Consider the following 115343-nt stretch of genomic DNA (forward strand, 5'->3'; position numbering starts at 1 on the left):
CTGGTTGATTCACTGATACTCTGAGCTAGCGCATTTGCTGTGCTAGTTGAAGCACTAGCACTTTGGTCAACTATGCTTTGTGAGGCACTAGCACTGTTAATTACTGAATCACTTTGACTAACAGCTTGACTGGTTGATTCACTAATACTTTTAGCTAGCGCATTTGCTGTGCTAATAGAATCACTGGCACTTACTAACTGACTTTGAGACAAACTATGTGAATTAGATGTCGAAGAAACTAAGCTGGCACTCACCGAATCAACTACGCTTGTTTCTACTGACTTATATTCAGAATTACTTTGGCTTTCTTGAGTGCTAAGCCGATCAGCCTGACTGGTCGAAGAAACTCCACTAATCAATGTAGAATTAGCTACACTAAGGCTAATTGATTGTGAATCAACAGTGTTTTGACTATTCGATGGACTAGTTGGATTAATTGCACTATTAGATGTACTGGTCTGAGAACTAATGCTCTCAGTCGATGCCACACTTTGACTTACTGAAATACTAGGTTGTTGGCTAGTGCTGTCAGTCGGCATCACACTTTGACTTACTGAAATGCTAGGTTGTTGGCTAGTGCTGTTAGCCGGCATCACGCTTTGACTTACTGAAATACTAGGCTGTTGACTAGTGCTGTCAGTCGGCATCACACTTTGACTTACTGAAATACTAGGTTGTTGGCTAGTATGGTTCGAAACCGATTGGCTAGTGCTTACAATTTGGTTTGTTGAAGCACTAAAACTAGTCGGATAATTAGGTGCTACAGTCGTACTAATCGGATTGATACCCGACGACGTAGTTTCCGAATTGGCCTGGGCAATCCCACCTTCAAAGGCTGAATTATTGGTCGTTGAAGATTGATCACGATCAATTAGCGGTTGCTTATTTCCAGCGCTGTAACTCAATACTTTATGTTGCTGACCCAAAGTATAACCAGCCCAAATCAAATCTCGGTTTGGGATTTGATAACGCTGTACTAAATCATCAACTGAAAGGTGATAGGCTGTAGCTATTGTTGTTAATGTATCTCCCCAACAAACCACATAATTATCCATATCTGTTTGCTTATTTTGGTTAGCAATTTGCTGCTGAACCTGATTCAGAGAATTCGCTTGCCAATAATGGCTATCATAACTCTGCAGTGGGGCTAAACTAGTCTCATTTGTTGAGGCACTAGCCTGCGCCGACATAATAAAACCAGTTGCTGACACCGCAACTAAAGTATTAACCAGCAAACTACCGACTTTAATCAGTTTCCACCGTTTTTCCATTGTAACCTCCCACAAGGTGTATATAAATCCTAAACCAAAATAATTCTAAATGGGCTTTTGCTAGCAATCATTATACCATTTTATGTTTTACAAATTATAATAAAAACGTCAGTAATCAAAGCATTTACATTTTTACTTTCATAAATTTAAGCCGTTATTTATGTTGAGACTCCTAGTATTAAATAACTACCTATAAATATTGCAACAATACCAATTTGAATAATCAATAATAAAAAGCAGACCGATATTGGTCTGCTTTTTATTATTGATTATTAACCGCGGCCGCCTTGAAAATTAGCATACAGGGTCATACCGCCATCAACAAACAATGTCGTTCCAGTAACATACTTAGCTTGATCAGAAGCCAGCCAAGCAGCTGCATCAGCAACATCCTCAGGATCGCCGATTTTTTCCATCGGAATCATCGACTGAGTTAACGCATATTGTTTAGGGTCAGCAAATTTTTCGGCATTAATTGGTGTGTTAATTGCACCAGGTGCAATCGCATTAACCCGAATTTGCTGTGGAGCGTATTCCATAGCAATTGTTTCCGTAAACAACTTCACACCACCTTTAGCAGTTGCATAACTAGCAAAAGTTGGCCAAGGAATTTGTTGATGAACCGAAGACATGTTAATGATATTACCAGTCTGATGTTTGGATAACCAGTAATTTAAAGCCGCCTTGGCCCCCATAAACACGCCGGTCAAGTTGACATCCAAAACCTTATTCCAATCGGCCAAACTCACTTCATGGGTCGGCTTTTGAATTTCCATACCAGCATTATTGACCCAAACATCAAGTCCACCAAAGTTTTCGATGGCTGCATCTAGTAATGCCTGTACGCCTTCTTCTGTAGAAATATCAGCTTGAACTGCGACCGCTTGTCCACCATTAGCTTGGATGTCAGCCACGGCATCATGAGCTCCCTGGGGATCATCATGATAGTTAATAACTAATCTCATGTGTTCCTGAGCATATCGATGGGCAATCGCCCGACCAATTCCTCTTGAACCACCGGTGATTACCGCAACTTTTTGATTTAAATCTGTATACATAAACATGCCTCCTAGCAGATACTTCAATTGCTAAACCGGATTTATCATAGCACAGCTTCAGTACCGATTGCCTTAAAACGAGTATATTTTATGACCGATTAGATTGAATCGCTCGCACAATCTTCTGAGCTGCTCGGCGAGCATAATCATCCCCACTCCGTGGACAAACATTAGTTAACCAGCGTTCCCCTTCGTTTAACTGACTGAAGACAAATAAGCTTTCGACTAACTGACCATCTTTGTTAAAAACCTGATAATTTTCATTGATATGTGGACATGCTAGAGCAATTTTTTGATCATTAACTTTTAGAATGCGATGGGTTAACCATCCCTTTGCCAATAAATTTTTAATCAAAGGATTGTCACTATCAGTTAAATTACGACTTGGTTGACGAGCTTCAAATAAGTAGTTAGCACTAAACTTATTATTGACAGTCAAGCTAGAAAATGCCTGAAATTGTCCGCTGATTAATTCAACTTCCATCTTAGGTGGCAGTAACTCCACTACTCCAGCTCTAATTAAAGCCGATAACTGCTCCAGTCGAAAACTGGGCGCTCCTGAAATTAAGAAGGTAAAATGACGAGCAAAGTCTGTTAAAAATTGATTTTTAAAATTATCATCACTAATAATTGGATCAATATAGATATCACGAATCGTATTGTAAAGTCCCCGAATCGTATCCAATCCAGTTAATAGAAAACCATTACGACTACCACGATTAGCATCGGCTGTTACCTGGTCCAGCCACTTCAAAGCATGAGATTGGTAGTTATTATCGACAACATTTTGCAATGGGTTCAAAACTGCCGACCAGTCTAACGGCGATAAATTATACTCAATTGGCAGGCCAGCTTGGGCCACAAAATCTTTTTCAAACTGAACACAATCAACATCGCCTTTCATTTTAAGTTGGCGCTTATAATAAGACAACTCTACTTCTAAACGAATCAATTGATTAAAAGCTTGATAATGCGAACAACCTTTTGCAGCTGCCCATCTTTTAACTTTTTCAACCGACAAAAAACGTCCCGGTCTCTCACTATCCGACCCGTCCTGATTTAATGGACGCGGATAATGAGGTAAACCACTGCGTGAGCCAACAATCAATTGTTGCTCTTTTCCACTAGATTGGTATTGTAGTAAATTTTCTTGATTGCGGTAAAAACTACCCTGCCAGTGTGCTAAAAATTGTGCCAAAATGTCATAAAAATTCAATCCCAATCCACGTATAATCACATTTTCACTAGCTGGTATAGTCGCAATTAATCCCGTGGGCATCTGAACACTTGGCACTTGATAAACTAAGTTATTTCGTTGAGCACCCTCAAACAATGCCTTCGTCTGGTCACGCAACCCTTCTCGACCGCTACTGATGGTAATGACCACTTGGTCAAAGTCTTCCTGATACGATTCCCAACTTAACCACCATTGTCCATCTTGTTGCTCAATTTTAGAAACTAAACTTTTTTCTACCTTTAGATGCTTAGTAACTGGTAAAGTTTGGAAACAAAACTTCAAATAGGCACCAAATAACCGACGAGTTGGATAATCATTCCCAGCTAACCCACGTAAATCTTGAAGTAGATCATCACTAATAGACGGTTCACTTTTAATAAAATCCTCGGCTTGTTCTTGACTCCATTCAAACAAATTAGGCACAAAATCAAATTCTTGTACTTGTTCAGCTGGCGTATTCATAATTAAATTAGCTGGTTGAGCAGTCTGCCAAGTTTGTCCTCCAATGGAAAATGGGTCAAACAGTTTAACCTGAGCCTTAGGCAATTGCGCTAAGACCTGTTGGACAATCAAAAGTCCCCGCGGACCCGCACCAATTATTGCTATTTTCATCATTTGGCTCCTAACTATTTAGACGTTTAAAACACTGAGTATTCACATAAACAATTATAGTTTTTTTAGTTATAAAAAACATAAATAAGATTGGTCTACTTGTTATATTACTAATTTAGAATTATGATTTAATTAGTATTGTAATATTTAGTTTTTACGTAAAAGAAAATGAGGGACCTCAAATGGAACACTTTAAACTATATAAATCTGGTAAACAATGGGTTGTTGCCGGCCTTAGTTTGGCTAATGTCGCCTTACTAATCAGCCTTAATCCAACTCCTGTGTCCGCTGACGTAACGTCAAATAATAGTGTCACTACAGTTCAAAACAGTGAGACTAAACCACAATCCCAAGATACCTCGACTTCAACTGCCCCTATTGTTGTTGAAAGTCAATCCATCAATTCCACCAACACAAGTACTGCCGGATCTGAATCGACTCTATCGCAATCAACTATTAGTACAACGGACAGCGATGCTAAACAAATAAACGATATCAATCAATGGATGCCGGATACTAAGTTGCAAAAGGAAGTTGCTAACCAATTGAAAAGCTCACAATTTACTCAGGAGCAAATGCAACAACTGACGGATTTAAATCTTCGAGCTAGTGATATCACTAATTTAACTGGCTTACAATATGCAACTAATTTAAAGACGTTAGATATTAGTTTTGATAAAATCAGTGATCTTAGTCCATTAGCTAACTTACATCAGTTAGAAAAGTTAAGCTTTACGCTTAATAAAAGTGATCAGTTACCTGATTTAGCTGTATTAAAAAATCTAACCAATCTAAAAGATTTATCTCTAGCTGGAAATAACTATGGCAGCCAAGCCGAACAATTACAAATTATTAGTAATTTAACCGGATTAGAATCACTTGACCTGCAAGATACAAAATTAACCGCCGTACCTGATTTAACTAAACTAACGCAATTACATAGTTTAAGTTTAATGTCCAACAAAATTGCTGATTTGAGTCCCTTAAGTCAGTTAACGCAGCTTACCAGTCTAAAAATTTCCAAAAATACTTTTAAAAGCATTGATTCCTTGGCTAGTTTAACGAATTTACAAGAACTTCGGGTTGGTTTAAACCAAATTCAAGACGTTTCCGCCTTGAAAAACATGCCCAATTTAACTCTTTTATCGCTTAGTCAAAGTAACGTCGATAATGATAGCTTGAAGGTTGTTGGTCAATTAACTAAATTAGAAAGTTTATCTTTAGACTTCAATTACAAGATTTCCGATTTAACGCCACTAGCTAATCTGTCTCAACTAAAAGTCCTTTATTTGGATAAAAATAGCATCGTTAAGTTAGATTCCCTAGCCAATTTAACTCATTTACAAGAGCTGACTCTTAGTAACAATCAAATTCAAGATTTAACACCGCTAAAGAACTTAACTGAATTACAAACCTTAAATCTTTTAAAAAATCAAGTAACTGACTTGAGTCCTTTGCAGAATCTAAGCCAACTCCAAAGTTTAAACGTTCGTAATCAGAATTTAACCTTACCTGAGTTCACTTTACAAAACGGTACAAAACATATTCAAACAATTCCCATTAAAGATATCAATGGACAAATTATTACCTTGGTACCAGCTAGTGACACTAAAGCAACCGTTGGCCCAGATAATAAAATTATTTATGACAATATTACTAAAACACAAGATGCTCACTTTTCTTGGAGCAATGCCAAAGGACTTAGTGCCCTAACGCAACGTTTTACTGGCTCAATTACCCAACCAATCCAAGTAAAATCTAACTCAGACAATCAAACTAAAACGATTAAATTGGCAGTTTTGAAAGGCGATGGTAGCAATCAGACTTCGGTGGCCAGTAACTTTATTAGCCCTCTTGCTCAATTGACTGATTTAGGCGAGCAAAAGTATCAATTAGACGTTACGGTTACTGTCCCTGAAAGTTATGGCACTGACAGTATCACGTTCCAAAATGGTAAAAAAGTTCAAACCAGCCAGGTTGGCCAGCAATATATTATCATTTATCGTTTCCCACTAACTAGCCAGGACGTCCAAAGCAGTAACTTGTATGAAAATATGCACGTTAATATTACAAGTATCGGTTATAATCATGAATATGGTGTTTATTTCAAACTTGGATCAGATGATACCCCTTCAAGTGACAGCACTTCTACCAGTACCACACCAGATAGTACTTCAACTAAGAGCGAATCTACTAGTGTTGCACCGGACAGTACTTCGACTAAGAGCGAATCTACCAGTGCTGCGCCGGATAGCACTTCCACTAAGAGCGAGTCAACTAGTGTTGCATCGGACAGTACTTCGACTAAGAGTGAATCTATTAGTATTACACCGGACAGTACTTCGACTAAGAGTGAGTCTACTAGTGTAACGCCGGATAGTACTTCAACTAAAAATGAATCTACCAGCGCCACACCAGATAGTACTTCAACTAAAAATGAATCTACCAGCGCCACACCAGATAGTACTTCAACTAAGAGCGAATCTACTAGTGTTGCACCGGATAGTACTTCGACTAAGAGCGAATCTACTAGTGTAACGCCGGATAGTACTTCAACTAAAAGTGAATCTACCAGCGCTGCACCGGACAGTACTTCAACTAAGAGCGAATCTATTAGTGCTGCGCCGAATAGTACTTCAACCAAGAGTGAATCTACTAATGTGACGCCGGATAGTACTTCAACGAATAGTGAATCGAATAGCGTGACACCAGATAGTACTTCCACTAAGAGTGAATCGAATAGTGTTACGTCGGATAGTACTTCGACTACGATCCAGTCAACAAATTCTACATCTAGCAAAAATCGTCCTGATTCTGATTCAACTAATTCTCAATCAGGTAACACTTCAACAGGTACTTCTACTGCTAGTCAGTCAACCAACTCAACATCTCATAAAGCTCGTCCAAACGCTGATTCAAGTGATTCTACATCAAATAGTGGCTCAACAGGCACAGCATATAACAGCACTTCTGCTACCAGTCAGTCATCAACTTCAACAGATAGGAAGAATCGCCCCGCTGCTGATGCAACTGATACCTCAACCAGCATGACATCAAGCCGTAGTGCTGTACGTCCAACTACCAGTCATCCCAATCAGCTTTCAGCCACTAATTATGATTCAACTAATTCAGCGGTTCAAGCTAATTCAGCTTTACCTAAAACGAGTCAACATTCTTCGACAACAAGCACTGTTGGTTTGTTAGCCTTAGCTGGAGTTAATGCCGCCCTATTCTTTGGTATTAAGAAAAGTAAACATTAATTACGAGAAACGTTAGTCACACGACTAACGTTTTTTTATTAAAAATATACTTTTACGGTATAATTTAGGTGTAAAAAGAACGCTAATTGGAGAATCATCATGAAAAAGATTACCATCATTTTAGCTATTACATCTTGGTTATTAGCCTTGTTTACACTAATCCAGGCATATTTAACAGATAACTTACTATCTTTATTACCAATTTATGCTTACAACAGTCCACAAGGACGATTGGGCTGGTCATTAACCGTGGCAATAATACTATCCATATTGAGCTTTATTTTAAAACAATCTAAAAAATAATAACGAAGTCGAATTGTCAGATAGTAAAGATATACAGTTCATTTATTTCCTAAACTCTATTACTCACGATATAGTATAGTTTTTAACGGTAATAATATCGTAAAAATTTTGGAGAATAACAGCTATGACCTTGATCAAAAGCCATAACTATCTGATTCCTAAACTATTTCTAGTCTACAGCATTTATTTAATTTGGATGTTGGTTCCAATCCCATTTAGCCGAGGTTCCTTACTAGCACCCACACTAACTACTCTGCTACTTCTTGGTTTAAATCACTTTGTAACCAAACAAAAGATTAATTGGTCGTGGAAACTCTCCCGTAAATCATTCATTGCCGTTAGTATCTTAACGGCTATCCTAATTTTGTTGACCATTCCCCGTCAGCAACCATCGTTTTTAATTTACCTACAGTCGCTAGATGCTGGTATTAATGAGGAGCTACTCGACCGTGGAATTGTTTTGGCTACCCTATTAATTTTATTTAAAAACAGTTCCAATCCAAAGGCGCAATTACTGTGGCCAATCATTCTTTCCTCATTAATTTTTGGACTATCCCATTTTATGAATTTAAGCTGGCAAGATCCACTATCAACATTATTTCAAGTCACAACCGTATCAGGTACCGGATTTTTATTGGCTTGTATCTACCTTAGAACCCATAATATTTTACTAGCAATGTACTGTCATTTTTTCATCGATGCCTATCTTGGTTTAATTTCAAAATTTGATAGCTTAGATTCTGGTAATTCCATCGTCACAATAGAAATGATTCCTTTAGAATCACTAAGTACCTTGATTCATATAATTATTGAGGTTGGCATCGGCCTCTTCCTCATTCGCAAGCAACTAAAAAGTCGCGGTTAATTAACCACGACTTTTCTTATTCAATCAATTGACATCTAACATTAACTTCTTAATCTTAGGAATGAATAACGCCAAAATAACAGCCAGCAAGACACATAGTCCACCAAAACTGCTAAAGTAAGTAACTTCGTGTTGCGGACTGTACAATTTAACAAATTGGGCGTTCAGAGCCGAACCGGCCGTACTACTCAAAAACCACATGGCCATCATCTGCGCCATAAAGGCTTTGGGTGCCAGTTTCGTCGTTACCGACAAGCCAACCGGCGAAATCAACATTTCACCGATAATCACCAAAGCCCATGAACCAATTAACCACCATGGTGATACTTTAACTGTAGTACCGTATAAAATCCCTGGCAAAGCCATTAACAAAAATGATAAGCCAGCAAAAATCAATCCTACCGAAAATTTAGTCGGTGTTGAGGGCTGTTTTTTACCCCAATATTGCCACAAAAAGGCAAAAGGTGCACTATACAGCATAATAAACAGAGGGTTTAAAGATTGAAACATTGCGGGTGTCACAAAGTTCAAAGTATGGCTATAATCAATGCGATCAGCCGCAAAGGTTGCTAAAATAATTGATCCCTGCTCTTCAATTGCCCAAAAGAGCGTGGCCGCGATGAACAGCGGAATATAGGCAATTACCCGTGAACGCTCGATTTTTGTTACCTTAGTGCTAGAAATCATCCAAACAAAATACGAAATTGGTAGCAAGACACTAACTAAGGTCAATAAATTAATGAAATCAGTAATTGAATCCATCCTGTTGACAATCATCAAGACCACAACCACAATCGCACCAGCCACCCCTGCACTGATTTTTAAGGCCAGGGGCTTAACTTCTTCAGGTTTCACTGGGTCAGGAGCAATATCTGACACCTGAGCCAAATTCTTATGCCCCAAAACTAGTTGTACCAAGCCTACAAACATCCCAATCGCTGCTAGTGAAAAGGCTAAATGAAAACCGTATCGATTTTGCGTCCAGCCTACCAGAATTGGTGCAATAAAGGCTCCTAAATTAATTCCAAAGACAAAAATTGAAAAACCCGCATCCCGCCGTGAATCATCTTTAGCATACAAAGAACCAACCATCGAAGAAACATTTGGCTTTAAAAAGCCTGTTCCGGCAATAATAAAAATCATCGAACCAAACAATCCTAAAGCACCAGCCGGTAATGATAGGCAAATATGTCCTACCATGATGGCCACACCACCAATCAACACTGTCCGATACTCACCCAAAAAGCGATCGGCAACAAAACCTCCTACGACTGAGGAAAGATAAACTAGCGAGGCATAAATAGCCATAATCGAAGCAGCAGTTGGTTTATCAATTGCTAATTGGCCAGTATCCATCAAATGCCAGAGATAAAAGAGCAAGATTGCCCGCATACCGTAGTAACTAAAACGCTCCCACATTTCAGTTTGAAATAAATTCCTTAATCCCCAAGGCTGGCCTAGAAAGGTCTTCAGATTTACTTCTGTTCGCTGCTCATTCATAATCGCATCTCCACAATGTTAAGTTATCTGATAATTATACTCGCAATTCACACGGAAAGTTAACCATTTTATCAGATTAGTATAGGATTATTTTTAGATAAAAAGAGAACCAAAATTAAATTTTGGTTCTCTTTTTATTCACATTAATTTTAAGTAAAGTAAGGCCACGTGAGATGCGGCTCCATCCGTTTGAGTTAGAGCATCATCAATGCTAACCCACTTTCGATTACGGATATCTTCATCTTGATCAAAATTTTGATCCACCAGCTGATAATGTCCAGCAACCAGACGGGCTAGATAGATATTGCTGAATTCGGATAGAATGCCGTTGGACAAACTTATTCGGTCAACACTATGCAAAAATTCTGATTCAATCAAATAACCAGTTTCTTCGGCTAGTTCTCGTTGAGCTGTAACAGCGGGATCTTCATTACTATTCACCCGCCCAGCCGGTAATGACCAAGAAAAACTAGCAATTGGCGCTCGAAATTCATTTACAATTAAAACTTGATGCGCTTCATTAACTAGGGCAATAGTAATTGAATCGCTGGTCATAACGCTTTGTCGATCAATCGATTGGTGTTGATTTTCTAAATCAATGACTTGATCCTTAACTTTAAAAACCGCCCCTTGATAAACGGTTTTATCCTTTAAAATTCGCATCGTTTTCCTTTAACTAGCTAGCTAACTTTGATTTTTCATCGACCCGAGCTTGTAAGTGTTTTTGACTGATCCAAGAAACACCCGCCATCACTGAATTAATAATGTAATAAACATACTTCGCCACATTTGCCCAATTTCTGAGGCTAATTGTCTTCCCTAACTGCGCCAAATTATAGATGGCCCAAAATGACCACTGCGATGGTAATTTAAGCACATTTAAAACATTAGCAACTAGGGATAAAGAAAAAGTGACTGAGGCGAAATAGTACAAAAGATTTAAAGGCCAGTGAGCCAACCATACATAGGCAATCCAATTTAAACCAAATCCAGCAGTAAAAGCTACCAAAATCAAGCACACTAAGAATATACCAAACCTTTTGTGATGACCAAAGCCATCCTGATATTTCTTAGCCCAATTTTGCCCCGCCTTCCAATTAAGATAAACAGAGACTGGATAAGTAATAATCGCACCGACATTTCCTAAAAGGAAATCAATTAACCCTGAAAAAATAGTGTTAATCCAACCGACGAGATTACCAATATTATTAACTTTGGCAACTAATCTGGTCGACATAACTGAAGCAATTGATGAACAGGTTGAAACAATTCCTATTAATGGAAGCTGATACCACCAGCCTTGCTGTCCCTTAAACAGCCAGGAAGCGCTCAGCGGCGTACGGTAGTAGCCCATTACCCCAACAGTTGTTAAGATAATTAAAATTCCAACCAAGTCGAACAATTTTGACTCGGCAACTCTCTCCAATCTAGTGTTATACATTATTTTCTCCTCATTGTTTTTATCGTCCCGTGTTCGGAAGCAACGGACGGTATTGAGAGGGGATTCCCCCCTTCAACATCATTAATGTTTATTATAGCTAAAAATTAAAATAAGAAAACTAGCACATCTAGCCTTCCTATTTTTTACTGCCAGCGATTACGTTTTGATGAGAACAAGAGCAATATAATCAACCAAATTTCACCAAAAATTGGTAAGAATTGAATGAAAATCCACCAGCCAGAATGATCAGAATCGTGCAAACGACGAACCTTTACCGATAAATTCCCCAACCAAACCACGAGGGCAATTACCTTGGCGACCAAATTAACACTTAAATCAGTCAAATTATAAATAGTTTCAATTGAGTGACCTGAGTTCTTCGTAACAATACTGACTAAAAGAACACCGAGGAAGTAGTTGATAATGGTAGGCCACCAGAAATCACTTCGGGATGCAGTGCCCGAAAAGTTCAAAATATTCTGCCAAAATCTCCGATATGATTCAATCAAAAGAAGGCTCCTTTGTTAGCTTTTAACGTCGATCATATTTGGACGTATCATGCTATTTTTAAATTTTCAGCTAACATTCCCATAAGTACATAATCAGAAAGGTTAAAATAAGAATCTATTAATTTCGATTTCATGTCCTTTTGAATCATTGTAAAATAGAAATGTGGCTAATTTCGATTAATCCTAGCAAAATAATACTACAGTATCTATCAAAAATTATATGAAACATAAAAATAAATATTTTTTCAAAATAATTTTAATATTAATTATCCTAATTATAGTTATTCTAGCGGGCATTTTTTGTCATCCTACTGAACTCAAGCATGCCAAATATCAATCTCAAACTGGTCGTTATGAAAAACAAATCGTCGCTAATATTGCTGATACTTTCCAGGATATTCATAGCATCACCTTTAAAAGCTATAAAATTTCAGCTATGAATCCAAGTTTAATTGAAGTCACGATTGCCATCAATGACGAACAAACGCCTGAACAATTACTCACCTATTCAATTGTCCCCTATGACGATCAACCGCATTTAACCAAGTACCAAAAATTACCAACCACCAAAGGTAAAAGCAATCGTAATCAAATTAAAATTCAAAATACTTCGGAATAAAAAGTATTAAACCGTTTTTATTCCAAAGTGAATTCTAATTTAACTGGATTATGATCGGCATAACGGAACTCAGTATCAATGTCAGTGGCCGTTGCTTTAACATTATTCGAAACAAAGAAACCATCACAAACTGTCATATAGTTAACCTTGGGATCATACTTCATTTCGGCGCCACGAACAGTTGGTACCGTTTCACGGTTTTGTGCTTTCACCATGGTAATACCTTCTGGTAACATGCTCTGATCAATATCTGAAACCCAATCAGGACGTTTTTCACCGTGGGCAAAGTGCATAATCATATCTTGACCAAGAGCAAAATTGAAATCACCACCAACAATCACATAATTACCAGCTTGGTACTCTTTTTCCATGATACCGTTTAATAACTTCATCTGAGCCTTGCGCATCTTACCACCCTTGTCATAGGCCGACATATGGCTGTTGAGCATAACCAAATCTTTTCCATCTTTAACTGGCATACGCATTACAGAAAAACAGCGATCTAAATCAACAAACTTTGAAATAAATGAGCTACTAACAGGATACTTACGGCGCTCAGCATTATCAATTTGATAACGACTCAGACTAAGCAAACCAGAATTGGCAATCCCATGAGGATCATAGATTGGCACCGCAATAAAGGCAGTATGGAAGTTTACCGCAAAGGTACTGGCGTAATGGTTAAATGCCTGTTCCAACATGCTGACCTGTGGTACATGTTTGCTACGGGTTGAATCAGTATCAATCTCTTGAAAAAACATGAAATCTGCATTCTGCGCCTTCATGGTATTGATGACGCCATTGGTTGAATCTAAGACCGCCTGCTTAGAAATAGCGGTTCCACGATGTCCCTTAACTTTAGTACCGTCTTTTAACTCTCCCGTGTCCATGAAGAAATCAAAATCATGGTTATAGGCACCAAAACCAACATTATAGGTCGTAGCCGTATACTGCTTTCCTAGTTGTAACTGGGTACTTTGATTGTTATGAACTGTTAGCTGTTTATGGTCGGCGATTCGATAATAATTAGCCTGCATATAGCAACCATAAGCAAAAATAAGAACGATTAATAGAGCCACTAAAATCCCTATACCAATTCCTATTTTCTTCAAGATTTTCATTATGTAGTTTCCTTTCTAATACAACATAATAATATTAAACCAAAATCAAAGATAAACCAATTAAAATATCATAAGCGTATATATTTAACATTAGATTCACATTTTTTATCAAATAAAAAAGTCCGGTGTTAACTACCGAACTTTTTATTCTATGTGAAAAAAACTTATCCATTTTGTTTTCTATGTTCATTCCATAGTAAAAATCTTTGAACAGTTCTGCCAACTAACCAATAAACTGGGAAAGTCGATACAATCAATGGGCAGTAAATTAACGCCAAATGCCAATCAAAAATATTCACAAACGAGAATGGTCGATGCAAAACCGTAAAGACCACCACAGTAGCTACCGCACAGGCAGCCAGCATGAAAATTTTATACGAATTATAGGGCTTTGATACCGACAACAAAACATTAAAAGAAACCACAGCAATCAGAATCGAAGACATGGTAGCAGTTGTGTTATAGTCTAACCCCATTAACTTTGAAAGTAACGTCAAAAATAAGTTATACAAGACGACACTAATAGCTGCTGGCGCAGCCACCGACAAAGTTGAGTGCATAAAATTACCACTTACTCGTTGGAAATTAGGCTCCAAAGCCAAGAAGAACGATGGTACAGCAACTAATACCGCCGAAATTGGCGTTAAATTAATTGGAATAATTGGGTAATCCAGCATTAAACACAAATAGATAATCGAAAGTAAAACCGAATAAATCGTTTTAACCAAATACATTGAAGCAACACGCTGAATATTATTGATGACCCGGCGCCCTTCATTAAGAACCCCAGTCATTGCTTCAAAATTAGAATCTAACAAGACAAACTCAGCAATTGAACTAGCTGCTTCAGAACCACTAGCCATGGCGACACTACAATCAGCTTGCCTTAGAGCAGGAACATCATTAACCCCATCTCCGGTCATGGCAACCGTGTGGTGTTGCTCTTGTAATGCCATAATCAAATGCCTCTTTTGCTCGGGTGTTACTCGGCCAAACACAGTATTTTCACGGGTTAAGGAGACAAAGTCAGCCTTTTCACCAACTTTACTCATATCTACGTAGCTATCAGCATTTTCAATTTTAGCTCGTTGCGCAATACTAGCAACTGTGGCCGGATTATCCCCAGAAATCACTTTTAGCGTTACATCTTGGTCTTTGAAAAAAGCAAAAGTGTCAACAGCTCGAGGACGTAACTCATCAGTAATTAAAACCAAACCCATTAAAGTCATAGCTGGCAATGGATGACTCAAGCCCTTAGTACTTTTGGCAATTACCAAAACTCGATAACCTTGGTGGGTATAATTTTCAGCCTGCTTAGCCAACTGATCTGGTAAACCATCTGGGAAAACAAATTCTGGAGCCCCCAACACAAGCCCTTGGCCACTGATGACAATCCCAGACCATTTATAGGCTGAGTCAAACGGGAAAGATGCTTCCACCGGCTGACTTTTAAAATCAGGTACGGCATCTTTCAAAGCTAGCGCAGTTTCATTATCGTCATTTAGGGCATAAACAATCTGCGCAGCAGCTTGTTTAACTTCATCCTTGGTAAACGAATCAGCAGTGACAATATCAGCTAATTTTAGTTTACCGCTTGTAATTGTTCCTGTTTTATCTAGGCACAAAACATCTACTCGAGCCAAAGATTCAATGGCTGGCAGTGAACGAACTAGTACCCGCTTTTGCGCTAAATTCCGTGCAGAAACTGCCAAAGCTACGTTGGTCAATAGAACTAATCCCTCTGGAATCATCCCCAACATGGCCGCACTGGCACTTAAAATTGCACGATTATAGTCCCCTCGTTTAAGCATTGAAACCATAAAGAGTGTAATTCCTAACGGAATCAAAATATAGGTTAATACTTGGATAATTCGATTAATCGTTTTGAGTAATTGACTATTGTTTTTCTTTTCTTTTTTGACAGAAAGAGCAATTTTAGAAACCGACGTATCTTTCCCAACTGCAGTAACTTCCATAAAAGCTTTTCCAGCCAAGATAAAAGAACCTGAAAATACTTGGTCACCGTTTCCTTTTTCAATCGGAATTGATTCACCAGTTAACTGACTTTCATCACAGCTTAAACCATCAGTAATTGTGATCCTACCATCGACTGGAACCTGATCGCCTCGACGAAGCACAATTACATCACCCAAAACGATTTGTGATTGATCGATTTCATCTTCTTGACCATCACGAATGACCTTGGTTTTTGCTGTCGCTACCAAGGATAGTTTATCAATTTGGTGTTTACTACGTATTTCTTGAAAAGTACCGATGACAGTATTAATTACCGCAATGAACAAAAACAATAAGTTGCTTAAACGCCCGGTGGTGATAATCAAAATACCAATGACAAAGTTGACAACGTTAAACAAGGTCAAGGTGTTATCTTGAATAATCTGTCGCACTGTCCGAGTTAACGGCTTTAAAGGTAAATTATGGTGGCCTGCATCAAACTGGGCCTGTACTTCTGCTTGGGTTAACCCCATCGGTTTTTTTGTCATTAGTTCTCCATTGCGTCTGATCAATCAAATCCTATGATATGAATGATGCCATAATGATTAAATTATTAATTTACATATGGTTTTATTTTACTAAATTTCATCTTTAAAATCAGGTATTTTACTCAAATAACTTAGAAAGTTATGAGTTTATTTTCATAATAAAAAACCCTAAAAAGGGTTTTTTAAATTCAGGCATGATTCCAAGCTTTATTAGCATCAAACCAAACAATCCCAACTCCTTCAGGATAGTCGATACCGATGGCATTGCTAGCAGTATCATACTTACTAATATTACCACGTTGGTATTGAGCCTTAAATTTAACCTGATCACCCACCTTGAAACTATTGGAACCATTGGTATTTTCCAAAAGCACGGTTGGAATACCATTATCAGTCCAATCAAATGGATCGGCAGTCAATTCACTGATCCGAACCTGTTGCAGTCCATTAACATTTTGGACTTCATTGACAGTCATCGTTCCTTCCAAAATGTAGTGATTTCCTTCATCTTGAAATTTCTCAATGCTTGTTGTTACGGCCTTATGCAAGTTCCCACCAGTTGTAGAAATGCCACTACCGTTAAATAGGGATGGATTATAAAGAATTGAACCGTCAAATTGACCAGTTACACCGGCAAAAGTAGCTGAACTTGTCCATTGCCACATACCGTTTTCACCATGACGCAAATCAGATGAACTTGGATAATATGGGTATTGTGCCATCCAAACTCGGTCATTACCAACAAAGCTTAGGTTAATACCCGTTTCCTTTTGGTAAGTTGGATTTAGATAAATCGAAGTATTGTAATAACCACGATCCTTTAATGTCTGATTAAAGTTAGCAGCATCAGCTGTCACTGTTGATGATTTAGTATCATTTTCTTCCAAATCATTAATCATCAATGTATCTTTGTTCAAACCATATTTAACCGCTGCATCAGCAAAATAATTTGCTTCGTTTTGAGCCATTTGACCATTATTGTAATGTGAATAGTGGTAAGCACCGACTGCTAAGCCAGCAGCTTGGGCATTATGAATTTGCTCTTGCGCATATGGATTTTGGTAATTGGTACTTTCCGTTAGCTTAACAATGACAGCCTTGACCCCTTGCTCTTTCATTCGAGTAAAGTCTTGAACACTCAGATGTCCGTTATGAGAGGAAATATCAACAACATCAATGGCTGGCGTTGAACGATGATTTTTAATATCAGCTAATGAAGCTGAGACGGAACTACGATAATCATTAACTGCTGTTTGAGATTCTTGTTCGTGCTTTTGTTGATCAGCAACGCTCAGACTAGTACTTTCAGAACTTTTTTGTGAAGCCCACTTAACATCAGCTTGGCTTTGACTGATTGAATCTAACTGTGATTGTTGCTGGCTAGCACTTTGACTAACACTCAATGAAGCTTGTTGACTAGCAGCAGTACTTTGATTCATCGAATCAACCTGATTTTGTTTCTCAGACGTCTGTTGGCTAGCAGCAGTACTTTGGTTCATTGAATCAGCTTGAGTTTGCTTTTCAGAAGCTTGTTGGCTAGCAGCAGTACTTTGGTTCATTGAATCAACTTGAGTTTGCTTTTCAGAAGCTTGTTGGCTAGCAGCAGTGCTTTGGTTCATTGAATCAGCTTGAGTTTGCTTTTCAGAAGCTTGTTGGCTAGCAGCAGTGCTTTGGTTCATTGAATCAGCTTGAGTTTGCTTTTCAGAAGCTTGTTGGCTAGCAGCAGTACTTTGGTTCATTGAATCAGCTTGAGTTTGCTTTTCAGAAGCTTGTTGGCTCATCACTGTACTAGTACTCTGAGAAATGGTTGCTTGACTATTAGAATCAACAATACCAGTACTTTGTGTTTTTGAATCAATCATAGTGGAAGAATCTAAAACAACTTGTGATTGTTGAGTGGATGTCTTTGTACTTTCTGTTGAATGGTCCGGTTGAACTGGTGCTAAGGATTGACTAACAGGCTCTTGAGGCTGAGTTGAAGTTTGATTGCTCCTGGTACTTTCACTCTGTGCATTAGTCGATGTTTGAACACTATTGGTATTCGTCGCGGTTGATTGAGACTCTAACTGAGACTGAGTAGTTTGGCTACTTGACTCTGTTTGCTGGCTAACGGTGTCGGTCATTGGTATCACCGTATTCCCCATCACATGGTCAGTAGTATCAGCAACGGTCTGTGGCAATGCCACTGCCACAGTAGTTCCGGGCTTAGTAGTATTTGCCACTGTCACACTAGTTTGTGTCAACTTAGCTTGGAAAACTGCCTGTTGTCCTAAGGTATAACCAGCAAAAATCAAATCTGGATTGGTCAAATGATAACGAGTAACTAGAACATTAGTATCGACCCCGTAGGCTAAGGCAATAGCATTGAGTGTGTCGCCCCACTGAACTACATAATGATCCATGTCATGGCGCATCCCCTGAGCATCAATACTAGTTTGAATTTGTTCAGTAGAATTAGCGTGCCAAACTTGGTTCGTAACCATAGCTTCCCCATGATCACTTTTAGTGGTTGCCTGGGCCACATTGGCCCCTAAGGGAGCAACAGCAGCCAACACAGAGAAAGTTGCTCCGATATTAACTAGATATTTCCCAGCCTTAGCTAAGTGCCACTTTGTATTTTTTGAATGTTTCATATGTAATTTTTCTCCTTACTCCAACACACATTTTAAAATCAATTATAGCAGACTTAGAACAAAGTAAAATTTAATTCTAATAAATCTATTATAAACCAACTAAAATGGTAATTATTATACAATTTCGTCTTTAAATTCTTGCAAAAATTTTTGCATGTAATCGGTCCGGCGGATGGCTTCATGGCGACCAGCCTGCGTGTTCATCAAATCTTTTAATTTTAAAAGTTTTTCGTAAAAATGATTAATGCTGGTGCTAGGATGATTACGATAAGCACTTTTATCCTGAATTTCAATCGGCTGAATTTCAGGGTCATAAATTACTTGCTTATGCGCTCCACCATAAGCAAAAGCGCGCGCAATCCCAATTGCCCCGATGGCATCTAATCGATCCGCATCTTGCACACATTGCCCAACTAAAGAAAGGGGCTGTTTTTGTCCCAAATTAGCTGAAAATGACATATGCTCAATAATGTATAAAATTTCAGCCTGGTTTACCTCGCTAATTCCCTCCTGCCCCAGTAAACTTTTCACTTCTACAATAGCCTGATTTGGATCACCGACTAACTTATCATCGATAGTATCATGCAAATAAGCCGCCAAGATTAGCATTTCCTGATTATCTATCTCATCTTGAATTTGTTCCTGTTGATATAGCCCAACTGCCAAATTGACCACTCGCTGAGCATGCCAATAATCATGCCCCGTAACATCTCCATCCATTTTTTGATGAACAAACTCTTGAATATGACTTAATTGCATGATGACTCCTTAAAATAAATATTGCGATGCACACTACATTTGGGATTAAAGGCGGCCTGACAAGACGGACAGGCCCCAGCGACATACTGATTATAATTCATTAATCGCTGACAAACACCACATAACACTGGTAAATCGTTGGGATCACAGGCAACAAATAAATGCTCTACCAAGGCATCATGGCATTGATAACAGGCATAGTATTGTTGACACTGCCTACATTTTAAAGCCGCAATATCATTGGGCTGATGATAATGACGACAGCGCCCCTGTTGATCTATATCTAAACCATAAATTGTTTTATCCATTCTTATGCCTCAATTACATGCCAAAAATCGTACAGTAACTAACTGGCATCGAACTGAATTAAATTTTCAAGCCCGATAGCTTATGATACGTATTGAAAAAATTTTATTCACATGTTAACTTTACCAAACTGATTCTAGTAAAAAAAGCCAGGAAAATTTCCTGGCTTTTTTACTATTCACCATCCCATTCAATATCATAGACCGTCGCTTGTCGTAAATTAATACCTTCTTGGTGAGCATAACGCCACCAATCATACATCTGAACAAACTGTAAATAATAAGGATGGGCAATCGCCATACCATTAAAGATATCTTTAGAATGCCTAAAAGCATGACTCGTTAAAATTGGATGACGCCAAAACAGCGGTAGTAAGGCCAAGCTAGCACGACGATCAGATTTCAAAGAAACCCTTTCTCCACGCCAAAAATTGGCATTTAAAAGCACCAAACCACTCGTTCCACGGGGATTAATATCAATGAAATATAGCCTTTGATCCGCATCACTTTCAATAAGATCAGCACCAATCAACCCCGTATAATTAGTGGATCGCATTAGTTTAGCAAATTCAGCTAAAATGTCTGGCCTTTGCTGATCAGCAAAATAAACACTCGATGATCCCCGAAAATTAAAGGCCTTGTCATAGACAATCCCCGCCTGGATTTGACCATCTTGGGCGATCACAGTTATACACCATTCCTTACCCGTAATTTTTTCTTGGTAAAAATATGGTTGTCCTTGATCCACCTCACCAACACCAGTAAATCGTGAGTAATCATTTTTAATAATTCGATCTGGTCCAGGTTCATTAAAACTTCTAGGAACTGATAAACCTGCTCCTTGTAATAATTTGCCATAGTTACGTTTATGGTGTAATTGACTAATAACCGAAAAATCACCGGCAAATAATGGCACAATTAAATCTTGGCGTTGTCGACTAAGCCAAAAAGTTTCTTCATTACTAGGTAAAATCCAATCAATATCATGTTTTTTAACAATCGCATTAATATCAGCAATATATTGATTAGGCTGAAAGCGACAAGGGGCTGTGGTTTCAAAACCTTCTAATTTTTGAAAATGACGACCTAAGGCAAAATCAACACTGTCAGTAGCCCAAACCTTGAAATTAGCTTCGACCAATTGGCTCATCAAGGCTACCGCAATTGGAGCCCGCGCACCCGTTACTAATACCCGTGATCCTTGGATCCGCATTACACCTTCCCTTTCTGTTTTTCGCGAATAATTTTACGCCGCTTACCATTTTTAAAATCATAATGATACGCCACAAAATTCACTGCGGGCACTTCTAAATGATGCGTTTGCAAGAATTTAATTAAATTATCCATAACCGCTTGTTGGTAGGTTTCTTCTTCTAATGCAATTGTTAAATGGTGTGGATCTTGCTGAATAATTTGATAGTTTTGAATATTGGCATTAGCTTCCAAAACAACCTTCCGCAAGAAATCTGGAAAGACTTTTTGGAATCCTTGCTTATTCTCTTGAGCAAAAATCAGCAGATCATCTTCACGCCCAATAATTCGTTCTAGCGCTAAGTAAGGCGAGCCACAAGGACAGGGCGTCACTTTTTCTTGTAAAATATCATTTAAACGATATCGAATTAAAGGTTGTGAATGTCGATAAAAATCAGTAATGATTGGGACGAACAGATGCTGTTCTTCATCAATGACATCTTTTTCCACTAATAAATTGTCTTCATTAAGATGCAAAGTCCCATAAGGACAGGTTGCGCCTAAGAATCCCTCAGTTGCTTGGTAAACTTGATGAATAATTTGACCAGTTTGCCTTTCCAACCAGCTTTTATCTTCTGGTTCCAAAGTTTCCGCAATTGAAATAATTTTCTTAAAACCAAAATCAAGATTGTGTTCTTGGTAATAACCAACAATCTCTAGCAACATGGTTGGTGGCGCGATTAAAATTGTGGCATCAAAAGGTACCAAATCAACCAAGTTTTTTTGAGGATCACGCATTAAATCAAAAAATTTAAATTTTAAAAATCGCGACCCAGTTGATTCATAGAGATTATTATTAGCCCGCATAAAAAAGGCTACCCGTTCTTGATGCTTTGGTATTTTAGGTAATAATTTACCGATAATAGCCCCAGCCCATAGTCCGCGTTCCCGTCGACTGGTAATAAAAACGCCTTGATTCCCTGAGGTTCCGGTAGACAAACCAACACTAATACCGGGTCTAATTTCAGCATCAAACTGCCGCGTTTCTTCTTGATGGCGGGCAAAATTACGAGTTTGGTCAAAATCCAATCCCAGCGTGTTCACTTGATTAAAGCTCCCCATCCAATGTGCTTTATCACTAATTGGAATTTGCGACCAGGAACCATTTTTATAATCAGAATAATAATGACCAGCAGGTAACCACCTTAATAAACGTTGCAAACGACGCTGTTGGACCTTTTCTAGTTGAGCACGAGAACGCAAATGTTTCATATCCCAGCGCGTTTTAGTATAAGAACCCAAAAAATCAAAAACTAAAACCATTGACTTTCCCTACTTTCATGCGCTAACAAAATTTTAACCCCTTGCTGGTAATAATCATGTACCTTTTGAATACTTTTTTGGTAGAGCGGCCATGAATACATCATCATATGGGCTAATTTAGCTGGTCCATTATCTGGATCCTGGACCTCAGCTTGACTCCAAGCAGCATCAGCGGCTAGTAAAATATCCTGATTGGATTGTTGATCTTGGAATTTCAAGCCAAACATAGCCCGACTATGTCCAGATAACTCGACTAATTCCAAACTATCAGCTCCAAATAAACCAACTGGCGCAGCTACCTGCACACTTTTCCCTTTTTGAGCAACCGGTTCCAACAGATACTTCAAATACCCATGACGAACTTGGGTAGTCCCCTTAAGGTTTTGAGCGTAATCCAATTCAGCCGGTTCAATTAAAATTTGACTCTGCGGAAAAGCTCGCAAATCGCCGATATGATCGGCATGCAAATGTGACAAAATAATAATTTTAATATCAGTCGGCTCAATACCATGTTTTTTTAGTTGGGCAATCACACTCTGATTTTCTCGCATTTTCACTGGCGTTACCCAGCGATAAAATCGGGCTGGGAAACCTTGAGTGGCCGTCAAAAACTCCTTGCTATAACCGGTATCTACCATGATATAACCCAAATCATCATGATGGAGTAAAAAAGTTAAAGCCGGGATTTTTTTAATTTTTAAACTTTTATGATGTCGGTTAATCACAAAACTAGGAGCAATCGTAAAACCGGTATCTAAAATAGCTACTAATTTAATTTTGCTGGGCATCAACAAACTCCTGAATTCCTTGATTTGTTGTCTTAATCGGCTGATAGTTAAGTAATTCTTGAGCCTTATTAATTGACAACGTTTGCGTATGGCCCAAAACACTGGCCACATAACGCGTAATTTGTGGTGTCTTTCGGGTGCCAATCACTCGGTGAATAGCTTCATCAAGGGCTCCGGCGGTGAAAAGTAGACCAAAGGGGATTGGCTTAATCTTTAAAGGCACATCTAATCGTTTAGTTAGGTAAACTAATATTTCATGCATATTACGTGGTTGCCCATCCGTAATATTATAAATTTGATTTAAAGCCGCGGGATTATTGGTTTCTAAGGCTAACCGAATGGATTCAACCACATTCGAAACATTGGTAACATCAATCCATTGCGACTTACCGTACTTAGGTAAAGGAATTCCTCCCTGGGCATTTCGATCCAAAAGGGGCTTTAAAATCGTCTCATCATTTGGTCCGAAAATAGCTCGGGGACGAATAATAATATAAGGGATGGGATTTCCCATGACTAATTGATCGGCTTTAGCCTTAGTTTGAGCATAATAATTCGCAAACTTTTTAGGTAAAGGATAATCTTCAGTAATCATATGTGCGGTCTCGTAATGGAAATAAACCGAGGGCGATGAAATTTGGATAAAGCGTTTAACCTGAGCTAAATCGGCAACTTTCAAGATGTTAGCTGTACCAACCACATTGGCTTGATAAAACCATTCTTTGGGTCCCCAATATTCTGAACGGGCCGCCCCATGTACAATGGCATCCGGCGCTATATCCACCAAAGTTTGAATTTGAGCTGACGATAATTGTGCTAAATCCATTGGCAAAAACCGAATGCCATACTGATCCACTAATTGTTGCCCTATCGTTTGGTTGCGACCAATCCCATAAATTTCATATTTTTGCGCTAAATCAGCAACAAATTGACGTCCTAATAAACCAGTCACACCTGTTAGTAGAATTTTTTTCATTTTAGTACTCAAAAATTAGTCCTTGCATGGTCAAACCAGCGGCAGTTCCAATTAACAAGACTTTATCGCCTCGTTTGATATCACCACGGTCAATGGCCATTGCCAAAGTTGTTGGAATTGAAGCTGAAACCATGTTTCCATGATCTTCAATGATTGAATAAAACTTATCATCAGGAATACCGAGGTGCTTTTTCATAATTTTCATGGCTAAACCACTTGCTTGATGAGGAACAACCATGTCGATGTCCTTTAAGTCCAAGCCAGCTTCTTGAAGTAATTCATCCACAAAATCAGGTACCTTACGCATCGCTAAACGGAAAGTAGCCTGCCCATCCATATGGAACATAAAATCAGTCTTAGGTTGTTGTGCATAAACCTTAGGTGGAATAGCACTACCACCACCACGAATTTCAGTGTCGTGGGCCCCGCTACCATAAGTTGCCATTTTATTGGCTAATACGTGAACGGCCTGATTATCATCCACGCCCAAAATAGCAGCAGCTGAACCATCACCAAACAGTAAGGCATTCTTAGGTTCATCAAAATTTAATGACAGTGAAGGCAAGTCGGTACTGACGATGCCAACTCGTTGGTATTTACCCAAACTAATCATATTGGCCATCAAATCAAAAGCTGTAACAAAGCTAATGCAAGTTGCGTTAATGTCAAAGGCCGGAATACCAGCTGCTTCCTCTCCATAAGCTGCTTGTAGTAACGGTGCTGTCGCCGGAATAGCTTGGCTAGGCACAGCTGAAGCACAGATAATAACATCTAAATCATTAATCTTAAGATCAGCACGTTGTAAGGCTTGATCCAAAGAGGCTTTGGCAAGGCGAATTCCTTCATCATTGACCCCTTCAACGGTTGTATGACGCCGTGAATGGATACCAGTAACTCGCTCCGCCCACTTAGGATCCACACCCATCCGCTCGGCCAAATCCTTGGTGTAAACAATGTTATCTGGCTCTGCCAGTCCCATACTGATTAATGTGGCTGTTTGTGTCATTCTTTTTGCTCCTCTATGTCATTAGCTTTATTTATCATTATGTAGAAAACATATTGATATATTAAATCTATCTATGTTTCCCCTATAACGCAACTTTGCTATAAATATAACGAATTCTTGATACAAAAATAACGAAATATATACCATAAAAAAGGCCAGGACAATTGTCCTAGCCTTCTTTTATAATTAGCGAATTTCAGCTGGATACTCAACATGATGCCAAGGTTGATCAAAAAGAATTTCTCGTAACTTTTGATCTGAGACATACTGACCGTCCACTGACATTTTATAAATACGACGACTTTGAATCTCTTCAATGGCAGCATCTTGATACATTTGGGCTTGCCGAATTGCATACTCAACCAATGAATCGTCAACAATCATCGTTTCTAATTGAGCCGAAAGGGTCGTAGCTGGATTGACAACCCGTTGATATAACTCTTTCAAAGTTCTTTGCACGTTAACCGATAGACCCACATCGGCCACAAATCCTTGAAGTTTATCCATAAATTCTAAGGCTTGCGTCTGATAGCTAGTCATCGAAGTCGCGGGTTCTAACGCGACCTGTTCATTCATTTCTTCAGCTAATTGCTGAGAATGTGCATTCCAAGTACTTTCCGTCATCATAAAGTACATCACTAATAGCCGCACAAAACGAACAGTCGAATCACGAACCCCAATCGAAGAAGTTGGATCCAAATCCAACATCCTTAACTCCAAGTAGTCCAAGCCCCGTTCAGCCATCCCTTCTAGTCCACCAACGGATTTCAAACGAATTGGGCCATGGAATTCGGATTCTCCCTGAATCTGTCCGGAATCAATCGCAGCCAAAATAGCCTTTTCATAAGCAGCAACGCTAGTGTAATCGCCACGAAATTCACTAAAAAGCCCAAAGTTACGCGAAGAACGTAAAGAACGAACCGGGTGGTCTGGTCGAGTATCAGTATAGTAATTTTTTTCTGTAATGGGTGCGGCGCCAAACAAATAAGTCAACAACCAGCGATACTGGACAAATCCGTGGACCACCTTATCAAACATGGCATTTTTTAACTTAGCTGGTGTATCATATTCATCTTTTAAATAGGCAAACAAAGATTCCGTCAGCGCATCATCAAAACTCAAGTTAATGTGTACCCCAGTTGGCACGGAACGACGGATATCATGACGACTCAACCAATTCCGGTAATACTCAGCCTTTTCAGGGGTGACATGTGAAATCTCCAAAGTACTTAAATCTTCAGGCAAAATTGGTGGCATTGATAGTGGCCAGAGCAAATCATCATCCTGGCTCAACGAAGCCCGTAGCGTATGATTTAAAGCTGTCAAATCACGTACTGCTTCAGCTGAGTTATCCGCCGTTGGGGTAATCAACTCACTTTGGCTATTCAAAAAATCGTTTTTAATATGACGATTTTGCTTTTGATCACCCAATTCTTCTGGAAAATCATGAGTTGTTAAACGCCCATCTTTTTCCACCCGATGCATTTCGACTTCCAGACCCATTCGAACATCCATCATGGTGGCCTCTAGGTCTTGATTTAAAATTAGCTTTCCAATTTCTCCTAGCATCTTCCTATCCTCTTGCTTGTATTCTGACAGTTAAATTATCAACTATATCATCCTCTTTCTCCATGGAAAAAGAGCTTCATTAGATAATTAGATTATAGTATATTGGGTTCTATAAAGGAATACTAATGATTTTTTAATTTTATTCTTATTTAACTTGACAAAATAAAATCTATTCCATAAGATAATAGCTAATAAACATTAGATTTTAATTAATATTAAAAACTATGATTGGAAATTTTAGTTAAATTTGTTTTTACAGAAAAGCTGGATGTTAATTCGTGAGAACCGGCCAAAAAAATTAACTAGATCGTGCCCATGAGTTGACCCCTGAAGTGATTAGGGGGTTCCGGTTACTAGCCCGTTATGCTAAAAGTTTTTTAACTTTACAAGCTAAAAGTGTCATTACTTTTAGAAATTGAGGTGGTACCACGTTATTGACGTCCTCTTGGATTTAATTATCCAGGGGGACGTTTTTTATTTTCAGAAAGCGAAGTATTAGTAATGTACACCAAACGACGACGGGGATTCCCCGCTATAAATTAACAACACACAAACAACCCAATAATCAATATAAATTAAGGAGTCTATGATGAAAATCGCTCTCGTTGGTATTACCGGCTATGCCGGTATGCAACTTTACCAATTATTACAAGACCATCCCAATGTGACCCAAATTAACATTTATCAACATGATTTATCACAAAAAACGCCCCTTTGGCAGGTAAACGATCGGTTAGATTACCAGCATCAAGTCACGGCGCTTCCCTACGATAGTCAACAAATTATGGTTGATAATGACGTGCTATTTTTAGCAACAAGTGCCGGTATCGCCACCCAGTTAGCTCAGCCCTTTTTAGATCAAGATTTTCCAGTAATTGATCTATCAGGCGATTTTCGTTTGAAAGAGCCCGAAACTTATCAAAAATGGTATCACAAAGACGGCCCCACCAGCCAAAATCTGGCACACTCCTACTACGGATTAGCTGATTTAAATTACAACAATCAACATCACTACATCGCTAATCCCGGCTGCTATGCTACAGCTACTTTATTAGGATTAGCTCCCTTAATCCAAGCGGATTTAATTCATCCCGATAGCATTATCGTTGATGCTAAATCTGGCTTATCCGGTGCTGGTAAAAGTCTAAGTACTTCATCCCATTATCTACGAGCCAATGAAAATATGCAGGTTTATAAAGCTAATCAACATCAGCATATCCCTGAAATTTTAGCGCAACTACAAGCCTGGAATCCGACAATTCCCCATCTGCAATTTATGACTTCACTGATTCCCATTGACCGTGGCATTATGGCTTCAATTTATACCAAGGTGAAACCTGGAATTAGTCAAACTGACATTAAACAAGCCTATCAAAAACAGTATCAAGATGCCCCATTTATCAATTTATTTGATGAGGATTTACCGGACATTAAAAGCGTTGTTGGTAGTAATAATTGCAATATTGGCCTCGCCTTTAATGAAAAAACCGGCTACCTTTTAACAGTCTCAGTGATTGATAACATGCTCAAAGGTGCCGCCGGTCAAGCTATTCAAAATATGAACCAACTCTTTCATTTGAGCGACACCAGCGGATTACCACTCCATTCCAATACTTTTTAGGAGGAACATTATGGAAATTAAATTTACTTGGCCACAAGGCTTTCAATCCGGTGCCACTCATGCTGGTTTTAAAGCCGAACAAGACCTAGATTTTGGTTGGTTGGTTTCTGATGTACCGGCAGTTGCCGCCGGTGTATACACTAAAAATCAATTCCAAGCTGCCCCCACTCAATTTACTAAAAGCTTAATTCAAAAAGGACAAACTTTACAAGCTCTTGTGATTAATAGTGGTAATGCTAATTCTTTTACTGGGCAACTTGGTTTAGATAATGTTGCCCAAAGTGGTCAGTTAGTCGCTGAAAAACTCAATATCAGTCCTAACTTAGTGGGAGTGGCCTCAACTGGGGTTATTGGTAAGCAAATGCCGATGGATAAATTTAAGGACGGCCTTGCAAAACTCACATTAACAGCCCAATCGCAACTGCCAGAAGCCATTCTTACCACTGATACTCATAGTAAAAAAACTTGTCAGGCGCTAACCATTGACGGAAAAACTGTCACGATAACTGGCTTTGCCAAGGGTTCAGGTATGATCCATCCCAATATGGGTACCACCCTGGGCTTTATTGCCACAGACGCTAAGATTGAAGGCCCCTTACTCCAAGATTTACTGCGGGAACTAATTCAAAGCTCTTTTAATCAAATTACCGTTGATGGCTGCATGTCCACCAACGATATGGTAGTAGTGTTAGCCAATGGTCAGGCCCAAAATCAAACACTAACCAGCGAGCATTCTGAATTCGTTAGCTTCAAAAACGCCTTGCAAACAGTTTTAATTAATTTGGCAAAAATGGTTGCGGCTGATGGTGAAGGCGCCAATAAATTAATTGAAGCACAGGTTCAAAATGCAGCCAATCCAGTCGAAGCCAACCAAGTTGCCAAGGCAATTGTCGGTTCAAATTTAATTAAAGCCATGATTTTTGGTGAAGATGGCAACTGGGGACGAATTGTCCAAGCCATTGGCCAAACCCAAGCGCAATTAAATCCCAACCAACTAGACATCCAAATTGGTGGCATCCCCTTAGTGGAGAACAGTTTGACTGTTCCTGTTAATCAAAGTGCCCTTCACCAAATTTTAGCGACTGACAAAATTATCATTACTGTCAATTTACATTGTGGTGAGGCGCAAGGTATGGCTTGGGGCTGTGATTTAACCTATCAATACGTTGAAATTAACGCTGCCTATGAGGGATAAAGCGATGATTATCATTAAAATTGGTGGCAATGCCATCCATCAACTTACCAACGATTTTTTTAAGCAAATCCAAACTTGGTTGGACCAACAAAAACAAATCATTATCGTCCATGGGGGCGGTCAACTAATTACTGCTACTAGTGAATTTTTTGATTTACCGGTACAAAAAATTGATGGCATTCGCAAGACCTCATCGGCTGAAATGTTACTAACTCAGGGACTTTTATCAGATGTCATCCAGCCCTATTTTGCTCAATTATTTCAGCAACATGGCATCGACTGTCAGCCCCTAAACCTTAACGGGCAAACCCTCTTACAAGGTCAATATGGTCAAGTCGGCCAGGTAACCAGCATTCAAACTAAGTTATTGGAACAGATTCCAAACGACAGGGTGATTTTAATTAATTCACTGGCCCAAACACCTCAAGGACAGCTATTAAATGTTAATGCAGATCAGGCTGCCCAAGCTTTGGCAGTGCTAACACAGGCACAACAATTAATTTTACTGACTGACGTACCTGGTATTTTAGTTGACCAAGAACTTCAAACTAAGTTAACGCCAATCTTAGCCCAGCAATTTATTCAAGCAGGACAAATTACCGGTGGCATGGTTCCTAAAATTAAAGCTGCTTTAGCTAGTTTGAACGACGGCGTCCAACAAATTACAATTACCAACCAACTTAATCATCTTGGTACTACAATTACTCATTAAAAATGACGGAGGAATCTTATATGAATGCAACCATGTCAACCTACCAACGCTTTCCCATCGAACTTATTGGTGGTCATGATTTTCACTTAATTGATCAAAATGGTAAGAGCTACGTTGATCTTACCGCCGGAATTGGCGTTTGTAACTTTGGCTATAGTAACTGTGCCATCCAACAAGCAGCGACTCAGCAAATTAGCCAATTATGGCATATCTCCAATCTCTATCAAAACCCCTTAGCCGAAGAAGTCGCGGAATTACTTTGTCCGGCTGATTACCAAGCTTTCTTCTGTAATTCTGGTACGGAAGCCAACGAAGCAGCCCTTAAACTAGCCTTTAAAGTTGCCTCCGATAAAGCTACTAATCATCCCAAAGAAATTGTAGCTTTTAATTATGGCTTCCATGGTCGCACAATCGGCTCTCTGTCCGTAACTGGTTATCCCCACATTCAAGAAGGCTTTGACCCCCTGCTCCCCCACGTTAAGATGGTTGATTATAATCAGGAACAGGCCTTAACAGCTATTAATGAAAATACGGTGGCGGTTATTTTAGAAGTCATCCAAGGTGAAGGCGGCGTTAATGTCGGTCATCAGCAGTGGCTACAGGCTGTCCAAGCTCAATGTCAAGCAACCCAGACACTACTAATCGTTGATGAGGTACAGACGGGTATGGGCCGGACAGGCTATCAATTTGCTTACCAGCAATTTGGTCTGGAGCCTGATATTATCACGGTGGCCAAGGGGCTGGCCAATGGCTTACCCGTCGGGGCGATGTTAGCTAAAAAGAATGTTGCAAAACACTTTAAAATTGGTGACCATGGAACTACTTTTGGTGGCAACTTAGTCGCTATGGCGGCGGCTAAGGAGGTTTTGAAGCAGCTAACTCCTACTTTTTTGACCAGTGTACAAAATAAGGGGGCATTCTTAATGAAGCTATTACAGCAGGAAATCGCCCCCCTTGCCCAGGTAAAGACTATTAGTGGCGCTGGTTTAATGATTGGCATTCATCTGACCGAAGCAGTACCAGTTAATCAAGTAATTACTACCCTTCAAAACGCTGGTTATCTGACTCTATCGGCTCGGGAAAACACACTCCGGCTCCTACCGCCCCTGATAATCGATGAAAACCATTTAAGACAAGCAGTTGATGCCATTAAACTTGCGATTGCAACGCAAGCATAATAAAAATCCCCGTTAACAATGACGTTAACGAGGATTTTTTTGATTTATTTTACAATTGTCCGCTTTTTATCTGATAGATTCAGAATAATAACCAGAACAAACAAAATCAAGGTAACTATAAAAACCGCATGCATACCCGACAATACTGTCTGAGCTAAAACATCAAAATTTTTACCAACCATGGCGCTGGTATGATTATTACTGCTAATGAATTGATTTACCATATTTTCACTGATTGCAGGTTGCTGGGAAATCTCATGATGAATGGTTAAATTAAATATCAAACCAAAAATACCTGTCGCAATCGTTTGTCCCAACGTTCTACCTAAGGTAATCATGGAAGAAGCTGTGCCGAGGTCTTTTTGTGATACCACATGCTGGGCAATTAAAGTATTCATAGTAATCACAATTCCCAAGACAAAACCAGTTATAGCGGAAATAACATAGAATAAATGCTCTGGAAAATGAATCGAAACAAAAATCAGTGGTAGATAGGTTAAGGCCATGATAATAATTAACGGTAAGGCAATATATTTTGGCGCAAATTTTTTAACTAAGCTTCCCACCAAAAATGATGAAAATAACCACAAAATCGGACTAGGCGTCACAGCTAACCCCGCCAGTGAGGGACTGGCATGATAAATCGATTGGAGCCACATCGGAAAATAAGTTTGAAAACCAATTTGAATGGCACTGAGCGCTAAGGTCGTAAAAATTTGAACCAAAAATAATTGATTCCTAAATAATTTTAGGGGCACGATAGGATCAATTGCCTGATGTTCAATTTTCATTAAAACTAAAGTTGCTAATAGGATTACTAGCGTTAAAAAGGCCATTAAAACCCAATTAATTTTAGAAACTGATAAGCATTGAAATAACAACAAGACCGATACAAGTAAAATGGACAAACTAGCAATTCCTAGAAAATCCATCTTTAATTTTTCATGAGCTAGTTTTGAATCATGGTAAGTAGTAAAAATAATTAAAAAGACAATCACTCCAAGGGGCACATTAATAACAAATACCCAGTGCCAGCCCAAATTATCGACAATATAGCCACCCATCAAAGGCCCAAGTAATGCCGAAATTCCCCAAGCAGTATTGTTGAGTGCCAACATCTTAGACCGTTCTTGATAGGTAAATAAATCAGCAATCATCGTAAAGGTAATCGGCATAATGGCTCCGGCACCCAATCCTTGAATCGCTCGAAAGATAATCAAACTTAACATATTACTGGCTAGTCCGCACAGAGCCGAACCAGTTGTAAAAAGGACTAAACCAATTAAAAAAACTGGTTTTCGGCCAATTTGATCGGCTAGTTTACCATATATTGGCGTCGTCAAGGCCGTGGTTAAGAGATACATGGCAAAAATCCAACTTTGATAGGATAAACCATTTAAATCACTGACAATCGTGGGCAAAGCAGTTGTAATAATCGTCGTTTCCACGGAAGTCATAAAGGTCGCAATTAAAATGGCCGTTAGTATAAGATTTCTTGTAAGTCCTTTTTTTATGTTCATTTTCTCTCCTTTTTATTTCTATAATTATCGAACTAAAAGGCAAAAATAAAGGATTCATAAAGAATCTAAGAATCCGGGTAAATATTTATTAAAAGTTTCCTGATTTAAAGACAAATACTTACTTTGTGCTTCTTTTCTCGTGTTAGTTAATCCGACTGCTCTAAGGGCCTTAAAGTGATAAGAGACAGTGGATTTACTAATAGATAGCTGGGCACCGACTTCCCCACAAGTCATTTCCCGATTACTAGCCTGCAGAGTGCGAATTATTTTTAAGCGATTTGCATCCGATAAAGTTTTAAATATTTCAGCTCTTTTTTGATCTTCTAGTTCGATTTCCATAGAACTACCTTATCACATTATTTGGAAATCAATCAAATTTTGTCATAGGGAATTTTTAAAATACAAAGTTAAAACTAAACTAAACACAAAAAACCCACTTAATTTGATTAAGTGGGTTTTAATATCTATAATAAATCCAAATTCCCTAACGTAGCTGCCATAATCGCCATAATCGCTGGTTTCCGGTTTTCAGCCTGTTGGAAATGGCGAGCTTGCGCCCCCTTAAAGACGGCATCACTCATTTCAATACCCGTAGTATCAACTAAACCAGGATATTTCGCATGCAGTTCTTGCGCTACTTGAGTTTGATCATCATGATAAGCCGGTAGGCAGTGCATAGTAATCAAATCGTGCCCATAGTGCTTTGATTTTTGTAACAGGGTCTCATTAATTTGGTAAGGCATCAACGCTTCTAACCGTTCTTGCCAATTATTTTCACCCATACTAACAAAAACATCGCTGTAAAAGACATTGGCCTCAGCGGCGCCTTGATCTAAATCGTCAGTAATCAAAACCTGACTACCTGCTGCTTGAGCGTATTTTTGTGCCAGTTCAACCGTTTCTTGGTCAGGTTGCAAACTTTGTGGCGCAATAATATTGACATTAATCCCCACCATAGCTCCGGCCACCAAAAGTGAGCGAGCAACGTTATTGCGCCCATCCCCAACATAGGCCAGCGTAATCTGATTATCCAACTGACCAAACTCACTTTGCAAAGTCATAAAATCAGCAATCATCTGGGTCGGATGCCATTGATCACTCAAAGCATTCCAAACTGGCGCATGTTTACCATTCGTATCATAAGCATCGGCGGCCATCTCTTCAATATCAGCCTGACCAAAACCACGATAGGCAATCCCGTCGGCAACACCGGCCAAGACATGCGCCGTATCGGCAACAGACTCTTTCTTACCGAATTGGCTCGAGGCAGGATCCAAAAAGACCGTGTTAGCCCCCATTTCCTGGGCTCCAAGTTCAAAGGCCAAACGGGTTCGTGTTGAATTCTTGGCGAAAAGTAAAATGACATTTTTACCTTTTAAAAAGGGTTGGAGAGTCTGATTCTGTTTGGCGGTCTTAATTTCTTGACCAAACTCAACCAATGCTTTTAACTGCGCTGGTGTAAAATCAATTTCCTTAAGATAGGATTTCCCTTGGAAACTGGCTAGTATTTGTTTATCCATCGTATCTTATCCTTTCGTCCGTTGATTTAAAATTGCTTGGTCGCGTTGACTCTCCTTAATAACGTTGGCCACCGCGGTACCACCCAAAGAAGTCCGTCGGTCAACGGCGACCTTAGGATCCAGCACTTGATAAACATCGGCTTCAATCTTGTCTGAATGTTCCTGTAATTCAGTTAATGACATGGCCGTCAAAGACCGCTTTTCCTGCAATCCTTTGAGCACCAAAGCCCCAACAATGGCATGTGCCTGTCGGAATGGAATACCCTTATTGGCTAAATAATCAGCTAATTCAGTGGCATTGGAGAAATCATTTTCCAAGGAAGCTGCCATCTTTTCTGGATGAATTTTTAAAGTAGCCAGCATCCCATTAAAGACCTTCAAAGCTGCTAAAACCGTATCCATGACTGCAAAAGTCCCGGCTTTATCTTCTTGCATATCCTTGTTGTAGGCCAAAGGCAAACCCTTCATAACCGTCAATAGGCCCATCAAGTTTCCATAAACCATCCCCGACTTACCCCGAATTAATTCAGCAAAATCAGCATTCTTCTTCTGGGGCATGATGGAAGAACCAGTGGAGAAGGTGTCATCAAGTTCGACATAGTTAAATTCATAAGACGACCACAAAATTAATTCTTCGGCCATCCGTGATAGATGCATAATCAAAATCGACGCATTACTTAGAAATTCCAAGGCAAAATCTCGGTCAGAAACTGCATCCAAACTATTGTGATAAATCGCATCAAAACCCAATTCATCGGCCACTGTCTGTCGGTTAATCGGAAAAGTGGTACCCGCCAAGGCTGCGGCTCCTAGAGGTAAAATATTGGTATGTTTCTGGTTAAATTCAAACCGTTCATAATCCCGCTGGAACATTTCAAAATAAGCTAACAAATAGTGGCCATAACTAATTGGTTGGGCGTGTTGCATATGGGTATAACCCGGCATAATTACGGCTGCATTTTCTTTAGCTAGTTTCACCAAAGTGCTTTGTAGGGTGGTCAATTCCGCCATCACCACTGGCAAACGATGCTTCACCCAGAGATGAAAGTCAGTGGCAACCTGATCATTTCGAGAACGGGCAGTATGCAATTTACCCGCTACTGGACCGATTTTTTCAGTTAGCAAGGCTTCCATATTCAAATGAATATCTTCGTTTTTTACAGTAAAAGTTAATTGACCAGCGGCTAATTCTTCCTGTAATTCTTGCAAACCAGCTTCAATGGCTTGGGCATCAGCAGGCGGAATAATTCCCTCTTGGCCAAGCATTTTGACATGGGCCAGCGAACCTTCTAAATCTTCAGCCGCCATTTGATAATCAAAGCCAATTGAAGCACCAAATTCATCAACCCATTCCGCCGCTTCCCCAGTGAAACGACCACCCCACAATTTATCACTCATATTTTAATCCTCCAGCTTGTCCGAGTGGACGTGATTAACTTGCTCGTAAACCATGGTTGGCAAACTCCACAACTTGATAAAGCCAGCTGCTGCAACCTGATCAAAGCTATCAGCAGCAGTATAAGTCGCCAATTGCTCATTATACAATGAGTTTTGCTCTGACTGCCGGGCTACAGCTTGAACAGAACCCTTATACAACTTCAACTTTACCTTTCCATTGACAACTGCTTGCGTCGTAACCACAAAGGACATCAAGGCATCAAACAAAGGTGAAATCCACATACCGTTATAAATCAAATCCGTAATTTGGTGCTCCACGATTGGCTTGTAGTGGGCCACATCACGTTCCAAAGTCAAATCTTCCAAATCCTTGTGAGCGGTCATAATAACTGCAGCAGCGGGCGCCTCATAAACTTCACGCGACTTAATACCCACCAACCGGTTTTCAATCTTATCAATCCGGCCAATCCCATGCTTACCGGCAATAACATTTAATTCTTGAATCAAAGCACTTAATTTCATAGCTTGGCCATCCATGGCAACAGGTAAACCGTTTTCAAAGTCCAAATCAATGAATTGCGCTTCATCGGGCGCATCTTGTGGATCAACCGTCATACCCCACGCATCATCTGGAGCTTGGTTCCAAGGATTTTCCAAAATACCAGCCTCATTAGCCCTACCCCATAGATTAGCATCAATTGAGTAAGGGGAAGCCTTACCGATTGGCACTGGTACTCCGTGATCCTTGGCATAATCAATTTCTTCTTCCCGCGACCAGTGGAAGTCACGAATCGGTGCTTCAATTGCTAGGTTCGGATCAAGGGCATGAATTGCTGCTTCAAAACGAACTTGATCGTTTCCCTTACCTGTTGATCCATGGGCAATGGCATGGGCATCATTTTCATGAGCAATTTCAACTAATTTTTTAATAATAAGTGGCCGGGACAAGGCAGAAACCAAAGGATAACTACCTTCATACAAAGCATTAGACAAAATAACCGGAGCCACATATTCATCAGCAAATTCATCTTTGGCATCAACCACAATTGACTCAATCGCCCCAACAGCCAAGCCTTTTTTCTGGATGGCATCCAAATCCTTACCACCTTGACCAACATCCAAAACAACGGCAATCACATCGTAGCCCTTATCCATCAACCATGGAATTGCCACCGAAGTGTCCAAACCACCAGAATAAGCCAATACAATCTTTTCTTTAGTACTTTTTGTCATAATATTTCTCCTTTATTTTCACCTTTTAAATAGTTAATACTTTTTGAATAAAGTCCTGGGTTTTCGCCTCTTGAGGATGATTGAAGAGTTCATCCGGCGTATTTTTCTCTTGAATAACGCCATCGGCCATGAACCAAATTTGATCAGCGACCTTGCGAGCAAAGTTCATCTCGTGGGTGACAATCACCATCGTCATTTTTTCGTTAGCTAGTTCTTTAATAACTGCTAAGACTTCACCAACCATTTCTGGATCAAGGGCACTGGTAGGTTCATCAAAGAGCATGACTTGGGGATGCATGGCCAAAGCACGAGCAATCGCCACCCGTTGTTTTTGACCACCAGACAAACTATCTGGATAAGCAGCAGCTTTTTCGGCCAGACCGACACGGGTTAAATATTGCATGGCCGTGGTCTCAGCATCTTGTTCATTCATCTGCTTCACACGCATCGGCGCTAATTTTATATTTTCCAAAACGGTCATATTTGGAAAAAGATTAAAGCTCTGAAAGACCATTCCAATTTCTTCACCCAGCTGTGATAAATCTTGGGCGGTAGCCTGAGTTAAATCCTTGTCTTGGAAGTAGACGGCACCACTAGTTGGTTTTTCCAACTGATTGATACAGCGTAACAAGGTACTTTTCCCTGATCCAGATGGACCAATTAAGGCAATCACCTCACTAGGTTGAACCTCGCCATTGATATCCTTTAGCACCAAATTATCTTGATACTTTTTTTGTAAGTGTTCAATTTTAATTAATGGCTCATTCATACTTCATCTTCCTCTCTAGGTAATTTAAGCCCCGAGTTAGGGCGAAGGTCATGAGGAAGTAAACCACCATAACCACAATAATTGGTGCGACTCCCCGGTAAGTATCAGCCCGAACTACGTTCAATTCGTAGACTAGGTCAGTAACACCGATAATTGACACAATTGAACTTTCCTTAATGATGGCAATAAATTCATTACCCAAAGCCGGCCAAATATTTTTAAAGGCCTGTGGTAAAATCACAAACCGCATGGCATCTTTGTGGTTTAAGCCAAGACTTTGACTGGCTTCGCGCTGGCCCTTATCTACCGATAAGATACCACCCCGAATAATTTCACTAATATAAGCGGCACTGTTTAAAGTAACAGCGATAATACCGGCCGTTAGCGCTGGCAAGTTCACCACCACGCCCAGTCCAAAGTAGACTAGCAAAACCTGTACCATCATTGGGGTTCCCCGAACAATTTCAATATAACTAATTGCCGGCCAACTCAAAATCTTAAAATGACTCATCTTCATCAAGGCCAAAACGACACCCAGGATGACACCACCCATCACGGCCAAGATTGAAATTAGTAAGGTGTATTGGAAACCCTTAAAGAAGTAATTCCAGTAGTGCAGCATAGAAGTATCAACCGTGTTGGTCTTCATATCCTTAGCAGCATCTTTCATATATTTACTAATCAAATGCTCTTTTTTAATTTGATCAATCGACTGGTTCATAGCTGCAATCAAACTAGTACTACCCTTGGGAGCAGCGATGGCTGTTCCAGTTTCATCACTACTCAAATCATAATCTGATTGGAACATAACCAAGTCTGGATCATTTTGTACATAAGCTTCAGCAACCGGCTTTTCGACTCCCATTGCTTCAATTTTATTGGTCTTCAAGGCTAAGACTAAGTCCGATCCCTTATCCATACCAACTAGCTTACTCTTGGTATACCGTTGCTTGGCTAAATTGTATTGTAAGGTTCCGGTTTGAGTACCAATCGTATGACCATTTAACTGCTTGGCACTCTTCAGTTGCTTATACTTGGCCTTCGTAACCAAGAAGGCTTGACCGCCATTGTAATAAATATTAGAAAAATCAACACTTTGTTTACGTTCTGGCGTTGGATTAATTCCCCCAATAGCAATATCTGCTTTGCCAGTTTCTACAGCAACTAAGACTGAACTAAAACTCATATTTTCAATTTCTAATTTAACGCCCAAATCTTTGGCAATTTTTTTAATAATGTCGATATCCAGACCGACATCTTCTTCTCCCTGACCATGATTAACTTGAAATTCAAAAGGAGGATAGTCGGGCGATAAGGCCACCCGTAAGACACCCTGATCTTTAATTTTTTGCAAATTATCATCATCAGCACTGGCTGAGGTCGATGTAAATACTCCCAACATCAGACCAGCCACCATCACGGCTAATATTTTCTTAAAACACTGCTGCCATCCTTGCATATCTTTCCCTCTCTTTGCGGCGCTATTAATAACAAAAAAGCGCCCCTTAGTTCTATGAACTAAAGGACGCCTGGACGCGGTACCACCTTATTTGTGCCATTAAACAATGACACCTCTCACGATCTAACAATCGTTGGCTCGGTAATGGGAGCATCCAGCATGTGTTTGACGCATACACTCATAAGATACGTTCAACTTTCTAACAAGAATGTTTCACACTAACCAACATTTCACTGACTTGTCTGATAAGTTTACTACTTCTTAATCAACGTTTTATTATTAATTACTCATTATACTACCACGTATTTTTCAGATTACAAGTACTTTCTTAAAAATAATTAATTATGAAAAGGGGTTCCAATAACGACTATGGTTAATCATCATTAGGCCAATTCCTAATACTAAGAATCCTAAAGCTAATATTAAGGCAATGGCATCTAGTTTACCAAAGGATTGTTCATAGTACCAAGAACGTTTTTTCCCTTTACCAAAGCGCCGTAGTTCCATGGCCTGGGTAACTTCATCAATTTGATCTAGAGTAGAAAAAATTAAAGTGGTTAAAATTCTAACCACCCCGGTAATCTTTTGTGTCCAGGATGATTTTTTAGAAATATTATAACCACGGGCCTCTTGGACCTTTTTAATCATGAAAAATTGGCGTTGAGTATTAGGAATATAGCGCAAAGTAATCGTAACGGCGTAGGCCACGGAATACGGCACCCCAATCCGATTTAAACCGGCGGAAAACTGACTGGGGTTAGTGGTAAATAAGAAAATCAAAGCTAGTGGCAAGCTAAACAAGTACTTTAACAAAACCATGGCTTCATAGAGTAACTGCTCTTGGGTCAAAGCGTAAGGTCCACTGCTCAAAATAAAGTGCTGACTACCAAATAAATGCACCCCGTACTGGGGAGCAAAAACATAGATCAAAATTAGATTTAACAGGGCAAAAATAACTGTCAAAATCACAATGACTCGAATTTGCTGCCAACTGATTTGAGCCTGCCATAAGCCCAATAAGGCGATTACCGTTAAGAGAAGTAAATACCGAATATCAAAACTCAGCACGCCACTAATCGTTAATAGTAAGAAAATAATTAACTTCGCACTGCCAGTTAAACGATGAAAGACGGTTTGTCCGGTTTGATAACCAAATAAATTATCCACGTTTTCCCCCCTTTCCAACGGTTACACCCAAACGTTGGGCCAAAATATAGTCAGTTGGCTGACACAACTCAGCGAGGGCTACCAACTCTTGATTAGCTAACAGTTCTCCCGGAGTCGTATCAGCGATTAGTCTTCCCTGATGGAAAGCCAGGACACGACTGGTCCATTCTTGCATAATATTGACGTCATGGGTCACCATCACAATCGTCATTCCGGATTGATTTAACTTTTGTAGCAGGGTCATTAATTGTTGAGCGTGTTGATAATCTTGACCAGCCGTGGGTTCATCTAAAATCAAAATTTTAGGTTGTAAAATGGCAACACTTAAAATTGATAAACGCTTTTTTTGACCAAAACTCAAAACATTAACTGGCCAATTACGAATCTCATATAGGTTGGCCCATTTTAAATATTCCTGAACTTCGGCAGTAATTTTATTATCATCAACTCCGCGTAGTCGTAAACCAGCCGCAACTTCACCAAAGACCGTTGTTTCAATCAACATTTCAACCGGATTTTGGGCAACATAACCGATATAATCGGCCCGTTCCTTCAAAGTCACCTGACTTAAATCAACTTCTGGCTCCTGATTTAACCTAATTTCACCCGTTTGCATTGGTAAAAATCCAGCTAGTAAGCGACTTAAAGTCGACTTACCAGCACCGTTAGACCCTACCAAGGATAACCATTCTCCTTGGTGTAAAGTAAAGTTAATATTGCTAAAGACGGTATGATTTTGATATTGATAGCTCAAATCTTTAATAGTAAGAATCGGACTAGTTGTCTCGACCGACTGGCTCATTTGGCGAGCTAAATCCCGCTCCAGATAGTTTTTAAGATTAGGACCGGTGACCTTTTGAACATCATCAATCTGTTCTAACTCGTCTAAAGGATAACCTAAATCTTGTAAGGATTGAATATACTTGGGATTAGCTAACCCATAATCTGGCAAAATTGACCGTTTTAGTAATTCAGCTGCCGATCCTTGATAGGCAACTTCTCCCTCTTGGAGTACTACAACTTGATCAACAGTGTGTCGCAAAACATCTTCAACTCGATGTTCAATAATTACAACGGTCAATCCCAACTCTGCCTGTAACTCATCTAACAGGGTCAACATTGCCTGTCCACTGGCCGAATCCAAACTGGCCAAAGGTTCATCAAAGAGCAAGATGGGGCTGTCGCCGGCTAAAACCCCAGCCATAGCAACGCGTTGTTTTTGACCACCTGACAATACCTGCGGCGCTAAATCTAATAATTCTTCCAAACGTAAACGCTGTGCCCATTCTTTTACCTTAGTAACCAGCTGATCATGGCTGTCGTTATCATTTTCCAAGACAAAAGCAATATCTTCAGCTACCGTCATCCCGACAAACTGCGTATCTGGATTTTGTAAAACTGTGCCAATCTTTAAAGACCGATCAAAAATACTATCTTTATTACTTAAATGTCCGTCAATGTAAATTTCGCCCTGTACTTCACCGGGCTCCGAATTTGGAATAACACCATTCAGCAAAGCTGCCAGGGTGCTTTTTCCGGAGCCCGAAGGGCCAACAATTAGTGTCCGACTCCCCTTTGGAATCGTCAGGGAAATATTTTCCAGCGTTGAATTTTGCTGAACATCGTATTTGAAAGTAACTCCTTTAAATTCTAATGCCGCTGCTACCATCATTTTTCCCTTCGTCCTTATTTACTCAATCTTCTTTAACTAGGTGCCCTTTTTGAACTTTATTTTTCGTATAAATGCCCAGTAAAGCGGTGCCAATTACAGCAGTTGAAATAATGTTAATCACAGTACTCAGTAATCCCTGCACAATTACTTTGTTGGCTGGTTCGCTATAAATGAAAATATCAAGAACTGGGGCGACTACCGTCCAAGCAACGATATTGGCTCCCGCTTGCCCTAAGTTGAAGTACCAAGCTTTACGCGTTGTTAATTTTCCTTGTAATAATTGGGCTTTTTTAATGAGCAAACCAAAAATCAAAGCATAAATACCATCCGCAATCACCCAAGACCACCAAATCGAACCATAAGAAATGGCATCGTTTAAGCTATGACCAATTACTGCGACTAGAAAACCAACTAACGGACCAAAAATTACCGTCAACAATGACAGCCAAGATTGGGCCACATTGACCTGGGTATTGGGAATTCCAGTCGGAATGGCAATAAATTTAAAGAGAATCAGAAATACTGCCGCCCCAATTCCAATTGCAACCACACTCCGTGTCGATAGCTTATTTTTTTTCATCCTTATCGCTCCTTTTCAATTTCAATTGTCCAATTTTGACCGGCTGAGACGTGATTTTCACCAGCAAAACTTCCCATACGAATGGCTACTCCTAAAGTATAAACGGAATTAATGTAAAGGAGTGATTCCCCAGGCTTAACGTCTGCAAAAGTTTTGACATATGGGAGAACTTCTTCGTGTTGCAAGACGTTTTCATGATAAACGCGAATGCGATAAATTTGACCGTATTGAGCCTTTAACTGATCATCCCATAATTCCTGACTAATGTTAGTCCAAAGCGAACCAAAGTTGACATCGGTAATATCAATGTTAGCTTTCAAGACCCCATCGGTTACCTGAGGTAGATTTAGTGGTAAGGTCACGATTTTTTCTACCGGTAGTACTGCGCCCACATCTTCAAACTGAATTTGTCCAGCAGCCAAACGAGCACCGTTATAAACGTAGATATCACGACCATGGAAGGTTGAAGATTTTTCTGAACCAGGTAAACGATCAATGGACTCATCAATTACCCGTACTGCTTCAATGCCATACAAATTATTTAGATGAGTTAAAGTCCCATTATCAGGAGTTACCACAAAGTGTCCGGTATTAAGCTTTGCGACTAAAGACAGGCGTTTTGAACCAACACCTGGATCAACTACTGATACAAATACAGTTCCTGGACGCCAGTATTTAACCGTCTGGGCTAGACGGAAGGAAGCTTCAAAAATATTAAAGGGGGTAATCCCATGGGTTAAATCAGCCACCTGCAGATTGTGGTCAACTTGGTCCGCCACCCCATACATGGTCGAAACTGCCCCATCATTTAAACCAAAGTCCGTTTGTAATACTACGTGTTTTGCCATATTTTTTCTCCTCATTGCTCTTCCTTGATAATTACAACCAATAAAAAACCCGAGGACTTCTAGAAGAAATCCCCGGGACGAATAATGGTCGCGTTACCACCCAGTTTTAAAGTGACATCACTGTCACCCACTCATTAAGTACAGCTTTACAGCGATACCTGTCCGCGATAACGGGCGTTCCCGAGTTCTGCTTGCTACACAATTGCAACTCACAAAACTAAAAGCTCCAAGACCATTTTCTAAGATGTTAGTTGGCTGAATTGCACCAATCATCAGCTCGCTAGGCAACTTTCATCAAATACTTATCTTTTCTTCACTTAAATAATATATTTATGATAAAACACTTATTTTTAATTGTCAAACAATTTGTGAAAATCAAATCATTTCTAAGTGCAAAGCCCCCGACTTAATCCAGCCAATCTTACGCATAATCCGATAGGCAATAAAGGAAACTATCACTGGAATCGCTACACCACAGGCCATATAGGCAATAAACATGTTCATACTCTTACCAAATAAAGCTAAAGGAACAATGAAAGAGTTAAAGCCAATCCCAGCCATTGCAAACGGTACAGAGACATGGAACATGATGGTTGCCATCGGTGCGGCAATCGCTGCGCCAATCATTGGTGGAATTAATAACATTGGATTTTTAATAATGTTAGGGAACTGAATTTTAGGGGTCACAATTCCTTGGGCAATCGTTGCTCCAATTTTGTTTTCTTGGAATGACATTGCTGGATAACTAACAAAAACAGCCGTAGTTCCAATCAAAATTGCACCCGATGCAGCTGAGGAAGTCACCCCTGTAGCACCAATTGCTACTGCTAAAGCAGCGGCTGAAGCCGGTGTCATCGTCATTGCCCCAAAGACCATCGCCACACAGGCAGTGCCTAGAATCGGATTGACATTGACGCTAGCGGTAATCATCTCCCCCATGCTAACCAAGATGGGCGTCGTAACAATTGCTAAATAATAACCAGCAACCGTCCCAACAATCGTCGTCAATGCCGGGACAATCACCATGTCCAAGGGTGTTTTCCCACTTAACCAGTTACCAAACAAAACGGCAATCAAGCCGGCCATTACCGCTGAAATCGGCTGTCCGGTGGTCATAATTGCTGATCCAGGAATCTGAGTGCCAGCAAAACCAGTCGCCGTTACCGCTTTTAAGCTTTGACTAGTGAAAAAAACGGCATTGGCACCAACCGTTGAAGCGGCCATCGCTGAAAACATGACCATCGTATTGGACTTCATTTGTGAGGCAATCGCAGCGCCAAAGGCCGCTGGCAACATTATTTTAGTAATCGCACCCAATTGAATCATTGGTGCCCAGTGAATAAAACCGGCGATAGTTTGCAGCAACAATCCCATCCCCAAAGTCACCAAAATGGCATTGGAAACTGCGGCCGAAACGTTATAAACGATTTCACGCACTGATTCTTTTTTAGGTGCAACAGACCCGATAGCAGTCTTAGTCGCTTCTTCAAAATCCTTAATATCAATGTTTTCAGTTACTGGTTGTCGTGTATTATCCATCTGTTGCTCCTTTTTCTTACCCTTACCATGAAAAAAGCCCTAACAAGCGAACTTGTTAGGGCAAAAAATTTAAGCTACCTAACCAGCTGCTAAGAATTGAATTCCTAGCAACCGGCACAAAAACCAACTTACTAGGAGTTACCGAGCAAGCTGAGCAAGAGGTTGATTGACTTAGTTGATGACACTACTTTAAATGTTGACATAACAATTCCCCCTGCTTGTTTTTTTATGATGACTTCATTATATAAATTAGAATTTAATTAGTCAATACTTATTTTTTAATTTTATTCTCATAATAAAAAACGTACCGACTTTGTCGATACGTCCGGACTGCGAACAATATTCGCAGACACTTTCCGTGGCCGAGGCCATCAGATCTGTGTCGCCCTTGTTTCCTTTACAAGGGCGACACGATCTGTTGAGTATTAAATTCTAACAAATCGTATCACCCCCTTTCCTAGAATATAGATATTATACACCATAATGACGATTGAAAGATTATAAATCATATGTGAAAATAAACATAAAAGAATGTATAGTTGCTGCATTTATATTGAATTTTTTGTAACTACACTACTAATTAAATCAAGCCCCATCCATTAGATTAACAACGACTATATACAATAGTTCACGAGCGTGCTCGTACTAATTTTATGAATTTAACAACTGTGATAAACATTGGCCATTAAAAAATATGCTGGCCTAAAAATAAATTGAATACATTGCTAATCATTTCAATATTTGAATGAATGTCCAATTGACTGATTAACATTAAAAGCTGTTGGGAGAAAGGATTTGAAACAAGATGAACGTAAGTTTCTAGGAGTTTTAACAATTGTATTTGGTGGAATTGGCTTAGCTTTGTCATGGATTCCGATTTTTGCGATGTCGACTTCAATCGTTGATTTGGTTGCAAATACCTTCGCTTTGTCATGGATTCCAATTATTAGGAACGTTGCTTTCTTCTTTGGAATAGTAGCTTTAATTTGGGGGATTATTGCACTATTCATTAATAGAAAGAACAAGAAGACACTAGCTCTAGCTATGATTGGAACTATTATAGCTGAAGCTTCTATTTCACTAGTATTAATCAGCACTAGTACTACTGCTGATTTTGCTTGCGTTATTTCTATCACTTTTTTAACAGTAGCATTAGGCACTCAGTTCACCTATTCTCACGCTTTGAATAAGGCTACTGATCAGATTAACAGGTCTACTGATAGTTCAAGCAAATCAAAAAAGATATAAAAACATATCATGTCGGAGATACTGTTGCTTATGAGAACGCTGAATATAAGGTCAACAAAGTTGATATAATTGATGGTGCCCAATATACAAAGCCTGATAACGGTAAAAATATGTAATCGTTAATATTACTACTACAAACAAATCAGATAGTAAGACAGATTATAACCCTACTTACTTTGCTATTGATAAAAATGGTAAACAACCTGATGGTACTATCAGTGGTCCAACTAGCGTTGAAAAACATCATAGTGGTTCATTGGATCTAATGCTAGTGTTACCGGTAAACTATGGGCGAGACTTCGCCAGAAAGTAAATTAGCGCTTGTATATAACGAATCTTCTAAGGACACAGATGGTGCGTTTAAGATTAATTTGAACTAAATAAAAAGTCCCACGGGGCCTACATACGTGCCGCATTCACGTTAAAAGGCATCAAATAGAGAGGTATTGTATGATCTCAATGACACAGGCATTTAAGAACTTTTGGAAGAACTATGTCAAGTTTATGGGGACCGCTACAAGAGCAGAATACTGGTGGATGGCTCTTTGGGCTGCCATTACTACTGTAATTTGGATTATTATCACTACTATCCTAGCTGTTATAGCAGTCAGTTCCGGCAGTAAGGATATTAACGACACCAATACATTTTTTGAATTTATTGGGCAATTTCCAGTTACCCTAATTATTTGGGGATTAATTAGTCTCATATTTTGGTTATCTATTTTAATTCCTAGTTGGTCATTATCTATTCGCCGGTACCGTGATACTGGTTTAAATGAGATTCTAGTTTGGATTATCTTTGCAGTAGGATTGGGAACTTCTTTCTACTCCCATGGAAACAGTTATGAAACATTCATTGCACCCGGGCTAGTAAGTCTCGTCCAGTTAGTCATCACGCTACTTCCGTCAGGAACACTTACTGATATCAAATTCATCGGTAGAAATAAATAAAAAGCCCCGCGGGGCCTACATAGAGATCAAGTATCAAAACTTCAAAATATTATTTTTTACAACGTGACCTTCTCACACCGTATCTTTAATATTTTAGTTACAATAAGAAAGAATGGTTCACATAGAAAACATGTTAAACAAGCAAACACCCCAAAACCACGACAGCTGTACTACCAGTTACAATGAGCTCCTAAAACTCAAACAACTCTTAAACGATGGTGTTATCACCAAAGAAGATTTTGAAACTAAGAAAAATCAAATTTTAGGTGTATAATCCATCTTCTAGCCACTAAAAAACGCCCTCACTGGGGCGCTTTTTTCATATTTTGATATTCAGTCACTAAGCGATAACGCTGAATTTTACCACTGGCCGTTCTAGGCCAATCATTTGAATATTCAACAAAATCACGGGGTACCTTATAGTGGGCCAATTGTTCTCGACCATAATTTCTTAAGTCAGCCGCCGATAAAAAGGCATCTAACTTAAATTTAACCAAGGCCACCGGCACCCTGCCCCACTGGGTATCTGGCACACCGACCACGACAATATCTTCAACTTCTGGTAAATTACGATAGACGGCTTCGATTTCCTGGGGAAAGACATTTTCTCCACCTGATGAGATCATATCCCCCTGCCGACCTTTAATATAGATGAATCCCTCATCATCCTGCCAACCTAAATCACCGGTTTTAAACCAACCGTCATCAAAACTAGCCTGATATTTATCGGCTTGATTCAAATAGCCGACCGCAATATTAGGCGCTTTGACTTCTAATTGGCCAAGACCCTCACCATCTTGTTGGACAATTCGCAAGCTAACTGGAAAAAGCGGTTTACCGACCGAACCTAATTTTCTTTGGGCATCGCGGGGGCTCAAAGCAATGATTTGAGAAGCAGTTTCGGTCATGCCATAACACTGAGTAATTGAGATACCACGAGCTTGACTAGCAACCAAGGTCTCTTGTCTAACCGGTCCGCCACCGAGTAAAACTTGGCGAAAGCTGGTTGGATAAGACTGATTTCTTGGTAAATCCGCCAACATTTTTTCTAACATAACTGGTACTAGGGAAATAATCGTTCCTCGGCCAGCTAGCAAATCCGCATTAATCTGATGGGCATCAAAGTGATCATATAATCGAACCGGTATGCCATAAATCAAGGATCGCATCATAATCGAAAAGCCACTAATATGAAAAATCGGTACAGCTGCCAGCCAACAGTCATCTGGTAACAACCCCAAGTTCAAAACTGATCCCATGGCTGAATAAAAATGATTGCCAAAGCTTTGTTGAACTCCCTTTGGCCGACCAGTTGTCCCCGAAGTAAACATGATGGAAGTAACCTGGTCCTCGTTAAAATCAGCCAAAATCTCTGCTGGCTGCCCCTCTAATTGGCTTAGATTCTTAAAAGAAAATTGCTGCGTTCCGTTTAAATTGATATCAAAAGCATCATCTTGGACAATTTGAGTCAGCTTTGCTTGTTCAATTTGATCCTCTAGTTCCGGTTTAGCCAAACGACGGTTTAATAAGACCAACTGCCGGCCTAACTGTTGTAGAGCCAAAATTGTTACATAGCCAGCCAAACAATTCGTAGTTAAGACTCCAACTCGCGGATTCTTATCTAAGATACTTATTAATTGTTGAGCTCGTTCAATCACAATCTGTTCTAATTGCGCAAAGCTATACTGTTTATTATCAGCAATTAAAGCTAATTGATTCGGTTTCAAATCAGCTTGTTTATGTAACCAGTTTTCCATGAATATTTCCTAACTAAAAAATCTCCGCCACATTGGCCAGAGATTCTAATAACACACTTTTAAGGGAAAGTTGGGAATTGACCAAAATCAGGATTACGTTTTTCCAAAAAGGCATTCCGCCCTTCCTTCCCTTCATCCGTCGTGTAAAAGAGCATGGTGGCATCACCAGCTAACTGCTGCAAACCGGCCACGCCATCAGTATCAGCGTTCATCGCAGCCTTGATAAAACGCAAGGCCGTGGGTGACTTTTTCAATAATTTGTTCGCCCACTCCAAGGTCGCTGTTTCGACCTCAGCCAAAGGTACCACACGATTAATCCAACCCATTTCTAGGGCTTCTTGAGCAGAATAGAATTCATCTAAGAACCATACCTCTTTGGCTCGCTTATGCCCAATCACCCGAGCTAAATAAGCCGAACCATAACCTGCATCAAAGGAACCAACCATTGGACCAGTTTGGCCAAATTGAGCGTTATCAGCAGCCACCGTTAAATCACATACTAGCTGCAAGACATTCCCACCACCAACAGACCAACCACGTACCATGGCAATCACGGGCTTAGGAATAATCCGAATTAGGCGTTGCAAATCCAAAACGTTCAAACGCGGAATTTGGTCTGGTCCTAAATATCCCCCATTTCCCCGAATTGATTGATCGCCACCGGAAGAAAAGGCCAAATCACCGGCACCGGTCAAAATAATAACGCCAATGCTAGCATCATCACGACAAAAATTAAAAGCATCAATCATTTCTGATACCGTTACCGGCGTAAAGGCATTGCGCTTTTCAGGACGATTAATTGTAATTTTAGCAATCTTGCCCGTTCGCTCAAATAAAATTTCGGCATATTCTTTAATCGGTGTCCATTCAACCGTGGTCATTGTTTGTCCTCACTTTTGCGTTAATTTTCAAAGAAAGTTAATATAATTGATAATAGTTTTATTCTAACATTTTTCATTAAAGCATGTTTAAATGGGCGCTCAACCCTAGAAAGAGAAAAATATGTCTGTTGCCACTGCTCTAGGTATTAAAATTATTAAAGTCAGTCCCAAATTAGTTGAACTAAAATTACCAATCACGTCCGCTGTTCAACAGCCTTACGGCGTGGTTCATGGCGGGATCAACGCCCTTTTGGCCGAAGAAGCAGCTAGCCTGGGTGCTAATGCTGTTTTACAAGCAAATCAACGTACTAAGGAAGCCGCCGTGGGTGTTGATTTAAATGTTAACCAGTTACAAGCAGTCAGCTGGGGAACTTTAATCGCCCAAGCAATCCCACTGCATTTAGGCTACCGACTCCAAACTTGGCAAGTTAAAATTTATGAACAAGACAGTCAAATCACGACCGCCTTTGCCACCCTCCGCTTGACCAGCCAAACAATTTCTCAAGAAAAGCCCTCCAAATGAAGTGCTTTTTTTAATTTTGATTAAGTTTTAGGTAGTACTTGCGAACAATCCACTTTCGTAATTCTTCCAACAAAATCAAAGGAATCGGAATAGCTAGCAGGAATAGCCACTCTTGTAATCCTAGTGCATGAGTATTAAAGACTGACTGTAAGAATGGTAAGTAAATAATTAACGAGATTAAGGCAATCTCAAAGACAAGCCCAGTAATAATATGACGATTACTAAAAATACCAATCTTGAAGACTGACGTATATTTAGTCCGCGCATTAATGGCAGCTGCTACCTGACAAAAGACAATCGCCGCCAAGGTAATCGTCGTTGCTTCAGCATAAATGGCGCCAGAACTAGCTAAAGCGTGTTTTGGCCAACCATAGGCATAGTTAACAAAGAAATAAGCCGCCGTCGATATCAAAGAAGCTATTAAACCATACAGACCAAAGGCTTTCCAGATAATTGATTTATTAAGTAAGTGGGCTGAACGAGAACGAGGGGGTTGCTGCATAACGCCTGGTTCACTCTTCTCCGAGCCAAGCCCTAGCGCTGGCAGCATATCAGTCCCCAAATCAATGGTTAGAATCTGCATAACCGTCAAGGGAAGTGGGATAAAACCGCCAGAAAAGAGAAATAACACTGATGGAAAAGCCTCTGGCACATTGCTATTCAAAATATAAAGCAAAAACTTTTGAATATTACTATAAACAGTCCGCCCCTCTTCAATCGCAGCAATAATTGAAGCAAAATTATCATCGGTTAAAATCATGTCGGCGGCATCTTTGGCAACATCTGTTCCAGTGGCCCCCATGGCAATCCCGATATCGGCCTGCTTTAGGGCTGGGGCATCGTTAACCCCATCGCCAGTTGAAGCCACAATTTCGCCATTGGCTTGATTGGCCTTCACAATTCGATATTTTTGCTCAGGAGCAACCCGAGCAAAGATAACTTCGCCCTTAACAGCCTGACGCAAATTCTCATCTGACATGGCCGTTAACTCATCGCCAGTAATCACACGGGCCTGATCAGAAACCAAACCAATTTTAACCGCGATACTTTTCGCCGTAATTGGTCCGTCCCCAGTCACCATGATAATTCGAATTTGAGCCTGATGAGCCTTTTTCACGGCTTCATAAATTTCTGGTCGAGGAGGATCAGCCATAATGGTTAGCCCAACAAAGGTTAAATCTTTTTCAGTATTAGCAATGGTACAATCAGCTAGATTTTGGCTAGTTTCAGCGGGCAAATCACGCACTGCAATTGCTAAAGCCCGCAAACCTTGGGCCGCATATAGCTCATTAGCCGCCTGAATTTTTTGGATATCATTGGTCGTAATTGCCCGCACCTGCCCATCAACTAAAATTGATTGACTAATGGCTAAAATACCATCCAAGGCCCCCTTGGTGTACAGGGTCAATTTTCCATTACTAGCTTGGTTAATTGTTGACATCCGCTTACGATCTGAATCAAAGGCCAAAGTCTTCAGTCGTGGATTAGCGTCTTTGAGAGTGGCGCTAGCCAGCTGATATTTTTCAGTTAAGATGACCAAGCCGGCCTCAGTAGGCGTCCCTACAATTTGAGCCTGTCCACCTGGTTGACTGATTGGCTTAACCGTTGTGTCATTATTTAAAGCAATCGCCTGCATTAACAAATCTAGATCTGGATTTTGTCCAGGTTTTACAACTTGTCCCTGATCCAATACTTGACCATTGTCCACATAGCCTTCGCCACTAACCGCATAAACCTGATCTGGCAACCAAATGTGATTAATCGTCATTTGATTTTGTGTTAAAGTACCAGTTTTATCCGAAGCAATGACCGTTGTTTCTCCTAGAGTTTCCACGCTATTCAAATTTTTAACCAGCGCATGTTTTTTGGCCATCCGTTGAACCCCTTGGGCCAACGACAGGGTAACCGTTGGTAGCAGACCTTCAGGAATAAAGGCCACAACCATCCCTAAGGCAAAAATAAAGGACTGGACTACCGGATAATGAACAATAAAAACAGCCGTTAAGAAGAAAGAAATCCCAATCAAAATAGCAATCATGGATAATTGACGAGTTAGACGGTTTAACTCTATTTCCAAGGGAGATGGCTTAGACGTTTGGCTTTGTGTCAAACGGGCAATCTTACCAAATTCAGTATTCATCCCTGTCTTTAAAGCAACTGCTTGTGCATTACCAGAACTAGCCACGGTTCCAGCAAAAATGATATTATCCTCATCGAAACGACCGGAACCACGGTGATAGGTCGCTTTTTTATCACGCAAATCAGACTCACCGGTCAACGCTGATTCATCAACCTGAAAAGAATCAGAACTAATAATCCTAGCATCAGCCGAAATACTATTCCCAGCGGCAATTACTATAAGATCTCCCGGTACAATGTCAGCCGTATCAATTTGAACCGACTTCCCATCCCGAATAACGGTCGCCTGAGTAGGTAACATTTTTTTCAAGGCATCCGAAGCTTTTTGAGCTTGATCTTCCTGCCAGTAACTAAAAAGCCCATTAATAATATTAACGGTCCAAATGGCAATCCCTAATTCAGGCATCTTGGCAAAAATCGCAATAAAACCACTCACCCAGAGCAAACCCGCCATCAGGCTCGTGAAATTTTTAAAAAACTTCCATAAACGATTACCAGTTTTAGTCGCTGTAATAACATTAGGGCCGTATTTACTGCGCTGCTGCTGAACCTGATTAGCATTTAAACCAGTAGGGCTACTGTCGACTGCTTGATAAAATTCGTCTAACGGTAACTGAGCGAACTGATCATTAGTTTTGTTTTCTTCGATCATTACATTAATCTCTTTCTACTTTATTACCAACCTTTACTTCCATTTTAATACTTTAGCTTGTGAATAAAACTTTAATCTAAAAATAAAAAAACAGCCACAGCTGTTTTTTGTTTTAATGCATTAGAGCAACTAAGATTCCCGAAACAACCAGTACCAAGGCTCCACCAATTCGGTTTCCCATCTGAGCAAAGGCAATCAAGTTCATCCGGTCGGAAGCAGCCAAAACTGAAACATTTCCTGTGCCACCCATACTGTTGTTAGCAAGACCAGCAGCAATCACTGACTCAACTGGATATAGGCCAAAGAGCTTACCCAAGAAACCACTAGCAAGTGAAATAGTAATAATACTAGTTAAGCAAAGGACCACAAACTGCCAGTTCAAGGCGCTCATCAACTGGTGTACGTCCAACAAGGATAGTCCAACCCCAGTCAACAAGGCATGCGTCATGTTCTTAACAATTAATTGACCAAACATAACAGTGGCATCTTCATAATACTTAGGTAAAATACCAGCAGCCTTAGCCAGCACAATCAACAAGATAATAAAGGCATAGGCATTAACACCAGGCACGACCTTATTCAAAATTGTACCCAACATGAAGAAAGAGATTGAAACCATCATTCCAACACCCATCTGCATGTAATCGGGTACCAATTCAGCAGCTGGCTTTTTTTGCTGACTTTCTAGGTCATTTAGGATTTCCCCGTGACCATTATACTTACTATTAGCAAATAACTTAGAAATCAAACCAGCACTGATAATGGCTAACAAGTTACCCAAAACAACGGCTGGGAAAAGCTGTGACAAAATCCCATTGGCTGAAACGCCCAAGGCCTTGGCATAAATACCAGACATAGGTACGATTCCAGCACCCACACCACCAGACATAATTGGCAATGATACATACAAAATCGAGTGGTTAAAGCCAGCGCCGATTAGCATACCTACTAAGCCGACTACCAATCCAGTCACAGCCATTGAAATGAAGGCCACTGGCAAGAATCGAACGGCAGCTTTTAGCAGTTCCTTACGATCCATTTTAAAAATCGAAGAAGCAATCAATGAGACGATATATAGTCCCAAGAAATCCATCTTATTAACAAAGGTTGAAGCCGTAACTACTACTGAATGTGGTACGACACCGGTTGTGGCCAAAATAGCAGCCCCTAGGATAGTGAAAACCGCCCCACCACCTAGATAAGAACGAAAAATTGGTAAGTTCGCTCCCAAGTAGTACAAAATGTGCCCCATTAATACTAGGGCAAAAATCGCCCCAATCATGGTCTTGGGTAAGACGTTATATCTAATCGCAATAATGAGCAATATACCCATCAAGAAATATGCAACTAGACCAATGCCACTGACCCGAATTTTATCCCATTTGCTCAAAAGCGCCTTAAACCCGCTCTGAGCCTCCTGATTATCCGTCATATTTTCCTCCTAATGACACAGCATATAAGTTATACACGTCGCTCATTTTATCACATAAATGTGCAAAAAAGAACAACTATTATAACTTTATTAACTGTAAAAATCTAACCACTTCTTCATCAAAAACAGCTGGACACTCTAAATGAATTAAATGCCCACTAGTTGGCACTAACACCATCCTCGAATCGCTGTTTAACAAGGGCTTAATCGCCTCTTGATAGCCAGTCCGCCACAGTGGTGATTGCCCCCCTACCATAAATAACTGAGGCAGCGTCACATCATACAAGGTTCCACGCCAGTCCTGACACAAATGATTCACTAGCAACGGATAAACCAAGTCCTCATTGAAGGGATGCAATTTTTTTTGCTCAATCAATTGTTTCTTTAAATCGGCACCCACTGGCAAGACGGTCATTTTATGATGCATAATAGTTGGCGCCAACAGTGGTAAATTCTCCCAACTAATATCAAACAAACCATTTGGCCAATCTGGTGCATTTAATAACTGCGGTGATTCGTCAACTGCCACGACTGCTTTGATTTTAGCTTGCCCAAACAAGGACAGATAGGCCCAGATAACACTAGCACCCATCGAATGTCCAATCAAGACCACCTGATCCAGTTGTAAGTAGGTTATTAATTCTTCTAAATCAGCGGCTAAGCGACTAATGCGTAAATTTTTGCTGGTTCGTGTCGACTGACCATGGCTACGCCAATCCATTGTCACCACTCGATAACCCTGTTGACTAAAAAATTCAACTTGCTCCTGCCATTCCAACTGTGTACCAGAAAAACCAGCCCCAAAAATTAAAACTGTTCCCGTCCCACCGGTATCTTGATAGGACAAGGATACGCCATCGTTTGTTTTAAAACGCATCATACTACTCCTTGTAAACGAGCCAAAAAGATGGTTAAGACCAAAGTATCGGCAGCCCCGCCTAGGCTTAAATTACGTTTAATAAAGTCTTGATCTAGGTTAGCCAAGAAAGTACGGCCAGCTTCACGCTGACTGCCTCCTAAAGCAAAATATTCAGCCGACCATGCCCGCATTTCTGCTAAAATTGCTGGGCTTCCAGCCCTTTTTATTAGCGTTGAATCAGCTAATTGACCAGCAATTAGCATTAAAGTATCTAAATAACGTTGATTATCAGCACCGGTTGCCTGACCTAAAAATGGTAGCGCCAATTCAAAAACCATCGGAAAGGCCTGGGCTGCCTCTCCCCGAATACCAGTCAATTGATAACGCTGATATTGCTGCTGACCAGCGGTCAAAGCTTTTTGCTCTGCTAAGCCCTGCTGCAAATCAGTTGCTACCAAATTAGCGGTCATCGCCTGAATGGTCTGACGTAATTTACCAGCATGACTTGGTCCAGTCCGAGTAATCTGGGCTAAAGCCGCAATCATAATACCTAAGGAAAAAATTAAACCCTTATGGGTGTTAACGCCCTGCGTTGCTAAATACATCGCCTGTTCCGCCTGTATACCAGCTTGGCGGACTTGTTCAAATAAACTTGTTAAATCCGTTCCTTGAAAATTATGTCCCAGCTCAAAAGCTTGGACAAAGTACGGCCTTAAGGCCAAACTACTTTCAATAAAGGTAAAAGCCGTCATATCCTGATGAGAACCATTACTAGCGGGATCAACCAAACCTGGTTTAGGGGTCACGGTCACCTCATCCAGTAGAGCCGTCAAAGCCGCATTGATAACTGTATCCTCTCCCCAGTTAAATAAATAAAAGTTCTCTTGGTAGTAATTAGCATAAAGACTGTTGATGACCTGGTAAGCCTCCATCAAGGAATGGCGCTGGATTTTAATACAACTTTTAGCATCTTGATTACAAATCAAACAGGTCCGAGGCGCAAAGCCCAAATCTTGACGTGATAGTTGATATTTTTCATCCTGACCAGCCATCAAATCCACATCAAACAAACGCCCCAGTGGAAAATTATCTTCAAATTTAATGGTCAATTGTTTTAGCGCAGATAAGTTACCTGTAACCACCAAAAAGGCTTCCGGCCCAGTATTTAAGTTGGCTTCCATCCGACTATGTTCAATCACTTGGCCAGTCAACTGACTCAGTAAAACTCGCCATCCGGTTTGAAAAATACGTGCCAAATAATCGTTATTTTTAATCGGACCCGGAATATTTAACTTAAAGCTGATGACAATCTTATTAGGATAGCGCTGTTCTAATTGATTTTGATAATGACTCCGCTTTTCACGCTGTAATAAAACAGCACTTAAATCAGTGGATTTGCCCTTAGAAAAAATATTCATAAACATCCTATAAAATTATGTACCCAGGCCACTAAATGGCCCGACTGTTGCATCAATAACAATTAATCTTTGACTTGCTTAATGACATCAATCAAAGTACCATCACGATATTCTGCCAAAGCAACTACTCGATCAGTAAACTGCAATGGTTCTGGGGTTCCCACAATCTTTTGGGCCCGTTCTTGCAGTTCTTCAATCGTATAGATTGGCAAACCAGGTACCTTCGAGAGAGCTTCGATCAAGTCAGTACGCTTAGGATTAATGGCTAATCCAATTTCAGTCACGACTACATCAATTGAATCACCTGGTGTAATTACAGTGGTCACATCTGGCACGATAGTCGCAATTCGACCACGAACCAATGGAGCTGAAATAATTGTCAACTTAGCGGTAGCAGCATCTTGATGGCCACCAATGGCACCACGAATAACACCATCTGACCCTGACATAACATTAACATTGAACTTGGTATCAATTTCCAAAGCTGACAAAATAGCAACGTCCAACTTATCAACCATTGCCCCCTTGTTAGCTGGATCAGCATACCAAGAAGCATCGATTTCTTGTTGATTAGGGTTAGACTTCATTGAAAAAGCAGCGCCCTTATCAAAGTCTTGGACATCCATAATCTTTTTAACAAGACCTTCTTCCAACAAATCAATGGTTGGCTTGGTAATACCACCCAAAGCAAAGGAAGCTGTAATGTGATTATCCAACATGGCTTGACGCAAGAAACGCGTAACCGCCAAAGCTGCTCCACCTGAACCAGTCTGGAATGAGAAGCCTTCCTTAAAGTACGGTGAATGGATGATGACATCATTTACCATCTTAGCGATTTGAAGTTCTTTAGGATCCTTAGTAAAACGAGTGGCACCTGAACCGATTTTATCCGGATCACCAACCTTGTCGACCTTAACAACATAATCAACTTGCGTTTGCTTAATTGAGGCTGGAGTATTTGGATAAGGCTTCAAATCATCAGTAATCAAGACCAAAGTATTGGCATATTGGGCATCCATCAAAGCATAACCCAAAGAACCAAAGGCAGTCTCACCATTCATTCCGTTAGCATTTCCCATTTCATCGGCGTTTGGTACACCCAAGAAAGCCACGTCAATCTTGATATCACCATTTTCAATGGCTCGGGCACGACCACCATGCGAACGGAAAATTACGGGATTCTTCAAGGCACCGTGAGAGACAACATCTCCTAAACTACCACGCATTCCTGAAGAAGTAATGTTGGTAACAACCCCTTTTTCAATAGCTTCAACCACAATATCATTCATAACATTGGTCAAAGAAGAAGGCGCAAGTGTTAGGTCCTTTAGGCCATGGTCAATAATACTACGCATTACCATGTTGAAAACAAAGTCTCCCTCACGGAAATGATGGTGGAATGAAATCGTCATGCCATCGCGGACAGTTTCTTCCACAATTTTATCAATTGATTCAACAACCTTATTTGGACCAGTGGTTGCTTGAACTTTCGGTGCCACGCGTTGGTTAACTTGGTGACCATATTCAACGCTTTCAAAGGGCTTGTAACCAGTGCTGGCTAAAATTTCATCTGGTATTTCGCGATTCACTTTATTTTTCAATGTAGTTTCCCTCCGAATCCACTAAATTGTTAGCCTTAGCTAACCGCATTACACGTTCTGCCCGCAAAACGACTGGTCGATCAACCATCTGACCATTCATAGCGATAACACCAGAACCCTTACGACGGGCTTCCTCAATGGCAGCAATCACGTTTTGAGCATTCAAAATTTCCTTAGCAGTTGGTTGATAAACTTCGTTAACCATCGCGATTTGGCGAGGATTAATCAAAGACTTACCATCAAAACCAAGTTGGTGAATCAAGCGTGTTTCACGATAGAAACCTTCAGTATCATCCAAATTAGTAAAGACCGTATCAAAGGCGGCAATGCCAGCTGCTCGGGCAGCATGTAAAATTACATTACGGGCATATAGCAATTCTTGACCATCAGGGTAACGATGAGTCTTCATGTCAGTGGTGTAATCTTCAGCTGAAAGAGCGATACCAATCATCCGATCTGAAGCAGCCGCAATTTCATTGGCGTTTACAACACCCTGAGCTGATTCAATCGCTGCCATCAAGTGAGTTGAACCAACTTCACGACCGAATTCCTTTTCGGCAGATTCAACTAACTGCTCCAACTCTTTAATCATTTCAGCGGATTCAACTTTAGGCAAACGAATGACATCAATATTAGCCTTAACCATGGCCTTAATATCATTTTCATAAAAAGGTGTGTCCAAACCGTTGATTCGAACGACCAATTCAGCATTACCATAATCAACAGTTTTTAAAGCTTCATAAACTAGATAGCGGGCAGCGTCTTTTTCGGTAATTGACACAGCATCTTCCAAATCAAACATGATTGAATCAGCACCGAAAATTCCAGCATCTTTGACCATAGCCGGGTTATTACCGGGCACAAACATCATTGTCCGACGTAAACGTTCTTCAGCAACCATTAAATCACCTTCCAATCTGGCTCATCAGCCATGTCCAAGGCCCGTTGTACAACCGTAATTGCTCGAGCCTTAACCACCATATCCAAGGCCCCCTTGTCAACAACTTTAACCTTGGCATCATGGATATCATAGGTATTCAATACATCAGTAATGGTGGCTTGAATAGCCTTTCCAAACTGTTTAGCGACATCAGAAACCAAATCAAATTCTAAGCCATTACTACCTTGGCTCAGCATAATTTGGATATCTGAGGATTCTAATGTTCCCGCCATAGCGGTTTTCTTAATTTCCATTAATCTGCTGTCCTTTCTCAATTCGCGCCTGTAATTGGGCTAAGTGTCCGGTGATAAATTGCCCAGTGGTAGCTGGTACAAGGTTTTCCCAACCAGCTTGATTGCCCTGAGCAATGGCCTGCCGAACGTCCCGGGCGGAGACAGTTGCTTGATTGCCATCTGCTGCCAAACGGGGCACGATAATCACATCGACTGCCGGTGGCAATTCTTTTTGCAACGTTTCGTTATAAATATTAGTTGTATGAGATTGTGGCTCACTGCCCAGATAGCGACGATCAATCCGCAAAGCTGGCGCAATGTTATTTTTAAATAATCGTGCATCCAAAGTTGTCTGATAGCCAATCACTTGATCCGGATTCTTAATGAAATACGATGGAAAGCTCAAGAAACTAACCATATAATCGCCACCATTAACAACCACTACATTTGATAAATCAGCACAACCAGCGATAACTAAGTCCATTCGTTCTTGGGTTGTAAAGAGTGAGGCATCCTGATTAACCACAAAGACATAAACAAAATCATTGGCTTGAGCGGCCTGTTCTACTAAGTAACGATGGCCCTTGGTAAAGGGATTCGCATTCATCACAATACTAGCAATATTTTGAGCCTGTTGGGGTGCCTGAGGTAAATTAGCTAGGTAATCATCAATATTGGGCGTTCCTCGTTCTAATATGACACCGGTTGGACTATCTGCTAGGCTTTTAAACCCAACGTGTTCGAAACTAACCCGATATTCTGGCTTGGTGAAAACAAAAGCATGAAAGCGTCCCCATTGGGCCATTTGATTTAATAAGGCCGTAATCAAAGTGTTAAAACGAGCTCCCTTTTGGTCACTCCCCTTATCACATACTGCGATGTATTTGATTACTTCGTTGGCAATGGAACCTGTACCGACTAAGTTTTCCGACTCGTCATACATCCCCAAAGTAATCTCTATTTGAGCTAACTCCTCGGGCACAAAATTATCAACCCCACGAGCAGTTAGAAAATTTTCCCAAACCTTTTTTAAACGTGATTGTTGCAAATAAATCGGCCGAATAACTGCTGTCATAACTGATTAACCTTGAGCCTTAGCGTACTCAACCACCTTTTGGCTAACCGCAGCCACAACTCCTTCGCTAAAGACACCAGGAACGATATCATCAGCTTTAGGATTTTGAACCAAGTCGGCTAAACCTTGAGCAACGTTAACCTCTAAATCCATGTCAACATGCTTCAAATCAGTCGCTAACAATCCCTTAAACAAACCAGGGAATACCAAAACATTGTTAACTTGATTAGGCCATTGTGATGAACCTGTTGCTACAACTGCCGCTCCACCAGCTTGTGCCTCTTCAGGCAAAATTTCCGGTACGGGATTGGCTAAGGCAAAAACAATCGCCTGATCCGCCATTTGGGCCACTTGCTCACTAGTCAAAACATTGGCATCGGACAAACCGATGAAGACATCTTGTCCAGCAATTACTTCATCTAGAGTTGATCCTGGCGTTTGAACAACTTCTTGGGCAATTTGACGTTGGAATTCGTTATAACGCATATCGTCAATATGCACGACCCCGTGGATATCAACCAAGGTTAACTTTTTAGCACCAGCAGCTAACAAAATCTTAGCTGTAGCAACACCGGCAGCCCCCATCCCATTAATTAAAATGTTCATATCACTGAGATGCTTACCAACCACCTTAGCCGCATTAATTAAAGCAGCCAATACAACAATGGCGGTTCCGGTTTGATCATCGTGATAAACCGGAATATCCAATTCTTCGCTTAAACGCTTTTCAATGTTAAACACCCGTGGAGCTGCAATATCCTCCAAATGGATTCCAGCAAAAGAAGGAGCCATATTTTTAACGGTATTTACAAATTCATCTTCACTCACCTGATTCAAAGCCATTGGAATCGCGTCTACGTTGGCAAAGTTCTTGTAAATCAGCGCTTTTCCTTCAACAATGGGCAATCCGGCCGCTGGTCCAATGTTTCCTAGCCCCAAGACAGCCGATCCATCAGTAATGATTGGAATTAACTTCCCACTCATAGTATATAGCTTCTTTTTTTCAGGATTAGCAGCGATTAACTTTGCTAAACCTGCTACTCCAGGAGTATAAGCCTCCCCTAAATCAGTATTTGTCTTAATATCGAATTCGGATTTGATGTCCAAAACCCCTTGATGGGCTGCGTGAATATTAAGGACTTCGTCCATATCTACCATGCATTTTCTCCTTACTTTTTTCTAATCAATGTAACCCGCTTCACAATTATTATTTTAGTTGGATTGCAGCCAAAAGTAAAGGTAACTTTTTGAAAAATTAGATTAAATAATCTTATTTTTAAAAATTAAAATGAATTTAGCTGAATTAAAAATCCCAATTAAAAATAAAGTGACTTATATCACTTTATTTTTGCTTGTTAAAAAATGTTAGTTTATACTACTTTATAAATGAATTTAACGGGATGGAGATTCTTACATGGTAACCACTAATGTCCTAGCTCAAATCGCTGAGGACTACTACTTAAATAAAAAATCTTTTGGTCAAATTGCTGAAAAATATGACCTCAGCCGCTATTTAATTAATAAATATCTCAATGAGGCGGTCAAAACTGGCGTAGTGAAGATTGAAATCACCGCCCTAGCCAGCCGTAATCCTCAACTTGAACAAGTCTTTAAAGAGGAATTCCTGCAAACTAATTGCTATATCATTCAAGATAGCACCACTTCAACAGCTACCGAGGAATCTCTATCTAAGTATGCTGCTAACCTCTTGGTTAAACATTTACTGGATAATGATCATATTGTTGGGGCAGCTTGGGGTGATACCATGCTTAGCCTAGTCGAAAGTATTAGTACTGCACCATTGGATCAAATTAAGTTCACCCAATTTATTGGTGATAATATGAAATACAATTCTATGGCCGGAGCCATGCCAATTGTCGAAAAAGCGGCCAAAAAAGTCGCCGGTGAGTTCTTAACCTTACCAGCACCACTGTATTTAGCCAATGATGACTTGCGTCAAAACCTGACTCAGGAACCTTCTTTAGCTAATACGCTCAACATGGCGGCTAAGATGGATACACTCATCACTGGAATTGGCACATTGGCCTCTTTACAATCAATTCCAATTTGGCATGATCATATGGACCAACTCTTTCCGAATTTAGCTAGCAAACAAATTGCCGGTATGATTTATGGTCGGCCATTTGATAGTCAAGGACGTATCCTTAATCCAAACCAAGATAAGGTTTTTGGTCTATCACTTGATCACATTTTACAAGTTCCTAAACGAATTTGTTTAGTTCGGAGTAAATCCAAGTCCCAAGCAACCTTAGGCGTTTTACGGGCTGGCCTCGTCACTGATTTAATTTTTAGCGAGTCGCTCGCCTACCGGATTTTAAATGAAAATGATTATATTTAAAAGCCGTTCAATTAATTGAACGGCTTTTTTAGTAGATATGAAATAAGATAATACTAGCGGGCCAAGCCAGGCTAACCACAATAATAATAAGCCAGCCAAAAGGCCAGTATGGATATAAACGATAATGAGAACGTTGGCCCCCTTCTTGGAAACCACGGGCCGTCATCGCCATTGCTAGACTTTCTGACCAAATTAAAGCTTGAATAATCGCTTTAAAATATAAGGTTGGCGAAAAAATTGATAGAGACTGCCCCCGCATCAAGCCGGCCGCTCGAATACTTTGTAAGGCCTGTTTAAAACGAGGAATAAAACTTACTGCCCCTAAAATACCATAGACAAAAGTCGTCGAAAGTCGTAAATTTTGCTCTAAAGAAGCCATTAACTCGTAAACATCTAATCGGTAACTGAACCAAGCACCAACATAGACAAAAGTTAAAATTCGACTGGCCATAACGCCACCAAAATGAAAGTTTTGGCTGGAAGTGCCAGAGCCATAAAAATAAAAGGACAAAAAGGTACCAGCCATGGGAATTGCCGCCAACAGTAAATAACCCAGTAGCCGTTTTACAGAAATCCGACGCCATAATAGTGAAAGAATACTTAAGAATACTAGCAAGAGATTGGCCCAAATCGACTGCGTAAAGGCCACTTCCAATGAAATAGTCAATGAAAATATAAAACGCTGCGTCAAATTCATGCCCTTACCTCCTGACTATCGTTTAATTGCCCCGGCGTAAAGACAAGATGATAATCCAAAATTGGGACTAAAGGCTGAACTTGGTGCGAAATGATTACTAATGACAAGTGGCAAGCCTTCTGCACACTATCAATTAGACTAACTAAAATTTGAGCACTCTTTACATCCAGCCCTGCCAAGGGTTCATCTAACAATAAAACAGCCGGTGCCATAATCAACATCAAAAGAACCTGTAGCTTTTTTTGTTGTCCACCGGAAAGTATATAAACTGAGTGGTCACGATGATTCTCCAATTGTAAGGTCGCTAAAACCTGATCCACTCTTTCCTTGGTCCAATAATCTTTCTGGTTAGAACGAGCTAGTACTTGATTAAGTTCTTCTTGAACTGTAATGGTCAAAAATTGTTCCCGAGCATTTTGGAAAACTAAGGCCACCTGCTTAAAATATTTTTTACGGGAAATTTTGCTGACTAAATGTTTTTGATAAAACAACTCCCCCTGGTAGGGTTGTAATTTAGCTAAAGATTTTAATAGGGTCGACTTCCCCACCCCATTGGGGCCGGTAATTAGACTAACCGCATTAGCAGCTAGTTGTCCCTGATAATTTTCTAAGAGACCCTGTCCCCCACTACTTAGATTAAAAGCATTAAAGGTAAATAATGCTGCCGATGCTTGTTGTTTTGATAAGTGATAGCTTTGAGACTGCCAAGCAAAATTCCCCCATTGGTCTGGATTTTGCCATACCAACCGACGATCTTTGAGTTGATATAAGTTATTAATCAGGGGCAAATACCCATAGGCATCATGGTCTGAAACCAAAATGGCATAGCCCTCTTGAACCAATTCTTTTAAAAGGGACTGCAATTCAGCCCGAGCCTTGCTATCAACAGCTGCAAAAGGTTCGTCTAATAGTAAGTATTTAGCACCCAAGGCTAAGGTTTCTACCAGTGCAATTTTCTGGAGTTCTCCGCCTGATAGAGTGATAAAGGAACGATGATAAAAATCAGTCATACCAACCTTATCTAAAGCCCAGGCAATGCGCCGGTCAATTTCTTCAGCCGGTAAGGCCAGATTTTCTAAGGCAAAAATTAATTCCTCGGAAACAGTGGGCATGGCAAACTGTTCGTCTGGATGTTGAAAAAGTAAAGCTACTTTTTCAGCCCGTTGATTAGCCGGCAATTGACTGACCGAGGCTTGATCCAAAGTGATTTGTCCGCTAACTTGCCCACCAAACTGCGGATATAGACCAGCCATAGCCTTCAAAAAGGTGGATTTTCCACTACCAGAAGGTCCCATCAGCAGCGTGAATTCTCCCGAAGACAAGGAAAAATCCAAATTGTCAATAATCACAGTTTGATCATAAGCAAGGGTTAGATGCTGGGTTACTAAAGCCATAACTTTCCTCTTTGATTATTCTTTATCGCTTTTTTAAAATTTGTGATCGTTCCAAAAGGTTCACAATCCAATAAACCAACAATCCTGCAAAAATAAAAATTGATATAAAGCGGGCGATAAATAGAATCAGAAGCATTGACCAACTATAATGCAGGTAACCACTTTTAATCATCGACCAAGCAAAGGTGACAATCGTTCCCGTTAAAGTTGACAACCATAAACCAGCTTTCCAATTTCGATAACCAGTCAAAGCAAAACCTAATTCCGAACCAACCCCTTGAATCACACCAGACAACAAGGTGCTAACCCCGAAGGTACCACCCAAAAGCATTTCACCAGATGCACCTAATAGCTCCCCTAGGACACCGGCTCCAATTCGCCGCAACAAATAACTGGCTAACGGACCAGCCATCATCCAAGGGCCTAAAGTTAATTCGTCATTGAGCGGTTGTAAACCTACGGCCCCTAAAAGCACGCCGGTTACCTGATAAACTGAATCCATTAGCCAGTAAATTAAGCCAAAGGCAATTCCAATTAAGGCTAACCAGATAACCTCTTGTAAATGCCAGGTCGTTGACTTTGTTTCTTGTTGCATGTTCATTCCCTCCATTTTGCAAGAGGAACCACTGTGATTAACATAAAAACCACTGATTCCGTGCTAAAGAACACAGAAACCAGTGGTTTTTTCATCCAGATTGCTATCTTCCTTCGCAGGTATTAACCTGACAGGTTCGATGGGTATAATCTCAACCAAAAGTGGTACCCCAGATATTAATTAACGTTCTCATCATACAATAAGTTATTTTAAATTACAAATTATTAGTCCCACAGAAACTTTATAACTGCTCGATCAACCGTACTATTTTCATGGAGTTGACTATGTTGAGCCTGCTTACCCTTAATTAGTAATTCTCGATATGAATGAACCTGATTACCGAGTAAATATTTCAAAGATTGCGAAGAAACATTGGTAACACTACCATCTGAGTGGCTACCGTCTTCTAAATCACCGTAGATATTTAATACATCAACAGTCGACATATCAAAATTTTGACGATGATCTAATAAATACTGATAATACGATTTAATCAGTTCTGGACGCCCGTCTGCAGCTAATTGATTTGAATTAGCCGGATCATCCATAGCACGAATCCCATCAAAATGTCCAGCAATCGCCACATATTTATCTAGCTGCGGTAACTGTTGCTGTTGACCATAGTCAGCTAAGTAATACATCAGCGTCAAATTTCCCATTGAATGGGCCACCACATTGAATTTTTTGAAATGATAGCGCTCCTGTAAGCTAGTTATTACTTGATGAAAACCAGCCGCATTATAATGAAAATCTGAATTGCGATTATCCTCATATATCACTTGAATCACTGGTCTTTTAACGCCTGCTGGCCAATCACCCTCGAACTTAACCTCACCATTTTTATTTACTCGAGCAATTAAAACCCGCTTCACACCGGATTGCTTTTGAGCCGCTGCAACCATATTTTTGGTCGAGTTATAAGTGCCACCATAACCATGAAGATAAAAAGTTGGCACCGTATTAGCTGGGATAGTTGTTAGCTCTTTTACTTGATTTTTGGGATGGTAAAAATAAATTAAAACACTTACCCCAATTATTGTAAGCCCTAATACCAGCAAGCAATAACGCCACCAATGTGTTGTTTTAGTCATCGTTTGATCCTCTTCGTATTGTGGTTCCCATTATATCCTAATTAAACAGCAAGAAAAAAGGCCCCGATGGGCCTTTCTGTTAATTAGCATTAACTGATTTATAAATTGAAATATCAGCTTGATTTTCTGGTTCTTTCAGACCAGTCACGTTTTCAATCTGGAAGCGAGGTCGTTGTTTAACTTCAGTAAAGATTTTACCAATATAAATACCAACAACACCAATTGCGATTAGATTAATACCACCCAGGAGCCAAATTGAAATCATCAACGACGACCAACCACTCTGGGGATTACCAAACATTTTTTCAAAAATGGTATAGACAATTTCAATTCCAGCAATACCAACTACTAAAATTCCTAAATCAAAGAGGAAGCGAATTGGTTTGACACTGAAACTAGTAATCCCATCAATGGCAAAGGTCAACATTTTTTTCAACGGATATTTTGATTGACCTGCTTGGCGTTTACCACGTTCATAAGTTACTTCAGTGGATGGATAGCCTAGCAAAGGTACCATTGCTCGTAGGAAGAGATTACGTTCAGGTAATTTCATCAAAGCTGCTACCGATGTTTTACTCATCAATCTGAAATCAGCATGATTGGGAATTAAATCGACCCCTAACCAAGCGGCGATCTTGTAAAAGGCCAATGCGGTATTGCGTTTAAACCAAGTATCCGTTTGACGACTGGATCGAACGGCATAAACAATTTCATAGCCTTCATGGTATTTAGCGACCATCTGTCCGATAATTTCCGGATTATCTTGTAAATCAGCATCCAAAGTAATCACAATGTCCGCCAATTTACTGGCCTCAGACATCCCCGCCAATAGTGCCGGTTGATGACCGAAATTACGGGACAGTTTCACCCCGATAATATCTGGATTGGTAGCTTCGTACTCATTGACCAAAGCCCAAGTGCGGTCTTTAGAGCCATCATCAACAATCATGATAAAACTGTCGGCAGTAATGGCACCACTTTTCACTAATTCAGAGCGAATAATTCTTAATTTAGTTAGCGTGATTTTCAAGACTTCCTGCTCATTGTATGCCGGTAAAATCAATCCTAAACGAGGAACTTTTTGTCTGATAATCATAGATGAACCTACCTTTCTAAGTTATAGCATCCTTATTTCGCTTCTGATAAATCGTATAGGGTGGTAGATGCCTGCATGCCCCCCTTAGCACTATCACTGCTAGTCGACTGATTATTGTTGTAGTTGACTTTTTTACCGTTAGCTTCAACCCAGGCGATAATTTTACCAATTTGTCCAGTTGAAGACTTAGAATGACCACCACTGATAAAGTAACGAACTTGCCCACTAGCCACTAACTTCTTAAATTGACTAAGTGTCATAGTAGGGTCGGTACCGTTATAACCCCCAATGGCCATCACCGCTTTCTTAGATTTGATAATGTAACCAGAAGCCGAATTTGAATCAGCAGTGGCTGCCAAATACTTGGCCTGCCCTTGATGATCTTCTAAATAACTAAGTAATTTGGTATCAACACTGCTACCTATCATATCTTGACTACCGGACTTAGCCAGTAGCGATGGCCCAGCAAATGGAATTGCCGCTGAGTTATGAGCAATAGTTGGTGTTAGCGCCCACCAGCCTGCTAATACCGTCACAACCAAAGCTGACAAAATAATCTTTACCTGGTGTAACTTTTGACTTGGTAACCACCACCAAGCTGATAAACCAAGCGCTATAATCATTAGAATAACTGCAATCACTGGGTAATAAGACCAAGCATAGTAAGCTTGTAAGGCCACAGTTGATAAGATACCAGTTGTAATAATTCCTTTGGCCCAAGTAGCCTTTTTACCACCCGCTGGCAACAGTTTCTTAACAGCGACAACGCCAATGGCCGTCAATGCCGCAATAGCTGGAGCTAACATAATAGTGTAATAAGGGTGGAAGAAACCAGCTACAGAGAAGAAGCCATAGATTGGTACTAACCAACCGGTCCAAAGTAGCACTTCTTTTTGCTGATCAGTGAACTGATACCACTTGTTTTTACGATTACGGAAGGCAAACCAACCGCTTAAACTACCAATAATTGACAATGGTAAGAACCAACCAATTTGCGATCCCAAATCAGCTTGGAAAAGTCGGAATGGACCAGCAGAACCGATGGCAAAGGCACTACCAATACCACCAGCACCGCCACCCTTAGCATTCTTACCAGGGCCACCTGCTTTACCATTAGCACCACCTGGTCCAGCATTAGTCGGCTTTTGATTACCAGCTCCGGTTGGTGCAACAGTTTGCTTTTGACCATTTCCACCGGGTTGACCCCCATTAGCACCAGGTCCGCCCGCCGGCATCTGTCCAGCTTGTCCAGTAGGTGCTGTCATCTCGGCATTTTGAGCATTACCATTTGACTTACTATTCTTTTTAGTAGTGGTACCCATGCCTGGGAAGGCGCCACCTTTACCAGTTGACTGTCCTAAAAGACGTTCTGTCCCGTTATAACCAAAGGCCAATTCCAGCAAAGAATTACTTTGTGAACTACCAACATAGGGGCGATTATCCTTACTTACCGAATCAACGGCAGTTGGATAAGCTAGGGTGAAGATTGCTAAGGAAGCAAAACCAGCTACTAACCAGGTTAATTTCTTTTTCCAAGGAACCTTGATAGCCAACCAGTAATACAGCACCATGGCTGGCAAAATCATAAAGGCCTGCAACATTTTAATGTTAAAACTGACCCCAACTAGGGCGAAGCTAAGTAAGACCAACCAAAAATTTTTCTTGGATACGGCCCGACTCAAGATATAAACCGCTAAGAGTAAAGCAAAAACTAAGATGGCATCCATGTTGTTAGTACGATTATTAGCCACTACCGTTGGGGTAATAGCCAATAGCAAAGCACCAATTCGACCAGCCCAGGGACCAAATTTAGGAGTCAGTAATTTGTACATCAGATAAACTGAACCTATACCAGCTAAGACGCTGGGTAAGACAATTGACCAACCGTGTATCCCAAAAATTTTAGCTGAAATAGCCATAAACCACAGCGCTACTGGCGGCTTATCAACGGTAATGAAACCGGCTGGATCAAAGGCGCCATACCAAAAGTTATGCCAGCTTTGCGTCATCGACGTAATTGCGGCGGTGTAGTAACTGTTGGCATTACCAGCATCCCAAATCCCCCAACCAAATAAAAATGTACTGAGGACCAGAATGCCGATTAAATACCAATCGAGCGTTCTGTTTCTATTCATGTTTTAGTGCCTCCATTAATTAATGATGTAAGTGTACAAAGGGGGCATTAAAAATTAATTAAGTAAAAATAAGTTGAAAATTAAAAAAACCAGCCGAAGCTGGTTTCATAGCATTTTAGATTAGGATTGACTGGCTGCTGCAATCGCTACTGAAGAAATGTAATTAATTGGCTGGTCAAAGTTGGGCTGGAAGAAGAAGTCGGTCATGGCTAACTGATCAATAGTCATCTTATTTTCAATGGCTAATGAAACCACGTTAGCGGCCTGACTAATATCATGCTTAGATAAGAAAGCGCCTCCAACGATCCGACGAGTATCAACCTCCCATGTTAAAGAAGCAGTCACCTTATCGGTGGTCAACATGAAATTAGGCCGGTAGTCTTCTTGAATGCTAACGGTCTGCGTTTTAACACCCTTTTTAGCGGCACTGGACTGATTAAGCCCGGTTGAAGCATAGGCTAGACCATAAAGTTCCACTGCCGAAGTCGCTTGAGTTCCCTGATAGGCAACTGTTGGTTTAACGATGTTACGACCCACCAGAATTCCTTGACGAACGGCATTAGTGGCCAATGGGATATAATCATGTTCCTGCGTTGGATTGTAAAAGACAGTGCTAGCATCCCCTGCCGCAAACACATCAGGGACATTCGTTTGCATATACTGGTCAGTAACAATTGCCCCATTCCCCAACATATCCACTTGACCCTCAAAGAGGCTGGTATTGGGTACAAAGCCAATACTCAAAATCGCAATATCAGCTGTATAAGAACCCTTATCAGTTGTCACGGTAATTCCTTGGTCACTTTCTTCAAAGCTCACAACCCTTTGTTCCAAGGCCAATTCCACGCCGTGTTCTTGATACGCCTTAGCAAAAACATCTGAATAAGTTTCATCAGTATTGTTAGCTAAAACACGATCCAAGGCATCAATCAAAGTTACCTGCTTATCATTTACCGAAAGTTGTTCAGCTAATTCAGCACCGATATATCCAGCACCAATCACAATGGCACTCTTAATATCTTCACTAACTTTTTTCAAAGCATTGGCATCGTCCCAATTTTTAGCGAGATAAATTTTATCGCTGTCAATGCCTGGTAAATTAGGTTTAACGGCCCGTGATCCAGTCGTAATTACAATCTTATCAAAGCGTTCTTCAGTTTGTTCACCACTTTGTAAGTCGTTAATAGTCAGAACTTTGTCAACTAAATCAGCCTTTCCCACCAAAGTGTGCATATGCACGTGCAAACCCTGTTTTGCTAAAGATTCTGGTGATTCGTAAAACATTCGATCGGGACTGGAAACGTGATTTCCAATCCACAGTGCAATTCCACAGGAAAGAAAAGAAACTGTATCGTTTTTTTCATAGATATGAACTTCAGCATTCGGATTTTGAGCTAAAACTTCCTTAGCGGCAAAAACACCGGCATGGGTACTACCAATAATCGCAACTTTCATTTTGAACTCCTTCATATTGTCAACAAGGGAATAATTGAACCGACCAAATTGCTAATGAAAATATGAGCAATCCACCTACTAGTTATACCACAGATCTTTGCATGTGCCTATATTGATGCTGTCCAATCATTAATTGACCGACTGTTTCAAATCCGACCCGCTCGTACAAACGCTGAGCCTGAGGATTTTGATCATCAACATTTAAACCAACTACTGGTAAATCAGCTGATTGGGATAATTGGTTACTAGCAGCCAATAACTGACCGCCAATCCCCTTACCACGGGCAGTTTCAGCCACTACCAAAGAATCTAAATACCATTCATTGGGATAAACCTCTGAATCAGGGAAAACTAATTCATTAATCCCATATTGTTCTAACAAAAACTGTTGAAAAGTTTGATCTAAAAATGGTTCGTCCTGAGCGGGATAACCAAACATAACTCCCAGTACTTCACCATTCTCGACAGCTACTTGCGCTCTTTGATAGCTGCAACGGCTGTTAGCATCAACAGTAGCAACCTGATATAACAGATTTTGTATCTGCTGGCTGGATAAGTGCCCAAGTAAGGGTAATTCCATATCCTTAAAAATCGTCATTTCTAAAGAAATAATGGCCTGCTGATCAGCGATAGTGGCTGGTCGAATTTGCATGAGTGCTCCTTATCATTTGATAAAATAAAAAACGCACCCGAAGATACGTTTGTTTAAAACCAATTATTTAACAGCATCCTTCAAAGCCTTACCTGGCTTAAATGCTGGTACCTTTGATGCTGGAATTTGAATTTCTTCCTTAGTTTGTGGGTTACGTCCCTTACGGGCAGCACGCTCACGTACTTCAAAGTTTCCAAAACCAATCAATTGAACCTTTTCACCCTTTTGAAGTGCTTCTTCAATTGAGCTCAATACAGCTGCAACTGCCTTGTCAGCATCCTTCTTAGTCAATCCAGTCTTCATTGCAACTGAATCAATTAACTCTTGCTTATTTGCCATTCCTTTTCTCCTATAAGAAAATATTTTTATTTCGTCACTAGAATTAGTCGTATCCCAGTTCATGAAAGGCATAGCTACGCCGTCCATAGAAATAGGATAGCACACGCAACCTTGAATGTGTACCCCTTTTGCCTAATCTAAGGGGTTTTTACGCTAATTTTCATGAAAATTTAACTAATTATTTACGCTGACGGATAATTAATTTCAACGGTGTCCCAGAAAAATCAAATGAAGAACGAATCTGATTTTCTAGAAAACGTTGATATGAAAAATGCATCAACTCTGGATCATTTACAAAAATAACAAAAGTTGGTGGTGCTATGGCCACTTGGGTAGCATAGTAAACCCGTAAACGCCGACCATTATCGGTTGGAGTAGGATTAATGGCAATCGCATCCATCAAGACATCATTCAAATGTGATGAAGGAATCCGCTTTTGGTGATTTGCATTCACGTCCAAAATCATCTGTGGTAATCGATCTAAACGTTGACCAGTCTTAGCTGAAACAAAGACAATTGGGGCATAATCTAAGAACTTAAAATCTTGGCGAATTAAGTTTTCAAAATCCGTCATAGTATGGGTATCTTTATCAATTGCGTCCCACTTATTAACCACAATAATCAAAGCTTTTCCGGCTTCATGCGCATAGCCAGCAACATGCTTATCTTGCTCCTGAATACCTGTTTCAGCATCTAAGACCATCAGGACTACTTGACTATCATCGATAGCTTTCATTGCCCGCATAACTGCATAACGCTCAGTATTCTCGTAGACCTTACCACGTTTACGAATACCAGCCGTATCGACCATGACAAATTCATCATCGTCATTAGTAACAAAACGCGTATCAATGGCATCGCGAGTCGTTCCTTGAATATTGGATACAATCATTCGGTCTTCACCCAAAATGGCATTGACAATTGAAGATTTACCAACGTTGGGACGGCCAATAATACTAAAGCGAACTGCTGGATCATCTTGTTCAGCCGCTTCATCAGGAAAATGAGCAACTACATCATCAAGAACATCACCCAAGCCCAAGCCGTGTGAACCAGAAACTGGATGAGGTTCACCCATGCCTAGGGCATAGAAGTCGTAAACCTCACTCCGCATTTCTGGATTATCGACCTTATTAACGGCCAAAACAACCGGCTTTTCACATTTATACAACATTTTAGCCACGACTTCATCGTCGTGGGTCAAACCTTCGCGACCAGATACGACCATCAAGATAACATCGGCTTCATCAATGGCCAAATCAACTTGAGCCCGAATTTCAGTCAAAAATGGTGCGTCGCCTAACTCAATTCCACCGGTATCAATCAAACGAAAATCATAATTTAGCCATTCAGCGTGAGCGTACAAACGGTCGCGCGTTACTCCTGGTTGATCCTCCACAATGGCAATTCGATCGCCAACAATTCGGTTAAATAAAGTCGATTTACCAACGTTAGGACGGCCAACAACGGCTACTATTGGTGATGACATGTTCTTACCTCACAATTTCAAGAAAAAAGGGACTGGATACCCAGCCCCTTTGAAAAAATAACTTACAGCTTGTCGCCGAAGATGTCGCCTAAGGTTGCGGCACCATCGTCTTCTTGTTGATATGCAGCTACATCGGCACGTGAAGCACGGTTACCTTGTTCTTCACGGTTATTATCAGCAGGCTTTTCTTCCAAAGCCTTCATTGAAAGTGAAATCCGCTCTTCAGCAGGCTTTACATCCAATACTTGAACCTTAACCTTATCACCTGACTTCAACACATCAGCTGGATTCTCAATCCGCTTGTGTGAAATCTGGGAAACGTGAACCAATCCTTCAATACCAGGGAAGATTTCAACGAAAGCACCGAAGTCCTTAACTCGCTTTACAATACCTTCTAAGACAGTACCGGCAGGAGCCTTTTCAGCAACTTCATCCCATGGTCCTGGTTGAGTAGCCTTGATTGACAATGAGATACGACCACGGTCGCTATCCAAAGCCAAAATCTTAACTTGAACAGTTTCACCCTTTGACAAAACATCAGCTGGGTTCTTAACACGGTCATGAGAAATCTCAGAAACGTGAACCAAACCATCAACACCACCAAGATCAACGAAAGCGCCAAAGTCAGTCAAACGAGCAACCTTACCTTCAACAACTTCGCCAACTTCCAAACGGTTAAAGGCTTCAGCCAACTTTTCAGCACGTTCTTGAGCAGCAACTGCCTTACGAGACAAAATCAAACGAGCCTTAGCTGGATCGATTTCAATAACTTCGGCCTTAATGTCTTCACCCTTGAATTGGTTCAAATCTGAAATGAAACGTTCAGCAACCATTGATGCAGGTACGAATCCACGTACACCGTTAACATCAACAATCAAACCACCACGGACGGCGTTCAATACCTTGGCATCGACAACATCGCCTTCGCCAAAGCTAAGCTTTTCCCAAGCCTTGCGAGCTTCCAAACGCTTCTTTGATAGAAGGTATGAAACCCCTTCCTTATCGCTAGTTACGTTAGAAATTACTACAGTTTCGATTGTATCTCCGACCTTCAAGTTGTCGGCCAAGCTGACGTTACGATCGTCAGAGTACTCACGCGCTGGCACAACTCCTTCTTCACCGGTATGCAGACCAATCACTGCCTGGTTATCGTTATCAATGGCCAAAACCTCACCTGTAACGACATCTCCCACCTTGATTTGATCAGCACTTTCAAGAGCTGCTAATAGCTCGTTGTTTGTATCACTCATGACGTCAAACGTCCTCCTACATTTACACTTATAAGGATATTCTAACAAACTCATGCTAATTTGCATAGGGTAAATATAAAAACCACCTTAACTGTCTTGGTGGTTTTCAATAATTTGACTAATTGTTGCCACTACCTGCTCAATACTTTGACCCGTCGTATCAACAACTTGGGCATCTTGTGCCTTGGTAAGAGGACTAATTTCGCGGTGCGAATCTAAGTAATCGCGATGTTCAATTTCTTTTTTAAGGGTTGGTAAATCAGCCTCAATCCCCCGAGCCTGATTTTCCTTGTAACGACGCTGAGCACGTTCATCAACACTAGCGATCAAATAGATTTTGACCTGCGCTTGGGGCAAAACAGTTGTCCCAATATCACGGCCATCCATCACCACGCCACCCGCTTGAGCCAGCTGTTGTTGCCGGTCAACCAAATCTTCACGGACAGCCGCATAAGCAGCAACTTGGGAAACATGATTGGTAATCTCACGTGACCGGATGGCTTCGGTTACTTCTTGGCCATTAAGAAAGACATGTTGCACCGGGCTCCCTGGTTTAAATTCAATTTGTACCTGTGGCAATAGAGCGACAACGGCTGCTTCGTCTTGATAGTCAATCCCAGCCAGCTTTGCTGCTAAGGTAATAGCTCGATACATGGCCCCAGTATCAACATAAATATAGTGAAAATTGTGCGCCAAAATTTTAGCAATGGTTGACTTACCGGCTGAGGCTGGGCCATCAATAGCAACTTGGAAATTATGTGCAATTTTTGTCATTATGGCTTACTTCACCCTCAATGCTTGACCAGCATACTGACTATAGTTGTTAGCATTCAAACCAGGATTTAAACTGATTACTTGCTGAGTTGTCGTACCGTGTGAAACCGCAAAGTTATACAAGGTCTGGCTCGGTGCTAAAACGGCTGTATTACCAGTAGCAGCTTGACTGCTACTACTGCTTTGGCTAGGCTGTTGGCTACTTGACTGAGCACTTTCTGACATAGCACTACTACTGTGTTCACTAGCAGAAGTTGGCTGGCTACTACTTTGACTGCTTGTGCTACTTTTAGAAGAGCTAGAAGAACTAGTTGATTCCGACTTAGAAGCAGACGATTCCTTCTTGCTACTACTGCTTTTACTGGCACTGGGGCTAGGATGATTGCTGATAAGACCATAAATTGGCGCACTAGAAAGCACTACTAACGATACCATCACCAAAAACACGATTAAACGAGCATGACCCTTATTTTGATGAGCATCTTGTTTTGCAGCTTGCTTGTGTTCTGCTTTATTACGCAAACTACGGCTCATTGGTTGTTGATTCTCATTCATCAATTTAGCCTCCAATTAATTCCTAAAAACAGTTTACCATAGGCATTAACTAGAAAATGATAACCTTTTCTTAAGATTTAAAGCGATTTTTAAAAGGGGCGACGAGAATTAATACAAAATAAGATACACCCGACCAAAATAACCCTTCAATTAGATTAAATGGTAAGACCATCCCCCACAGGTAGGTTTTGGTACCAATGAATTTACTGATATCAAAATGAGCAAATTCGCTATACAAAGGCATGGCAATCGTTACATTGACCAGTAAAGCTACAACCGTCATGGCAAGAGTGCTAACTACCAGAGCTAGTACCTTACGTCCTTGTTGTTGGCCAAAATCAAATTCTGGCAGACAAAGTTTCAAGCCAATAATAAAAGTTAAAGCAACGGCTAAATTAACTGGCAAGCCAATATAGGTATTAACCCCGCCATTTAATAGAAAAACTTTTAAAAGCGTTCTTAAAACTAGCACCCAAACGGCACTAGTAAAATCTAGCCAATAAAGGGCAATCACAACTGGGATAATCGAAAATTCAATTTTTAAAAACGATGCGCCCGGTATTAGTGAAAACTGCGGAAAAATCATTAGGGCAAACGAGATTGTTGCCAAAATACTAATGAGTGTGATTTGCTTGGTACGAAGATGTTGCATGGTCATTCCTCCTGAAATATTGTGCAGACAACAAAAAAACTGCCTTTCGTCTCCAGGGTTCACGAAAAACAGCACAAAATAGGCTTTAACTTCTTTATACCCGACTTTACGGTCGGCTCTGGATTCTCACCAGATCAGCTACATAAGTAGGTCGCGGGCTTATCATGACTGCATCACCGCCGGTTAGGACTTTCACCTGACCCCGAAGTTATTGAAATTATTAATATTTTATCATAAAAAGCAATTACTTTCGACGTAAATTACGATAATTACCCTCTTTGAGGCGCTTAACCTCATCGTGCTTTAATGCTCGATATTCACCAGGCTGCAAACCAACCAAGTCTAAAAAGGCATAGCGTTGACGAGTTAGTTTAATAACCGGTAGACCGACCTTCGCTAACATTTCTTTCACCTGATGATTACGACCTTCATGAATGGTAATGGTAATCATACTGGTGTTTTTCGTGTGATCCCAGCGACTAATGGCTACCTTAGCTGGAGCCGTTTTACGACCATCAATGACCACTCCTTGACGTAAAGGTTGAATTTGTTCTTCAGTAGCCAGACCTTTGACCTTAGCTAAATAGGCCTTGTTTACCCTTTTTTTAGGGTGCATTAATTCATTGGCTAAAGTACCGTCATTAGTTAACAACAAGGCCCCAGTAGTATCATAATCCAAACGGCCAACTGGATAAACTCGCTGGCTCACATCACTTAATAAATCCACAACTGTATGACGGTTCTTTTCATCATGATTGGTCGTCACGACACCACGGGGCTTATTGAGCAGATAGTAAACTAACTTTTCTCGCTCTTCAATTGGCACGCCATCCACACTAACGTGATCATGGGGCCCAACTTTAGTCCCTAAAGTCCGCACAATCTCCTGGTTAACTTCAACTCGACCAGTTGTAATCAATTCTTCAGCCCCACGGCGAGAAGCCAAGCCAGCTTGGGCAATCACTTTTTGCAGTCGTTCTTTTTCTTCATCCATGCTTATGAGTTCTCTTCCTTTTCTGTTAGCTTACTAGGCACTTCTGTCGAACTAGCTTGAAATAAATCCTGTGGATCGAGCTCACTATCAGCCAAATTTAATTCAGCAATATCTGGTAAATCAGGCAAATCCTTCAGATTTTCTAAACCAAAATAATCTAAAAATTCAGGTGTGGTCACATACTCGAGCGGACGACCAATTTCATCTCGTCGACCTCCCACAGCAATTAAGCGATATAGTAACAATTTTTGCAAAGTTCCTGCCGAAGACACCCCACGAATTTGTTCGATTTCTACTCGAGTAGTTGGTTGTTGATAGGCAACAATTACCAAAGTTTCCAATTGGGGCTGTGTTAATTTATCGTTGACCGGTGAAACAAAGAGGCGATTCACCACGGGTCCTAATGCTGGTTTAGTTACTAGCACATAGCGTTCTTGATCCAAACGCAAGGTTAGGCCACTTTCGACTTGATGATAGCGTTCTCCCAATTGTTCCAGTAAATGTGGCATGGCCGCCCGATCAAAGCCGGTCGCTTGTACCAAATCATTCATACTAAGCCCTTCATCTCCGGCTACAAATAAAAGGGCTTCTAATTGACTAAGATTGTTCATTGATTATCACTTTAATTAAGATTTCTGCTTGGCGATTACTTTGTGACAGCGCTATTTCACCAGATTTAGCCAATTCCAACAAGGCTAAAAATAAGACCAATAAAAAATCACGCTCGTATATATCAGCCAACAGCTGATCCAAATTTAAGGATTGATTTGGCTTAGCTTGAGCTAAACGCTGACGTAGAGTATCAATCCCCTCACCAATGGTATAAGTTTCTTTTTGAATTTGACGGCGCTGCGGTATTTTAGCCTGTTGACGATTTAAAATACTGTCAAAAGCCAATTGCAAGTCAATTAGCGTCAAACCCGGAGTTAAATGGATTTCTTTTTGTTGATTGGCATCCGTTAACTGGGTTGGTCGGGTAAAGGCATGTTGCTCTTGAGTTACCCGTTCTTGAAAAAACTCACTGGCCGCTTGGTAGCGATGATAGGCCAATAGACGGTCAATCAGCTCTTGACGCGGATCCTGGTAGTCATCTTCAAGCTCATCAACAGCAGCCGGGCGCGGTAACAAATCAATTGATTTTAAACGAATTAAATTGGCCGCCATGACTAAATATTCACTGGCAACATCTAATTCCATTGATTTTTGCACTCGAATAAAATCTAGATATTGTTGCGTAATTTGAGCAATTGGTAAGTCAAAAATGTTCATCTTATTTTTTTTAATAAGATGTAGTAATAGGTCTAATGGTCCCTCAAAGTCAGTTAATTTAATTGTCAAGCTCGTGCTCACGATGGCGTTTGCCTCCAGTGTTGAACTAGCTTTTGAGTGGCCAAACTGCCCATGATAAAGCTGTCCTGATTTAAACGCTGTAAATTATCCAACATTTGAAAGTAATGTTCTTGCGAACGGACACCGGGGGTCAAAATAATATGACGAACTAAAAGTAACTCGGGATTAATTTGTTCAACTCCCAACAGGCCTTGAATCTGACTTTGAGGATTTTCCTGCCAGACATATAAAGTCCGCGAGGGCTTTTGATATTCGGCTAGCTCGACATTTAAATGCGCGATTTCCTTTAGGCCGGGTAACAGCGAAAACAAGCCCATAACCATTTTTTCATCATCTTGACGTGATTTAATCAGCATAAAAACTCCTAGGCGCGTGGGTGAAATTCATCGTACACCTGACTTAAATGTTTCTTTGAAATATGAGTATAAATCTGAGTCGTCGAAATATCAGAATGTCCTAGTAGTTCTTGAACAATCCGCAAATCAGCGCCATTCTCCAATAAATGTGTTGCAAAAGAATGACGGAGGGTGTGGGGTGAAATTTCTTTATTAATACCAGCTAATAATACTAATTTTTTAATAATTTTCCAAACACCTTGACGACTCAGTTGGCGACCATGGTCATTTAAAAAAACGTAATTGCTCTCGCCATTTTTTAATAGTTGCGGGCGACTCTTGACAAAATACTGTTTTAACCAATCCATAGCCAAGTCACCGATGGGGATAATCCGCTCCTTGTCACCCTTTCCTAGCGTTTGAATCAATCCTAAATCCAGATGTAAATCGCTCATTTTTAGATTGGTCAACTCACTAACCCGCAATCCACTAGCATACATCACTTCTAGCAGGGTTCGATTTCGTAAACCTAACGGAGTGGTCACCACTGGGACTTGAAAAAGTTGATCAATCTCATCAATGGTTAAAACAGCCGGTAAAGCAGCTGCTTTTTTAGGAGATTTAACTTTGTCCATCGGATTATGGCTTAGGACATCTTCAGCCTGAAGGTAGCCAAAAAATTTACGCAAGGTACTAACCATATGTGCCACACTACTAGTAGAAGCCCCTTTTGTTTTTAAATGGTTTAACCAATCTAAAATAACCAAATAATCAATTTGCTGAGGAGTGATTTTTTGTGTTGATAAATAAATTAAAAATTGCCGCAAGTCCTGCCGGTAACTTTTAATTGTATTGACCGACAACCCCCGTTCAATTTGAATGTAGCGCAGATAATCCACTACTTGATCATTCAGGGTTTCCATCCTTGACCACCAACCTCGTTCCTGCTGGAACCTGTTCAATTAATCCCTGCTTATAAAGACGACCCAGAGCCCGCTTGAATTGTGCTTTACTAAAGCCAAACTGAGCTCGGATAGCATCCGGATCACTCTTATCGTTGAAAGGTAAGAAATGATCAGTCTTCCGTTGCAACTGCAATAGCAAAAAGCGAGCATCCTCATCCATCACTTGATAAGCCAAGGGTTTCAGCGAAAGATTTAAAACACCTTGTTCGTTAACTCCGATAATGCGGGCTTCCACCTGTTCCCCTAAACGAGGTTCATTATCCCGCTGTGATGGGTGAATGAAACCTAAATAGCATTCGGGCGTAATAACCAAGGTACCGGCCATCTTATTTCGATACACAGTGGCCTTGGTTTTATGATTTTCCTTGACTTGTGAATTGGCCCGTCGTGCAACGGACTGGACAATATCGGCTTGGGCAATTTCACCCCATAAAAGACCCTTATGATCTTCTTTTAAGGATAATAACAGCCGATCACCCTTTTGGGGCCATAAGGTCTTGATTGTGGGTAAATCATCCAAAGAAACCACAATATCTTTGTTTGGTAATCCAATATCCACGAAAACACCCAAATCATGACGGTTGGCAACCACTGTGCCCCAAGCATACTGATCCTTTTGAACCGCTGGGATTGTCTTACTAATTTGTAATTGGTGATTTTGGTTACGATAAGCAAAGCCAGTCACCCAACCGCCTAATTTCAACGGTTTTTGTAACTCCACTTTTTCAATTTGATAAGTTAATCCATCTACTTGAGCGAAAAAATACTCATCATTTTGATCCGTAACTTGCGCCTTGATCGTACTTCCAATAATTGGCGTCATGCAAAATTTCCTTTATTCCTTCAACTAGTTCAAAAACTTACTTGGCGAGCTCTGCTAACAGTGTTTTAACCCGATTGGCCACTACTTTCCCATCGGCACGGCCCTTAACTTGACCAGAAACAATACCCATTACCTTCCCCATGTCACTAGGACCAGTAGCACCACTTTGTTTGATGGCCACTTGCACAACTTCGGTAATTTCATCATCATCTAACTGTTTTGGCATGTAGCGACTAAGCAAGTCAAGTTCTTTTTGGGTCTTGTCAGCTAAGTCTTGGCGTTGTCCATCAATAAATTCTTGCAGTGAATCCTTACGTTGCTTAACTTCTCGAGCAATCACTGCCAACTCTTCATCGCGATTGAGGTCATCTTTTTTTAGTTGAATCTTTTCATTCATCACCGCCGACTTTAACTGGCGGATTACTGAAAGAAGGTCTTTTTCTTGGGCCTTCATGGCAACTTTCATATCATTTTGTAACTGGTTTAAAAGAGACATACATTGCTCACTTTCCGATATTTATATACTCAGTCTACCACGACTGCTAAAGAAAAAACGCCACCAACGTGACGTTTTTAATCGAATTAACGATTCTTCTTCTTTTTGTTGCGCTTACGAGCAGCTTCTGACTTTAACTTACGCTCTACAGAAGGCTTAATGTAAAATTCACGCTTACGGTATTCTTGGAGAGTTCCGTCTTTTGAAACACCACGCTTAAAACGACGCAATGCATCATCCAAAGATTCATTCTTACGAACAATAACCTTGGCCATGTCGATCCCTCCCTTCCAGCACTGTATTTCGCTAACACGACATGCAATATAACGTAGTCTATTATCTCAAATAAAAGACTATTAGTCAACTAAAAAGTCACTAGGCTTCCGGTACGTGGAAGAGACCACCAGTCGACTCAACCTTCCAACCACTGTAGAAAGCTTGTGGATCAACCGCTTGGATGGCTTCTCGTAATTCAGGCAACTCATACTGGGTCACAACTGTAAATAAAATCGCTCGTTCCTGACCAGTATAACCCCCCTGCGCGTTGTCAACAATGGTTACCCCATGCCGCATTTTACACTGAATAGCCTCGACCATTTCTTGAGGTTTTGTCGTTACAATCATTTCTTGCATTTGCTGTTGACGAGTGAAGAAAAAGTCAATTAACTGGGCACTAATAAAGACCCCAATGATGGAATATAGGGCGTACTTCCAACCGTAAGTTAAACCGGCACCAACCATAATGACAGCATTGAAAGCCAAATTAACCGAACCAATTTTATAACCTAAATGCCGCTTGACAATCATACCAATAATATCAAGTCCACCCGTACCAACACCACAGCGGAGTGCCGTTCCCACCGCCATACCATTTAAGGCTCCTCCAAAAATAGCATTTATCAAAGGATCCGGTGTTAAAACAGTGTTGGTGGAAAATAGTGGTACTAAGAGGGCACTAAGTAAAACGGCCCCAGTGGTAAAAATTGCAAATCGACGTGATAGTTGAATCCAAGCCAACACCAAAAGCGGTAAGTTAGTCAAGGCTAATGCCCAAGCAATTGGAATTTGATTATTGGATAAAGTCGACAATAACTGGGCAAATCCGGTAAAACCAGACGAATAGACGTGCCCAGGCAGCCAAAAATAGTTCATCGCTACCGCTAAAACAACCGCATAAAAAATCGCCCCAGCAATTTGCCGTAAATAAAAGTGCTTTAATGAATTCCGTAAATATTTCGTAATCATAAATTTCTATCCCATTCTACCAAGCTAATGATTAGTTGGGATTACTCTTCATCTTTTGGATTTTCAGTTGGTTCAACTTCAAGTCCTAGTTCTGTTAATTGTTTAAAGTCAACTGGTGTAGGTGCTTGAGTCATTGGCTCAGTGGCACGCGAGTTCTTTGGAAAGGCAATAACCTCTCGAATGTTATCCTGACCAGCCAACAACATTGCCAGACGATCTAAACCTAAGGCAATTCCACCCATTGGTGGGAAACCATACTCCATTCCTTCGAGCAAGAAACCAAACGCCTCTTGAGCCTTTTCAGGGGTAAATCCGAGGGCTTTAAGCATTTTTTCTTGAATATCCATCCGGTGAATACGAATCGAACCAGAACCTAATTCGTAACCATTCAGAACCAAATCATAACTTTGCGCATGAGCTTGGTGTGGGTCTTCTCCCTCATCCAAATAGTGCAAATCTTCTTCGTTAGGCATCGTAAAGGGATGGTGAGCAGCAATCCAGCGGCCGAAATCTTCTGAATATTCAAATAATGGCCAATCAACAATCCAAGCAAAACGCCAAGGACGATCAGCTTCAACCAAGTTCAAATCTGCAGCTGTTTGACGCCGTAAGTAGTCTAATGAAGCAGCTACGATATCTTGACGGCCGGCCCCAAAGAGAATCAAGTCCCCAGTTTGAGAACCACTCAAAGTTACAATTTCTTGGACCTGTTCATCATTAAAGAACTTGGCAATTGGTCCATTAAGGCCGTCATCAGTTACTTTCAACCAGGCCAAACCTTTCGCACCAAAACGTTCGATATACTTAGTAAGTTTATCAATATCTTTTCTTGAATAGTGTTCGGCACCACCTGGAACAGCCAACGCCTTCACTACACCGCCCTTTTGAATTGTTTGCGCAAAGACACCGAAATCAACATCAGCCATCATGCTGCTAAGATCTTTAATTTCGTAGGCAATTCGTAAATCAGGCTTGTCAGTTCCAAAACGGTCCATTGACTCTTGCCATGTCAAAGTTTGAATATGGTCAATGTCAAGATCAAAATCAACTACGTCCTTCATGATTTGTTTAATCCATTGATTAACCAAACTTTGAATTTGTTTAGCTGACATAAAACTAGTTTCTAAGTCCAACTGGGTAAATTCGGGTTGACGATCGCCACGTAAATCTTCATCACGGAAACAACGGGCAATTTGGAAGTAGCGATCAAAGCCAGCACCCATCAATAATTGCTTAAAAAGTTGTGGCGACTGAGGCAAAGCATAAAACGATCCCGGAAATACTCGTGAAGGTACCAAATAATCACGAGCTCCTTCTGGCGTAGACTTAGCTAGATAAGGAGTTTCAATATTAATAAAGTCATTTTCATCCATAAAGCGCATAGCACTAGCCATCAGCTTTGAACGAATACGTAAGTTCTTTTGCATTTCTGGCCGACGCAAATCCAGATAACGATACTGCAACTTTAATTCTTCATTGGCATTAACGCCATCTTCAATATAAAAAGGTGGTGTCTTAGAGCTAGCTAAAATTTCGGCTTCTTGAACTTCAATTTCAATTTGGCCGGAAGCCAGTTTGGTATTGATTTGGTCATCAGCCCTTTTAACAACTTTTCCGGTAACTGCTAAAACGTATTCACTACGAGCTTCTTGGGCAATTGCCAAGGCTTGTGGATGCTTGGCATTAAAAGTTAATTGTACGATTCCTTCTCGGTCACGTAGATCAATAAAGACCAATTCACCAAAATTACGGCGCTTTTGCACCCAGCCAGTCAGCGTTACTGTCTGATCTAAATAACTCTCGTTTACTAATCCAGCGTATGTTGTCCGTTCCATTTTCATTCTCCTTGACTGGCAGCTTGCATAATTGTTGGTACAGCTTCTGCCAGTTCATTCAAACTAATTTCGTGTTGTTGCCCACTTGCCATATTTTTTAAAGCGACTACGCCCTTTTCTAATTCACTTGCACCAATAGTAATCACAAAACGGGCGCCAATCCGGTTGGCACTCTTAAACTGTGCCTTAGCTGAACGATCTAGATAATCACGTTGAGCCTTATATCCCAAATAGCGTAACTGCTGGGTGACTGCTAGGCTGGCTACCTGAGCTTCATCACCAATATTTACAATATAGAAGTCAACATCAGTTTGGCAAGCTGGAAGCTGTCCTTGAGCAGCTAACAAGCTTAAGAGGCGTTCAACTCCAATTGCAAAACCAACCCCGGGCGTCGCTGGGCCACCAAATTCTTCCACCAAACCGGAATAACGACCTCCCCCAGCAATTGTTGCTGCCCCGCTGAGGCTTTCATCGTTGGTCATGATTTCAAAAATAGTGTCATTATAATAATCTAGACCACGCACCATACTGCTATCAATTTCATAACTAACATTTAATTGATCAAGCAAGATTTGCACGGCTTGCCAGTGCTCAGCTGACGATGATGAAAGAAAATCTAAAATAGAAGGCGCCTGCGCCACGATGGCTTGATCTTGCGGAGCCTTAGAATCTAATACTCGTAAAGGATTTTTTTCCAAGCGAATTTGTGAATCGCTGGAAAGTTCATCAAAGTGGGGCTTTAAGTAGTCAATTAAAGCTTGGCGATATTGAGCACGGGACTGAGCATCACCAAGTGAATTAATCGCTACCGTTAGGTTTTTTAATCCAAGATTTTTTAGATAATCAACCACCATGGCAATCATTTCAACATCTAAAGCAGGCGAGTTAGAACCAAAGGCCTCCGCCCCAATTTGATGGAATTGACGAAAACGCCCTGCTTGAGGACGCTCATAGCGAAACATTGGCCCCATGTAAAACACTTTGTAAGGCTTTTCATGCTCCGGTCCATATAACTTATTTTCACAATAAGCCCGTACTACTCCGGCAGTACCCTCTGGCCGTAAAGCCATGTGTCGATCACCCTTGTCATCAAAATCATACATTTCCTTGGTAACGACATCCGAAGTATCACCAGCCGAACGAGCAAAAACCTCAAAATTTTCAAAAATTGGTGTACGAATCTCACCAAAACCATAACGATCAAATAATGTCCGAGCTACGGCCTCAATCTTCTGCCATTGATACACCTGATCTGGCAGAATATCGGCTGTTCCTTTAGGACGTTGAAAAGTTTTTTTTGCCATAAATTACTTGTACGTTAATCGTACCCTCCGCTTTATCATTAATTAACCAAATAAAAAGCACCCCAACGACTCAGTCGTTAAGGGTGCTTTTGCACGGTACCACCTTAAATTCAGTGTTAGACAACACTCTCAAGTTGCTTAACGCGCAACTCACGATCAATTTAATGATGTACCTCAAAGGTGTCAAAACTACGCCGTTGCCCCATTCTCATCAACCATGAGGTTTCTAACTGTCAAAACGCAACCTTATCCTTATCATCGGTTTTATTATGGTTACATCATAACTAGAAGGCCGGCAACTGTCAAGCCAGATTTTGATTAAAAAGGAGCTAGCGGGATTTGAACCCGCACACCGCCATACGACGGCTCGACGGATTTCGAGTCCGCTGCAGTACCAGATTGTGCCATAGCTCCACAAGGGGTAGAGAACTACCTACCCATTATAAAATTAGTTAGATGATGCCTTACGACGCTTAGCAGCCTTTTCACGCTCAGCAGTGTTTAAAATAGCCTTACGGATACGAACGTTTTCTGGAGTTACTTCAACATACTCATCATCGTTCAAGAATTCCAAAGACGCTTCCAAATTCATAGTACGTGGTGTCTTAATTGAAGCAGTTTGATCCTTGTTAGAAGAACGAACGTTAGACTGTGGCTTAGCCTTAGTAACGTTAACTGAAATATCGTTATCACGAGCATTCATACCAACAATCATACCTTCATAAACATCCACTCCGGCTGGAATGAACATTTGTCCACGGTCTTCAACACCCATGATGGCATAGTTAGTAGTCTGACCCTGTGTAATTGAAACCAAAGCCCCATTACGACGACCAGGTTCCCAATTACGAACCATTGGACGGTATTCAGCATAGGTATGGTTGTAAATACCATAGCCATGAGTTGCAGTCATAAACTCAGTTGAATAACCAATCAAACCACGTGAAGGTGCCATATACATCAAACGTGTCTGGCCGTTACCAACTGATTCCATGTTTTGCATTTCACCCTTACGCTGGTTCAAAGAATCGATAACAGCCGAAGCATATTCATCAGGAGTATCAATTTGAATTGATTCATAAGGTTCGCAAGTTTCACCATCGATATCACGGAAGATAACCTGTGGACGAGAAGCTTGCAATTCAAAGCCTTCACGCCGCATTGTTTCGATCAAGATTGAAAGGTGCAATTCACCACGCCCAGAAACCAACCAAGCACCAGCCTGACCAGTATCTTCGACACGCAAAGAAACATCGGTATGCAATTCACGACGCAAACGATCATCAATTTGACGAGCAGTTACAAACTTACCTTCACGCCCAGCAAAGGGACTGTCGTTTTGACGGAAAGTCATTTGCAAAGTCGGCTCATCAATCCGAAGCAATGGTAGAGCTTCTGGATGCTGTGGATCAGCAACCGTTTCACCAACGGAAATGTCTTCCATTCCTGAAACCGCAATCAAATCTCCAGCCTTAGCTTCTTTGATATCAACTTGTTCCAAACCAATGAAACCAGCTAACTTAGTAACACGGAAACTTTGCGTAGAACCATCGAGCTTCAAAACTTCAACGTTGTCTCCCACCTTGATTGTTCCGCGCTTAACACGACCAATTCCAATACGACCAACGAAGTCGTTATAGTCCAACATGGCAACCTGGAACTGCAAAGGCTCATCAGAATTATCAACTGGAGCTGGCACTGTCTTAAAGACTGTGTCAAAGATTGGCTTCATTGTGTGTTCTTGCGTCGCTACATCAGGATCGTAAGAGCTAGTTCCGTTCATAGCTGAAGCAAAGATAACTGGGAAGTCCAAATCGTCATCATCAGCACCCAATTCGATAAACAAGTCTAAAACTTCATCGACAACTTCTTGAGGACGGGCACCAGGACGATCAACCTTGTTAACGATTACGATCGGTGTCAAGTGTTGCTCAAAGGCCTTTTTCAAAACAAAACGAGTCTGTGGCATGGTTCCTTCAAAGGCATCGACAACCAACAAAACACCATCAACCATCCCCATGATACGCTCAACTTCTCCACCAAAATCGGCGTGACCAGGAGTATCCAAGATGTTGATTTGCTTATCACCAACTCGAACAGCAGTATTCTTTGAAAGAATCGTAATACCACGTTCTTTTTCGATATCATTGGTATCCATAACACGATCCCCAAGGGCCTCTTCCTTACGGGCATCCAATGTATCTGATTGCTTTAACATTTCATTAACCAACGTCGTCTTTCCATGGTCGACGTGGGCAATAATAGCGATATTACGAATATCTTCGCGAAGTTTTGCCAATTTCCTAGTGCTCCTTTAATGTTGATACTACTCACATTAAAAGCTAGGGAAAGCGGATTCCCTAGCCCTTCAACATCGTTACAATTTCATGATGTGTGCTGTAAGTAGCAACTAATACTGTGTTTGATGATAGCATATTCAGCGCTTGTCCGTCAAGATTAGTAACGATAAATCCCAAGCTTTCCGCTAAAACTCGACCAGCAGCGACATCCCAAGGCATCAATTTTGAAACGTAACCGTTAACTTGTCCCTTCAATAAATATGAAAAGGCAATGCCAGCTGAACCAATCACCCGAAAGGCTAAGGCTTTTTGTGCTAAAGTTTTATACCCATAATCACCGGCAACTAGGCAGCGTCCACTGAGCATCAGAATACTCTGCGATAACACTACATCAGGAGTGGCTGGGACTTTTTGCTGATTTATTTGAACACCAATGGCTGGTCCCCCATGATGAATATCATTTCCCATAACATCGGCAATCCACCCTAACAATGGTTTTCCATCCCTATATAAGGCGACCATGATGGCAAAGTCTGTATGTTCATGAACAAAATTCATTGTGCCATCAATTGGATCGACAAACCAGACATCCCCATCCATATCCACCAGATGATCACCAAAGCCCTCTTCACTAATAATCTTAGCGTGTGGGTTAAAAGTTCGAATCTTTTGATCAAGCCAACACTCATTTTCCCGATCAACATTGGTTACTAAATTACGAGCATTCCCATCCTTATTTTGGACATCCACATGGCTTTGAACCAGTTCCCGAGCTTGATGCATCAGCTCTTCTAACCATTGGCACACCATTTGATCAATATCATTTAATTCTTTGAGCTGACTGTCTGTCATAAGCGTAATTGCTTTCGGGTAGCTTGTTGGGCTTGTTTAATCGTTTGATAAATACTGTAGCCGGTTTGTTGTGCTAAATCACGATCAAAAGTTTTTTGTTCACTTTTAGCTGGCATCACTTGGCAAAAGGCTTGATAATCAGCCAATAATTTCTGACAGTCGATCCCTTCTTCATAAGCCATGAGCACATCATCAACCAAAGTCGACACTGCAATAATATCGGCAGTATTCCAATTGCCATCAATCGGTAGTTGGTAATTATTCATCAAGCTCCTCCTTCGTTTCAGCCGTCTTAGCCTTAGTGGCTGCAATTTTTTGTTGTTCTGCAAATTTAGCAAAACCAAGAGCTCTCCGCCGACTATTTTGATAATTGGCTAAATAGTTTTGATAAGCTTCCTGTCGCTGGGCTAAGGGTATCTCCTGCCATGCATAAACGTCGTGAGAACCACCTTTTTTAACAATATCCACATACTGTCCCGGGTGCTGTTTATCAAACACATCCGGTTCGTAAGGCCATTGCTGGGTGGCTTTTTGACGTAATTGTGCATCTGCCGGATGTTCAATGTCCAAACGCCAATGACTTTTATGATGCACTTGACCAAAATTAAATGATTCTGTATTGGCAATTATTGAAAGTTCATATTGGCCATAATGACTCGGTTGACTATCGATTAAGCCATTATCAAGCGGTTTTAAAACGTCCCATTGGGTGACAAAGTCCCCTCGAACTAAATCAATAATAAACTCAGCATGTTTACTTTTGGCTGTTACTTGAACTTTAAAATTATTAGGGTAAATGAAGCGACCCTGATAACGATTGTGATAAGTAGCATCGGTTTGATAGTCAAGGGATAAGCCATAATAAGTTTGGTAGTTTAGTAATTTTTGATAGTCATTTTCACCGGGAAAATTTCCCCGAATATAGTGAATATTTTGTCGATCAATCCAGTAGCGTAAGAGATGAATTTGCTGGGCTAAGAGCGCTAGTTCTCCATCCCCCTGGGCATATTCGGCCAAGGTCTGTGCTTTAAACACCCGTTGAATATCTTGACATAAAAGCACTAAAAAAAGGGCATGCGGTGCCAGTTGGTCATCAAAGTGATAAGCCCCCTGTATTTGCAAAAAGTGGTACTGATCAATTTTGGCTCCTAATTGGCCTAAAATCATTTGGAGGCGCTGAACTGGTTCTTTTTGACTAGCTTGGTACATCTGCGTGTAAAATTCACTACCAATAGCATGAATTTGATGCCACATGTGAGCCTTTTGCTTTTCAATTTGTTCTAGTGAAGTCAGCTTTTGCTGATACAAGTACTGAGCCGCCTTGCGTTGACTAGCTTTATCCCATCCATCCGTTGACAAAAGCTGGACTTCTTTGTCACTAAACTGAATTGATCCCCGATATTTATCTAATAACCAGCTAAAAGTCATTTTTTATTCTCCACTCAACTGTCTTAATTACTCAATATCTATTCTAGCAAGCAAGCGTTATTTTCTCCATCTCCAAAAGGATATTTAAACATCAACATTGGCAAAGAGCTAAGTTTTGATATACTAGGATAAGATTTTACTTGAAGGAGAACAGTATGAAAGTCCGTTTTACCATGGATAAAATAACCCGTGACGGTAACCCCGTTTTACGGGAAATCAGTCAGGCCGTCCCCTTCCCCCTCAGTGACGAAAATCGTCGCTTAGCCCAGGATATGATGACCTATTTAGAAGTTTCCCAGGATGATGAAGCCAACGAAAAATATGGGCTCCGTCCAGGAGTTGGCCTTGCTGCCCCACAGGTTGGTTATGCCCTTCAAATGGCAGCGATCTTAATTCCAGCACAAAACCCTCAAGAAAATGACGAGGAACCTTACTTTAAAGGCGTAATTTTCAATCCAGTCATTGTTAGTGAAGCCGTACAACGAGGAGCCTTAAACGTTGGTGAGGGTTGTCTATCAGTTGATGAAGATGTTCCTGGTTTTGTTCCCCGTTCCAATCGGATTACCGTTCGCTACCAAGACGAAGAGGGGCAAAGTCAAACCATTAAACTGCGCGGTTATCCAGCCATTGTCTTTCAGCATGAAATTGATCATCTTCACGGACATTTATACTATGATCATATCAATCGAAATGATCCTTGGCATGTTGACGATCAAACTAAATATATTGAATAAAAAAGCAATCCAGCTGGATTGCTTTTTTACTTGCTTATAAATCAAAAATTGACTTCTTTTTACTACGTTTAATATTTGAAACACTAGCAAACTCTTCCAAGGCATTCTTCTGATCTTTATTTAGACGAGTTGGGACTACAACATTAACCACCACAAATTGATCCCCATGACCGCTACCATGTAAGCGAGGAGCTCCCTTTCCACCTAAGCGGAATCGCCGCCCATTTTGCGTACCAGCCGGAATTTTTAGCTTGACATCCCCCTGAACAGTTTTAACATCAATCTCGTCACCTAAGGCAGCACTGACAAAGCTAATATCTTGTTGCAAATAGATGTCAGCTCCATCACGCTCGAAACCTTCAGATGAGGCACTGACCGAGAAGACAACGTACAAATCACCTTGAGGACCGCCGTTAACACCCGATTCTCCTTGACCATTCAAACGCATTTGTTGACCAGTTTCAACACCGGCTGGGACTTTTACCTTAACTTCATGTTGTTGTCCTTGACCATCGGCCTCACGATTATATTTAATCGTTTTCTCTGTACCAAAAATAGCTTCATCAAAGGTTAAGTGCATCCGGTACTGTAAATCCCGTCCTTTACGAGGAGCATTGGGATCAAAGCCGCCACCAAACATTTGACTAAAGATATCACCCAAGTCAGAAAAATCGCTAAAGCCACCCTGTCCGCCTTGGAAACCGCCAAATCCTTGACCGCCGAAACCGCCCTGGGCACCAGCAGCACCAAACTGATCATACTGGGAACGCTTTTGAGGATCTCCTAAAGTTTCAAAAGCTTCCTGAATATCTTTATACTTATCTTCAGCTCCAGGTTCATGGTTCAAATCTGGATGATATTTTTTAGATAGCTTACGATAAGCTTTTTTTATTTCATCCTGACTAGCATTTTTATCTACACCTAAACGCTCATAAAATTCAGTATTATTCACCAGGATACTCCTTTTCTTATTAAACTATGTACACAAACCGCCCCTTTGGACGGTTTGTTTTACTAATTATTACTTCTTATTCTTGTCATCTGGTTTAACTTCTTCGAAGTCGCCATCAACAGTATTGTCATCCTTTGGCTGAGTCTGACCATCTTGTTGTGGAGCAGCCTGTTGATACAACTTAGCAGCTAATTCACTAGCAGCCTTAGTCAAATCTTCAGTCTTAGCCTTCAAATCTGTCAAATCAGCATCCTCAGCTTGAGCATCTTCTTTAGCCTTCTTCAAAGCCTCCAAGGCATCTTGGGTAGCCTTCTTATCAGCATCAGGAAGCTTGTCCCCAACTTCTTCCAAAGTCTTTTCAGTTTGGAAGATTAATTGGTCAGCGTTGTTACGTGTATCAACTGCATCCTTTTTCTTAGCATCGGCTTCTTCGTTGGCCTTAGCATCGTTCATCATCTTTTCAATTTCTTCATCTGACAAACCACCAGCAGCTTGAATTGTAATCTTTTGTTCCTTTTGAGTACCCAAATCTTTGGCTGAAACGTTCACAATCCCGTTCCGGTCAATATCAAAGGTAACTTCGATTTGAGGAACACCACGTGGAGCAGCTGGAATATCTGCTAATTGGAAACGACCCAAAGTCTTGTTGTCAGCGGCCATTGAACGCTCACCTTGCAAGACATGGATATCAACGGCTGGCTGATTATCAGCAGCAGTTGAAAATACCTGTGACTTAGAAGTTGGAATCGTAGTGTTACGTTCAATCAACTTAGTGAAGACACCACCCATGGTTTCAATACCAAGTGACAATGGTGTAACATCAAGCAAAACAACGTCCTTAACATCACCAGAGATAACACCACCTTGAACCGCAGCACCCAAGGCAACCGCTTCATCAGGATTAATTGAGTGGTTAGGCTCTTTACCAGTTAACTTTTTAACAGATTCTTGTACAGCAGGAATACGAGTTGAACCACCGTTTAAAATTACTTCATCAATATCAGAGAATGATAGGCCAGCATCCTTCAAGGCATTCAACACTGGCTGCTCAGCCTTCTTAACCAAATCGGCAGTCAATTCGTTGAACTTAGCACGGGTCAAAGTTGTTTGCAAATGCAATGGACCTTCACTACCAGAAGCAATAAATGGTAAATCAATTTGAGCTTCGTTTGCAGAAGACAAAGTCTTCTTAGCTGTTTCAGCAGCATCCTTCAAACGTTGCAAGGCCAACTTGTCATCACGCAAGTCAATACCGTTATCAGCCTTAAATTGCTCAGCCAAGTAATCAATAACCTTATTATCAAAGTTATCACCACCAAGATGGGTATCTCCATTAGTTGACAAAACTTCAAAGACACCGTCACCTAACTCAAGGACAGAAACATCAAAAGTTCCACCACCCAAGTCATAAACCAAAATCTTTTCATCACGATCTAACTTATCAAGACCGTAGGCCAATGATGCGGCTGTTGGTTCGTTAATAATACGCTCAACTTCCAAACCAGCAATCTTACCAGCATCCTTAGTTGCTTGACGTTGGGCATCGTTAAAGTAGGCAGGTACGGTAATAACGGCCTTATCAACAGTTTCACCCAAGTAATCTTCAGCATAACCCTTGATGTACTGCAAAATCATTGCTGAAATTTCTTGTGGTGTGTATTCTTTATCGTTAGCCTTAACCTTATAACCAGCCTCCCCCATGTGAGACTTAATTGAGCTAACAGTATCTGGATTAGTAATGGCTTGACGCTTAGCGACATCACCAACTTGAATTTCGCCGTTCTTAAATGAAACGACTGAAGGGGTTGTACGGCCACCATCAGGGTTAGTAATAATCTTAGGCTTACCACCTTCTAAGACAGCAACTGCAGAATTTGTTGTTCCTAAATCAATACCAATAATCTTGGACATAAAATTACAACTTCCTTTTCTTATAAAATTTAAACATTCATTAGCTTTTTAAGGTGTGGTGCCTCATTGGGCTGATTCACCAAGTTCATTACTTTGTTGCCACAACTACCATGGCTGGACGGATAACGCGGTCATGCAATAAGTAACCCTTTTGCAAAACTCGAGCTACTTGATCAGCTTCAACATCATCGACTTCATCAGCACTCACGTTTTGAATTCCTTGCATGGTGTTAGGATCAAACTCTTCGCCAACCTTACCTGTTTCAGTAATGCCGTTATCAACTAGGGCTTGACGCAATGTCTTGAGGGTCATTTCAACCCCTTTTTTGATTTGAAGGGCGATTTCATCTTCAGCATCTTCAACCGCTAAAGCTCGTTCTAAATTGTCCACTACTGGCAAAACCGCTGTTGCTAAGCGTTGTCCGTCATACTTACGTATATTTGAAATTTCACGGGCATTACGCTGTTGAATATTTTGCACTTCAGCTTGACTGCGTAACAATTGATCTTCTAAATCCCCCACTTGTTTTTCTAACTGGGCGATTTGATCATCAGCTTCAATTGCAACCTGATCTTGATTAGCAGTTTGGGCAGTCTCTACAACCTGCTCAGTCTCCGCTGTTTGACCATTATCCTGATCTTGTTTTAATGCTTGATCGGTTTGAACTTGTTCTTTGTCCTCTTTTGCCACTGGAACGTCCTCCTGAATTTGTTATACGTAATCTAACATCTTTTGTGTTAAAGCTTGACCAAATATATTTAAAATTAAAGCATTTTGGGCATAAGGCATGCGAACCGGTCCAACCAAAATTATTAGACCCTGATCCTGCTGACCAATTGAAAAATGTCGACTTAAGACGCTATATGAATCTAATAAGTCTTCACCAATCTCACTACCAACTTTAATTGAAATACCAGAACCAGATAACCGAGCTAAATGTCGCAAGGCCTGCGGTGAATCTAACAATTCCAGCAATCGACGAGCCTTAGTCAAATCGTCAAAATGATTTTCAGTCAGTTCCAAAACATTTAACCGCCCACCAACATGAACATGTTCTTCAATAGATTGAGCTAAAACCTCACCAAACAATTGTAAGAAAGCGGCTGGACTTTGAATTTCACGAGTTAACTGAATTGGTAACTCACCGGAATTCATCATCGTCAGCACTTCTTTAACCGGTCGGCCAACCATTTGGGCGTTAATATAAGTAACCATATTGGTTAGCGAATCAGCATGAAGACCTTGCGGTAACTTGAAAGTCTGACTCGTTACTTTACCGTAGTTAGTCACCAGGACGGTAATTAATTGCCGTCCCTCCAGTGGAATCAATTGAAAACTAGAAATTTTCAAATCCACATAAGGTGGTTTTAAAATCAAAGCCGTACAGTTGGTTAACTCCGACAAGCGCTTCGCCGTTTCATCTAGGAAGTCATCAATTTCATGAAAATTACCACTCAAACTGGTTAATAGTAGTTCAATGTCACTTTGACTAACCGACCGACTAATCATTAAATGATCAAGATAATAACGGTAACCAGCAACTGAAGGTACTCGACCAGCAGAAGTATGTAACTTACGAATCAAATCGGCTTCTTCTAGAACCGCCATCTCATTACGAATAGTGGCTGGACTAACTTTAATATTAAGTTGTTCTTGTAACTTTTTTGATCCGACAGCATGGGCCGTTTGCGTATACTGATAAACAATTGCTCCTAAAATCAACTTTTGTCGTTCAGTTAACATTAACTTCCCACCTTTCGGTTTAGCACTCATATTATTCGACTGCCAATAACTATATTATACTGAATCTTTTTTATTTTGCAACATTTTTAGCACTCTTTTTTTTAAGTGCTAAAAAGCAGTTAACGGCTTAATCGTTAACTGCTTTTAAAAGGGCTTGCGCCTGGGCTTTGTCTTGGTGGAGTTGCTTGATCAAAGCATCAGCGCTGACAAATTTTTCTTCACCGCGTAGGTAGGCAATCCATTCAATTTGAACTAACTCACCATAAACTTGATCATTAAAATCAAAAATATTAATTTCGACCGTAATCGGCCGTTCCGCTTCAAAAGTTATATTACGGCCGATACTAGCCATCCCCTGATACCATTGTTCATTAATTTGAATTTTGACCGCATATACCCCAATAGTTGGTAACCATTCAGCTTCTGGTGTTGCGATATTAACCGTCGGATAGCCTAAAGTTCTTCCGCGAGCATCCCCATGCACCACCAAACCACTCGTTTGATGATAGCGTCCTAAATCGGCCGCTGCATCAGCTACTCGACCCTCTAATAAGGCTTGCCGAATTCGACTTGAAGAAACTTTGCCAACATCATTTAGGGCTGGGACAACGGCAACCTCAAAACGATTCCTGCTATAAGTTGCCAGATGTTGCATATCAGCGTGTTCACTAGCTAAACCATACAAATGATCAAAACCAGCCACAACTACGGCCGGATTAAGTTGCATTAAGACCTGATCCACAAAATTTTGTGGACTTTGAACAGCTAAATGAGAAGTTAATTGTAGGCAGTAAACCTGCTTAACCCCTAATTGACTTAGTAAAGCAACCTTTTGCGTTAGTGGCGTTAAATACCGAAGTGGCAAAGCCATTTCTTGAAATACAGCCCCAGGATAGGGATTGTAGGTTAAAACCACCAAAGGCAACTGCCTTTCTTGCGCCAGCTTAGCTGCCGTTTGAATCACCGCCTGGTGTCCACGATGAACACCATCAAAAAAGCCCATCGCAATGACGGTCTTTTGAGCCAGAGGCTTAAAATTTTTAAGCGGAAAATGTAAATGCGTTACTTGTGCTAACATAGTTCACCGATTTGAAAAAACATACCGTGAGCGCCAAAGCGCCTGTTCTGAATTGTATTGATAAACAGCTTTAAGCTGTCCTTGATAGTATAACTGAAGATACCCACTCTCATTAATTGGCCAATCTGAAATTTTTTGTCCATTAGAAACAGCGAACCATTCGGTCTGGTCTAGTTCCTTAATGGGCCAATCCAAAATTTGATTAATTGGTACCACCATCCGCTCAACAATCTGATCCACTGATAAAGCTAAGAGTCCGTCCAAAGAAGTTGCCTGACTTAAATCAAAGCCACTCCCGCTGATACGAGTCAAACGCGTCATGGTTGCTGGTAAATTAAGAAATTCTCCAACATCACTGGCTAAGGTTCGAATGTAGGTTCCCTTAGAAACTTGAGCTTGAAAATCAAAACTTTGATAACGACCATCAAATTCTGGTTGGCTCGTTCGTTTGAAATCATAAATATAAGCTGAACGGGCAGGCCGTTCTACTGGTTCATTGGCTCGAGCATATTCATATAAACGACGACCAGCTACTTTAACCGCCGAATAGAGTGGCGGAACCTGAGTAATTTGCCCGTGAAAATGGGCAATCGCTTGATCAATGTCATTAACCGACAACGGAATGGTTAATGCCTGTTCTTTAATGATAGTCCCCTCGCGATCCTCGGTTTCGGTTTGAAAACCAAGGGTAATCTCCCCCTGATAAGTCTTTGGGCGACTTTGTAAAACATCAATTAATTTAGTCGCTTTGCCTAAAGCTAAGACCAAAATACCATCAACACTAGGATCAAGTGTCCCCGCATGGCCAATCTTTTTTTGACCTAAATGGCGTCTCAAGCGGGCAACAACATCAAAAGAAGTCATGCCAACCGGCTTATTTACAACTAAAATACCATCAACCATTGTGTCACCCATTTACTCGTAATGCAGTTACATACTGACTAATTCTAGTGAGACCAGCCTTAACATCTTCATCACTAGCCGCATAGGACAGACGAATATAAGCTTGACTACTTGGTAAACCACCAAAACATTCGCCTGGAATCACCGCTACTTTAGCAACTTGTGCCATGTTTAAAGCAAATTGATGGCCATCGGTCCCCAAATCAACTGGTAGCTTGGCAAAGATATAAAAGGCTCCTGCTGGTTTAGCGATTGTAAAACCAAGTCCTTCTAAAATTTCAACCATATAGTCTCGACGCTTTTGGTATGTTGCCTTCATCATGTTGATTCGATCATCATCCTCAACCATAGCCATCTGTGCAGCATCTTGAATAAAGGTTGGAATGGCAAAGGCTAGCGCACCATGCACCTTTTGCATTTCAGAAATTGTATCTTCTGGACCTAAGATAAAGCCCACCCGATAACCAGTCATAGCATGCGATTTTGACAAGCCGTTTAGCAAAATCGTTTGCTCTGGTAGTAGTTCCGCCATTGAAACATGTTGTCCTTGATAAGTTAACTCAGAGTATATTTCATCGGAGATAACCCAGATATGATGCTTTTTAAATACTTGCGCGAGTGCTTCTAATTCGGTCCGATTATAGGTCATCCCAGTTGGATTATTAGGATAATTTAGCAAAATTGCTTTGACTGGTACTTCCGAATGTTCAATAGCGGCTTCCACTTGTGCTGGCGTTAATTTAAATTCATGGATCGTCGTATCAACACTGATACAAACCCCATGAGCTAAATCTAACGATGAAAAATAAGGGCCATAAGCAGGTTCTGGTACCAACAAGCCATCCCCAGGAGCTAAAAGAGTTTGAAAAATTACATTGATAGCCTCAGTTACACCGGAAGTAATAATTACTTGATCTCTGCTTTGATAATTAAGATGATAACGTTGATTAAAGTAATCAACCACTGCCTGCCTTAAAGGTGCCTCCCCTTGGCTTTCGGCATAGTGTGAGCGGTTAGCTTCAATTGCTTTAATAGCCGCTTGTTTAATGGAATCAGCTACGTTAAAACCTGGTTCCCCAAAGGTTAATTTAAGCACATCCGGAATTTGACTAATTTCTTTTTGAAAGCCGAGTAGTTTATCTGGGGCCATGTTTTTCACGATAGGATTAATTGTAAGTGGTTGATCCACGATTTGGTACTTCCTTTCTTAATTTAAGAAAAATAATCTGTATGTATGCAGAAAACGCCACCTCAAATAAAGGCAGCGTTTCTTGCAGTTAATCTTTTTTATGAAGTTGGCGAATCAAACTTTCAATATGATCACCATATTGAACCGAACTATCTAATTCAAAACGCAACTCCGGAATTTTGTACACTGTCAAACGACTTCCTAGTTCTTTACGAATCAAGCCTGATGCAGCTTGTAATCCTTGGGCAACTTTCTCTTGCTCACTAGTAGCATCTGACAGAATGGAATAGTAAATCGTGGCAATCTGAAGATCACCCGAAACATCCACACTGGTAATTGTAACGTCCTGTAGGCGAGGATCATTGATTCGCTTTAACAGAAGGTCTGAAACATCACGTTGAATTTCCTGAGCTAAACGCCCAGCTCGTTGTGCATTTGCCATTCTTACCACCTTCCTCATTCCATCATTAAATTGGCATCTCTACCTTATTTAGGCTTAACTTCTTCCATAATGTAAGCTTCAGCTGTATCACCAGGCTGAATATCGTTAAATTTGTTAACGGTAAATCCGAAGTCAAATCCCATCTTAACTTCATTAACAGCATCTTTACCACGTTGCAATGAAGCCAACTCACCCTCATAAACGACCGTACCGTCACGAACGATACGAACCTTAGACTCGCGAGTAATCTTACCCTCTTCAACACTAGCTCCGGCAATGGTTCCAACCTTAGAGAACTTAAAGAGTTCCTTAACTAGGACATGCCCAATAACCTTTTCTTCGTAGACAGGTTCTAGCTGACCCTTCATGGCTGCGGTCACATCATCAATTGCGTTATAAATAACGTTGTAATAGCGCATATCAACTTGATCGTTTTCAGCTTGTGAGCGAGCAAATGGTGTTGGTCGAACATTGAAACCAATAATAATTGCACCAGAAGCTTCAGCTAAGCTAACATCTGATTCATTAATCGCACCAACAGCAGTGTGGATAATATCAACGCGGACGCCATCAACTTCAATCTTCTTTAATGAACCAGTCAAAGCCTCAACAGATCCTTGAACATCAGCTTTAACAATAATTGGTACAGTCTTCATAGCCTTTTCAGCCATAGTGTTAAACAAGGTGTCCAAAGTAACTACTGAACCAGCATTCCGGACTTCTTCACGAGCACGTTTTGCACGTTCTTCACCGGCTGCACGGGCAGTCTTTTCATCAGCCATAACGATGAAACGATCACCAGCTTGTGGTACATCATTTAATCCAGTAATTTGAACTGGAGTTGCTGGTGTAGCACCTCCCATATCTATACCACGTTCATTGGTCATCGTACGAACACGGCCGTAAGTGTTACCAATTACAATTGGATCACCAACACGCATTGCTCCTTGTTGAACCAAAACAGTCGCTACCGGACCACGACCCTTATCCAAACGAGCTTCAATGACAGAACCACGGGCTGGAATCTTAGGATCAGCCTTTAATTCTAGGACATCAGCTTCCAGCAAAATCATTTCTAATAATTGCTCAACATTTTGGCCAAACTTAGCCGAAATTTTAACGAAGATGGTATCCCCACCATACTCTTCTGGTACTAAGTCATAAGCCATCAATTGGTTCATCACGTTATCAGGATTAGCACCTGGCTTATCAATCTTGTTCACAGCCACGATAATTGGTGTTCCCGCAGCTTTAGCATGATCAATGGCTTCAATCGTTTGTGGCATGACACCATCATCAGCGGCAACGACTAAGATTGTAATATCCGTAACGTTGGCCCCACGAGCACGCATTTCTGTAAAGGCCGCGTGACCTGGTGTATCCAAGAAGGTAATCAAACGATCATTCAAACGAGCCTGATAGGCCCCAATATGCTGGGTAATTCCACCAGCTTCCCCTTCAGTAACATTGGTGTTACGAAGATAGTCCAACAAGGTCGTTTTCCCGTGGTCGACGTGTCCCATGATAGTAACAACTGGCGGACGAGGAGCCAAATCTTCTGGCTTGATATCATCTTCATCAAAGAAGCGGTCAATATCAGCGACATCTTCTTCTTCTTTCATCTTGGCGTCAATGTCATAGTCGGCAGCCAAAATTTCAATGGTATCTGAATCCAAACTCTGGTTTTGGTTGGTCACAATCCCTAACAAGAAGAGCTTCTTAATAATTTCAGAAGCATCCCTATGCAAAAGTTTAGCCAAATCTTGAACGTTCATACCTTCGCGATATTCCAAAACTTCTGGAAGTGGCTGTTCCTTACGGACTGTAGCCGGCTTCTTAGGTTGTTGCTTAGCAGCAATACGACGCGACTTTTTAGAACCATGCGGCTTGTTGTTGCGACGTGGGGTTGGCTGACCAGTCCCATTGGTATTACGTTTACGACCATTGTTGCGAGCAGAGTTATTACCAGAAGCTAAAGCACCACCGAAACGGCCACCACCATTGGTAGTGGCAGCTGCTTGAGGTGCTTCTTTACTAGTAGGGGCACTGGTATTGGCCTTTTTAGTCGTTTTAGCTGTTTTAGCTGCCTGACTAGCTTCAGCCGCTTTTTTATTCTGATTAACGTATTCCTTAAGACTGTCATCTTTTTTAGCAGAATAGTTAATTTGTCCTTCACGAGGCTTAGTTGACCAATTTTTCTTTTCACGAACCATAGGACGTCCACTAGTAGGGGTCAAACGCGAATTTGGCCGACTCGAACGACTTTGCCCGTTCCGTTTAGTATTAGCAGCTGGTTTTGAACCAGTTGAACCACCTTGCCTACGGGGTTCATTTTGCGTTTTTGGACGGCTAGGACGACGAGTAGCTGTCTCATTACTTTGCTGACTCCGTGAAGCCCCATCTGATAATTTAGCAGCGTGACGACGTTGCGAAGCTGGCAACTCTTTTCGTTCTGGTCTTGCTTGTTTATGCGCAGGCCTAGGCTGGTTTGAGCTAGAGAATTTCTTTTCTTCTGCCATTAATTGCGCTCCTTTTCGATTAGTAATTGTTTAATTTTTTTACTAAAGCCTTGATCACTAACCCCAAAAACACTGCGATTAGCACCAATAGCTTGACTGAGAGTATCTCGATCAAAGTCTTGCACCAGCTGGATATGATAAAACTGGGTCTTATCTTGAAATTTTTTAGCTTGGCTTTTTCCACCATCATTTGGAAAAAAAACTACTTGCACCTTCTGCTGGCGAATAGCATCTAAAGTTGGTCCAGTACCCAGGACTAGTTTACCAGCTTTCATAGCCAAACCTAACAAATTTCTAATTGCTATTTGATTATCGTTCACCAAAAAGCTCCTGACGAGCTTGCTGGTGGTCAACATACTCAATTAATTCTTGATAAAAACTAGCTGGGATTGCTACCCCAAAAGCCTTTTCAAAAACATGTTCACGCTGCGCTTGCTGAGCAACGTTAACATCTAGGCTAATATAAGCACCCCGACCATTTTTCTTACCAGTGGGATCTAAACTTACTTCGCCTTCTTTGCTGCGAACAACCCGAACTAAGTCTTTTTTAGGAAACATAGCCCCGGTGACGATGTCCTTACGCAACGGAATTTTGCGTGTTTTCATGATTCACCGCCTCCTTTTTAACTGAAATCAGCTGGCGTATCCGACTCACTAACAACCTCATCTTCAGCAATTTCAGGAGCTGCACTTGCTTTTAAAAGGTCCCCAGCTTCACTTTCAGACTTAATATCAATTTTAAAGCCAGTCAAGCGGGCTGCTAAGCGAGCATTTTGTCCCCGCTTTCCAATTGCCAAAGACAACTGGTCGTCTGGTACAATTACCGTCACAACTCGTTCGTTTTCCTGATCAAAGATTACATCCGTAACTTCGGAAGGGTTCAAGGCATTGGCAATGTATTGGGCTTCATCTTCAACCCATTCAACAATGTCCATGTGCTCGCCACCAAGTTCATTGACCACATTTTGCACTCGAACACCCCGTTGTCCCACTAAGGCACCAACTGGATCCAAATCAGCATCATGAGTATAAACGGCAATCTTAGAACGATCACCAGCTTCACGAGCAATGCTAACGATTTCAACTGTGCCATCATAAACTTCTGGAACTTCTTGCTCAAATAATCGTTTTACCAAATCAGGCGCTGTTCGTGACACAAAGATTTGAGGACCCTTAAGGTTATTGTCAACCTTGGTCACCAAGACTTTGATTCGATCACGCATCCGGTAATGTTCATTTGGCATTTGGTCACCAGGGGCCATCACAGCCTCTTGTTGACCAGCTAACATGACATATAAGAAGCGGGCGTCTTGACGTTCCACCTCACCGGTAATGATTTCATTTTCATAGTCCTGAAACTTGTTATAGATGGCTTCACGACCAGCTTCACGCATTTTTTGTACGATGACTTGTTTAGCAGCCTGAGCGGCCATCCGACCAAAGTCCTTAGGTGTTACATCAAAGCGAATTTCATCACCAGGTTCGTAGGCCTTGTTAATTTTTAAGGCGTCACTTAAAGAAATTTCTAGATCAGCATCAACAAAATCTTCATCCAAGACAACTAATTTAACTTGCTTAATTGTCATCTTACCCTTCTTGTCATCAAAGGTGGCTTCCACATTTTGAGCGGCATTGTATTGCTTTTTATAAGCCGCTTTAAGTGCGTTTTCCAAAGCTTCAACAACCACGGTCCGATCAATTCCGCGTTCTGCCTCTAAAGCATTAAGAGCATCGACTAATTCTTTACTCATTTATTTTTCTCCATGTTATCTCTTAAATTAAAACTGAACATCCAAAGCCGCTTTAGCAATTTCATCGTAATTAAATTGTTGAAGGCCTTGATCACTTTCAATTGTAATTCCTTGATCAGTAACTTCAGTAAGCTTACCAGCCCATTTTTTTTGCCCTAAACGGGGTGAAAAAAGGGCTAGAACAATCGGCTCTTGGCCTTCCAAAGCCCACTGAAAGTGCCACTGCTCCACTAAAGGGCGGTCTAATCCGGGTGAGCTAATATCTAACAGATAAGCTTCAGGGATTGGATCATTGTCAACATCGTCCAAAACTTCATTAACCGCCTGAGTAAAGAGCGTCAAATCATCCATGGTGACAGCGACGTGCTCTGGTCGATCAACCAAAACTTCAACGGTTTTTTGTCCGCCGCCATTCTTAATCGAGAGCTGCCACAAAAGTAAGCCCTGATTGTCTAGAATCGGCTGTATTAATGTTAGTAAGGCATTTTTTGCTTGACCTGCCAAGATAATTCCTTTCTGCTAATTAAAACTTGTCCAATTCATAAAAAATGAGCCGGTCGTCAAATCGACCCGCCCATTTACAGTACGCATGTAAATTAACTACCTCAATCATAGCCTAAATGCCTTCAATTTGCAAATTAACAATTTTGGCTACCAAAAATACGCTCATCAAGCGATGAGCGTATTAAGAGAGATAAGCTCAGCTTACCAAGAAGCCTTCCGAACACCAGGAATTTGACCCTTGTGTGCTAATTGACGGAAGTTCAAACGTGAAATACCGAATTCACGCATGTAAGCGTGAGGACGACCATCAACTTGGTCACGGTTATGAACACGTACAGGTGAAGAATCCTTTGGCAATGCAGCCAAACCGATGTAATCACCAGCAGCCTTTAAAGCAGCACGCTTGTCAGCGTACTTCGCAACCAACGCTTCACGTTGCTTTGCCTTTGCAATCTTTGATTTCTTTGCCATTACTTGATCTCCTTAAAAGTTACAACTTTACGAAGTTTGGGTGAGTACTTCTTTAACTCAAGACGGTCAGGCGTATTACGACGATTCTTGGACGTCAAGTAAATACGCTCACCAGTTTCATCATTTCCTAAAACAACGTGAATACGCATAGTTTCAGCTCCTCAGTATTTTTTTAATAGAATTATTTGCTTGTCAATACAAATGTCAATTATACATGGGACAAGGTCATGTGTAAAGGCTTTGACGAATTTTTAACTTGATGACAACTAATTTGGCTTAAAATTGCCCTTCCAATGGTGGTACAACTTGCTTTTTACGTGAGACAACGCCAGGCAAATCAATCACATTATTAACCAATTTTTTGCCAAAAGCACTTTCAATACTAGCCGGTGTATCCCCAAGATACAAAGCCTTTGAGTTAGAATTCAAAATATCAGTAATCACAAACAGGAAGTCTTCATACCCTTCAGCCTTCATAGCTTGTTCTAAGCCAGCCTGACGGGCCAACACATCATCAATATCAACAGTATTGACTTGACCAATTCTAAATTGGTGTCCACCCATTTCAAAAGATTTTGCATCCCCATCCAACAACTCTTGGTCGGAACGAGTTGACAAATCTGTACCAGCCTTTAGCATAGCTAGACCATAACTATCGACATCATCAAGTCCAGCTAAACGAGCCAAACTTGGCAAAGCTTGACGATCCCAGTCAGTCGTTGTTGGACTCTTTAATAGCAAGGTGTCTGAAATAATCCCTGATAAGAGCAAACCAGCCAACTGCGCTGGAATTTCAATTTGGGCTGCTTGTAATTCAAAGTACAAGATAGTGGCCACAGAACCCCAAGGCTTGGCTGTGATATAAAGTGGGGTAGCATTTTGAAAATTGAACTTGTGATGATCAAAAATATGATTAACTGTCACATCAGTCAGGTTATCAACTGATTGTGCTACCTCATTGTGATCAACCAATACCACTTCAGCACTAGTTGCTTCACTAATAATTGGTAAAGGCTCAACCTTAAAATAATCTAATACGTACTTGGTTTCAGCATTAGGCTTTCCCTGTGCAAAGGCCTGGGTATCTAGTCCCTGTTGATTTAAAAGATAACTAGCGCCAATTGCCGAAACAACTGTATCAGTATCGGGATTTTTATGTCCAAAAACTTGTATCTGTGCCATAACTTCACTCCTATTTTTTAATTATTTTATCATATTAATACTACTTAACTAAGGGTTAAAGGCTGAATTTGAATCGCCTGACCAAGTTTTTTAACATCCAAAACTTCTCGGCCATTACTAGTTCGGCTAGCCTGACTATAATCACTTAATTGCAAACTCACTTCCTGCTGGCGCTCCGTTAAAATCGAAATTGCTTGATCATTAGTACCCAAGAGACAAGCCGCTGCCAATTGATAGCTTCGCGTTTTACGTTGTGTAAATATTTGTACCCCTTTAGTAGCACGGTGTGCCAGAGGTAATTCAGCCAAACTCATGTGCTTAAATGCCCCGTTTTCGGCAACTAAAGCGACTTGCGTCATTTTATCATCAGCTAAAGTAGCTGCCACTAGGCTATCGCCCTCTGACAAATTAATCGCTTTAACTCCACTCGTCCGATTGCCAACAACTGGTACTTCATTCAAATCATAACGTAGCGCTTGGGCTGCCTGACTGAAAATCACGACTTGTTCGGATTGAGTAGTTGGCGTAACCATTGTTACCGTCAGTAACCGGCTAGTTGACTGCTTCAATTTCATGGCCATAATCGATTTCTTTTTATAAGCCTTAGGAATTAAATCAGTTAAGTTGGTTTGTTTAATGAAACCATCATTACTTGTTAACAAAACTGTTTGTTCTGATTGAGGATTATCAACCACTAAAGCTGCTACCAAACTTTCATCCCCCTGCCAACTCGTCAATTGCTGGGACAAGTGTTCACCCAAATCTTTCCAACGTAAATCTGGCAAATCAAAGACCGGTCGATAAATGACATTTCCTAAATTCGTAAATAATAGTAAATGCTGGGTAGTATTTAACGTCCCTTCAAAACATACCAAGTCATCTTCAGCCAACCCATTTTCAGGGGCCGAAGCCTTGTAGGAACGTAGTGACGACCGCTTATAGTAACCATTTTTAGAAACGAGTACGCGAACATTTTCTTCTGGGATAGTCACAGCCGTGTCAATGACTAGATCCTCAATTTGATCTTCAATCACACTGCGACGATCGGAGACATACTGCTTGGAAATAGCTTTAATTTCAGCTCGAACCACATCATGTAGGGCATCTTGCTCCGTTAAAATTCGTTGTAACTGTTCAATTTTGGCCTTTAATTCGGCATGCTCGTTTTCTAACTGTGTTACATCCGTATTAGTTAGGCGATACAACTGTAAGGTTACGATTGCTTCGGCCTGCTGCTGTGTAAATTGATACTGGTCAATCAGGTTTTGAGTCGCATCTTTTCGATTTTTAGAAGACCGAATGGTGGCAACCACCTGATCTAAAATCGATAGCATGCGAATCAAGCCTTCGACAATGTGTTGCCGGGCTTGGGCACGTTTTAATTCATAGGCTGAACGCTTCAAGACAACGTCCTTACGAAAGTCTAAAAAGGCTTGTAATCCAGCTTGAAGACTAACTAAGACCGGCCGTTGTTGATGAATGGCCACCATGTTGAAATTATAAGAAATTTGTAAATCAGTTTTCTTAAATAGATAGGTTAAAATTCCCTGAGCATTCGCATCACGGGCTAATTCAATGACAATTGATAATCCTTCGCGATCAGATTCATCACGAACTTCTGTAATCCCAGCCACATCGCGATTTAAACGAATGGCATCAATTTTGGCTACCAAATTTGATTTCACCACTTCATAGGGGAGCTCAGTAATTTCAATTTTTTGTCGACCAGCCTTTAAGGCACTTAGTTCTGTTTTAGCTCGGACAATAATCCGACCACGGCCAGTTTTATAGGCGTCCTTAATTCCCTCTAGTCCCTGAATAATACCACCGGTTGGAAAATCAGGACCCTTAACATAGCGCATTAATTGGTTCAAAGTCGCCTGTGGATGGTCAAGCAAATAAATTAAAGCATTATTAATTTCTTTTAAATTATGTGGTGGAATTTCAGTGGCATAACCAGCTGAAATTCCAGTCGCACCATTAATAAATAAATTGGGTAAACGTGATGGCAAAACCGTTGGTTCATAAAGTGTATCATCAAAATTAAGCACCATATCAACGGTATCTTGACCCAAATCACGCAAAATTTCGTCGGCAATTTTAGAAAGACGCGACTCAGTATAACGCATCGCTGCGGCTGGATCATTATCAATGGAACCATTGTTTCCATTCATATCAATCAGCGGTTCACGGACCTTCCAATCTTGAGAAAGTCGTACCATGGCTTCATAAATTGAAGAATCACCATGTGGATGGAAATTTCCCATGACATTTCCCACTGATTTAGCCGATTTACGGTAAGGATGGTCATATGTATTACCATCTTCTTCCATAGCATACAAAATTCTTCGTTGAACGGGCTTTAACCCATCCCGAATATCGGGCAAGGCTCGTTCTTGAATAATATATTTGGAATAACGGCCAAAGCGTTCACCCATCACTGCTTCTAGCGATAGTTCTTGAATCCGATCTACCATTCTGTTAGCAACCTCTTTCCTTTCTAAGGTCTCTTAAAATAACTCAAGATTTTGATTCTCAGTGGACTTAGGAGCCGATTTCCCTTTAGCCTTACTGCCCTGCTTTTCTTGGAGAACTTGTTCAAAGAAGTTGCTGTCTTGCTGATTTCCTTGAACATTATCCAAAATCGAACCAGTATCGCCCATTGTAAATTGGACATTAGCTTCAATCCATTGTCGGCGTGGATCAACTTTATCGCCCATCAGGGTCGTCACTCGTTTTTCAGCCAAAACTGCATCATCAATTTTAACCCGAATTAGCGTTCGTGATTGCGGATCCATGGTCGTTTCCCACAGCAGGGGCGCATTCATTTCCCCCAACCCCTTAAATCGGGTTAGCTCATAACTAGCTTGGTTTTTAGCAGTAATTTCAGCCAATTCATCATTGGTCCAAGCAAAAGCATCCGATATTTTTTTGGAACGATAACGGACACGATAAAGTGGTGGTAAGGCGATATAAACCTTGCCAGCTTCAACCAAGGGCCGCATATATTTGTAAAAGAAAGTCAATAACAGTGTTTGAATATGAGCACCATCGTCATCGGCATCAGTCATGATAATAACTTTATCAAAGGCCGCATCAGCGATTTTAAAGTCAGGCCCTACACCAGCACCAATGGCATAAATCAAGGTTGAAATTTCTTCGTTCTTTAAAATATCAAGTAATTTAGCTTTTTGGGTATTTAATACCTTCCCACGTAAAGGTAAAATGGCTTGGAATTTACGATCTCGGCCTTGTTTAGCTGAACCACCGGCAGAATCACCCTCCACTAGGAAAAGTTCATTTTTGTCAGAATTTTTTGACTGAGCCGGTGCTAACTTACCTGATAATAACTTTTCCCGAGCCCCTTTAGTTTTACCAGTTCGGCTCTCTTCTCGGGCTTTACGGGCGGCTTCACGAGCATCCCGAGCTCGTAGTGCTTTACGGACAATCTTTTGACCAAAGTCACCGTTTTCTAGTAAGAAACGGCTTAGTGTTTCATTAACAACACTATCAACGGCGCCACGGGCTTCCGGCGTTCCTAACTTATCTTTTGTCTGCCCTTCAAATTGCAAAAGTTGTTCTGGAATCCGTAATGAAATAACGGCCGATAACCCTTCACGGACATCGGTTCCTTCTAAGTTTTTATCCTTATCCTTTAACAAACTAACCCGACGAGCATAGTCGTTAAAAGCTTTGGTCCAGGCCGAGCGAAAGCCCACTTCATGACTACCACCATCCTGGGTCCGCACATTATTAACAAATGACAACAGGGTTTCTGAATAACCGTCATTATATTGAGCCGCCACATCAACGATAATCTCATCGCTTTGGCCCTCAAAAGTCATAACTGGCCCCAGATTGGCCTTATCTTCGTTCAAAAAATCAACGAAGGACTCTAACCCGTGTTCATAGTGATAAACATCGGTTTTAATCGGCTCAACTCGTTCATCACTAAGGATAAACTTGACCCCGCTCATCAAAAAGGCCGCTTCCCGCAAACGTTCAGATAGGGTATCAAAATTAAAAATCGTCGTCGAAAAGACATTTGGATCAGGCTTGAAGGTTACAGTCGTACCAGTGGACGCCTTGCTAGGGCCTAAATCTTCTAGGGTGCCAATTGGTTGTCCCCCATTTTTAAACTTTTCCACCCAGCGATGACCTTCACGAATAATGTCAACACTAAGACTTTCTGACAGGGCATTAACAACTGAGGAACCAACCCCGTGCAAACCACCCGAAGTAGCATAGCCACCCTGACCGAATTTTCCACCGGCGTGTAAAACCGTTAAAATTACTTCTGGGGTTGGCTTGCCAGAAGAGTGCATGCTAACGGGCATTCCCCGACCGAAATCTTGAACCGTGATGGCATTATTGGCATGAATGGTAACCCGAATTTCATCACCAAATCCTCCTAAAGCTTCATCGACAGCGTTATCAACAATTTCATAGACCAAGTGGTGCAAGCCACGACCATCGGTCGAACCGATATACATACCCGGTCGTTTACGAACAGCTTCCAGCCCTTCTAAAATTTTGATTGAATCTGCATCATAGTGAACGTTTTTTGCCACAGTACATTTCCTCTATTATCTAATACAACTGAATTATTCTTCAAAAATTCCAGTGCCAAAACAACCATTAAAATTGGCAATCTATCTCATCATAGAGTAAAAGATAAATCCTGACAATAGTAAAATCCATCAAATCCTCTCATCCACCGGCTGCTCTATGGTAAAATAGTAGCTGTTAATTTTTCATTAAATCACCTTTTAATTAAATGAGGATATCATGTTCGAAACTATTTTAATGTTTGTATTAGCCTATTTATTAGGTTCATTAGTACCAGGTTATTGGTTAGGGAAGTACGTTTATCATAAAGATATTCGTAACGAAGGCTCGGGCAACATCGGTACCACTAACGCTTTTCGAATTTTAGGACCGGTACCAGGATCAATCGTCTTGCTGCTAGACATGTTTAAGGGGACCCTAGCTGGCCTCCTCCCCCTATTCTTTCACAGTTCGATTAATCCCATGTTAGTTGGTTTAGCAGCCATTTTGGGCCATACTTTTTCCATTTGGATTGGCTTTAAAGGAGGCAAAGCCGTAGCGACATCAGCTGGTGTCCTCCTAGCTTACAATCCGACTTTCTTTTTCATGGTCTGGGGCGTATTCTTATTGATTTTATCCTTATCGTCGATGGTTTCAGTCGCCTCAATGATTGGATTTTCCTTTGCAACCATCATGTCCATCTTTTACTACCACGATCCGATTTTAGCAATTGTCGCGGTCGCACTAACTGCTTTTGTTTTCTACCGCCATCGTAATAATCTAAATCGAATTATTCATGGGCAAGAAAGTACCATTCCTTTTGGCTGGTACTATTACCGCCATCATAAAAATTAGTCAAATAAAACATGCCAGAATCATATGATTCTGGCATGTTTTATGGTGCCTTACTATCTAAACTAATGGTAACGGGTCCATCATTTACTAAGCTAACTTGCATATCAGCGCCAAATTGTCCGGTTTCAACAGTTAATCCGGTCGCCATTAAGGCCTGATTGAATTCTTGATAACGTTGATTAGCTAAATCAGGCGCAGCCGCTTGGGTAAAACTAGGTCGATTACCCTTTTTAGTATCAGCATATAAAGTAAACTGTGAAATTGATAGAATCGCTCCTTCAATATCTAAGATGCTACGGTTTAAACGTCCCTGATCATCAGCAAAAATGCGCATCCGCGTAATCTTACGAACTAAGTAATCAATATCTTCCCTTTGATCATCAGGGCCAACCCCAACTAACAACATTAATCCAGCGTCAATTTGACCAATAATTTCAGTATCAATCCTTACTGAAGCTTGGCTGACCCGCTGTAAAATAACCCGCATGGCTTACCTCCACTCAATAATTTGCTTAGTTGAAACCCGAATACGACTAATCGCATGTGGAATCAAACGGCGCATAAACAAGGCACCATGCACCGTGATCAATAAGGCATCCACCACATCAGCTTTAATGATATACAAAACTAAAAACATCAGAGCCGTTGGTGGTAACAAGGTTAAGACAAAGAGAACCCAGGCCCGTTCAAAAGGCCACTTTTGCAATTGTTTGGTCAAATCACTTACATCAACGGTTAATGGTATCAATTGTTTGGCATCATAGCCTTGCTTTTGACGGCCAAAAATCCAAGCCAATATTGGTAACCCAGCGGTTAAAAATAGGATTAACCACCACAAGGCGGGATTATGGATAATGATACGGGGTAAAGTGACAAAATACTTTAATAACCAATAGGGGGTAACCAAGACACCACTAATAATCAGCATCCACAATAGCCAACGTTCAGCCTGAGGTTCTGGTAAAACTTGGGGAGTAAAGTAGGACTTTTGCTGTTGACGATCAACGATTAAAGTGCCATTCTGGTCATTTTGCCGAATCGGCGCAATCGCCATTAAATAATCTTTCAAGAATCTGGTCTCCTCTACATTCTAGTGAAAGGTTCTCTCAACGGTACTAACGGCTGGTAAATTATGTAAATTGTCCATAATACCATGTAATTGTTCAACATTGCGGACCCCAATCGATAAGGAAATCTGCATCATACCACTTTTTGTTACATGTCCATTAATGCTATTGACATACCGTGTACGACTATTTAAAACCCGAATAACGTCATTTAACACACCGCCATTATTTTCGGCATGAACCGTCAAATCTGCAGCATAATTAGCTTTTTGTCCATTGGAGTCTTCCCACTGTACATCCACTAACCTCTGTCCTTGACCCTGTGCCTGACGAATATTGGGACAGTCTAGTCGGTGCACAGAAACCCCCCGTCCTTTGGTAATATAACCCTGCACAGCGTCCCCTGGAACAGGCGTACAACAACGTCCTAAACGGATTAAGAGGTTATCAACACCAGCAATCACAATATCATTGGCCTTATTGGCTTCTTTATGAGAAAAACCAGTTTGATCAGCCGTAATGGCGTGCCCTTCTTCTAAAATTTCACGTTGTAATTCTTGGGCAGCTTGATCAGCCTGTTGCTGACGCGCACTTTCAGTTAACTTTTTAACAACGCCCTGTCCAGCCATGTCTCCATAACCAACAGCGGCTAACATGTCATCGGCACTAGAAAAATGTAAGTCTAAAGCGGCTTGTTTTAATTGGTTTTCATCTAAGAAATCAGCACTATTAAAATGTTCCTGCGTTAATTCCTGACTAATTACTTCCCGACCAGCTACAATGTTATCTTGTCGATTAAGTTGCTTGAAATACTGCTTAATTTTATTACGGGCCCGTCGAGTTGATACCAAATCAAGCCAATCTCGACTTGGTTTAGCATTAGGACTAGTAATAATTTCGACAATATCACCGGTTTTAATCTTGTAATCCAAAGGCACAATTCGACCATTTACTTTTGCCCCAGTCGTCTTTAAGCCGACATTTGAATGAATCGAAAAGGCCATATCAAGTGGACCAGCACCCTGGGCTAGTTCATAGACATCCCCTTTAGGAGAAAAGGCATACACTCGATCGCCAAAAAGGTCACCCTGAACACCAGCCATAAAGTCTTGAGCATCCTGAGCGCTTTCTTGTAATTCCAAAATTCCCTGAATCATATTGAGGGCTTGCTGATTTTTATCGCTAACTTGAGCTTGCTTATCCGAACCATGATTTTGTTTGTAAGCCCAATGCGCAGCCACTCCAAATTCAGCAACTTCGTGCATTTTATGCGTCCGAATTTGGACCTCCATAGGTCGCCCACCTGGACCAATCACCGTCGTATGTAGACTTTGATAACCATTAGCCTTTGGCAACGCAATATAATCTTTAAATCTTCCTGGGATGGGTGTCCAACGGGAATGAATGGTCCCCAAAACAGCATAAGTATCCGGGATTGTGTCCGTTAAGACTCGGATAGCCGATAAGTCATAAATCTCACCGAATTCCTTATGTTTGTCAACTAATTTACGATAAATCGAATAAATGTGTTTTGGCCGACCATACACATCAACGTTTTTCAAACCCAAACTATCAATGGCTGCATTGATTTCATCAACAGCAGTCTGAATATAAGCCAATCGTTCATCACGTTTCATATCCATCAAGGAGGCAATATGATGATAGTCATCAGGATTCAAATAACTTAGCGAAAGATCCTCTAGCTCCCATTTGATTGTACTAATTCCCAAACGATCAGCCAAAGGAGCATAAATATCAAGGGTTTCACGAGCAATCCGCTTTTGTTTATCCGGCCGCAAAGCATCCAAAGTGCGCATATTATGCAACCGATCGGCCAATTTAACAATAATAACCCGGATATCTTTAGACATCGCCAAAAGAAGCTTACGATGATTTTCAGCCAGCCGTTCTTGGGAATTTTGGTATTTAATTTGACTGATTTTAGTGACACCATCGACAATTTGTGCCACTGCTGGGTCAAATTTATCGGCTACATCCGCCAGAGTTGCAGGAGTATCTTCAACTACATCATGTAAATAGCCGGCCGCTACCGTAGCTGTATC

At 40.8% G+C, this 115343-nt stretch carries 106 protein-coding genes, 1 tRNA gene, 2 riboswitches and 3 other annotated features (1 of these 112 running past the window's edge); of the genes, 15 read left to right on the plus strand and 92 right to left on the minus strand.

Annotated elements, in window-relative coordinates:
* The 3 genes from M4974_RS04445 to M4974_RS04455 form a co-directional block, all read right to left on the minus strand.
* On the minus strand, positions 1–1271 hold a 1271-nt coding region (locus M4974_RS04445; RefSeq protein ID WP_331475443.1), incomplete at its 3' end, for a LysM peptidoglycan-binding domain-containing protein.
* A 272-nt stretch (positions 1272–1543) separates the two neighbouring features.
* Positions 1544–2329 (minus strand): glucose-1-dehydrogenase, encoded by a 786-nt coding sequence (locus M4974_RS04450; protein WP_248706868.1) that lies wholly within the window; start codon positions 2327–2329, stop codon positions 1544–1546.
* Between the two features lie 88 nt (positions 2330–2417).
* The gene (locus M4974_RS04455; protein WP_248706867.1) at positions 2418–4178 is read right to left on the minus strand and encodes an FAD/NAD(P)-binding protein; all 1761 of its coding nucleotides are present in this window, start codon (positions 4176–4178) and stop codon (positions 2418–2420) included.
* Between the two features lie 182 nt (positions 4179–4360).
* Here M4974_RS04455 and M4974_RS04460 point away from each other — a divergent pair, with 182 nt between their 5' ends.
* From M4974_RS04460 to M4974_RS04470, 3 genes are all read left to right on the plus strand, one after another.
* Positions 4361–7438: a leucine-rich repeat domain-containing protein gene (locus M4974_RS04460; protein ID WP_248715788.1), complete on the plus strand. Its 3078-nt coding sequence runs from the start codon at positions 4361–4363 to the stop codon at positions 7436–7438.
* Between the two features lie 99 nt (positions 7439–7537).
* Positions 7538–7741 carry a hypothetical protein gene (locus M4974_RS04465; protein ID WP_248706865.1) on the plus strand — a complete coding sequence of 68 codons (204 nt, stop codon included), beginning with the start codon at positions 7538–7540 and terminating at the stop codon, positions 7739–7741.
* Between the two features lie 124 nt (positions 7742–7865).
* The gene (locus M4974_RS04470) at positions 7866–8606 is read left to right on the plus strand and encodes a CPBP family intramembrane glutamic endopeptidase (protein ID WP_248715789.1); all 741 of its coding nucleotides are present in this window, start codon (positions 7866–7868) and stop codon (positions 8604–8606) included.
* 24 nt (positions 8607–8630) lie between these two features.
* Here M4974_RS04470 and M4974_RS04475 read toward each other — a convergent pair whose 3' ends face one another.
* From M4974_RS04475 to M4974_RS04490, 4 genes are all read right to left on the minus strand, one after another.
* Positions 8631–10106, minus strand: coding sequence for a peptide MFS transporter (locus M4974_RS04475; protein ID WP_248706863.1), 1476 nt, complete (start codon positions 10104–10106; stop codon positions 8631–8633).
* Positions 10107–10244: 138 nt separating this feature from the next.
* Positions 10245–10769, minus strand: a complete 525-nt coding sequence (locus tag M4974_RS04480; protein ID WP_248706862.1) for an NUDIX hydrolase — start codon at positions 10767–10769, stop codon at positions 10245–10247.
* A 13-nt stretch (positions 10770–10782) separates the two neighbouring features.
* Positions 10783–11547: a nicotinamide mononucleotide transporter gene (locus M4974_RS04485; RefSeq protein ID WP_248706861.1), complete on the minus strand. Its 765-nt coding sequence runs from the start codon at positions 11545–11547 to the stop codon at positions 10783–10785.
* Positions 11548–11690: 143 nt separating this feature from the next.
* Positions 11691–12056 (minus strand): DUF805 domain-containing protein, encoded by a 366-nt coding sequence (locus M4974_RS04490; RefSeq protein ID WP_248706860.1) that lies wholly within the window; start codon positions 12054–12056, stop codon positions 11691–11693.
* A 220-nt stretch (positions 12057–12276) separates the two neighbouring features.
* On the opposite strand from M4974_RS04490, the gene M4974_RS04495 reads away from it, so the two are divergent.
* Entirely contained in the window at positions 12277–12675 is a 399-nt protein-coding gene (locus tag M4974_RS04495; protein ID WP_248706859.1) for a hypothetical protein, read from the plus strand.
* 17 nt (positions 12676–12692) lie between these two features.
* On the opposite strand, the gene M4974_RS04500 is transcribed toward M4974_RS04495, so the two are convergent.
* The 11 genes from M4974_RS04500 to M4974_RS04550 form a co-directional block, all read right to left on the minus strand.
* The gene (locus M4974_RS04500; protein ID WP_248706858.1) at positions 12693–13796 is read right to left on the minus strand and encodes an endonuclease/exonuclease/phosphatase family protein; all 1104 of its coding nucleotides are present in this window, start codon (positions 13794–13796) and stop codon (positions 12693–12695) included.
* A gap of 164 nt (positions 13797–13960) precedes the next feature.
* On the minus strand, positions 13961–16300 hold the full coding sequence (locus tag M4974_RS04505; protein ID WP_248706857.1) for a cation-translocating P-type ATPase: 2340 nt from the start codon (positions 16298–16300) through the stop codon (positions 13961–13963).
* Positions 16301–16488: 188 nt separating this feature from the next.
* Positions 16489–18933 (minus strand): GH25 family lysozyme, encoded by a 2445-nt coding sequence (locus M4974_RS04510; RefSeq protein WP_248715790.1) that lies wholly within the window; start codon positions 18931–18933, stop codon positions 16489–16491.
* 114 nt (positions 18934–19047) lie between these two features.
* The gene (locus tag M4974_RS04515; RefSeq protein ID WP_248706435.1) at positions 19048–19692 is read right to left on the minus strand and encodes an HD domain-containing protein; all 645 of its coding nucleotides are present in this window, start codon (positions 19690–19692) and stop codon (positions 19048–19050) included.
* The gene (locus M4974_RS04520) at positions 19683–20000 is read right to left on the minus strand and encodes a CHY zinc finger protein (protein ID WP_248706434.1); all 318 of its coding nucleotides are present in this window, start codon (positions 19998–20000) and stop codon (positions 19683–19685) included. Before M4974_RS04520 ends, M4974_RS04515 begins: the two co-directional genes overlap by 10 nt.
* Before the next feature lie 172 nt (positions 20001–20172).
* Positions 20173–21210: an ATP-grasp domain-containing protein gene (locus M4974_RS04525; RefSeq protein ID WP_248706433.1), complete on the minus strand. Its 1038-nt coding sequence runs from the start codon at positions 21208–21210 to the stop codon at positions 20173–20175.
* Entirely contained in the window at positions 21210–22511 is a 1302-nt protein-coding gene (locus M4974_RS04530; RefSeq protein WP_248706432.1) for a F390 synthetase-related protein, read from the minus strand. Before M4974_RS04530 ends, M4974_RS04525 begins: the two co-directional genes overlap by 1 nt.
* On the minus strand, positions 22502–23299 hold the full coding sequence (locus tag M4974_RS04535) for an MBL fold metallo-hydrolase (RefSeq protein ID WP_248706431.1): 798 nt from the start codon (positions 23297–23299) through the stop codon (positions 22502–22504). The genes M4974_RS04530 and M4974_RS04535 overlap by 10 nt, the downstream gene beginning before the upstream one ends.
* Complete coding sequence (locus M4974_RS04540; RefSeq protein ID WP_248706430.1) at positions 23283–24275, minus strand: NAD-dependent epimerase/dehydratase family protein; 993 nt, start codon at positions 24273–24275, stop codon at positions 23283–23285. Before M4974_RS04540 ends, M4974_RS04535 begins: the two co-directional genes overlap by 17 nt.
* 1 nt (position 24276) lies before the next feature.
* A complete protein-coding gene (locus M4974_RS04545) occupies positions 24277–25281 on the minus strand; it encodes a 3-oxoacyl-[acyl-carrier-protein] synthase III C-terminal domain-containing protein (protein ID WP_248706429.1) in 1005 nt (334 codons plus the stop codon).
* Between the two features lie 186 nt (positions 25282–25467).
* Positions 25468–26850: a glutamate--cysteine ligase gene (locus M4974_RS04550; protein WP_248706428.1), complete on the minus strand. Its 1383-nt coding sequence runs from the start codon at positions 26848–26850 to the stop codon at positions 25468–25470.
* A 215-nt stretch (positions 26851–27065) separates the two neighbouring features.
* Positions 27066–27298, plus strand: a binding site (T-box leader).
* Between the two features lie 141 nt (positions 27299–27439).
* Here M4974_RS04550 and argC point away from each other — a divergent pair.
* Genes argC through M4974_RS04570 form a run of 4 tightly spaced genes read left to right on the plus strand, consistent with a single transcriptional unit; the run spans position 27440 to position 31556 of the window.
* Positions 27440–28471 (plus strand): N-acetyl-gamma-glutamyl-phosphate reductase, encoded by a 1032-nt coding sequence (gene argC / locus M4974_RS04555; protein ID WP_248706427.1) that lies wholly within the window; start codon positions 27440–27442, stop codon positions 28469–28471.
* Positions 28455–29666, plus strand: coding sequence for a bifunctional glutamate N-acetyltransferase/amino-acid acetyltransferase ArgJ (gene argJ / locus M4974_RS04560; RefSeq protein ID WP_371831396.1), 1212 nt, complete (start codon positions 28455–28457; stop codon positions 29664–29666). Before argC ends, argJ begins: the two co-directional genes overlap by 17 nt.
* Positions 29667–29670: 4 nt before the next feature.
* A complete protein-coding gene (argB, locus tag M4974_RS04565; RefSeq protein ID WP_248706425.1) occupies positions 29671–30378 on the plus strand; it encodes an acetylglutamate kinase in 708 nt (235 codons plus the stop codon).
* A 20-nt stretch (positions 30379–30398) separates the two neighbouring features.
* The gene (locus M4974_RS04570) at positions 30399–31556 is read left to right on the plus strand and encodes an acetylornithine transaminase (RefSeq protein WP_248715791.1); all 1158 of its coding nucleotides are present in this window, start codon (positions 30399–30401) and stop codon (positions 31554–31556) included.
* Positions 31557–31600: 44 nt separating this feature from the next.
* Here M4974_RS04570 and M4974_RS04575 read toward each other — a convergent pair whose 3' ends face one another.
* From M4974_RS04575 to M4974_RS04630, 12 genes are all read right to left on the minus strand, one after another.
* Positions 31601–33076, minus strand: a complete 1476-nt coding sequence (locus tag M4974_RS04575) for an MFS transporter (protein WP_248706424.1) — start codon at positions 33074–33076, stop codon at positions 31601–31603.
* Between the two features lie 54 nt (positions 33077–33130).
* Positions 33131–33415: an ArsR/SmtB family transcription factor gene (locus M4974_RS04580; RefSeq protein ID WP_248706423.1), complete on the minus strand. Its 285-nt coding sequence runs from the start codon at positions 33413–33415 to the stop codon at positions 33131–33133.
* A 125-nt stretch (positions 33416–33540) separates the two neighbouring features.
* Positions 33541–34596 (minus strand): ornithine carbamoyltransferase, encoded by a 1056-nt coding sequence (gene argF, locus M4974_RS04585; protein WP_248706422.1) that lies wholly within the window; start codon positions 34594–34596, stop codon positions 33541–33543.
* A 6-nt stretch (positions 34597–34602) separates the two neighbouring features.
* Complete coding sequence (gene argH / locus M4974_RS04590) at positions 34603–35994, minus strand: argininosuccinate lyase (RefSeq protein ID WP_248706421.1); 1392 nt, start codon at positions 35992–35994, stop codon at positions 34603–34605.
* 3 nt (positions 35995–35997) lie between these two features.
* The gene (locus tag M4974_RS04595) at positions 35998–37227 is read right to left on the minus strand and encodes an argininosuccinate synthase (protein ID WP_248706420.1); all 1230 of its coding nucleotides are present in this window, start codon (positions 37225–37227) and stop codon (positions 35998–36000) included.
* A 25-nt stretch (positions 37228–37252) separates the two neighbouring features.
* The gene (locus M4974_RS04600) at positions 37253–37996 is read right to left on the minus strand and encodes an amino acid ABC transporter ATP-binding protein (RefSeq protein ID WP_248706419.1); all 744 of its coding nucleotides are present in this window, start codon (positions 37994–37996) and stop codon (positions 37253–37255) included.
* Positions 37989–39455, minus strand: a complete 1467-nt coding sequence (locus M4974_RS04605) for an ABC transporter substrate-binding protein/permease (protein WP_248706418.1) — start codon at positions 39453–39455, stop codon at positions 37989–37991. Before M4974_RS04605 ends, M4974_RS04600 begins: the two co-directional genes overlap by 8 nt.
* A 59-nt stretch (positions 39456–39514) precedes the next feature.
* Positions 39515–39733, minus strand: a binding site (T-box leader).
* Between the two features lie 64 nt (positions 39734–39797).
* Positions 39798–40622 carry an energy-coupling factor transporter transmembrane component T family protein gene (locus M4974_RS04610; RefSeq protein ID WP_248706417.1) on the minus strand — a complete coding sequence of 275 codons (825 nt, stop codon included), beginning with the start codon at positions 40620–40622 and terminating at the stop codon, positions 39798–39800.
* Positions 40615–42294, minus strand: coding sequence for an ABC transporter ATP-binding protein (locus M4974_RS04615; protein WP_248706416.1), 1680 nt, complete (start codon positions 42292–42294; stop codon positions 40615–40617). The genes M4974_RS04610 and M4974_RS04615 overlap by 8 nt, the downstream gene beginning before the upstream one ends.
* A gap of 22 nt (positions 42295–42316) precedes the next feature.
* Positions 42317–42874 (minus strand): ECF-type riboflavin transporter substrate-binding protein, encoded by a 558-nt coding sequence (locus tag M4974_RS04620; RefSeq protein WP_248706415.1) that lies wholly within the window; start codon positions 42872–42874, stop codon positions 42317–42319.
* A 2-nt stretch (positions 42875–42876) separates the two neighbouring features.
* Positions 42877–43722: an SAM hydrolase/SAM-dependent halogenase family protein gene (locus tag M4974_RS04625; protein WP_248706414.1), complete on the minus strand. Its 846-nt coding sequence runs from the start codon at positions 43720–43722 to the stop codon at positions 42877–42879.
* A 70-nt stretch (positions 43723–43792) separates the two neighbouring features.
* Positions 43793–44045: a binding site (T-box leader), on the minus strand.
* A 52-nt stretch (positions 44046–44097) separates the two neighbouring features.
* Complete coding sequence (locus M4974_RS04630) at positions 44098–45261, minus strand: PTS transporter subunit IIC (protein WP_248706413.1); 1164 nt, start codon at positions 45259–45261, stop codon at positions 44098–44100.
* Between the two features lie 795 nt (positions 45262–46056).
* Here M4974_RS04630 and M4974_RS04635 point away from each other — a divergent pair.
* The 3 genes from M4974_RS04635 (at position 46057) to M4974_RS07905 (ending at position 47734) form a co-directional block, all read left to right on the plus strand.
* Positions 46057–46509: a hypothetical protein gene (locus M4974_RS04635; RefSeq protein ID WP_248706412.1), complete on the plus strand. Its 453-nt coding sequence runs from the start codon at positions 46057–46059 to the stop codon at positions 46507–46509.
* Positions 46510–46959: 450 nt separating this feature from the next.
* Positions 46960–47460, plus strand: a complete 501-nt coding sequence (locus M4974_RS04640; protein WP_248706411.1) for a DUF805 domain-containing protein — start codon at positions 46960–46962, stop codon at positions 47458–47460.
* 130 nt (positions 47461–47590) lie between these two features.
* A complete protein-coding gene (locus tag M4974_RS07905; RefSeq protein WP_353961322.1) occupies positions 47591–47734 on the plus strand; it encodes an SHOCT domain-containing protein in 144 nt (47 codons plus the stop codon).
* A gap of 28 nt (positions 47735–47762) precedes the next feature.
* Here M4974_RS07905 and M4974_RS04645 read toward each other — a convergent pair whose 3' ends face one another.
* On the minus strand, positions 47763–49217 hold the full coding sequence (locus tag M4974_RS04645) for an o-succinylbenzoate--CoA ligase (RefSeq protein ID WP_248706410.1): 1455 nt from the start codon (positions 49215–49217) through the stop codon (positions 47763–47765).
* 59 nt (positions 49218–49276) lie between these two features.
* Positions 49277–50098: a 1,4-dihydroxy-2-naphthoyl-CoA synthase gene (gene menB / locus M4974_RS04650; RefSeq protein WP_248706409.1), complete on the minus strand. Its 822-nt coding sequence runs from the start codon at positions 50096–50098 to the stop codon at positions 49277–49279.
* A 121-nt stretch (positions 50099–50219) separates the two neighbouring features.
* Between menB and M4974_RS04655 the strand changes: the two genes are divergently transcribed.
* Positions 50220–50621 (plus strand): PaaI family thioesterase, encoded by a 402-nt coding sequence (locus M4974_RS04655; RefSeq protein ID WP_248706408.1) that lies wholly within the window; start codon positions 50220–50222, stop codon positions 50619–50621.
* 10 nt (positions 50622–50631) lie between these two features.
* On the opposite strand, the gene M4974_RS04660 is transcribed toward M4974_RS04655, so the two are convergent.
* The 9 genes from M4974_RS04660 to M4974_RS04700 all read right to left on the minus strand — a co-directional run bounded on the left by M4974_RS04660 (position 50632) and on the right by M4974_RS04700 (position 62128).
* Positions 50632–53412: a cation-translocating P-type ATPase gene (locus M4974_RS04660; protein WP_248715792.1), complete on the minus strand. Its 2781-nt coding sequence runs from the start codon at positions 53410–53412 to the stop codon at positions 50632–50634.
* A gap of 112 nt (positions 53413–53524) precedes the next feature.
* On the minus strand, positions 53525–54844 hold the full coding sequence (locus tag M4974_RS04665; RefSeq protein WP_248706406.1) for a 2-hydroxycarboxylate transporter family protein: 1320 nt from the start codon (positions 54842–54844) through the stop codon (positions 53525–53527).
* 79 nt (positions 54845–54923) lie between these two features.
* Positions 54924–55721: an alpha/beta fold hydrolase gene (locus M4974_RS04670; protein ID WP_248706405.1), complete on the minus strand. Its 798-nt coding sequence runs from the start codon at positions 55719–55721 to the stop codon at positions 54924–54926.
* Complete coding sequence (gene citG, locus M4974_RS04675; RefSeq protein WP_248706404.1) at positions 55721–57121, minus strand: triphosphoribosyl-dephospho-CoA synthase CitG; 1401 nt, start codon at positions 57119–57121, stop codon at positions 55721–55723. The genes M4974_RS04670 and citG overlap by 1 nt, the downstream gene beginning before the upstream one ends.
* A gap of 62 nt (positions 57122–57183) precedes the next feature.
* Positions 57184–58722 (minus strand): citrate lyase subunit alpha, encoded by a 1539-nt coding sequence (gene citF / locus M4974_RS04680; RefSeq protein WP_248706403.1) that lies wholly within the window; start codon positions 58720–58722, stop codon positions 57184–57186.
* Complete coding sequence (gene citE, locus M4974_RS04685; protein ID WP_248706402.1) at positions 58712–59623, minus strand: citrate (pro-3S)-lyase subunit beta; 912 nt, start codon at positions 59621–59623, stop codon at positions 58712–58714. The genes citF and citE overlap by 11 nt, the downstream gene beginning before the upstream one ends.
* Complete coding sequence (citD, locus tag M4974_RS04690) at positions 59623–59916, minus strand: citrate lyase acyl carrier protein (RefSeq protein ID WP_089937759.1); 294 nt, start codon at positions 59914–59916, stop codon at positions 59623–59625. Before citD ends, citE begins: the two co-directional genes overlap by 1 nt.
* On the minus strand, positions 59906–60970 hold the full coding sequence (gene citC / locus M4974_RS04695) for a [citrate (pro-3S)-lyase] ligase (RefSeq protein WP_248706401.1): 1065 nt from the start codon (positions 60968–60970) through the stop codon (positions 59906–59908). Before citC ends, citD begins: the two co-directional genes overlap by 11 nt.
* 6 nt (positions 60971–60976) lie before the next feature.
* On the minus strand, positions 60977–62128 hold the full coding sequence (locus M4974_RS04700) for an NAD(P)-dependent malic enzyme (RefSeq protein ID WP_248706400.1): 1152 nt from the start codon (positions 62126–62128) through the stop codon (positions 60977–60979).
* A 256-nt stretch (positions 62129–62384) separates the two neighbouring features.
* Between M4974_RS04700 and M4974_RS04705 the strand changes: the two genes are divergently transcribed.
* Positions 62385–63329, plus strand: a complete 945-nt coding sequence (locus M4974_RS04705) for a sugar-binding transcriptional regulator (RefSeq protein WP_248715793.1) — start codon at positions 62385–62387, stop codon at positions 63327–63329.
* Positions 63330–63357: 28 nt separating this feature from the next.
* Here M4974_RS04705 and M4974_RS04710 read toward each other — a convergent pair whose 3' ends face one another.
* From M4974_RS04710 to M4974_RS04855, 30 genes are all read right to left on the minus strand, one after another.
* A complete protein-coding gene (locus tag M4974_RS04710) occupies positions 63358–64026 on the minus strand; it encodes an energy-coupling factor transporter transmembrane component T family protein (RefSeq protein ID WP_248706398.1) in 669 nt (222 codons plus the stop codon).
* Complete coding sequence (locus tag M4974_RS04715; protein ID WP_248706397.1) at positions 64023–65420, minus strand: ABC transporter ATP-binding protein; 1398 nt, start codon at positions 65418–65420, stop codon at positions 64023–64025. The genes M4974_RS04710 and M4974_RS04715 overlap by 4 nt, the downstream gene beginning before the upstream one ends.
* 22 nt (positions 65421–65442) lie before the next feature.
* Positions 65443–66015, minus strand: coding sequence for an ECF transporter S component (locus tag M4974_RS04720; protein WP_248706396.1), 573 nt, complete (start codon positions 66013–66015; stop codon positions 65443–65445).
* Positions 66016–66106: 91 nt separating this feature from the next.
* A riboswitch (TPP riboswitch) is annotated at positions 66107–66197 on the minus strand.
* Positions 66198–66239: 42 nt separating this feature from the next.
* Positions 66240–67106 (minus strand): alpha/beta hydrolase, encoded by an 867-nt coding sequence (locus M4974_RS04725; RefSeq protein WP_248715794.1) that lies wholly within the window; start codon positions 67104–67106, stop codon positions 66240–66242.
* A 79-nt stretch (positions 67107–67185) separates the two neighbouring features.
* The gene (locus M4974_RS04730; RefSeq protein WP_248706394.1) at positions 67186–68202 is read right to left on the minus strand and encodes a glycosyltransferase family 2 protein; all 1017 of its coding nucleotides are present in this window, start codon (positions 68200–68202) and stop codon (positions 67186–67188) included.
* Positions 68203–68234: 32 nt separating this feature from the next.
* Positions 68235–70337 carry an ArnT family glycosyltransferase gene (locus M4974_RS04735; protein WP_248706393.1) on the minus strand — a complete coding sequence of 701 codons (2103 nt, stop codon included), beginning with the start codon at positions 70335–70337 and terminating at the stop codon, positions 68235–68237.
* A gap of 120 nt (positions 70338–70457) precedes the next feature.
* Positions 70458–71792: an FAD-dependent oxidoreductase gene (locus tag M4974_RS04740; protein ID WP_248706392.1), complete on the minus strand. Its 1335-nt coding sequence runs from the start codon at positions 71790–71792 to the stop codon at positions 70458–70460.
* Between the two features lie 82 nt (positions 71793–71874).
* A complete protein-coding gene (locus M4974_RS04745) occupies positions 71875–72444 on the minus strand; it encodes a GNAT family N-acetyltransferase (RefSeq protein ID WP_248706391.1) in 570 nt (189 codons plus the stop codon).
* Positions 72445–72507: 63 nt separating this feature from the next.
* Positions 72508–72783, minus strand: coding sequence for an HU family DNA-binding protein (locus M4974_RS04750; RefSeq protein ID WP_089937780.1), 276 nt, complete (start codon positions 72781–72783; stop codon positions 72508–72510).
* Positions 72784–72961: 178 nt separating this feature from the next.
* Positions 72962–74272 (minus strand): ribosome biogenesis GTPase Der, encoded by a 1311-nt coding sequence (gene der / locus M4974_RS04755; protein ID WP_089937782.1) that lies wholly within the window; start codon positions 74270–74272, stop codon positions 72962–72964.
* Positions 74273–74334: 62 nt separating this feature from the next.
* A complete protein-coding gene (rpsA, locus tag M4974_RS04760; protein ID WP_248706390.1) occupies positions 74335–75522 on the minus strand; it encodes a 30S ribosomal protein S1 in 1188 nt (395 codons plus the stop codon).
* Positions 75523–75609: 87 nt separating this feature from the next.
* On the minus strand, positions 75610–76287 hold the full coding sequence (gene cmk / locus M4974_RS04765) for a (d)CMP kinase (RefSeq protein ID WP_248706441.1): 678 nt from the start codon (positions 76285–76287) through the stop codon (positions 75610–75612).
* Positions 76288–76302: 15 nt separating this feature from the next.
* A complete protein-coding gene (locus M4974_RS04770; protein ID WP_248706389.1) occupies positions 76303–76851 on the minus strand; it encodes a LysM peptidoglycan-binding domain-containing protein in 549 nt (182 codons plus the stop codon).
* Positions 76852–76921: 70 nt separating this feature from the next.
* Positions 76922–77503 (minus strand): ECF transporter S component, encoded by a 582-nt coding sequence (locus tag M4974_RS04775; protein ID WP_248706388.1) that lies wholly within the window; start codon positions 77501–77503, stop codon positions 76922–76924.
* Between the two features lie 83 nt (positions 77504–77586).
* Positions 77587–77717: riboswitch (FMN riboswitch) on the minus strand.
* A gap of 30 nt (positions 77718–77747) precedes the next feature.
* Positions 77748–78497 carry a pseudouridine synthase gene (locus M4974_RS04780; RefSeq protein WP_248706387.1) on the minus strand — a complete coding sequence of 250 codons (750 nt, stop codon included), beginning with the start codon at positions 78495–78497 and terminating at the stop codon, positions 77748–77750.
* Between the two features lie 2 nt (positions 78498–78499).
* Positions 78500–79108 (minus strand): SMC-Scp complex subunit ScpB, encoded by a 609-nt coding sequence (gene scpB / locus M4974_RS04785; RefSeq protein WP_248706386.1) that lies wholly within the window; start codon positions 79106–79108, stop codon positions 78500–78502.
* A complete protein-coding gene (locus tag M4974_RS04790) occupies positions 79095–79835 on the minus strand; it encodes a segregation and condensation protein A (protein ID WP_248706385.1) in 741 nt (246 codons plus the stop codon). The genes scpB and M4974_RS04790 overlap by 14 nt, the downstream gene beginning before the upstream one ends.
* An 8-nt stretch (positions 79836–79843) precedes the next feature.
* Positions 79844–80203, minus strand: coding sequence for a riboflavin biosynthesis protein RibT (locus tag M4974_RS04795; RefSeq protein ID WP_248706384.1), 360 nt, complete (start codon positions 80201–80203; stop codon positions 79844–79846).
* An 8-nt stretch (positions 80204–80211) separates the two neighbouring features.
* Positions 80212–81105 (minus strand): site-specific tyrosine recombinase XerD, encoded by an 894-nt coding sequence (xerD, locus tag M4974_RS04800; protein ID WP_248706383.1) that lies wholly within the window; start codon positions 81103–81105, stop codon positions 80212–80214.
* The gene (locus M4974_RS04805) at positions 81089–81970 is read right to left on the minus strand and encodes a CvfB family protein (protein WP_248706382.1); all 882 of its coding nucleotides are present in this window, start codon (positions 81968–81970) and stop codon (positions 81089–81091) included. Before M4974_RS04805 ends, xerD begins: the two co-directional genes overlap by 17 nt.
* A 37-nt stretch (positions 81971–82007) precedes the next feature.
* Positions 82008–82466, minus strand: a complete 459-nt coding sequence (locus tag M4974_RS04810; protein ID WP_248706381.1) for a GatB/YqeY domain-containing protein — start codon at positions 82464–82466, stop codon at positions 82008–82010.
* A gap of 86 nt (positions 82467–82552) precedes the next feature.
* On the minus strand, positions 82553–82741 hold the full coding sequence (gene rpsU, locus M4974_RS04815; RefSeq protein ID WP_089937802.1) for a 30S ribosomal protein S21: 189 nt from the start codon (positions 82739–82741) through the stop codon (positions 82553–82555).
* 100 nt (positions 82742–82841) lie between these two features.
* Positions 82842–83711, minus strand: coding sequence for a YitT family protein (locus M4974_RS04820; RefSeq protein WP_371831395.1), 870 nt, complete (start codon positions 83709–83711; stop codon positions 82842–82844).
* 41 nt (positions 83712–83752) lie between these two features.
* Positions 83753–85546 (minus strand): aspartate--tRNA ligase, encoded by a 1794-nt coding sequence (gene aspS / locus M4974_RS04825; protein ID WP_248706380.1) that lies wholly within the window; start codon positions 85544–85546, stop codon positions 83753–83755.
* A gap of 2 nt (positions 85547–85548) precedes the next feature.
* Positions 85549–86850, minus strand: a complete 1302-nt coding sequence (hisS, locus tag M4974_RS04830) for a histidine--tRNA ligase (RefSeq protein ID WP_248706379.1) — start codon at positions 86848–86850, stop codon at positions 85549–85551.
* A 324-nt stretch (positions 86851–87174) separates the two neighbouring features.
* Positions 87175–87264 (minus strand) — tRNA-Ser (locus M4974_RS04835).
* 34 nt (positions 87265–87298) lie between these two features.
* Positions 87299–89149 (minus strand): translational GTPase TypA, encoded by a 1851-nt coding sequence (gene typA / locus M4974_RS04840; RefSeq protein WP_248706378.1) that lies wholly within the window; start codon positions 89147–89149, stop codon positions 87299–87301.
* A 61-nt stretch (positions 89150–89210) separates the two neighbouring features.
* The gene (locus M4974_RS04845) at positions 89211–90002 is read right to left on the minus strand and encodes an inositol monophosphatase family protein (RefSeq protein WP_248706377.1); all 792 of its coding nucleotides are present in this window, start codon (positions 90000–90002) and stop codon (positions 89211–89213) included.
* Positions 89999–90271: a UPF0223 family protein gene (locus M4974_RS04850; protein ID WP_248706376.1), complete on the minus strand. Its 273-nt coding sequence runs from the start codon at positions 90269–90271 to the stop codon at positions 89999–90001. Before M4974_RS04850 ends, M4974_RS04845 begins: the two co-directional genes overlap by 4 nt.
* Complete coding sequence (locus tag M4974_RS04855; RefSeq protein ID WP_248706375.1) at positions 90261–91430, minus strand: DUF3114 domain-containing protein; 1170 nt, start codon at positions 91428–91430, stop codon at positions 90261–90263. The genes M4974_RS04850 and M4974_RS04855 overlap by 11 nt, the downstream gene beginning before the upstream one ends.
* Positions 91431–91585: 155 nt before the next feature.
* Between M4974_RS04855 and def the strand changes: the two genes are divergently transcribed.
* A complete protein-coding gene (gene def, locus M4974_RS04860; protein ID WP_248706374.1) occupies positions 91586–92164 on the plus strand; it encodes a peptide deformylase in 579 nt (192 codons plus the stop codon).
* A 34-nt stretch (positions 92165–92198) separates the two neighbouring features.
* Here def and M4974_RS04865 read toward each other — a convergent pair whose 3' ends face one another.
* The 18 genes from M4974_RS04865 to parE all read right to left on the minus strand — a co-directional run bounded on the left by M4974_RS04865 (position 92199) and on the right by parE (position 111381).
* Positions 92199–93116, minus strand: a complete 918-nt coding sequence (locus M4974_RS04865; protein WP_248706373.1) for a DnaJ C-terminal domain-containing protein — start codon at positions 93114–93116, stop codon at positions 92199–92201.
* Positions 93117–93185: 69 nt separating this feature from the next.
* Positions 93186–95027 carry a molecular chaperone DnaK gene (gene dnaK / locus M4974_RS04870; RefSeq protein ID WP_248706372.1) on the minus strand — a complete coding sequence of 614 codons (1842 nt, stop codon included), beginning with the start codon at positions 95025–95027 and terminating at the stop codon, positions 93186–93188.
* A gap of 88 nt (positions 95028–95115) precedes the next feature.
* Positions 95116–95718: a nucleotide exchange factor GrpE gene (gene grpE / locus M4974_RS04875; RefSeq protein ID WP_248706371.1), complete on the minus strand. Its 603-nt coding sequence runs from the start codon at positions 95716–95718 to the stop codon at positions 95116–95118.
* A gap of 21 nt (positions 95719–95739) precedes the next feature.
* Positions 95740–96771 carry a heat-inducible transcriptional repressor HrcA gene (gene hrcA / locus M4974_RS04880; RefSeq protein WP_248706370.1) on the minus strand — a complete coding sequence of 344 codons (1032 nt, stop codon included), beginning with the start codon at positions 96769–96771 and terminating at the stop codon, positions 95740–95742.
* A gap of 127 nt (positions 96772–96898) precedes the next feature.
* Positions 96899–97849, minus strand: coding sequence for a riboflavin biosynthesis protein RibF (gene ribF, locus M4974_RS04885; RefSeq protein WP_248706369.1), 951 nt, complete (start codon positions 97847–97849; stop codon positions 96899–96901).
* Positions 97850–97852: 3 nt separating this feature from the next.
* On the minus strand, positions 97853–98764 hold the full coding sequence (truB, locus tag M4974_RS04890; protein ID WP_248706368.1) for a tRNA pseudouridine(55) synthase TruB: 912 nt from the start codon (positions 98762–98764) through the stop codon (positions 97853–97855).
* Positions 98757–99902 carry an aminotransferase class I/II-fold pyridoxal phosphate-dependent enzyme gene (locus M4974_RS04895; RefSeq protein WP_248706439.1) on the minus strand — a complete coding sequence of 382 codons (1146 nt, stop codon included), beginning with the start codon at positions 99900–99902 and terminating at the stop codon, positions 98757–98759. The genes truB and M4974_RS04895 overlap by 8 nt, the downstream gene beginning before the upstream one ends.
* 127 nt (positions 99903–100029) lie before the next feature.
* Positions 100030–100383 carry a 30S ribosome-binding factor RbfA gene (gene rbfA, locus M4974_RS04900; RefSeq protein WP_089937833.1) on the minus strand — a complete coding sequence of 118 codons (354 nt, stop codon included), beginning with the start codon at positions 100381–100383 and terminating at the stop codon, positions 100030–100032.
* A gap of 44 nt (positions 100384–100427) precedes the next feature.
* Complete coding sequence (infB, locus tag M4974_RS04905; RefSeq protein ID WP_248706367.1) at positions 100428–102902, minus strand: translation initiation factor IF-2; 2475 nt, start codon at positions 102900–102902, stop codon at positions 100428–100430.
* Positions 102902–103258: a L7Ae/L30e/S12e/Gadd45 family ribosomal protein gene (locus M4974_RS04910; protein WP_371831394.1), complete on the minus strand. Its 357-nt coding sequence runs from the start codon at positions 103256–103258 to the stop codon at positions 102902–102904. Before M4974_RS04910 ends, infB begins: the two co-directional genes overlap by 1 nt.
* Positions 103212–103508 carry an RNase P modulator RnpM gene (gene rnpM, locus M4974_RS04915; protein WP_305883115.1) on the minus strand — a complete coding sequence of 99 codons (297 nt, stop codon included), beginning with the start codon at positions 103506–103508 and terminating at the stop codon, positions 103212–103214. The genes M4974_RS04910 and rnpM overlap by 47 nt, the downstream gene beginning before the upstream one ends.
* Before the next feature lie 17 nt (positions 103509–103525).
* A complete protein-coding gene (gene nusA, locus M4974_RS04920; protein ID WP_248706365.1) occupies positions 103526–104653 on the minus strand; it encodes a transcription termination factor NusA in 1128 nt (375 codons plus the stop codon).
* 27 nt (positions 104654–104680) lie between these two features.
* The gene (locus M4974_RS04925) at positions 104681–105157 is read right to left on the minus strand and encodes a ribosome maturation factor RimP (RefSeq protein ID WP_248706364.1); all 477 of its coding nucleotides are present in this window, start codon (positions 105155–105157) and stop codon (positions 104681–104683) included.
* 201 nt (positions 105158–105358) lie between these two features.
* Positions 105359–105628 (minus strand): 30S ribosomal protein S14, encoded by a 270-nt coding sequence (gene rpsN / locus M4974_RS04930; RefSeq protein WP_248706363.1) that lies wholly within the window; start codon positions 105626–105628, stop codon positions 105359–105361.
* Positions 105628–105777 carry a 50S ribosomal protein L33 gene (rpmG, locus tag M4974_RS04935; RefSeq protein ID WP_002815032.1) on the minus strand — a complete coding sequence of 50 codons (150 nt, stop codon included), beginning with the start codon at positions 105775–105777 and terminating at the stop codon, positions 105628–105630. Before rpmG ends, rpsN begins: the two co-directional genes overlap by 1 nt.
* A 127-nt stretch (positions 105778–105904) precedes the next feature.
* Positions 105905–106810: a manganese-dependent inorganic pyrophosphatase gene (locus M4974_RS04940; protein ID WP_248706362.1), complete on the minus strand. Its 906-nt coding sequence runs from the start codon at positions 106808–106810 to the stop codon at positions 105905–105907.
* Positions 106811–106854: 44 nt separating this feature from the next.
* Positions 106855–109287 carry a DNA topoisomerase IV subunit A gene (gene parC, locus M4974_RS04945; RefSeq protein WP_248706361.1) on the minus strand — a complete coding sequence of 811 codons (2433 nt, stop codon included), beginning with the start codon at positions 109285–109287 and terminating at the stop codon, positions 106855–106857.
* Between the two features lie 33 nt (positions 109288–109320).
* The gene (parE, locus tag M4974_RS04950; protein WP_248706360.1) at positions 109321–111381 is read right to left on the minus strand and encodes a DNA topoisomerase IV subunit B; all 2061 of its coding nucleotides are present in this window, start codon (positions 111379–111381) and stop codon (positions 109321–109323) included.
* 217 nt (positions 111382–111598) lie between these two features.
* Here parE and plsY point away from each other — a divergent pair, with 217 nt between their 5' ends.
* Positions 111599–112213: a glycerol-3-phosphate 1-O-acyltransferase PlsY gene (gene plsY / locus M4974_RS04955; RefSeq protein ID WP_248706359.1), complete on the plus strand. Its 615-nt coding sequence runs from the start codon at positions 111599–111601 to the stop codon at positions 112211–112213.
* A gap of 40 nt (positions 112214–112253) precedes the next feature.
* On the opposite strand, the gene dtd is transcribed toward plsY, so the two are convergent.
* The 3 genes in view from dtd to M4974_RS04970 are tightly spaced (at most 21 nt apart) and all read right to left on the minus strand, a layout consistent with a single transcriptional unit that may run on beyond the window.
* Complete coding sequence (dtd, locus tag M4974_RS04960; RefSeq protein WP_248706358.1) at positions 112254–112700, minus strand: D-aminoacyl-tRNA deacylase; 447 nt, start codon at positions 112698–112700, stop codon at positions 112254–112256.
* Between the two features lie 3 nt (positions 112701–112703).
* The gene (locus tag M4974_RS04965) at positions 112704–113282 is read right to left on the minus strand and encodes a hypothetical protein (RefSeq protein ID WP_248706357.1); all 579 of its coding nucleotides are present in this window, start codon (positions 113280–113282) and stop codon (positions 112704–112706) included.
* 21 nt (positions 113283–113303) lie between these two features.
* On the minus strand, positions 113304–115343 hold the 3' portion of the coding sequence (locus M4974_RS04970) for a RelA/SpoT family protein (protein WP_248706356.1). It continues 198 nt past the right edge of the window; the window shows 2040 of its 2238 coding nt (coding positions 199–2238); its start codon lies beyond the right edge, outside the window; its stop codon occupies positions 113304–113306.

Origin of the sequence: Convivina praedatoris (genome assembly GCF_933208495.1) — a bacterium.
In the GTDB taxonomy this organism is placed as follows: domain Bacteria; phylum Bacillota; class Bacilli; order Lactobacillales; family Lactobacillaceae; genus Convivina; species Convivina praedatoris.

What these genes read in the sequence shown, in the direction of transcription:
- M4974_RS04450 (WP_248706868.1), bottom strand. Translation starts at nt 2,329, where the DNA reads ATGTATACAGATTTAAATCAAAAAGTTGCGGTAATCACCGGTGGTTCA.
- M4974_RS04455 (WP_248706867.1), bottom strand. Translation starts at nt 4,178, where the DNA reads ATGAAAATAGCAATAATTGGTGCGGGTCCGCGGGGACTTTTGATTGTC.
- M4974_RS04460 (WP_248715788.1), top strand. Translation starts at nt 4,361, where the DNA reads ATGGAACACTTTAAACTATATAAATCTGGTAAACAATGGGTTGTTGCC.
- M4974_RS04465 (WP_248706865.1), top strand. Translation starts at nt 7,538, where the DNA reads ATGAAAAAGATTACCATCATTTTAGCTATTACATCTTGGTTATTAGCC.
- M4974_RS04470 (WP_248715789.1), top strand. Translation starts at nt 7,866, where the DNA reads ATGACCTTGATCAAAAGCCATAACTATCTGATTCCTAAACTATTTCTA.
- M4974_RS04475 (WP_248706863.1), bottom strand. Translation starts at nt 10,106, where the DNA reads ATGAATGAGCAGCGAACAGAAGTAAATCTGAAGACCTTTCTAGGCCAG.
- M4974_RS04480 (WP_248706862.1), bottom strand. Translation starts at nt 10,769, where the DNA reads ATGCGAATTTTAAAGGATAAAACCGTTTATCAAGGGGCGGTTTTTAAA.
- M4974_RS04485 (WP_248706861.1), bottom strand. Translation starts at nt 11,547, where the DNA reads ATGTATAACACTAGATTGGAGAGAGTTGCCGAGTCAAAATTGTTCGAC.
- M4974_RS04495 (WP_248706859.1), top strand. Translation starts at nt 12,277, where the DNA reads ATGAAACATAAAAATAAATATTTTTTCAAAATAATTTTAATATTAATT.
- M4974_RS04500 (WP_248706858.1), bottom strand. Translation starts at nt 13,796, where the DNA reads ATGAAAATCTTGAAGAAAATAGGAATTGGTATAGGGATTTTAGTGGCT.
- M4974_RS04505 (WP_248706857.1), bottom strand. Translation starts at nt 16,300, where the DNA reads ATGACAAAAAAACCGATGGGGTTAACCCAAGCAGAAGTACAGGCCCAG.
- M4974_RS04510 (WP_248715790.1), bottom strand. Translation starts at nt 18,933, where the DNA reads ATGAAACATTCAAAAAATACAAAGTGGCACTTAGCTAAGGCTGGGAAA.
- M4974_RS04515 (WP_248706435.1), bottom strand. Translation starts at nt 19,692, where the DNA reads ATGCAATTAAGTCATATTCAAGAGTTTGTTCATCAAAAAATGGATGGA.
- M4974_RS04520 (WP_248706434.1), bottom strand. Translation starts at nt 20,000, where the DNA reads ATGGATAAAACAATTTATGGTTTAGATATAGATCAACAGGGGCGCTGT.
- M4974_RS04525 (WP_248706433.1), bottom strand. Translation starts at nt 21,210, where the DNA reads ATGCGGATCCAAGGATCACGGGTATTAGTAACGGGTGCGCGGGCTCCA.
- M4974_RS04530 (WP_248706432.1), bottom strand. Translation starts at nt 22,511, where the DNA reads ATGGTTTTAGTTTTTGATTTTTTGGGTTCTTATACTAAAACGCGCTGG.
- M4974_RS04535 (WP_248706431.1), bottom strand. Translation starts at nt 23,299, where the DNA reads ATGCCCAGCAAAATTAAATTAGTAGCTATTTTAGATACCGGTTTTACG.
- M4974_RS04540 (WP_248706430.1), bottom strand. Translation starts at nt 24,275, where the DNA reads ATGAAAAAAATTCTACTAACAGGTGTGACTGGTTTATTAGGACGTCAA.
- M4974_RS04545 (WP_248706429.1), bottom strand. Translation starts at nt 25,281, where the DNA reads ATGACACAAACAGCCACATTAATCAGTATGGGACTGGCAGAGCCAGAT.
- M4974_RS04550 (WP_248706428.1), bottom strand. Translation starts at nt 26,850, where the DNA reads ATGCTAGGAGAAATTGGAAAGCTAATTTTAAATCAAGACCTAGAGGCC.
- argC (WP_248706427.1), top strand. Translation starts at nt 27,440, where the DNA reads ATGAAAATCGCTCTCGTTGGTATTACCGGCTATGCCGGTATGCAACTT.
- argB (WP_248706425.1), top strand. Translation starts at nt 29,671, where the DNA reads ATGATTATCATTAAAATTGGTGGCAATGCCATCCATCAACTTACCAAC.
- M4974_RS04570 (WP_248715791.1), top strand. Translation starts at nt 30,399, where the DNA reads ATGAATGCAACCATGTCAACCTACCAACGCTTTCCCATCGAACTTATT.
- M4974_RS04575 (WP_248706424.1), bottom strand. Translation starts at nt 33,076, where the DNA reads ATGAACATAAAAAAAGGACTTACAAGAAATCTTATACTAACGGCCATT.
- M4974_RS04580 (WP_248706423.1), bottom strand. Translation starts at nt 33,415, where the DNA reads ATGGAAATCGAACTAGAAGATCAAAAAAGAGCTGAAATATTTAAAACT.
- argF (WP_248706422.1), bottom strand. Translation starts at nt 34,596, where the DNA reads ATGGATAAACAAATACTAGCCAGTTTCCAAGGGAAATCCTATCTTAAG.
- argH (WP_248706421.1), bottom strand. Translation starts at nt 35,994, where the DNA reads ATGAGTGATAAATTGTGGGGTGGTCGTTTCACTGGGGAAGCGGCGGAA.
- M4974_RS04595 (WP_248706420.1), bottom strand. Translation starts at nt 37,227, where the DNA reads ATGACAAAAAGTACTAAAGAAAAGATTGTATTGGCTTATTCTGGTGGT.
- M4974_RS04600 (WP_248706419.1), bottom strand. Translation starts at nt 37,996, where the DNA reads ATGAATGAGCCATTAATTAAAATTGAACACTTACAAAAAAAGTATCAA.
- M4974_RS04605 (WP_248706418.1), bottom strand. Translation starts at nt 39,455, where the DNA reads ATGCAAGGATGGCAGCAGTGTTTTAAGAAAATATTAGCCGTGATGGTG.
- M4974_RS04615 (WP_248706416.1), bottom strand. Translation starts at nt 42,294, where the DNA reads ATGATGGTAGCAGCGGCATTAGAATTTAAAGGAGTTACTTTCAAATAC.
- M4974_RS04620 (WP_248706415.1), bottom strand. Translation starts at nt 42,874, where the DNA reads ATGAAAAAAAATAAGCTATCGACACGGAGTGTGGTTGCAATTGGAATT.
- M4974_RS04625 (WP_248706414.1), bottom strand. Translation starts at nt 43,722, where the DNA reads ATGGCAAAACACGTAGTATTACAAACGGACTTTGGTTTAAATGATGGG.
- M4974_RS04630 (WP_248706413.1), bottom strand. Translation starts at nt 45,261, where the DNA reads ATGGATAATACACGACAACCAGTAACTGAAAACATTGATATTAAGGAT.
- M4974_RS04640 (WP_248706411.1), top strand. Translation starts at nt 46,960, where the DNA reads ATGATCTCAATGACACAGGCATTTAAGAACTTTTGGAAGAACTATGTC.
- M4974_RS07905 (WP_353961322.1), top strand. Translation starts at nt 47,591, where the DNA reads ATGTTAAACAAGCAAACACCCCAAAACCACGACAGCTGTACTACCAGT.
- M4974_RS04645 (WP_248706410.1), bottom strand. Translation starts at nt 49,217, where the DNA reads ATGGAAAACTGGTTACATAAACAAGCTGATTTGAAACCGAATCAATTA.
- menB (WP_248706409.1), bottom strand. Translation starts at nt 50,098, where the DNA reads ATGACCACGGTTGAATGGACACCGATTAAAGAATATGCCGAAATTTTA.
- M4974_RS04655 (WP_248706408.1), top strand. Translation starts at nt 50,220, where the DNA reads ATGTCTGTTGCCACTGCTCTAGGTATTAAAATTATTAAAGTCAGTCCC.
- M4974_RS04660 (WP_248715792.1), bottom strand. Translation starts at nt 53,412, where the DNA reads ATGATCGAAGAAAACAAAACTAATGATCAGTTCGCTCAGTTACCGTTA.
- M4974_RS04665 (WP_248706406.1), bottom strand. Translation starts at nt 54,844, where the DNA reads ATGACGGATAATCAGGAGGCTCAGAGCGGGTTTAAGGCGCTTTTGAGC.
- M4974_RS04670 (WP_248706405.1), bottom strand. Translation starts at nt 55,721, where the DNA reads ATGCGTTTTAAAACAAACGATGGCGTATCCTTGTCCTATCAAGATACC.
- citG (WP_248706404.1), bottom strand. Translation starts at nt 57,121, where the DNA reads ATGAATATTTTTTCTAAGGGCAAATCCACTGATTTAAGTGCTGTTTTA.
- citE (WP_248706402.1), bottom strand. Translation starts at nt 59,623, where the DNA reads ATGGTTGCTGAAGAACGTTTACGTCGGACAATGATGTTTGTGCCCGGT.
- citD (WP_089937759.1), bottom strand. Translation starts at nt 59,916, where the DNA reads ATGGAAATTAAGAAAACCGCTATGGCGGGAACATTAGAATCCTCAGAT.
- citC (WP_248706401.1), bottom strand. Translation starts at nt 60,970, where the DNA reads ATGACAGCAGTTATTCGGCCGATTTATTTGCAACAATCACGTTTAAAA.
- M4974_RS04700 (WP_248706400.1), bottom strand. Translation starts at nt 62,128, where the DNA reads ATGGTAGATATGGACGAAGTCCTTAATATTCACGCAGCCCATCAAGGG.
- M4974_RS04705 (WP_248715793.1), top strand. Translation starts at nt 62,385, where the DNA reads ATGGTAACCACTAATGTCCTAGCTCAAATCGCTGAGGACTACTACTTA.
- M4974_RS04710 (WP_248706398.1), bottom strand. Translation starts at nt 64,026, where the DNA reads ATGAATTTGACGCAGCGTTTTATATTTTCATTGACTATTTCATTGGAA.
- M4974_RS04715 (WP_248706397.1), bottom strand. Translation starts at nt 65,420, where the DNA reads ATGGCTTTAGTAACCCAGCATCTAACCCTTGCTTATGATCAAACTGTG.
- M4974_RS04720 (WP_248706396.1), bottom strand. Translation starts at nt 66,015, where the DNA reads ATGCAACAAGAAACAAAGTCAACGACCTGGCATTTACAAGAGGTTATC.
- M4974_RS04725 (WP_248715794.1), bottom strand. Translation starts at nt 67,106, where the DNA reads ATGACTAAAACAACACATTGGTGGCGTTATTGCTTGCTGGTATTAGGG.
- M4974_RS04730 (WP_248706394.1), bottom strand. Translation starts at nt 68,202, where the DNA reads ATGATTATCAGACAAAAAGTTCCTCGTTTAGGATTGATTTTACCGGCA.
- M4974_RS04735 (WP_248706393.1), bottom strand. Translation starts at nt 70,337, where the DNA reads ATGAATAGAAACAGAACGCTCGATTGGTATTTAATCGGCATTCTGGTC.
- M4974_RS04740 (WP_248706392.1), bottom strand. Translation starts at nt 71,792, where the DNA reads ATGAAAGTTGCGATTATTGGTAGTACCCATGCCGGTGTTTTTGCCGCT.
- M4974_RS04745 (WP_248706391.1), bottom strand. Translation starts at nt 72,444, where the DNA reads ATGCAAATTCGACCAGCCACTATCGCTGATCAGCAGGCCATTATTTCT.
- M4974_RS04750 (WP_089937780.1), bottom strand. Translation starts at nt 72,783, where the DNA reads ATGGCAAATAAGCAAGAGTTAATTGATTCAGTTGCAATGAAGACTGGA.
- der (WP_089937782.1), bottom strand. Translation starts at nt 74,272, where the DNA reads ATGTCATCACCAATAGTAGCCGTTGTTGGCCGTCCTAACGTTGGTAAA.
- rpsA (WP_248706390.1), bottom strand. Translation starts at nt 75,522, where the DNA reads ATGAGTGATACAAACAACGAGCTATTAGCAGCTCTTGAAAGTGCTGAT.
- M4974_RS04770 (WP_248706389.1), bottom strand. Translation starts at nt 76,851, where the DNA reads ATGAATGAGAATCAACAACCAATGAGCCGTAGTTTGCGTAATAAAGCA.
- M4974_RS04775 (WP_248706388.1), bottom strand. Translation starts at nt 77,503, where the DNA reads ATGCAACATCTTCGTACCAAGCAAATCACACTCATTAGTATTTTGGCA.
- M4974_RS04780 (WP_248706387.1), bottom strand. Translation starts at nt 78,497, where the DNA reads ATGGATGAAGAAAAAGAACGACTGCAAAAAGTGATTGCCCAAGCTGGC.
- scpB (WP_248706386.1), bottom strand. Translation starts at nt 79,108, where the DNA reads ATGAACAATCTTAGTCAATTAGAAGCCCTTTTATTTGTAGCCGGAGAT.
- M4974_RS04795 (WP_248706384.1), bottom strand. Translation starts at nt 80,203, where the DNA reads ATGCTGATTAAATCACGTCAAGATGATGAAAAAATGGTTATGGGCTTG.
- xerD (WP_248706383.1), bottom strand. Translation starts at nt 81,105, where the DNA reads ATGGAAACCCTGAATGATCAAGTAGTGGATTATCTGCGCTACATTCAA.
- M4974_RS04805 (WP_248706382.1), bottom strand. Translation starts at nt 81,970, where the DNA reads ATGACGCCAATTATTGGAAGTACGATCAAGGCGCAAGTTACGGATCAA.
- M4974_RS04810 (WP_248706381.1), bottom strand. Translation starts at nt 82,466, where the DNA reads ATGTCTCTTTTAAACCAGTTACAAAATGATATGAAAGTTGCCATGAAG.
- rpsU (WP_089937802.1), bottom strand. Translation starts at nt 82,741, where the DNA reads ATGGCCAAGGTTATTGTTCGTAAGAATGAATCTTTGGATGATGCATTG.
- M4974_RS04820 (WP_371831395.1), bottom strand. Translation starts at nt 83,711, where the DNA reads ATGATTACGAAATATTTACGGAATTCATTAAAGCACTTTTATTTACGG.
- aspS (WP_248706380.1), bottom strand. Translation starts at nt 85,546, where the DNA reads ATGGAACGGACAACATACGCTGGATTAGTAAACGAGAGTTATTTAGAT.
- hisS (WP_248706379.1), bottom strand. Translation starts at nt 86,850, where the DNA reads ATGGCAAAAAAAACTTTTCAACGTCCTAAAGGAACAGCCGATATTCTG.
- M4974_RS04845 (WP_248706377.1), bottom strand. Translation starts at nt 90,002, where the DNA reads ATGACAGACAGTCAGCTCAAAGAATTAAATGATATTGATCAAATGGTG.
- M4974_RS04855 (WP_248706375.1), bottom strand. Translation starts at nt 91,430, where the DNA reads ATGACTTTTAGCTGGTTATTAGATAAATATCGGGGATCAATTCAGTTT.
- def (WP_248706374.1), top strand. Translation starts at nt 91,586, where the DNA reads ATGAAAGTCCGTTTTACCATGGATAAAATAACCCGTGACGGTAACCCC.
- dnaK (WP_248706372.1), bottom strand. Translation starts at nt 95,027, where the DNA reads ATGTCCAAGATTATTGGTATTGATTTAGGAACAACAAATTCTGCAGTT.
- hrcA (WP_248706370.1), bottom strand. Translation starts at nt 96,771, where the DNA reads ATGTTAACTGAACGACAAAAGTTGATTTTAGGAGCAATTGTTTATCAG.
- ribF (WP_248706369.1), bottom strand. Translation starts at nt 97,849, where the DNA reads ATGTTAGCACAAGTAACGCATTTACATTTTCCGCTTAAAAATTTTAAG.
- truB (WP_248706368.1), bottom strand. Translation starts at nt 98,764, where the DNA reads ATGGGTGACACAATGGTTGATGGTATTTTAGTTGTAAATAAGCCGGTT.
- M4974_RS04895 (WP_248706439.1), bottom strand. Translation starts at nt 99,902, where the DNA reads ATGGCCCCAGATAAACTACTCGGCTTTCAAAAAGAAATTAGTCAAATT.
- rbfA (WP_089937833.1), bottom strand. Translation starts at nt 100,383, where the DNA reads ATGGCAAATGCACAACGAGCTGGGCGTTTAGCTCAGGAAATTCAACGT.
- infB (WP_248706367.1), bottom strand. Translation starts at nt 102,902, where the DNA reads ATGGCAGAAGAAAAGAAATTCTCTAGCTCAAACCAGCCTAGGCCTGCG.
- M4974_RS04910 (WP_371831394.1), bottom strand. Translation starts at nt 103,258, where the DNA reads ATGTTGACCACCAGCAAGCTCGTCAGGAGCTTTTTGGTGAACGATAAT.
- rnpM (WP_305883115.1), bottom strand. Translation starts at nt 103,508, where the DNA reads ATGAAAACACGCAAAATTCCGTTGCGTAAGGACATCGTCACCGGGGCT.
- nusA (WP_248706365.1), bottom strand. Translation starts at nt 104,653, where the DNA reads ATGAGTAAAGAATTAGTCGATGCTCTTAATGCTTTAGAGGCAGAACGC.
- rpsN (WP_248706363.1), bottom strand. Translation starts at nt 105,628, where the DNA reads ATGGCAAAGAAATCAAAGATTGCAAAGGCAAAGCAACGTGAAGCGTTG.
- rpmG (WP_002815032.1), bottom strand. Translation starts at nt 105,777, where the DNA reads ATGCGTATTCACGTTGTTTTAGGAAATGATGAAACTGGTGAGCGTATT.
- M4974_RS04940 (WP_248706362.1), bottom strand. Translation starts at nt 106,810, where the DNA reads ATGGCACAGATACAAGTTTTTGGACATAAAAATCCCGATACTGATACA.
- parC (WP_248706361.1), bottom strand. Translation starts at nt 109,287, where the DNA reads ATGGTAGATCGGATTCAAGAACTATCGCTAGAAGCAGTGATGGGTGAA.
- plsY (WP_248706359.1), top strand. Translation starts at nt 111,599, where the DNA reads ATGTTCGAAACTATTTTAATGTTTGTATTAGCCTATTTATTAGGTTCA.
- dtd (WP_248706358.1), bottom strand. Translation starts at nt 112,700, where the DNA reads ATGCGGGTTATTTTACAGCGGGTCAGCCAAGCTTCAGTAAGGATTGAT.